General features: G+C 60.8%; 90 protein-coding genes and 4 tRNA genes (1 of these 94 running past the window's edge). 51 read left to right on the forward strand and 43 right to left on the reverse strand.

The window, feature by feature from the left end:
• Positions 1-324: 324 nt before the first annotated feature.
• The gene (locus GGU46_RS18725) at positions 325-801 is read right to left on the reverse strand and encodes a DUF4293 family protein (protein WP_183405100.1); all 477 of its coding nucleotides are present in this window, start codon (positions 799-801) and stop codon (positions 325-327) included.
• A 91-nt stretch (positions 802-892) separates the two neighbouring features.
• Here GGU46_RS18725 and GGU46_RS18730 point away from each other — a divergent pair, with 91 nt between their 5' ends.
• From GGU46_RS18730 to GGU46_RS18745, 4 genes are all read left to right on the forward strand, one after another.
• Entirely contained in the window at positions 893-2092 is a 1200-nt protein-coding gene (locus tag GGU46_RS18730) for a thiolase family protein (RefSeq protein WP_183405101.1), read from the forward strand.
• 534 nt (positions 2093-2626) lie between these two features.
• Positions 2627-3418: a tRNA pseudouridine(38-40) synthase TruA gene (truA, locus tag GGU46_RS18735; protein WP_183405102.1), complete on the forward strand. Its 792-nt coding sequence runs from the start codon at positions 2627-2629 to the stop codon at positions 3416-3418.
• 101 nt (positions 3419-3519) lie between these two features.
• Positions 3520-5292: an ABC transporter ATP-binding protein gene (locus tag GGU46_RS18740; RefSeq protein WP_183405103.1), complete on the forward strand. Its 1773-nt coding sequence runs from the start codon at positions 3520-3522 to the stop codon at positions 5290-5292.
• A gap of 73 nt (positions 5293-5365) precedes the next feature.
• Positions 5366-5890: a hypothetical protein gene (locus GGU46_RS18745; RefSeq protein ID WP_139925013.1), complete on the forward strand. Its 525-nt coding sequence runs from the start codon at positions 5366-5368 to the stop codon at positions 5888-5890.
• Positions 5891-5965: 75 nt separating this feature from the next.
• Here the strand turns inward: GGU46_RS18745 and GGU46_RS18750 are convergent, their stop codons facing one another.
• The 3 genes from GGU46_RS18750 to GGU46_RS18760 form a co-directional block, all read right to left on the reverse strand.
• The gene (locus tag GGU46_RS18750) at positions 5966-6643 is read right to left on the reverse strand and encodes an outer membrane beta-barrel protein (protein ID WP_183405104.1); all 678 of its coding nucleotides are present in this window, start codon (positions 6641-6643) and stop codon (positions 5966-5968) included.
• A 202-nt stretch (positions 6644-6845) separates the two neighbouring features.
• Positions 6846-6919, reverse strand: a tRNA-Pro gene (locus tag GGU46_RS18755).
• 110 nt (positions 6920-7029) lie between these two features.
• Positions 7030-7103, reverse strand: a tRNA-Pro gene (locus tag GGU46_RS18760).
• A gap of 277 nt (positions 7104-7380) precedes the next feature.
• On the opposite strand from GGU46_RS18760, the gene GGU46_RS18765 reads away from it, so the two are divergent.
• Entirely contained in the window at positions 7381-7773 is a 393-nt protein-coding gene (locus tag GGU46_RS18765) for a T9SS type A sorting domain-containing protein (protein ID WP_183405105.1), read from the forward strand.
• Positions 7774-7878: 105 nt separating this feature from the next.
• Here the strand turns inward: GGU46_RS18765 and GGU46_RS18770 are convergent, their stop codons facing one another.
• The gene (locus tag GGU46_RS18770; protein ID WP_183405106.1) at positions 7879-9663 is read right to left on the reverse strand and encodes an ABC transporter ATP-binding protein; all 1785 of its coding nucleotides are present in this window, start codon (positions 9661-9663) and stop codon (positions 7879-7881) included.
• 470 nt (positions 9664-10133) lie between these two features.
• Between GGU46_RS18770 and GGU46_RS18775 the strand changes: the two genes are divergently transcribed.
• The 8 genes from GGU46_RS18775 to coaE all read left to right on the forward strand — a co-directional run bounded on the left by GGU46_RS18775 (position 10134) and on the right by coaE (position 17073).
• Complete coding sequence (locus GGU46_RS18775) at positions 10134-11225, forward strand: Glu/Leu/Phe/Val dehydrogenase (RefSeq protein ID WP_183405107.1); 1092 nt, start codon at positions 10134-10136, stop codon at positions 11223-11225.
• Positions 11226-11321: 96 nt separating this feature from the next.
• Positions 11322-12506 carry a transcription antitermination factor NusB gene (gene nusB, locus GGU46_RS18780; protein ID WP_183405108.1) on the forward strand — a complete coding sequence of 395 codons (1185 nt, stop codon included), beginning with the start codon at positions 11322-11324 and terminating at the stop codon, positions 12504-12506.
• 127 nt (positions 12507-12633) lie between these two features.
• Positions 12634-12945, forward strand: a complete 312-nt coding sequence (locus GGU46_RS18785; RefSeq protein WP_139925007.1) for a YtxH domain-containing protein — start codon at positions 12634-12636, stop codon at positions 12943-12945.
• A gap of 238 nt (positions 12946-13183) precedes the next feature.
• Positions 13184-14188: an isocitrate/isopropylmalate dehydrogenase family protein gene (locus GGU46_RS18790; protein ID WP_183405109.1), complete on the forward strand. Its 1005-nt coding sequence runs from the start codon at positions 13184-13186 to the stop codon at positions 14186-14188.
• A 170-nt stretch (positions 14189-14358) separates the two neighbouring features.
• Positions 14359-14883, forward strand: a complete 525-nt coding sequence (locus tag GGU46_RS18795; RefSeq protein ID WP_183405110.1) for a DUF1573 domain-containing protein — start codon at positions 14359-14361, stop codon at positions 14881-14883.
• A gap of 111 nt (positions 14884-14994) precedes the next feature.
• Positions 14995-15330 (forward strand): preprotein translocase subunit YajC, encoded by a 336-nt coding sequence (gene yajC, locus GGU46_RS18800; RefSeq protein ID WP_183405111.1) that lies wholly within the window; start codon positions 14995-14997, stop codon positions 15328-15330.
• A gap of 159 nt (positions 15331-15489) precedes the next feature.
• On the forward strand, positions 15490-16449 hold the full coding sequence (locus GGU46_RS18805; protein WP_183405112.1) for a YbbR-like domain-containing protein: 960 nt from the start codon (positions 15490-15492) through the stop codon (positions 16447-16449).
• Between the two features lie 33 nt (positions 16450-16482).
• A complete protein-coding gene (gene coaE / locus GGU46_RS18810; RefSeq protein ID WP_183405113.1) occupies positions 16483-17073 on the forward strand; it encodes a dephospho-CoA kinase in 591 nt (196 codons plus the stop codon).
• Between the two features lie 176 nt (positions 17074-17249).
• On the opposite strand, the gene GGU46_RS18815 is transcribed toward coaE, so the two are convergent.
• Both GGU46_RS18815 and GGU46_RS18820 read right to left on the reverse strand, forming a co-directional pair.
• Positions 17250-18422 (reverse strand): GNAT family N-acetyltransferase, encoded by a 1173-nt coding sequence (locus tag GGU46_RS18815; RefSeq protein ID WP_183405114.1) that lies wholly within the window; start codon positions 18420-18422, stop codon positions 17250-17252.
• Between the two features lie 82 nt (positions 18423-18504).
• Complete coding sequence (locus GGU46_RS18820; protein ID WP_183405115.1) at positions 18505-20142, reverse strand: hypothetical protein; 1638 nt, start codon at positions 20140-20142, stop codon at positions 18505-18507.
• Positions 20143-20212: 70 nt separating this feature from the next.
• Here GGU46_RS18820 and GGU46_RS18825 point away from each other — a divergent pair, with 70 nt between their 5' ends.
• Positions 20213-21523, forward strand: coding sequence for a hypothetical protein (locus GGU46_RS18825; protein WP_183405116.1), 1311 nt, complete (start codon positions 20213-20215; stop codon positions 21521-21523).
• Between the two features lie 78 nt (positions 21524-21601).
• Here the strand turns inward: GGU46_RS18825 and GGU46_RS18830 are convergent.
• Together GGU46_RS18830 and GGU46_RS18835 are read right to left on the reverse strand one after the other, a co-directional pair.
• A tRNA-Val gene (locus GGU46_RS18830) sits at positions 21602-21679 on the reverse strand.
• A 23-nt stretch (positions 21680-21702) separates the two neighbouring features.
• Positions 21703-21777 (reverse strand) — tRNA-Val (locus GGU46_RS18835).
• Positions 21778-21928: 151 nt separating this feature from the next.
• On the opposite strand from GGU46_RS18835, the gene GGU46_RS18840 reads away from it, so the two are divergent.
• The 3 genes from GGU46_RS18840 to GGU46_RS18850 all read left to right on the forward strand — a co-directional run bounded on the left by GGU46_RS18840 (position 21929) and on the right by GGU46_RS18850 (position 27200).
• A complete protein-coding gene (locus GGU46_RS18840; RefSeq protein ID WP_183405117.1) occupies positions 21929-24448 on the forward strand; it encodes a YhdP family protein in 2520 nt (839 codons plus the stop codon).
• 184 nt (positions 24449-24632) lie between these two features.
• Positions 24633-25538 carry a TerB family tellurite resistance protein gene (locus tag GGU46_RS18845; RefSeq protein WP_183405118.1) on the forward strand — a complete coding sequence of 302 codons (906 nt, stop codon included), beginning with the start codon at positions 24633-24635 and terminating at the stop codon, positions 25536-25538.
• A gap of 120 nt (positions 25539-25658) precedes the next feature.
• Positions 25659-27200, forward strand: a complete 1542-nt coding sequence (locus GGU46_RS18850; RefSeq protein WP_183405119.1) for a mucoidy inhibitor MuiA family protein — start codon at positions 25659-25661, stop codon at positions 27198-27200.
• 95 nt (positions 27201-27295) lie between these two features.
• On the opposite strand, the gene GGU46_RS18855 is transcribed toward GGU46_RS18850, so the two are convergent.
• A complete protein-coding gene (locus GGU46_RS18855) occupies positions 27296-28441 on the reverse strand; it encodes a mechanosensitive ion channel family protein (protein ID WP_183405120.1) in 1146 nt (381 codons plus the stop codon).
• Between the two features lie 157 nt (positions 28442-28598).
• Positions 28599-29828, reverse strand: coding sequence for a Glu/Leu/Phe/Val dehydrogenase dimerization domain-containing protein (locus GGU46_RS18860; protein ID WP_183405121.1), 1230 nt, complete (start codon positions 29826-29828; stop codon positions 28599-28601).
• 334 nt (positions 29829-30162) lie between these two features.
• On the opposite strand from GGU46_RS18860, the gene GGU46_RS18865 reads away from it, so the two are divergent.
• Positions 30163-30471: an ArsR/SmtB family transcription factor gene (locus GGU46_RS18865; protein ID WP_044003755.1), complete on the forward strand. Its 309-nt coding sequence runs from the start codon at positions 30163-30165 to the stop codon at positions 30469-30471.
• Between the two features lie 90 nt (positions 30472-30561).
• Here GGU46_RS18865 and hemA read toward each other — a convergent pair whose 3' ends face one another.
• Positions 30562-31833, reverse strand: coding sequence for a glutamyl-tRNA reductase (hemA, locus tag GGU46_RS18870; protein WP_183405122.1), 1272 nt, complete (start codon positions 31831-31833; stop codon positions 30562-30564).
• Positions 31834-32084: 251 nt separating this feature from the next.
• Here hemA and GGU46_RS18875 point away from each other — a divergent pair, with 251 nt between their 5' ends.
• The gene (locus GGU46_RS18875) at positions 32085-33296 is read left to right on the forward strand and encodes an ATP-binding protein (RefSeq protein ID WP_246399030.1); all 1212 of its coding nucleotides are present in this window, start codon (positions 32085-32087) and stop codon (positions 33294-33296) included.
• Between the two features lie 112 nt (positions 33297-33408).
• Here GGU46_RS18875 and GGU46_RS18880 read toward each other — a convergent pair whose 3' ends face one another.
• Positions 33409-34518 (reverse strand): lipocalin-like domain-containing protein, encoded by a 1110-nt coding sequence (locus GGU46_RS18880; RefSeq protein WP_183405123.1) that lies wholly within the window; start codon positions 34516-34518, stop codon positions 33409-33411.
• A 49-nt stretch (positions 34519-34567) separates the two neighbouring features.
• Positions 34568-35263: a carboxypeptidase-like regulatory domain-containing protein gene (locus tag GGU46_RS18885; RefSeq protein WP_183405124.1), complete on the reverse strand. Its 696-nt coding sequence runs from the start codon at positions 35261-35263 to the stop codon at positions 34568-34570.
• Positions 35264-35456: 193 nt separating this feature from the next.
• Here GGU46_RS18885 and GGU46_RS18890 point away from each other — a divergent pair, with 193 nt between their 5' ends.
• The 3 genes from GGU46_RS18890 (at position 35457) to GGU46_RS18900 (ending at position 42971) form a co-directional block, all read left to right on the forward strand.
• Positions 35457-37235: an amino acid permease gene (locus tag GGU46_RS18890; RefSeq protein ID WP_246399031.1), complete on the forward strand. Its 1779-nt coding sequence runs from the start codon at positions 35457-35459 to the stop codon at positions 37233-37235.
• 160 nt (positions 37236-37395) lie between these two features.
• Positions 37396-42318 carry a DUF3320 domain-containing protein gene (locus GGU46_RS18895; protein ID WP_183405125.1) on the forward strand — a complete coding sequence of 1641 codons (4923 nt, stop codon included), beginning with the start codon at positions 37396-37398 and terminating at the stop codon, positions 42316-42318.
• A gap of 68 nt (positions 42319-42386) precedes the next feature.
• Positions 42387-42971, forward strand: coding sequence for a transposase (locus GGU46_RS18900; protein ID WP_183405126.1), 585 nt, complete (start codon positions 42387-42389; stop codon positions 42969-42971).
• A 130-nt stretch (positions 42972-43101) separates the two neighbouring features.
• Here GGU46_RS18900 and GGU46_RS18905 read toward each other — a convergent pair whose 3' ends face one another.
• Positions 43102-44061 carry a DMT family transporter gene (locus GGU46_RS18905; protein WP_183405127.1) on the reverse strand — a complete coding sequence of 320 codons (960 nt, stop codon included), beginning with the start codon at positions 44059-44061 and terminating at the stop codon, positions 43102-43104.
• 169 nt (positions 44062-44230) lie between these two features.
• Entirely contained in the window at positions 44231-45220 is a 990-nt protein-coding gene (gene dusB, locus GGU46_RS18910; RefSeq protein WP_183405128.1) for a tRNA dihydrouridine synthase DusB, read from the reverse strand.
• Positions 45221-45379: 159 nt separating this feature from the next.
• Between dusB and GGU46_RS18915 the strand changes: the two genes are divergently transcribed.
• From GGU46_RS18915 to GGU46_RS18930, 4 genes are all read left to right on the forward strand, one after another.
• Positions 45380-46408: a CPBP family intramembrane glutamic endopeptidase gene (locus tag GGU46_RS18915; protein ID WP_183405129.1), complete on the forward strand. Its 1029-nt coding sequence runs from the start codon at positions 45380-45382 to the stop codon at positions 46406-46408.
• Positions 46409-46474: 66 nt separating this feature from the next.
• Positions 46475-47401 (forward strand): phosphatidate cytidylyltransferase, encoded by a 927-nt coding sequence (locus GGU46_RS18920; protein ID WP_183405130.1) that lies wholly within the window; start codon positions 46475-46477, stop codon positions 47399-47401.
• Between the two features lie 347 nt (positions 47402-47748).
• Positions 47749-49038, forward strand: coding sequence for a Glu/Leu/Phe/Val family dehydrogenase (locus GGU46_RS18925; protein WP_183405131.1), 1290 nt, complete (start codon positions 47749-47751; stop codon positions 49036-49038).
• A gap of 246 nt (positions 49039-49284) precedes the next feature.
• Positions 49285-49965 (forward strand): phosphatidylserine decarboxylase family protein, encoded by a 681-nt coding sequence (locus GGU46_RS18930; protein WP_183405132.1) that lies wholly within the window; start codon positions 49285-49287, stop codon positions 49963-49965.
• Positions 49966-50042: 77 nt separating this feature from the next.
• Here GGU46_RS18930 and GGU46_RS18935 read toward each other — a convergent pair whose 3' ends face one another.
• The 3 genes from GGU46_RS18935 to ribD form a co-directional block, all read right to left on the reverse strand.
• Positions 50043-50624 carry a dihydrofolate reductase family protein gene (locus GGU46_RS18935; protein WP_183405133.1) on the reverse strand — a complete coding sequence of 194 codons (582 nt, stop codon included), beginning with the start codon at positions 50622-50624 and terminating at the stop codon, positions 50043-50045.
• Between the two features lie 109 nt (positions 50625-50733).
• Positions 50734-51216 carry a GAF domain-containing protein gene (locus tag GGU46_RS18940; protein ID WP_183405134.1) on the reverse strand — a complete coding sequence of 161 codons (483 nt, stop codon included), beginning with the start codon at positions 51214-51216 and terminating at the stop codon, positions 50734-50736.
• Positions 51217-51389: 173 nt separating this feature from the next.
• On the reverse strand, positions 51390-52436 hold the full coding sequence (ribD, locus tag GGU46_RS18945; RefSeq protein WP_183405135.1) for a bifunctional diaminohydroxyphosphoribosylaminopyrimidine deaminase/5-amino-6-(5-phosphoribosylamino)uracil reductase RibD: 1047 nt from the start codon (positions 52434-52436) through the stop codon (positions 51390-51392).
• A 102-nt stretch (positions 52437-52538) separates the two neighbouring features.
• Here ribD and prmC point away from each other — a divergent pair, with 102 nt between their 5' ends.
• The 7 genes from prmC (at position 52539) to rfbA (ending at position 59908) form a co-directional block, all read left to right on the forward strand.
• Positions 52539-53402 carry a peptide chain release factor N(5)-glutamine methyltransferase gene (prmC, locus tag GGU46_RS18950; RefSeq protein WP_183405136.1) on the forward strand — a complete coding sequence of 288 codons (864 nt, stop codon included), beginning with the start codon at positions 52539-52541 and terminating at the stop codon, positions 53400-53402.
• A gap of 135 nt (positions 53403-53537) precedes the next feature.
• On the forward strand, positions 53538-54134 hold the full coding sequence (locus GGU46_RS18955) for an acyltransferase (RefSeq protein WP_183405137.1): 597 nt from the start codon (positions 53538-53540) through the stop codon (positions 54132-54134).
• A gap of 67 nt (positions 54135-54201) precedes the next feature.
• Positions 54202-55500, forward strand: a complete 1299-nt coding sequence (locus GGU46_RS18960) for a nucleotide sugar dehydrogenase (protein WP_183405138.1) — start codon at positions 54202-54204, stop codon at positions 55498-55500.
• 93 nt (positions 55501-55593) lie between these two features.
• Entirely contained in the window at positions 55594-56619 is a 1026-nt protein-coding gene (gene galE / locus GGU46_RS18965; protein WP_183405139.1) for a UDP-glucose 4-epimerase GalE, read from the forward strand.
• 127 nt (positions 56620-56746) lie between these two features.
• Positions 56747-57799 (forward strand): dTDP-glucose 4,6-dehydratase, encoded by a 1053-nt coding sequence (gene rfbB, locus GGU46_RS18970; protein ID WP_183405140.1) that lies wholly within the window; start codon positions 56747-56749, stop codon positions 57797-57799.
• Positions 57800-57890: 91 nt separating this feature from the next.
• Positions 57891-58898: an SDR family oxidoreductase gene (locus tag GGU46_RS18975; protein WP_183405141.1), complete on the forward strand. Its 1008-nt coding sequence runs from the start codon at positions 57891-57893 to the stop codon at positions 58896-58898.
• Between the two features lie 131 nt (positions 58899-59029).
• Positions 59030-59908: a glucose-1-phosphate thymidylyltransferase RfbA gene (gene rfbA, locus GGU46_RS18980; RefSeq protein ID WP_183405142.1), complete on the forward strand. Its 879-nt coding sequence runs from the start codon at positions 59030-59032 to the stop codon at positions 59906-59908.
• Positions 59909-60061: 153 nt separating this feature from the next.
• Here rfbA and chrA read toward each other — a convergent pair whose 3' ends face one another.
• Together chrA and GGU46_RS18990 are read right to left on the reverse strand one after the other, a co-directional pair.
• On the reverse strand, positions 60062-61285 hold the full coding sequence (gene chrA / locus GGU46_RS18985; RefSeq protein ID WP_246399052.1) for a chromate efflux transporter: 1224 nt from the start codon (positions 61283-61285) through the stop codon (positions 60062-60064).
• Between the two features lie 203 nt (positions 61286-61488).
• Complete coding sequence (locus tag GGU46_RS18990) at positions 61489-62466, reverse strand: isopenicillin N synthase family dioxygenase (RefSeq protein ID WP_183405143.1); 978 nt, start codon at positions 62464-62466, stop codon at positions 61489-61491.
• 364 nt (positions 62467-62830) lie between these two features.
• On the opposite strand from GGU46_RS18990, the gene GGU46_RS18995 reads away from it, so the two are divergent.
• Positions 62831-64873, forward strand: coding sequence for an OmpA family protein (locus GGU46_RS18995; protein WP_183405144.1), 2043 nt, complete (start codon positions 62831-62833; stop codon positions 64871-64873).
• Between the two features lie 193 nt (positions 64874-65066).
• Here GGU46_RS18995 and floA read toward each other — a convergent pair whose 3' ends face one another.
• Both floA and GGU46_RS19005 read right to left on the reverse strand, forming a co-directional pair.
• Positions 65067-66068 carry a flotillin-like protein FloA gene (gene floA / locus GGU46_RS19000; protein ID WP_183405145.1) on the reverse strand — a complete coding sequence of 334 codons (1002 nt, stop codon included), beginning with the start codon at positions 66066-66068 and terminating at the stop codon, positions 65067-65069.
• A gap of 82 nt (positions 66069-66150) precedes the next feature.
• Positions 66151-66618 (reverse strand): NfeD family protein, encoded by a 468-nt coding sequence (locus GGU46_RS19005; RefSeq protein ID WP_183405146.1) that lies wholly within the window; start codon positions 66616-66618, stop codon positions 66151-66153.
• A gap of 110 nt (positions 66619-66728) precedes the next feature.
• Here GGU46_RS19005 and GGU46_RS19010 point away from each other — a divergent pair, with 110 nt between their 5' ends.
• Both GGU46_RS19010 and GGU46_RS19015 read left to right on the forward strand, forming a co-directional pair.
• The gene (locus tag GGU46_RS19010; protein ID WP_183405147.1) at positions 66729-67247 is read left to right on the forward strand and encodes a GreA/GreB family elongation factor; all 519 of its coding nucleotides are present in this window, start codon (positions 66729-66731) and stop codon (positions 67245-67247) included.
• Between the two features lie 53 nt (positions 67248-67300).
• On the forward strand, positions 67301-67546 hold the full coding sequence (locus GGU46_RS19015; RefSeq protein WP_246399032.1) for a hypothetical protein: 246 nt from the start codon (positions 67301-67303) through the stop codon (positions 67544-67546).
• Between the two features lie 139 nt (positions 67547-67685).
• Here GGU46_RS19015 and proS read toward each other — a convergent pair whose 3' ends face one another.
• Complete coding sequence (gene proS / locus GGU46_RS19020) at positions 67686-69161, reverse strand: proline--tRNA ligase (RefSeq protein ID WP_183405148.1); 1476 nt, start codon at positions 69159-69161, stop codon at positions 67686-67688.
• Positions 69162-69350: 189 nt separating this feature from the next.
• Here proS and GGU46_RS19025 point away from each other — a divergent pair, with 189 nt between their 5' ends.
• Together GGU46_RS19025 and GGU46_RS19030 are read left to right on the forward strand one after the other, a co-directional pair.
• Positions 69351-70670 (forward strand): hypothetical protein, encoded by a 1320-nt coding sequence (locus tag GGU46_RS19025; RefSeq protein ID WP_183405149.1) that lies wholly within the window; start codon positions 69351-69353, stop codon positions 70668-70670.
• Positions 70671-70754: 84 nt separating this feature from the next.
• Positions 70755-72254, forward strand: a complete 1500-nt coding sequence (locus GGU46_RS19030; protein WP_183405150.1) for an OmpP1/FadL family transporter — start codon at positions 70755-70757, stop codon at positions 72252-72254.
• 93 nt (positions 72255-72347) lie between these two features.
• Here GGU46_RS19030 and GGU46_RS19035 read toward each other — a convergent pair whose 3' ends face one another.
• Complete coding sequence (locus GGU46_RS19035) at positions 72348-73277, reverse strand: hypothetical protein (RefSeq protein WP_183405151.1); 930 nt, start codon at positions 73275-73277, stop codon at positions 72348-72350.
• Positions 73278-73436: 159 nt separating this feature from the next.
• On the opposite strand from GGU46_RS19035, the gene GGU46_RS19040 reads away from it, so the two are divergent.
• Positions 73437-75662: a S9 family peptidase gene (locus tag GGU46_RS19040; RefSeq protein ID WP_183405152.1), complete on the forward strand. Its 2226-nt coding sequence runs from the start codon at positions 73437-73439 to the stop codon at positions 75660-75662.
• Between the two features lie 62 nt (positions 75663-75724).
• On the opposite strand, the gene GGU46_RS19045 is transcribed toward GGU46_RS19040, so the two are convergent.
• Together GGU46_RS19045 and GGU46_RS19050 are read right to left on the reverse strand one after the other, a co-directional pair.
• Positions 75725-75985: a hypothetical protein gene (locus tag GGU46_RS19045; RefSeq protein ID WP_183405153.1), complete on the reverse strand. Its 261-nt coding sequence runs from the start codon at positions 75983-75985 to the stop codon at positions 75725-75727.
• Between the two features lie 126 nt (positions 75986-76111).
• Positions 76112-77032: a pirin family protein gene (locus GGU46_RS19050; protein WP_183405154.1), complete on the reverse strand. Its 921-nt coding sequence runs from the start codon at positions 77030-77032 to the stop codon at positions 76112-76114.
• 169 nt (positions 77033-77201) lie between these two features.
• Here GGU46_RS19050 and GGU46_RS19055 point away from each other — a divergent pair, with 169 nt between their 5' ends.
• Entirely contained in the window at positions 77202-78662 is a 1461-nt protein-coding gene (locus GGU46_RS19055) for an energy transducer TonB (RefSeq protein ID WP_215906396.1), read from the forward strand.
• Positions 78663-78988: 326 nt separating this feature from the next.
• On the opposite strand, the gene GGU46_RS19060 is transcribed toward GGU46_RS19055, so the two are convergent.
• From GGU46_RS19060 to GGU46_RS19080, 5 genes are all read right to left on the reverse strand, one after another.
• Positions 78989-80431, reverse strand: coding sequence for an aldehyde dehydrogenase (locus GGU46_RS19060; RefSeq protein WP_183405156.1), 1443 nt, complete (start codon positions 80429-80431; stop codon positions 78989-78991).
• A 146-nt stretch (positions 80432-80577) separates the two neighbouring features.
• On the reverse strand, positions 80578-81537 hold the full coding sequence (locus GGU46_RS19065) for a glycosyltransferase family 2 protein (RefSeq protein WP_183405157.1): 960 nt from the start codon (positions 81535-81537) through the stop codon (positions 80578-80580).
• Positions 81538-81561: 24 nt separating this feature from the next.
• Positions 81562-82317, reverse strand: a complete 756-nt coding sequence (locus GGU46_RS19070; RefSeq protein WP_183405158.1) for a class I SAM-dependent methyltransferase — start codon at positions 82315-82317, stop codon at positions 81562-81564.
• On the reverse strand, positions 82307-83299 hold the full coding sequence (locus GGU46_RS19075) for a glycosyltransferase family 2 protein (RefSeq protein WP_183405159.1): 993 nt from the start codon (positions 83297-83299) through the stop codon (positions 82307-82309). The genes GGU46_RS19070 and GGU46_RS19075 overlap by 11 nt, the downstream gene beginning before the upstream one ends.
• 183 nt (positions 83300-83482) lie before the next feature.
• Positions 83483-85036: a hypothetical protein gene (locus GGU46_RS19080; protein WP_183405160.1), complete on the reverse strand. Its 1554-nt coding sequence runs from the start codon at positions 85034-85036 to the stop codon at positions 83483-83485.
• Between the two features lie 328 nt (positions 85037-85364).
• Between GGU46_RS19080 and GGU46_RS19085 the strand changes: the two genes are divergently transcribed.
• The 4 genes from GGU46_RS19085 to GGU46_RS19100 all read left to right on the forward strand — a co-directional run bounded on the left by GGU46_RS19085 (position 85365) and on the right by GGU46_RS19100 (position 89542).
• Positions 85365-85904, forward strand: a complete 540-nt coding sequence (locus tag GGU46_RS19085) for a hypothetical protein (protein WP_183405161.1) — start codon at positions 85365-85367, stop codon at positions 85902-85904.
• 116 nt (positions 85905-86020) lie between these two features.
• Positions 86021-87463, forward strand: coding sequence for a hypothetical protein (locus tag GGU46_RS19090; protein ID WP_183405162.1), 1443 nt, complete (start codon positions 86021-86023; stop codon positions 87461-87463).
• 72 nt (positions 87464-87535) lie between these two features.
• Positions 87536-88882, forward strand: a complete 1347-nt coding sequence (locus GGU46_RS19095; RefSeq protein WP_183405163.1) for a hypothetical protein — start codon at positions 87536-87538, stop codon at positions 88880-88882.
• A gap of 105 nt (positions 88883-88987) precedes the next feature.
• On the forward strand, positions 88988-89542 hold the full coding sequence (locus GGU46_RS19100) for a carbohydrate binding domain-containing protein (protein ID WP_183405164.1): 555 nt from the start codon (positions 88988-88990) through the stop codon (positions 89540-89542).
• Positions 89543-89630: 88 nt separating this feature from the next.
• Here the strand turns inward: GGU46_RS19100 and GGU46_RS19105 are convergent, their stop codons facing one another.
• The 3 genes from GGU46_RS19105 to GGU46_RS19115 form a co-directional block, all read right to left on the reverse strand.
• Entirely contained in the window at positions 89631-91469 is a 1839-nt protein-coding gene (locus GGU46_RS19105) for a hypothetical protein (protein WP_183405165.1), read from the reverse strand.
• Positions 91470-91538: 69 nt separating this feature from the next.
• The gene (locus tag GGU46_RS19110; RefSeq protein ID WP_183405166.1) at positions 91539-92261 is read right to left on the reverse strand and encodes a glycosyltransferase family 2 protein; all 723 of its coding nucleotides are present in this window, start codon (positions 92259-92261) and stop codon (positions 91539-91541) included.
• Between the two features lie 110 nt (positions 92262-92371).
• Complete coding sequence (locus GGU46_RS19115) at positions 92372-93157, reverse strand: SDR family oxidoreductase (RefSeq protein ID WP_183405167.1); 786 nt, start codon at positions 93155-93157, stop codon at positions 92372-92374.
• Between the two features lie 286 nt (positions 93158-93443).
• Between GGU46_RS19115 and GGU46_RS19120 the strand changes: the two genes are divergently transcribed.
• The 5 genes from GGU46_RS19120 to GGU46_RS19140 all read left to right on the forward strand — a co-directional run bounded on the left by GGU46_RS19120 (position 93444) and on the right by GGU46_RS19140 (position 98092).
• Positions 93444-93974, forward strand: a complete 531-nt coding sequence (locus GGU46_RS19120) for a 3-hydroxyanthranilate 3,4-dioxygenase (RefSeq protein WP_183405168.1) — start codon at positions 93444-93446, stop codon at positions 93972-93974.
• Between the two features lie 15 nt (positions 93975-93989).
• Complete coding sequence (locus tag GGU46_RS19125; RefSeq protein WP_183405169.1) at positions 93990-94997, forward strand: amidohydrolase family protein; 1008 nt, start codon at positions 93990-93992, stop codon at positions 94995-94997.
• Between the two features lie 422 nt (positions 94998-95419).
• Positions 95420-96703, forward strand: a complete 1284-nt coding sequence (kynU, locus tag GGU46_RS19130; RefSeq protein ID WP_183405170.1) for a kynureninase — start codon at positions 95420-95422, stop codon at positions 96701-96703.
• A 102-nt stretch (positions 96704-96805) separates the two neighbouring features.
• The gene (locus tag GGU46_RS19135) at positions 96806-97486 is read left to right on the forward strand and encodes a hypothetical protein (RefSeq protein WP_183405171.1); all 681 of its coding nucleotides are present in this window, start codon (positions 96806-96808) and stop codon (positions 97484-97486) included.
• Between the two features lie 33 nt (positions 97487-97519).
• Entirely contained in the window at positions 97520-98092 is a 573-nt protein-coding gene (locus GGU46_RS19140) for an alpha-ketoglutarate-dependent dioxygenase AlkB family protein (RefSeq protein WP_246399033.1), read from the forward strand.
• A 281-nt stretch (positions 98093-98373) separates the two neighbouring features.
• Here GGU46_RS19140 and GGU46_RS19145 read toward each other — a convergent pair whose 3' ends face one another.
• Positions 98374-101142, reverse strand: coding sequence for a TonB-dependent receptor (locus GGU46_RS19145; RefSeq protein ID WP_183405173.1), 2769 nt, complete (start codon positions 101140-101142; stop codon positions 98374-98376).
• A gap of 349 nt (positions 101143-101491) precedes the next feature.
• Positions 101492-104194, reverse strand: a complete 2703-nt coding sequence (locus tag GGU46_RS19150; RefSeq protein WP_317171940.1) for a TonB-dependent receptor — start codon at positions 104192-104194, stop codon at positions 101492-101494.
• Between the two features lie 581 nt (positions 104195-104775).
• On the opposite strand from GGU46_RS19150, the gene GGU46_RS19155 reads away from it, so the two are divergent.
• The gene (locus GGU46_RS19155) at positions 104776-106152 is read left to right on the forward strand and encodes an FAD-dependent oxidoreductase (RefSeq protein WP_183405175.1); all 1377 of its coding nucleotides are present in this window, start codon (positions 104776-104778) and stop codon (positions 106150-106152) included.
• A 318-nt stretch (positions 106153-106470) separates the two neighbouring features.
• On the forward strand, positions 106471-107208 hold the full coding sequence (locus GGU46_RS19160; RefSeq protein ID WP_183405176.1) for a LytR/AlgR family response regulator transcription factor: 738 nt from the start codon (positions 106471-106473) through the stop codon (positions 107206-107208).
• A 97-nt stretch (positions 107209-107305) separates the two neighbouring features.
• On the opposite strand, the gene GGU46_RS19165 is transcribed toward GGU46_RS19160, so the two are convergent.
• The 6 genes from GGU46_RS19165 to rpoN form a co-directional block, all read right to left on the reverse strand.
• Positions 107306-110914: a PAS domain S-box protein gene (locus GGU46_RS19165; protein WP_183405177.1), complete on the reverse strand. Its 3609-nt coding sequence runs from the start codon at positions 110912-110914 to the stop codon at positions 107306-107308.
• Between the two features lie 116 nt (positions 110915-111030).
• Positions 111031-111660, reverse strand: a complete 630-nt coding sequence (locus tag GGU46_RS19170) for a hypothetical protein (RefSeq protein ID WP_183405178.1) — start codon at positions 111658-111660, stop codon at positions 111031-111033.
• Positions 111661-111842: 182 nt separating this feature from the next.
• Complete coding sequence (locus GGU46_RS19175; RefSeq protein WP_183405179.1) at positions 111843-112643, reverse strand: hypothetical protein; 801 nt, start codon at positions 112641-112643, stop codon at positions 111843-111845.
• 159 nt (positions 112644-112802) lie between these two features.
• Positions 112803-113480 (reverse strand): hypothetical protein, encoded by a 678-nt coding sequence (locus GGU46_RS19180; protein WP_183405180.1) that lies wholly within the window; start codon positions 113478-113480, stop codon positions 112803-112805.
• A 153-nt stretch (positions 113481-113633) separates the two neighbouring features.
• Positions 113634-113849, reverse strand: a complete 216-nt coding sequence (locus GGU46_RS19185) for a hypothetical protein (RefSeq protein ID WP_183405181.1) — start codon at positions 113847-113849, stop codon at positions 113634-113636.
• A 354-nt stretch (positions 113850-114203) separates the two neighbouring features.
• Positions 114204-115343 carry the 3' portion of an RNA polymerase factor sigma-54 gene (gene rpoN / locus GGU46_RS19190; protein WP_394353406.1) on the reverse strand. It continues 453 nt past the right edge of the window, so 1140 of the gene's 1593 nt are visible here — the last part of the coding sequence; the start codon falls outside the window, past its right edge; the stop codon is at positions 114204-114206.

The raw sequence follows: 115343 nt of genomic DNA on the forward strand, positions 1-115343 counted from the left end.
CCAACCCCCCACACCGCCCCTGCCCCCCGCCCGACCGGGCCAGGAGTGCCTAGCTTGGCCCTGAGTGTTGGGAGCAACTGCCGCTCAACCCCCCCCCGCGCTGGTACGCCTCCCAACCACTAGCTGGTTAAAGTTAGTATAGAGATAATAGATATGTGGCTGGTTACAGTAGTGTCCTACGCAAGTGTTGCAGTTATATTGTTTATAACAACCTGTTCAAGACATATAAAGGCGAACTGAATACGACGAGAATGCTAGCTTCCGATAAGGCAACAAAAAACCCTCTCTAATATTAGAGAGGGTTTTTTGTTGCCTTATCGGAAGCTAGCGCAGGCGGTCCATGCTCCGAACTAACTGCTCATCCCGGCGAATGAATCGGCTGGCCAGAAGGTTGAGTAGTAGAGCAAGGGTTGGCAAATAATATCCTGCTTCGAAATGGCCAAGCATTTTAACGTTGAGCATTCGTTCACCGATGCTAGAGTAGTAAAACCCGGCGCCTAGTGTGCTGATGATCAACAGCAGGTTAAGAGCACCTAGCTTGAGCTGAGTAAAGCGGTTGCGGTACTGGGAAATCTCTAGTAGGGCTATAGCCGCTGAAGCAGCCGCTAGTGCGGCAATCGGCCACGTGCTTGTTGGCCGGGGGCTATTCGGCGCAGGACTAGTATAGCTCAGTTTGGTGGCGGTCATGACCAGTGTTTGCTGGCTGACAGGGTCGGTTTTGCTCCAAATAGGCAGAAACAAAACGCTGAGCATCGCAAGGGCGAGCAGCAGAAGGAATACGCTTTGGATTCTTTGTATCATCTTTGTGTTTTGATGGTTCGGCTTACAAGCTAATGGTCTAGACGACTGGCAAAAGTAGCCAACTACAACCGGAATAATCGCATTACACGCAATGCCCACTGCATACATTGTGGACGCCGTCCGCACCCCGATTGGTAAATTTGGCGGAGCCCTGAGTAGCGTCCGTCCCGACGACATGGCGGCTCACGTTCTACGGGAGCTAATCCGTCGTAACCCTTCTCTTGATAAGAGCGCCATTGAAGATGTGCTGGTTGGCGCTGCCAATCAGGCTGGCGAAGATAATCGGAATGTGGCCCGCATGGCGGCTTTGCTAGCCGGGCTGCCCCTTACCGTTCCTGGAGTTACGCTGAACCGTTTGTGCGCTTCCGGGTTGCAGAGCATCATGGATGCAGCCCGGGCGATTAGAGCCGGAGAAGGGGAGGTGTATTTGGCTGGTGGCGCCGAAAGCATGACGCGGGCCCCTTTCGTAATGGCCAAGTCATCAACGGCATTTGCGCGCGACTTCACGGCGCATGACACGACGTTGGGCTGGCGGTTTGTAAATCCCAAATTGGCGAAGATGCACCACCCCTATGCCATGGGGGAAACAGCGGAAAATGTTGCTCGCCGTTATAGCATCAGCCGCGAGGAGCAGGACCAGTTTGCTTTTGACTCGCAGCGTAAATACCAGCGTGCTTTCGAGAAAGGGCGCTTCCGACGAGAAATTGCGCCCGTCTTTATTCCGCAGCCGAAAGGTGATACGGCACTATTTGACCAAGACGAACCCCCACGGCTTTCGAGCCTAGAAAAGCTAGCGACCCTGAAGCCCGCGTTCCAAGTTGATGGAACGGTTACGGCAGGTAATTCGGCTGGGATTAACGACGGGGCAGCGGCGGTACTGTTAGTAGGAGAAGAAGCCTTGCAGCGGTACAATTTGAAGCCTATGGCGCGGGTAGTAGCCTCGGCCGTGGCGGGTGTGGACCCGGCTTATATGGGCTTGGGACCAGTACCAGCAACGCAAAAAGTATTGCAGCGGGCCGGGCTCACCCTCAACGATATGGACCTGATTGAGCTGAATGAGGCATTCGCCGCGCAAAGCATTGCCTGTATTCGCGACTTGGATCTGGACCCCAGCAAAGTGAACGTGAACGGCGGCTCTATTGCCATTGGTCACCCCCTGGGCGCGAGCGGCTCGCGCATCACGGCTACGCTGCTGCATGAGATGCAACGGCGTGACAACGTGCGCTACGGGCTGGCTACCATGTGCGTGGGGGTAGGCCAAGGCGCGGCTGTTATTTACGAAAAAGTATAAGCGAAGCGGTGCCAGGGTGTATTTAGGCCATGAATTGCCCTGGCCTTACTGCGCATGCTACCTGCCTTGCTTACTACAACGATTGTGGCGACTCCGTCTGGTATGCAAACGACCGAGCTATGTGGGAGAGCCCGCAGCATGTATTCGTAACCTCCTCTGGAGGCCGACCGATGCGGCTTGTTTTCTAACTAGATTACGACGATGCCTGGTACCTCAACCTCGCTATTTCGCTGGAGAGAGCACCAGTAAACGGCATCAAGAATATTTCCGGAAGAATACAGGTCGTTTCGCCGCGGTGCGTGTGGCGCCCGGCTATAGTTCATTCCGGTTTCGGCCGACTGCAGGCCGTGGCGCCTGTCAATAGTGGGGTGTTCGGATGCACATTGGGGCATCGTTGAGGGCGAACCACCACCGGGTTCTTTGTTGTACGCGTGGTAACCCGAGGACGACATGTAAGAACAGAAGACGGACAGTTGTCGTGCCATTGGTGCCATAGACGCTATTTACTTTGCTTTCTTTACCATCCCGCAAAACGTGCGCTACTTTCTTCATCTGGCCTACGATGGCACCCAGTACCACGGGTGGCAAATTCAACCTCGTGCGCTTACGGTTCAGCAAGAGCTGGACCGGTGTCTTTCGCAGGTTCTGCGCCAGCCGGTGTATTCGCTGGGCAGTGGCCGCACCGACTCGGGGGTGCATGCCAGCCACCAAGTAGCTCATTTTGATGCGGACGTGCCAGAGGGTCTGGACCTGCCCACCCTGCTATACCGCCTGAACCGGGCGCTGCCCCGCGACATTCGGGCGCAGGTGCTGCACCCGGTGCCGGACAAGGCCCATGCCCGCTTCGATGCCACGGCCCGCACCTACGAGTATCATGTGCGCCTCACGCCCGATCCTTTTGCGCCGAATTTCAGCCTGTACCTAGACCGAGCGCCGGATGTGGCAGCCATGAACGAGGCGGCCGCTATGCTGCTGGGAACACACGACTTCACCAGCTTTTCCAAAGTGAAGGGGAGCGAGAAACACTACCTCTGCACGTGCTATGAGGCCGGCTGGCATGAAGTGCCCGGCGGGTTGGTGTTCCGGATTCGGGCCAACCGGTTTGTACGCGGGATGGTGCGCTTGATAGTAGGCACGCTGCTGACCGTGGGGCGGGGCAAGCTGAGCCCCCAGGAATTCGGCGAAATATTTCGTAGCCTAAACCGGGTGCATGCCAGCGGAGCGGCTTTGGCCAACGGGCTTTTTCTGTGCCGGGTAGAATATCCGGCCGAGCTGCTGCAAAACGTAGCGCTGCCAACCGGTTTACCGTACTTCTCACGCGTGTAGGAAGGGTAGAGGACTTGGAGCTGGGTCTGGGCTGCCTGCGCAGCCTCACAATCAGCCCCTTTGTCTGTTACTTCGTTCTATTATCAACGCTACCCCCATTCATGGAGCAAGCTACTACGGCCACAAAAAGCGGCAACATCTTCGACTGGCAGGTGCTGCGGCGGCTGGTGGCCTACGTGCGGCCCTATCAGCGCATTTTCTATTTTCTGATTTTTCTGACGGTGGCCACGGCCGTGCTGGGCACCCTGCGCCCCTTCTTGATTCAGCGCATGGTGGACGTGACCATTGAGCAGGGCGACTGGGCGGGGCTAAACCGCATGTTCGGGCTGCTGCTGGTGCTGCTGGTGGCCCACGCCATTGTGAGCTACCTCCAGACGTACTTTGGCGGCTGGCTGGGCCAGTACATCGTCCGCGACATTCGGGTGGACCTCTACAAGCACATTCTGGATCTGCGCCTGAAGTTCTTCGACAAGACCCCGATCGGCGTACTGGTAACCCGCAACATCTCCGACGTGGAAACCCTGTCGGATGTGTTCAGCGAGGGGCTGGCGGCCATGATTGGCGACATTCTGCAGCTGGTGTTCATCGTGTCGTTTATGTTCTACATTGACTGGCGCCTGACGCTGGTCAGCCTGTCCGTGATTCCGCCCTTGCTGTTCAGCACGTACGTGTTCAAGGAGAAGGTGAAAAAGTCGTTTCAGGAGGTGCGCACGGCCGTAGCCAATCTGAATTCCTTTGTGCAGGAGCACCTGACGGGCATGAACGTGGTGCAGATCTTCAACAACGAAGAGCGGGAGCTGCGCAAGTTCAAGGCCATCAACCAGGAGCACACCCGCGCCAATATCCGCTCGGTGCTGTACTACAGCATCTACTTTCCGGTGGCCGAGGTACTGGCTGCGGCGGGGGTAGGGCTGCTGGTGTGGTATGCGGCCCAGGGGCAGATTGAAGGCACTATTTCGAAGGGGGCCCTGATTGCCTTCATCATGTACAATGCCCTGTTCTTCCGGCCCATCCGGCAAATTGCCGACCGGTTTAACACCCTGCAGCTGGGACTGGTAAGCACGGAGCGCCTGCTGAAACTGCTGGACAGCAAAGAGCTGATTGCTGATAACGGTACCTATACCCCCGCCAACCTGCGCGGCGACGTGGACTTTGAGCACGTATGGTTTGCCTACAACGACGAGGAGTGGGTACTGCGCGACGTCAACTTCTCCATCAAAGCAGGGCAGACGTATGCGTTTGTGGGAGCCACCGGCGCCGGCAAAACCAGCATTATCAACTTGCTGAGCCGCTTTTACGAAATCAACAAGGGCACCATTCGCATTGACGGCCACGACCTGCGCGAGTACGACCTCAAGGACTTACGCCGCCACATTGGGGTAGTGCTGCAGGATGTGTTCCTGTTTGCCGGCACCATCCGTGACAACATCACGCTGGGCAAAACCGATATTACCGATGCCCAGATCTGGGAAGCAGCCGACCTGGTAGGGGCCCGGCGCTTTATTGAGCGGCTGCCCGGCGCCCTCGACTACCAAGTGATGGAGCGTGGGGCTACGCTGTCGGTAGGGCAGCGCCAGCTCATCAGCTTCGTGCGGGCCATGGTGTACCAGCCGCGCATTATTATCCTGGATGAGGCCACCTCTTCTGTTGACTCCGAAACCGAAGAGCTGATTCAGCAGGCCATTGAGAAGCTGATGCAGGGCCGAACTTCCCTGGTCATTGCCCACCGCCTGAGCACCATTCAGAAGGCCGATCAAATCATTGTGCTCGACAAAGGCGAAATCAAGGAGGCCGGCACGCACGAGGAGCTGCTGCGCCACCAGGGCTTCTACGCCAACCTATACCAAATGCAGTACAAAGACGTGTTGTCGTAGGGAAGAGGGGGTAGGCGTTTCCTGCTCGTTACCTTTGTGGCAACACGTACCCTCACTGCATTTCTTTAACTGCATGAATAAGATTTTTCTGGCGCTGGCTTTACTACTCGTTATCGGTTTTTCGGTGGCTTATTGGAAGATGGGCGGCCTGAAAGCACCTACGATTACGCAGGAAACTACAGAAACCCCTTATTTCCTGGCTGGCCGTTACTACGAAGGACCTGCCAACGATGAAGCCTTCGGCGACCTGACCCGCGAGGCTTACCAGCTTCGCAAAGACGGCAAGATCCGCGGCGACTTCGGCAACATCTTCTACAACAGTCCGGAAAGCTCCCGCGACGCGGCCAAGGTGTTCGTGGGCATCGTAGTGGCCGATACTGTTTCGCAGCAGCTCCCGGCCAACTACCGCTACCGCGCCTTCGCGGCCGGGCAGAAGGTAGTACACGCCCGCATTGATGCCAGCTACCTACTGGCCCCCGATAAGCTCTATACCGGCATCAAGGAGTACGCCGCGGCCAATAAGCTCACCCTGCAGAATGTGTACCTGGAGCGCTTCCCCGACAAAGGCGAGCCTGAGGTGCTGGCCGTGGTAAAGTAACAAGCCCGGCCCTTACGCAAACCGCCCCTGCAGAAACTGTTTCTGCAGGGGCGGTTTGCGTAAGGGCCGGGCTTGTTAGCGACCCAGGTAGAAGGAAGCCCCGAGGCGCAAGTCGCTCAGGCCAAATCCGAAATCAAAGTTGCTATTGGTGCTGCGGACTTCGTAGCGGCCATTCTCATCCTTATCGGTTAGGCGGGTGTAGCTGGCGCCGCGCAGCGTTAGTTCCAAGCCCAGCTTATCGATGGGAAAGAAAACGATGCCAGGCGTCAGGTTGGCGTAGAAGCCCTGCTGACGGTTGCTGTAGTTATAGTTCAGGCCATTCTGATAGCCCGAGTAGTATACGTTCTGATAGCCGCCACCCAGTTGCCCGTACAAGGCTACTTTGTCGCCCACAAACGTGTAGTAGCGGGCGAATACGCCCCCGGTAAGCACACGGGTTTTGCGGTCGATGCCCATCACGTAGTAATTGCCGTTAGGGGTACGGTAATCATCTGTCCGCTGTCGGGTAAGGGTGGCTCCGGCGCTTACTCCCAACGCCAGGTTATCAGCCAGGAAGTAGCCAACAGAGGGGCTGAAGTCAAACTGTTCGTTTTTCGAGCCCCGGTTTACGCTGTTAGGGAAGGTAGAGGACTCTTCCGTTTTCTGGCTGGAGTAGCCAATAGAGCCGGAGAACAAAGTAGTGCCCGCGGAAATCTGAGCTTGAGCAGTGGTTGAGGCTCCTAACAGAGCAATTCCACAGAGTATTTTCTTCATGATAAGGGGTGGTAAAGAAATGATGGCGCGAAAGTACAGTTGAGCTGGCATTTGCCCACCACGGTCTGCCAGTGCGCCGGGCTAAGTCCCTAACTTCTAGGTAAGTTCATTGGGTAGATAGCAGGTTACAGTGGCCCGCAAACGCAAAAAAGCCCGCTGAACCAGAGCTCAGCGGGCTTTTTTGTAAGAGAGAATACCAGAGTCGGGGTGGCAGGATTCGAACCTACGGCCTCTACGTCCCGAACGTAGCGCGCTACCGGGCTGCGCTACACCCCGAAAATATATGCTAGCCTGAGCATATACGAGGTATTCTGTATTTCAGCTTGCCGCCTAAAAAAGCCGCCGAACCTAAGTTCAGCGGCTTTCCCGGACAGTAAACTGTTCCGTCGGAGTGGCAGGATTCGAACCTACGACCTCCAGCACCCCATGCTGGCGCGATACCAGGCTACGCTACACCCCGATAGAATTATGGCACAAATGTAAGCACTTGGTATGCTACTACGCAAGTTTAGCGTCACCTTTTTCTTGCGAGGTGCCAACAAGCGGGCCTCAGTGCGTAGTTTCTGCCGGAGTAGTGTGTTATCTTTGTGTAAGTTAGGTGAGGTAGGCGAAAGGCGGAATAACAGAAAAAAATGCCTGGCGCGTTTCTTGCTCCGGTTCAGCTACCCCGTTTTGGGGTGGATAATCCTTACTTTTGCCACGACCGTATCGTTCACACTCTTTGCATAAGGCTGCGTATGAAAACGTTTACTTTCTTAGGTTTCTTCTTGACTTTGTTTGTGCTGGGCAGCCACTCAGCACGGGCCCAGGGCGGTGCTACGGCCTCAGCGGCCACGCCCCCGGCCCTGATTACCGATAAAATGGCTGACCCCACCCCTAACACCGATGCGCTGAAGGTGCGGGCCGAAGCCAACCCGCTGACCAAGCGCCTCACCGTCCGGACGAATGCTACGGGGCCTACCCGGGTAGAAGTAAACGGCACCGATGGCCGCCCGGTCATCACTCGGGACCTGATTTCGGGCGATGCCGCGGCCGTGCTGGATGTGAGCAATTTGCCGGCCGGCTCCTACATCGTGCAGTGCACCTCCGGGGAGCGGCGCGGTATGAAGCGGGTGGTGCTTGGGCAGTAAGGTAAAACCCCCGATATCAGGAGCCGCTTACCAGTTGCACAAATAAAAAAGAAGGCCTACCCCGCTTAAATGGAGTAGGCCTTCTTTTTTGGGCTGATGACAGCACTACGCTTCTTCGCTCTGCAGCTGCCGCTCATAGAGGGCGCGGTAAAGGCCCTGCTCGTCGCGCATCAGGTCTTCGTGGGTGCCGTGCTGCACGATCTGGCCATCGTCGAGTACCAGGATTTCATCGGCCAGCTTCACGCTGCTCACGCGGTGCGAGATGATGAGGCTGGTGCGGTTGTGCATGATGCGCTGCAGGGCGCCCAGGATGGCGTTTTCGGTGTTGGTGTCCACCGCTGATAATGCATCATCGAGAATCAGAATCTTGGGCTCTTTTACGAGGGCCCGGGCAATGCTCACGCGCTGCTTCTGGCCGCCCGACAGCGTGATGCCCCGCTCGCCTACCTTGGTGTCGAAGCCCTCCGGGAAGCGCAGGATGTTTTCATACACGTTAGCGTCCTTGGCGGCCTGCAGCATCTTGTCCTCGTTGGGCTCATCGAGGCCGAAGTTGATGTTGTTGCGGATGGAGTCGGAGAACAGAAATACATCTTGGGGCACGTAGCCGATTTGGCCGCGCAGGGCTCGTAGGGAAAGGTCGCGCACATCAACGCCATCAATCAGGATGCTACCGCTGGTGACATCGTAGAGGCGGGAGAGCAGGGCCGCCACGGTGCTTTTGCCGGCGCCGGTGTTGCCGATAACCGCCAGCGTCTGGCCGGGCCGGATGCGAAACGATACGTTGCGGAGGGCCTGGATGCCGGTGTCGGGGTAAGTGAAGGTAACGTGGTCAAACACAATGTCGCCCTTGATGTCCAGCTCCAGGTTCTGGCGCGACACAATATCCGTCTGCTGGTGCAGAAACTCGTTGATGCGAGCTTGGGAGGCCTCAGCCCGCTGCACCAGAGAACTGGTCCAGCCCAGGGCCGTTACGGGCCAGGTAAGCAGGTTCACGTAGATGAGAAACTCGGCAATGCTGCCCGTGGTGATGGTGCCCCGGATAACCTCCTGCCCGCCCAGCCATACGGTAACAATGGTGCTCAAACCAACCAGAAACAGAATCAGGGGGAAAAACAGGGAGTTGACGAAGTTCAGGCTCAAGGACTTCTCCTTGTAGTGTTCCGAAGCCTCCGCAAACTGCCGGTGCGAATCTTCTTCCCGCACAAACGACTTCAGTACCCGAATGCCCGAAAAAGCCTCCTGCACGAAGGTGGTCATGGAAGCCAGGGAGCGTTGAATCTCATCGGACTTCTTCTCAATCAGGTTGTTGACGTAGAAGATGCTCACGCTCAGGATGGGCAGGGGCAGCAGGGTGTAAATCGTCAGCTTCACGTTCACCATGAACATAAGCGGCACGATGAGCACGAACAGAATCACGAGCTGCATGAAGTACATCAGCGCCGGCCCGATGTACATACGTACCCGCCCGACGTCCTCCGATATCCGCGACATCAGGTCGCCGGTGCTGTGGCGGCGGTAGAAGCTCAGCGGCAGCGACTGGTAATGCTGGTAGATTTCGTTTTTCTGGTCGTTTTCCACGTGCCGGCTCATCACGATGAGCGTCTGGCGCATGAAGAATAGGAAGATACCGCGCAGCAGGGCCATCACCAGAATCAGAATGCCGTAGAGCAGCACGTTGCGCCCGAACAGCTCGTACACCCCGCTCTGAGCCTGAGTACCCGCGTAGAGGTGGTAGAGGTCGATGCCTTCACTGACCAGATCGAAGGCGTAGCGCACAATCTGGGCCGGGAAAATGGCCAGCAGGGTGCTCAGGGCCACAAACAGCACCCCCCCGAGGAAGTGCCACTTGTAGCGAATCAGGTACTTATTGGTAGCGGAGAGGGCGCGCACGAGGGGAAAGTTAGAGGTACAAAGACGGATAGAAACGTCTGACCGTTGCTGGTGGGGTAGGGGTTCTGCTACCCCTGCCAAAGTAAACGAACCAGGCAGCAAAGCCCGTGTCGCTCGTCAGATTTGCAATAGCGGGCACGAAAGAGTAGCAGTTTGGCAATTAGAAAGTTAAAACACTGCGAAAGGGTTTCGGGGTAGCACTGGCAGTAGAGCTAAGCCGTTCGGTTCCAAACCTCTAAACTCAGGGGAAAGATGGTTCTTGGCTGGTTGAAGTCGGAAAATCGGAGTACTTTTGCACCCGCATTGTGGGAGCCTTCAGCAAGGCAGTTAAGCTGCACGGATCATTGAACGACGGGAAATAGCCACTGGGCGTTGTCACGCGTTTAACGAAGCAGTGAGGCGCCTATTACCCGAAGACGCTGCCGCAAAGGTACACTAACCACCCCCACCCCTTCACCTCCCTTCTTGGTATGGTAGAAACGAACGTGTTGACCGAATCGTCGGTCTTTGGGCAGATTGCCGAGTATCAGCATGAGCAGGTAGTTTTCTGCCATGACCACGAAACGGGCCTGCGGGCCATTATCGGTATCCACAACACGGTGCTGGGCCCGGCGCTGGGTGGCACCCGGATGTGGCACTACACCACGGAGGCCGAAGCCCTGAACGATGTGCTGCGTCTTTCGCGCGGCATGACCTACAAAGCGGCTATTTCGGGCCTGAACCTGGGTGGAGGCAAAGCCGTCATCATCGGCGACGCCAAAACCATGAAGACGGAGGCCCTGCTGCGCAAGTTCGGCCGCTTCGTGCAGAACCTCAACGGCAAGTACATCACGGCCGAAGATGTAAACATGACCACCAAGGACATGGAGTACATTCGGATGGAAACCAAGCACGTTTCGGGCCTTCCCGAGAGCATGGGGGGTAGCGGCGACCCGTCGCCGGTAACGGCCTACGGCACCTACATGGGCATGAAAGCCGCCGCCAAGAAAGCTTTCGGCTCCGACTCTCTGGCCGGCAAGCGCATTGCCGTGCAGGGGGTAGGCCACGTGGGCACTTACCTACTGGAATACTTACAGAAAGAAGGTGCTCAACTGGTTCTGACCGACTATTACGAAGACCGTGCCTTGGAGGCAGCCGCTCGTTTCGGGGCAAAGGCCGTGGGCCTGAACGAAATCTACGACCAGGATGTAGATATCTACTCGCCGTGCGCGCTGGGTGCTACCCTGAACGATGACACCCTGCGTCGCCTGAAGTGCCAGGTAGTAGCCGGTTGCGCTAACAACCAGCTGGCCGATGAGAACGTGCATGGTCCGGCTCTGGTGGAGCGCGGCATCATCTACGCCCCCGACTTCCTCATCAACGCCGGTGGCCTCATCAACGTGTGCTCCGAGGTACAGGGCGGCAACCGCCAGTCGGTAATGACCCAGACCGAGCGCATCTACGACATTACCACCCAGGTGCTCAATAAAGCCGAGCAGGAAGGCAGCCACCCCCAGGCCGCTGCTACCCGCCAGGCTGAGGAGCGCATCGCCGCCATCGGCAAGGTTAAATCAACATATTAATTGAGTTGCCAGTTGCCGGTTATCAGTTGTCTGTTTGGTGAGTTTTCTCCTCAACGACACTGGTTACCGGCAACTGGCAACTGACAACTCAACCCCATGCTCAACCGTCGCACGCTTCGCATCAAGGTCATGCAGGCCCTGTACGCCTACCATCAGGCCGTAGGGTCCGATTTTTTATTGGCTATTGACCAGATTGCGGAGGCTTTCGCGCCCGATTTGAACTCGCCCGAGCCCCAGGACCGCAAGCAACTGCAAGGCCAGCGCAAAATGGCCGAGGTCATTTTTAAAGAGTGGCACAAAACCGCCGAGGAGCCGGAAAAAACCGACGACGCGGACGTGAATGATGCCGTGCGCGACGCCATCAAATACTACCAGCAGGCGGTGGCCAAAGATGCTTCCTTCTACGGCGGACAGATGGTACACGCCGCCGAGAGCATTCACGATCAGTACATTCACCTGCTCAACATCCCCGAGGCGCTGCTGCAGGTAATTGAGGAGGAAAAGGTGCGCGACTCGCGCCGCTTTACCGCGGCCAAGGAGCCTTTGCTGGACGCCACGCGCCTGCAGGAAAACCCGGTTATCGAGAAGCTCATCAACAACATTCAGCTGCAGGACCTCACCATTCGGCGCTCCCTGAAGTGGCACGGCGAGGACGAGCTGGATGCCCTGCGCAACGCTTGGCGCAACGAAATGAAGCAGGACCCGGAGCTACTCAGCTACCTGGCGGCCCCGGCCGGCAACTACCAGGAGGACCAGGAAATCCTGAAGCACATCTATAAAACCTACGTGTTCAAGGGCGAAAGCCTACCGGCCTACATTGAGGAAGACGACCTGAACTGGGAGGAAAACCGCGCCATCGTGAAAAATCTGGTGGTGAAGACCGTCAAGATGCTCGACGAGGCGGCCGATGAAAACCTGGTCCTAATGTCGCTTTCCGCCAACTGGCAGGAAGACAAGGAGTTTGCCGAAAGCCTGTACAAGCAGACCCTGGCCGACGACGAGAAGTACGAGAAGCTGATTGCTGAATCGGTGCAGAACTGGGACGTGGAGCGCGTAGCCCTCACCGACAAGATTCTGCTGAAAATGGCCCTCTGCGAAATGCACCTTTTCCGGGCTATTCCGGTGAAAGTGACCATCAACGAGTACATCGAAATCAGCAAGATGTACAGCACGCCCAAGAGCAAGCAGTTTGTGAACGGGATTCTGGATAAATTGGCGCAGGATCTGACGGCTAGCGGTGCCATCCGCAAGTCAGGCCGCGGGCTGCTGGATAACCAGTAGAGCTGGCTGGCGCAGGAAGTGGGAGAAGGCAGATACATTCTGAATTTTCTATATCCTGCGCCGCCATTCTACGTAGTTATCCTGACTCCCTACCTTCTTTCCACCCTCGTACTCATTTCTCTGCATCATGAGTAGCAAAACCACCACCGGCATCCTCTGCTTCGCCGGCGGCGCCCTCACCGGGGCCGTTATCGGACTTCTGTACGCACCTGAAAAAGGCCGCGAAACCCGCAGCTGGCTGAGCTATCAGCTGGAGAAATACCGTGAAACTCTGGCCGACCTGACCGAGAACCTGGTGACCAGCCGCGCCGACCAGGGCCCCAGCTCGGCCAAGAGCGAAGGCCAGCGCGTGATTCAGGACGCCAAGAGCAAGGCCGAACAGCTGCTCGGCGATGTTGATCAACTTATCAACCAGATCAACTCCCGGAAAACGATTTAAGCAACCATGCTGACGCGCTAATGTGCTGATGTGCTGATGGACAGGAAACTGCCGCCAGCGCGTCAGCACATTATCATTTTTACTACCCGCCAATCGTGGGTACCTTTGCGGCTGGTAAGCCACGGTTTTCCGCCTCTCATCAATTAGCCCGGAAACTACCGCTGCTTACAGAAGCAACAAGGCCGCCTTCGGGCCCGCGCCTACCCCCCATTTGCCCCATTAACCCCAACTCAATAGAATGCATCTCATCACTCTCATCCCCGGCGACGGCATTGGCCCCGAAATCACGAAAGCAGTAACCGATATTTTCGCGGCGGCGCAGGTGCCGGTGCAATGGGAGGAGCAGAACGCGGGCCAGACGACCTTCGACCAATCGGGTGAGCTGCTGCCCCAGGCCCTGCTCACGTCGCTGGAAAAAAACAAGGTAGCCCTGAAAGGCCCCATTACTACCCCGGTAGGCAAGGGCTTCCGCAGCATCAACGTAACGCTGCGCCAGAAGTACGACCTCTACCAGAACGTGCGCCCCTCCAAGACCACCGAGGGCATCCAAACGCGCTACGAAGGCATCGACCTGGTGCTGTTCCGCGAAAACACCGAAGGCCTGTACGCCGGCCTGGAAGTGTGGGATGAGCACAACGGCATCGGCGACTCTATTGCCCGCGTGACGGTGGCCGGGGCGCGCAAAATCTGCCGCGCGGCGTTTGCTTACGCTGCCAAGCACGGCCGCAAAAAAGTAACGCTGGCCCACAAAGCCAACATCCTGAAAGTGCCCGGCAAGATTATGCTGGATGCCGCTCAGGAAGCTGCCCGTGAGTATCCGCAGATTCAGTACGAAGACAAGATCATCGACAACATGTGCATGCAGCTGGTCGGCAAGCCCGAGCAGTTCGATGTGATTGTGACCACCAACCTGTTCGGCGACATCCTGTCGGACCTGTGCGCGGGTTTGGTAGGTGGCCTGGGGGTAGTAGCCGGTGCTAACATCGGCGACGAAATGGCGATTTTCGAGGCAGTGCACGGTTCGGCTCCCGATATTGCCGGCCAGGGCAAGGCTAACCCCACGGCTCTGCTGCGCTCGGCCCTGATGATGCTGCACCACATTGGGGAGCACGAGCACGCCAACAACATTGAGCGGGCCCTGGAGGCTACCCTCAAGGACAAGTCGAAGTGCACTGGTGACCTGGGCGGCTCGGCTTCTACCAGCGAGTTCGCGCAGGCTATCATCGAGAACCTGAACAAGTAATTATGGGTTTTCATCCTGGGTGGGGGTAGGAGCCTGAGCGCCTATCCTCAGCCGGGATGACAGCCTGAGCTACTCACCGGCAATGAATTATGCCGTACTTTCACGGGTAGTAAACTTCTTTTTTCAGTAAGCGCCTGACGCACACAATTCAGCGCCTTTTTTCGATTATCATGAAACGCAATCTGTTTTCAGCTTTCCTGCTCTCCGGCGCGCTGCTGCTGGGCGCTTGCAACAATAACAAGACCGAGGTTGGTGCCGAGGGCATGAACGCCGCCGCTGCCAACGCCAACGACGCCACGGCTGCCCCGGTAGTGGACAACCCCAACGTAGCCAACGAAACCGAAGCCCCGAACCCTAACGCGCCGGTAATGACTTTCGCCGTATCGGAGCACGACTTCGGCGACATTAAGCCCGGCGACGTGGTAAAACACACCTTCGAGTTCACCAACACCGGCAAGTCGCCGCTGCTGATTGAAAACGCTACGGCTTCCTGCGGCTGCACTACCCCCAACTGGACCAAGGAACCCATTGCTCCGGGCGGAAAAGGCACCATCGACGTGCAGTTTGACTCCCACGGCAAGTCGGGCATCCAGAACAAGGAGGTAGCCATTCAGGCCAACACCCAGCCCAGCATCACGAAGGTGGTTATCAAAACCAACATTCTCTCCGACGGCCAGAACGGCCCGACGCGCTAACTTACTTGAGCAAGTAAGAGGTTAGAAGGTTGAGGCTCAGGCTGGTATACGCTAGTGGGGCTTCAGCCTTCTACTTTTTTCTTTTCTACCTTTCTCAGCACACCAACTCCTATGTTTGCTACGCTTCTGCTCCAGGCTGCCCCGGCCACTACCACCGGCGGCCTGCTTTCCTACCTGCCCTTGGTGGCCATGGTAGTGGTTATGTATTTCTTCATGATCCGGCCCCAGCAGCGCCGTTCGGCGGAGGCCAAAAAATTCCGGGCCTCGCTGGCCAAGGGGGCTAATGTGGTAACCATCGGGGGCCTGCACGGCAAGGTGGTGGACGTGAGCGAGGAAACCGTAACCGTGGAAGTGGACAAGGGCGTGCGTCTGCGCTTCGACCGCTCAGCCATTGCCCGCGAAGTAGCCGGCAAAAACTCCGCGCCAGCACCGGCCCCGGCCGCTTAGGCCGCACCCCGGCCCGGAAATATCCCGAAGCCGCGCTTTTCGCGTACGTCTCAACGATGAGGGTAGTACCTTGTCGGGCCGGTAGGGCCGGCCGGGCGTTCGGAAGCGGGGCTTCGGGATGCTTGTTTTCTCACCTTACCCGTTTGCCTTGTGTCGTCTGTGCGTCCTGACCGTGTGCTGCGCTGGTTTGTGACCCCGTTTTTCGGGCAGGAGCGCAGCTATTGGCGCGCCGTTACGGCCTGCTTCCTGGTGGCCAGCACCTTCTGGCTGCTCAACGCCCTCAATAAAACCTATACCACCCGCATTACTTACCCCCTGGCGTGGCGCTACGATGAAAGCCGGTTTATTCCGCTGCAGCCCCTACCCCGGGAAGTGCCCGTAAACGTAACCGGCCGCGGCTGGAAGCTGCTGCGGCGCCAGCTGATGCTGGATGTGAAGCCCGCCGAGCTAACCCTAAGCACCCCGGCCGCAACCCGCTACCTGACGGCCCGCGCCATCCGGCCGGCCCTGCAGCAGGCCATGGAAGGGCTGCAGTTCAACTACCTGCTTTCCGATACGCTTTGGGTGGAGCTGGACCGGCGTATCAGCCGGCGGCTGCCCCTGGGGCTGAGCCCGGCCGCCGATGGCGCGGCCCTGCCCTATGATGCCCGTTTCGAGCCGGCCAGCGTAGAATTTCGGGGGCCGGCCAGCAAGGTGAATCAGCTGCCCAATCCCTACCCCGTGCACTTGCCGCAAGCCCCGGCCGGCTCGTCCACCGGCGACATTCGGGTGCCCATTGGCGGGCCTGATCTGGTGCAAACCAACGTGCAGGATGTGCGGGTGCGCCTGCTGCGCCGCCCGGTGGTAACGATGCCGGTTGAGGTAGTGCCCGAGCTGCTGGATGCCCCCGAAGGCCAGCAATACCAGTTTTCGCCGAGTACGGTGCGGGTGCAGCTGCAGTTTTTCCCCGAAGACACGGCCAGCTTCCGGCGGGAGCAGGTGCGGGTGCAGCTGCACTACGGCCAGTTCACCAACCAGGATTCCAGCCTGCAGCCCTTCCTGGCCGAAAAACCCGCCCGGGCCCGGGGCTACCTGGTGCTTACGCGTGGGGTGCAGGTACACGCGGTGGAAAAGCAATAGAGCGCCCGCAAGAACATCACTCCTGAACGTACGATGCTGAAAATTGGAATTACGGGCGGAATCGGCTCGGGGAAGAGCGTAGTGTGCCGGCTGTTTCAGGTGCTGGGCGTACCGGTGTACGACTCCGATGCCCGTGCCAAATGGGTTATGGCCCACGACGTGCTCCTGCGAGATGAACTGGTAGCCGCTTTCGGTCCCGAAACCTTTGACGCCCAGGGCCAGCTCAACCGCACTTACCTGGCGCGGGTGGCCTTCCCTGACCCCGCCCAGCTAGCCCGCCTCAACGCCCTGGTGCACCCCCATGTCGGCCGCGACTTTGCGCAGTGGGCTGCGGCCCAGCAGGCCGAGGGCTACCCCTATATTCTGAAGGAGGCCGCGCTGCTTTATGAGTCGGGGGCCTACCAGCAGCTGGACCGCGTGATAACCGTATTTGCGCCGCTGGAAATCCGGCAGGCGCGGGTGCTGCTCCGCGACCCGCACCGCACCGCCGACGACATCCAGAACATCATCGGCAAGCAAATGAGCGAGGAGGAAAAACTACGGCGTGCCGACTACGTCGTTCACAACGACGACCAGCATCTGCTTATCCCGCAGGTGCTACGGCTGGATGAGGAGTTCAGATAGTGCATGAGTGAAGTATCATGGCGAGCAGCACGACGCCATCTTTCCTTTCTGTGTGACCAGCCTGATAAACTGACAAGCCCTTACCTCCACGCCGGAAGTAAGGGCTTGTCACATGCTAAGGGGGTAAGGTGGTGGTCAGGAAGGATGGCTTCGCTGCTCTCGCCATGACAACTCGCTCACCGAATGATGGGGCTGCGCTCGAAGGGACGGGTGCGGTCGAAGAGGTAGCGGTACGTGACGTGGGTTTTCAGGATGCGGGCCCCGATGGAGCGCGTAACGGCCAGCATGCGGGGGTTGAAGTCGCCAATCCAGTTCATTTCGATGTCGGTGTAGCCGGCGCGCATAAACTGGGCGCGGGCGTGCACCATCAGGGCCGACTCAATGCCCTTGCCCTGCCACGCGGGCACTACCCCGAAAATGACGCCAAACATCTTTTTATCGGGGCGCTGGTCGTATTTCCGCTTTTCCCACAGGAAGCGCAGCTTGCCCCACAGGTTGAAGTTGCGGCCTACGTGCTTGAAAATCTGGTTGAGCTCGGGCAGGCTCACGAAGAAGGCAATGGGCTCGTCGTTGTGATACGCAAACCAGAGCAGCCGCTCGTCCACCACGGGCTTCATTTCGCGCACTAGGTCGCGGGCCTTGTCCAGGGGCATGGGGTTGACGCCGCTGTGGTTGGCCCAGGCCAGGTTGTACACATGGTGAAAGTCGCGGGCCAGCTTCTCGGCGTCGCGCTTGCTAGCGTGCTCAAAGCGGAATGCCGGGTACTGCTGGGCGTACTTGGTGGCCGCCTTGCCGAAGCTCTCGTGCAGAGGCGCGGCCACCTCGCGGTAACAGGTGTACTGCTTGAAATACACCTGAAAGCCGTAGTTTTCAAAGAGTTGCTGGTAGTACGGCAGGTGGTAGAACATGCCGTAGTTCGGCTCCGTGAAGCCCACCGTCAGCAGGCCCCAGTACCGGTCCCGCTCCCCGAAGTTGATGGGGCCGTCCATGGCCGCCAGCCCGCGCTGGGCCAGCCAGGCCCGGCAGGCCTCGAACAAGGTATTGGCGGCGGTTTGGTCGTTGATGCACTCAAAAAAGCCCATGCCGCCCACGGGCAGGGTCGGGTCGGTCTGGGGCGTCTCGTGGTTGATAAAAGCTGCCACCCGCCCAATTACTACCCCGGCCTCGTTGGTCAGCACCCAGCGGATGGCTTCGCCGTGGGCGAAGTTGTGGTTGCGCCTGGGGTCGAAAACAGCTTCTATCTCGTGGTCGAGGGGGGCAATCCAGTTGGGCTGATCCTGGTAGAGGCGCGAAGGCAGGTCGAGGAACTGACGGACGTGCTGCGCGGTAGTAACTTCAAGCAGAGGCATTTAAGAGGAAGTATGCAGTGTTCAGAAACGGCTTCCGGCACTCAGGCGCCGGGGCGGGCCACAGCCGGGGGCGGGGCGCGTATCAGCGGCCGGGCCGGCGATACACGGAAAGAATGGTTATTCCGTTTACGCGCCGGCAATATACCAGCCGCCCGATGGAGTCGGAGTAGGCTTCGGGGTGCCAGCGGTAGGTGGTCAGGAAGTAGCGGGCCTGGGCCACAGGTACCATGCGCAGGCGGGCCCGCTCGGCCGGCGGCAGCAGCAGCTGGGCATTGTGCAGCATAAGGCTGGTAACGGCCTCGGTGGCTACTGGCACGGTAGCGCCGGAGTCCTGCCGAAGAATCCACTCTACCCCCTCCCGACCCGAGAGGCCCCAGTAGTCGCGCTCAAAGAGCCTGCCGGCCATAGAGCCCGGCAGGAAGCTATAGTACATGTTCTGATAGGGGTGGTCGAGGATCATGCGTAGCGCCGTGTGACCTACGCCTACCAGCAGCAACCCTGCCCCGACATACCCGAGCCTGCGCACCCCGAGTCGGGAAGTATTGCGCACGTAGCGCCCGGCCACCAACAGCCCCCGGGCCGCCAGCAGCAGGAAAGCCGGATAAATAAAGTACAGGTGGCGCCAGCCGTCATAAATTACGGAGTGCAGCAGCACAATGGCAGCCAGCGGCCCGAAAAACCAGGCCAGCAGGAGCAGGTCGGTGCGGCCCGTGGCCGAAGCCAGCCAGGCCCGCGGCTGCCGCAGGGCCTGGCGAATCACTGCCCCCACACCGGTTGCAAAAAGGACTGAATAGGGTAGGGGGGTAGTAATCAGCAGCCAGACCAGCGCGTAGTGCCAAGGCAGCCGCTGCACCGAAATTTCCTGGCCGAAGTACACCGTAAGCATGTGGGCGCGGTAGCGGCTGAAGCTCAGAAAGGCGGAGAGAAAGTTGCCCACCGGGTTTTCCCAGAGGTAGGGCCAGCCCGCCACCACCACGGCCCAGGTCAGCCCGAAGAACAGAGCCAGCGTTAGGCCCAGCCGGCGCCGCACTTCGACCCGGAACCAGCCTTCCAGCCCTGCGAAGCCTACGGTGAGGCCAATTAGCAGCACGCCCATAGTGCGCACATCAATAGCGGCCCCTACGGCCAGGGCGTGCAGGGCGGCATTCGGCCAGGTGGGCCGACGGAGCCACCGGGTGAGGGTACCCACGCCAAACGTGAAAAACCCCAGAAAAACCAGGTCTTTGTAATTGTAGAACGACTCAGCAAACAAGCGCGGGGAAAGTACCAGGGCCGCCGCTACCACCAGGCCCCAGCGCCAGCTGCCCAGGTAGCGCGCCGCCAGCCGGTAGAGGGCGTAGGTGCCGGCCACACAGGTCAGCCAGATGGTGAGGTGGCGCAGGAAATACACGTCCCGCGAGTCTTCGGCGCCTATTACCTTCTCCAGCACCACCAGGGGCAGCTGAAAAAACACCCCGTGGTCCACGTCCTGGTTTTCGCTCATGTCGGGTATTTCGGCGAAGGTAGGCTGGCGGCGGGCCAGCTCGGGCGCTAGCTTCAGGGCTACGTACTTGGCGTTAATGATGCCGTTGAGCCGGTCCAGCTGCTCGTCCCAGCCCACGCCGTAGTCGCGGTGCAGAGCTACCCCCAACATCCCCAGCAACCCGAAGAACAGGCCCACCACCCAGCGGGCCCGGGGGCGGGCAGGGATAGTGGGGCGGGGCGGAGCGGGCAAGGGCATAAGAACAAAGGCCGTAAAAGCGGAAAACGCGGCTAAATTCGGCAATTCATTTCCAACTCACGCCCTGCCCGTGGTGCTACGCTCCATTCCGCGCTTTATCTGGCCCCTGGCGGCCCTGCTGCTGCTGGTGCGCCTGGCCCTCAACCTGGGCCTGAACCCAGGGCTGGAGTGGAACTACGATGAGCGCCGCAACGGCCGCATTGCCGACAACTACCTGGCCGGCCGCGGCTACGTCAGCATCGACCCCGAGCGCAAGCAGCTGCGCCCCGATTCCTTCCACGCCAGCTTTCCGGTGTTTGTGTACGTGGGCTGGAGCCGGGCCGGGCTGCCCCGCCACTACTTTACCCTGCTGGTATATGCTCTGGCGGCCGGTTGCTACCTGGTGGGCGGCCTGTATGTGCAGCGGACCCTGCGCTACTTCGGCCTACCCCCCCGGGCGGCCTGGGCAGGGGCCGGGCTCTGGGCTGTGTCGCCGGGAGTGGTGTACTACGTGGGCGCTTTCTGGTGGTACGAGAATATTGCCCTGCCCCTGCTGATTGTGGTGGTGTACAAGCTCCTGCGCCTGCACGGTGGCCGCCGCCTGCTCCCGCCTGATGCCGCCATTATCCTTGGGGCCGTGGTGCTCTCGTGCCTGCTGCGGGGGTACCTGCTGGCCGTGTACGGAGCAGTATTCGCGGTTTTTCTGGTGCTGATGATGCGGCGGCCGGCAGCGGGGCAGCGGCGAACAGCCTGGGGCTTAGCCCTGGGGGTAGCCCTGGCGCTGGGGGTAGCGCACGGGCCCATTCTGCTGAAAAATTACCGGCAGTTTGGGGCCTACACGCTCAGCAACCAGGCCGGCTTCGAGCTGCTGCAGGGCCACAACCCCGTGGCACAGGGCCGCTTTATGTTCGACTGGAACGACCGTACCGCTCCTTTTGACCAGTACGTGCGCGCCGCCATTCCCAACCTTGACTCCCTGAACCAGTACCAGGAAAGCCAAGCCCGCGCCCACCTGGCCCGGCAGTGGGTCGCAACTCATCTGCTGGAAGAAGTAAAGCTGTGGGGGCGGAAAACGCTGCTGTTTTTTTCGCCCGAGAACTTCGTGGCCGACGCCCCGCGCACGCCCTGGAGCCCCTTTACGGCCTTGGTGCACCTGGCTTTCTTCGCGGCCCTGCTCCTGACGGTTATTGGCTACCGCGGCCTGCGCTTCGCAGCATCTGATGCGTTGCTGCTGGCCCCGCTGCTAGCGGCCTGGCTGCTGAGTCTGGTGTTTTTTGTGGGGTTCCGGTGGCGGTTTTTCGCTGAGCCGGCCCTGCTGCTGTTTCCGCTGATTGTGGCGCAACGGCTGTGGGTTCAGCTTCAGCGCCAGCGGGCCGCACGCGGTATTGCTACCCCTCCGTAGCCAGCCAACCCTACGAATGGGTAGGCCAAGCAGGCCCCGGAAACAAAAAAGGACAGCCGGCAACGGCTGTCCTTTTACTGGTGGGAGATACTGGGTTCGAACCAGTGACCCTCTGCTTGTAAGGCAGATGCTCTGAACCAGCTGAGCTAATCTCCCGAGGGGTATGCGTACTAGAAAAGTGGGAGATACTGGGTTCGAACCAGTGACCCTCTGCTTGTAAGGCAGATGCTCTGAACCAGCTGAGCTAATCTCCCGTTGGGCGTATCCCGTTTGGGATGGCAAATATGGGAGGTCATTTTCGAATACGCAACTCTTTACCCCATCTTTGAGCAGAGAAATTTTGCTGGCAACCCTGCGTTAGACAGAAAACTACTTGCCAGTCAGAAGTTTCGGGGAGCAAATGCGGTGAATAAATTTCTGAAAATTTCTTTCCTGACGCTTGGAGTGCTGCTGGGCGGCGCGTTGGCCGGAGTGTGGCTGGGGCAGGAGCACATCATTACGTTGTTCGTGCAGGCCCTGAACCGGCATTTGCAGGTGCCGGTGCGGGCAAGCCGGCTGGAGGTGTCGGTGCTGGACCAGTTTCCGCGCTTGTCCGTGACGCTGCACGATGTGGTGGTAGCCGGCTCCGAGCCCACAGATACCGTAAAGCTGGCCCGGGCCCGGCGGCTGTACTGCGCTTTCGATGCCTGGGATTTGCTGGCCGGGCGCTACCACATCCGGGCCGTTACCCTGGCCGATGCCCACGTGCGGGTGCGCCGCAACCGGCAGGGGGTAGGCAACTACCACGTGCTCCGCCCCGATACGGCCACAGCACCCGCAACCGAGCCCTTCGGGATGGAGCTGGAAGGCATTCAGCTGGAACGGGTGCACGTACTCTACGAGGATGCCGGTCATCGGCAGCACTTCCGCCTCCGGACCCCCAGCCTGCGGGCAGCCCTGACCATCACCGATACCCGCTTGACTATTGCTGCTCAGGGCCGGGCTTACGTGGAAACTCTGCGCTTCGGCACCGACGACTATTTCCAGCAGAAAGAGCTGGGCATCAGTACAGAACTAACCATTGACCGACCGGGGCAGCGGCTCGCCCTGGCGCCCTCGCGGGTGCAGGTGGGGCCCGCGGCCTACACCCTGGGCGGCACTGTTGCGTACCGGGCGGCCCCGGTACTGGACTTGCACTGCCAGGCTGCGGGGGCCGACGTGCAGTCGGTGCTGGCGCTGCTGCCGCCCCGCCTGAACCGGGCGCTGGCCGGCTACCGCAGCCGCGGCGAGGTCTATTTCGGGGGCACGGTGCGGGGGGAGGTATCGGCGCGGCGCAACCCCACGGTGGCGGTGCGGTTTGGCTGCCGGAATGCTTCGTTTTTTCACCCCCGCTACCAACAGGCCGTGGAGCACGTAAGCCTGACGGGTTTTTTCACCAACGGCGCGGCGCAATCGGCAACCACGGCCGCGCTGCATCTTGACAGCATCCGGGGGCAGTTAGGTGGGCGGCCCTTCCGGGGGAGGCTGCAGCTGACAAACTTTGCGGCTCCCCGCCTGCAGCTGCAAGGCCGGGCCGAGGTGGACGTGGCCCGGGCCGTGCGCTTTTTTCCGGTAGCGGCCATCCGGCAGGCCCGCGGCACGGCCTCCTTAAGCCTGCGGCTCAGCGGCCCGGTGCGGGAGCTGCGCCACCGGCCTACCCCCGCCCAGGTTAGCGGGGAGCTGCGGCTGCAAAATCTGCACCTGCATCTGCGCGACTTCCGGCAGCCCTTCACGCGCCTGAGCGGCCAGCTGCAGCTGCGCGGGCCTGATGTATTGATTCCAACGCTAAGCGGCCACCTGGGCAACTCTGATTTTCGGGGAAGCGGCAAGCTGCGCAACCTGGCGGCCTGGCTATTGCAGCCCGGGCAACCGTTGCGGCTAGAGGCCGTGGTAGCCAGTCATCTGTTAGATTTCAACCAGCTGCTATACACCTACCAGCCGGCAGCTTCCGGCGTGGCCGCCAAGGGCAGCCACCACCAGGCGACCGGGCTGCGGGTACCGGCCCGCATTGCCGTGGCTGTGGAGGCTACCGCCGACCAGGTACGGTTCCGGCGGCTGCGGGGGCGCCAGCTGCGGGGTAACCTGCAGCTGCAGGGACAGGTGTTCAGCTCCACGGGCCTGGCGCTGCGGGCAGCCGGGGGCCGGGCCAGTGTGCGGGGCACCGTGGATGCCCGCCAACCCCGGCTGCTGAAGGCCAGTACCACCGTGAGCTGCCAGCAGGTACCGCTCGATAGTCTGTTTTACGTGTTTGAAAACTTTGGGCAGCAGTTCATTACCCAGCGTCACCTGCGCGGCAGCCTGACGGCCACGGCCGAGGTCGATTCGTACTACGATGCCCACCTGACTCCGCTGACCGACCGGCTGGAGGCCGAGGTGCACGCCACCGTGCGCAACGGCGAGCTGCTCAACTTTGAGCCCCTGCAAAAGCTAAGTTTTCTGGCCAGCCGCGCTACCCTGCGCCACCTGCGCTTTGCCCAGCTCCAGAACCGCCTCTACATACAAAGCCGCACGGTGTACGTGCCCGAAATGGATATTCGCTCCAACGTGAAAGCCGCTTCTCTGATTCAGGTGACGGGAACCCACACGTTTGATCAGCAACTGGAGTACCACGTCCGGATACCGTTGCTGCCCGGCCTGCTGCCCCAAGCCATAGCCGGCGCCAACGGGCCCATGCTGCGCCTGGCCATTCAGGGCAACGAGCGGGATTTTGCCGTGCGCTACGAGCGGGCGCCCCGCGCGGCTGCTTCGCCCCAGGTAACGGGCCCCAGTAGCGCGGCTCCGCCTACCCCCATGCCCGACCCCACCAGCCCGGTAGCTCCCAGGCCGGCGACCCGGCCCAGCTTCGAGTTGAAAAAGCCAGCCAAGAAACCCGCTCAGCCCCAAGCCGGCGAATATTTTGATTTTTAGTTGCCAGGCAGCTGGAAGCGGAGCTGGTTATGCCCGGGCGACTTGCCTTCAGGGTAGGCCGGTGGGTAGCGGGGCCCTACCGCCGAGGTGCCGGCTACCCGTCAGCGGCCGAAAAAAGAGGCTAACCAATCTGAAGAGCTTGCGTTAAGGTAGCTGGTTTATTTCCACCCTCTTTCCTTTTGTCATGAACGATACGCAACTCCTGCAGAATTACTCCGACCAGGAAAAAGCCGCTTACCTGAGCGTTATAGCCAGCCTGGCCTCCGCGGACCGCGAAGCCTCTGCTGCCGAAATAGAATTCCTGCAGCAACTCTCGCACCAGGCCGGCCTGAGCGGCGGCGCTACCCAGCAGGTGCTTTCCGCGGCCAAGGACGCCAGCAATGAAAGCATCAAGGCCAACCTCGATGCTCTGCGCAGCAGCGACCTGCGTTTTTCCTTGGTTACGGACCTGATCAGCTTTGCCCGCGCCGATGGCGCCTACTCCAACACGGAGGAAGAAATGGTCAACAAAATTGCCGCCTACCTCGGCATCAATCAGCAGCAGACCCAGGCCCTGGAGCAGGTTGTGGACCAGGCGGCCCACGTGCCCCACGACGCCAGTGACCCTGCCAAGCAAAGCTTTCTGGGCGGCATTGGGGACAAGCTCTCCAGCGTGGGCATTCCCAAAGGCGCCCTCATGGCGGGCTTGCTGGGCGTGGTAGCGCCCATGGTAATTTCCAAGGTGATGAACCGCGGAGGCGGAATGCCCGGCGGGGGCGGCGGTATGATGGGCGGCATGGGCAGCGGCTCCTTGGGCGGTTTGCTCGGTGGTGCGGCCCAAAGCGGCATGGGCGGATTGCTCGGCGGGTTGCTGGGCGGGGGCCTCTTGGGCGGTATGATGGGCGGCGGGGGCCAGCAAAGCTCCTACGGCAACTACCCGCAGCAAGGCTCCCACGTAGGCAGCGGCGGCCTCGGCTCCCTGATGTCGATTCTGGGCGGCCTGGGTGGCCAGCCCAACATGCAGCCTCGCAGCGCCGGTGGCGGCGGCCTCGGTGGCCTGATGGGCGGGGGCATGGGCAGCCTACTCGGCGGACTGCTCGGCGGGCGCTAAACGCACGCATCTTGCTGAACAATACGTGCCGTAAGCCGGCTGCCCATTTCTGGGCGGCCGGCTTATTGTTTGGGACGAAGTCAGCATCTTGCGCCCGTATTGCCAAGGTCTATTTCCTGAATGAAAATACACTTACTATTCCTATGCTGGGGTATTACCCAGTGGGCCGCCGCCCAAACTCCCGTTACAACCACCCTCCCCCTGCGCACCGTTACGGTAGCCTTTGACCAGGCCGAACTCCAGCACCAGGGCTCCGTAACGCTGCCCGCGGGCCGGCATACGGTGTGGGTAGAAAATGTAGCCAGCAGCATTGGGTACGCCAGCCTGCAGGCCGAAGTATCCGACAACGCCGAACTGATTTCGGTAGCCGAGCAGCAGGTGCGACCAGCTTCCAGCGTTGCTGATAGTGCCAGCCTGCTGGAAACCCAGCTGCGCCGCCTGGAGGCCGAGCTGAAGGGACTGGAAGAAGAAAAAGCGTTTCTGCAAGCCAACCGCAGCCTGCCCAGCGGCACCCAAACCGGCTGGAGCACGGAGCTGCAGAAGGGCGCGGCCTTTCTGCGGACCCGCCTACCCAATATTCAAACGGAAACCGAGGAGCTGACGGCCCGCCGGCTGCGCCTCACAAGGTTGGGGGAAAAGCTTCGCACTGGTGGCTCGGGGCCGCGGCGCAACCGCGTGGAAATAGTGCTGGAGCTACCCCAGCCGGCTACCGTGCAGCTGACGCTGCGTTACGTAGATAGGCAATCCAGCTGGGATTCGGCGCCCGAAATCCGGGTGCCCGAAGCGGCCCGTGAGCTGCAGGTACGCATTCAGGGCTCGGTGCACAACAACTCCGGCCTCGACTGGAACCGCGTGGCGCTGCAACTGAAAAACGAAGAAGTAGATAACGACATCACCCGGCCCAGCCTCGACCCCTGGACCATGAACTACCGCCGCAGCCGGGGCAGCGAGGGGCGCATTGATAAGTTTGTAGTGAAGGGTACAGCCACGGGCCAGAACGCTGCTCCCGCCGAGCCCACCAGTTTCTACGCCGTGCCCCAACCGGTAAGCATTGGGGCCGGCGAAGACTACGAGCTGCAGCTGCCGGCCCAGACGCTGGTAGCGCGTACCGAGTACCTGGCCGTACCCAAGCTCTCGGAGAAAGTGTTTCTGCAGGCCAAGGTGCTGGGGTGGGAAAAGCTGTACCTGCCCGCCACCGAAGAGGAGATTGAGGCCGACGTGTACTACCGCGGCTCCTTTGTGGGAACTACGGAGGTAGCGCCCCGCGCCTTCAACGACTCCCTGGAAATCAGCCTGGGCTACGACGACCAGATTGTGGTAGGCCGCACCAAAACCGAAGATTTCAGCGGGAAGTCGGGGCTGGGCGGTCAGCACAAAATCCGGCTGACCTACGAGATAAACGTGCGCAACCGCCACGCCCAGCCGGTGCGCGTGCGCGTGCTCGACCAGATTCCGGTGTCGCAGGAAGGCGACCTGCGCGTGAAGCTCGAAGAATCCACCGGGGCCCTGCTCGATGAGGCCAGCGGCAAGCTGACGTGGCTCCTGAGCCTGGCGCCCGGTGCCAGCCGCCGCCTGCGCTTTACCTTCACGGTAGAATACCCCAAGGACAAAAACGTGGACTTTCAACGGCCCCGGGTGGTTCGTTCCCCCAAGTTCCGCTGAGCAGGCAGGGGTAGGAAACAACGCCGCCCGGCTACTCTACCGTAGAGCGGCCGGGCGGCGTTGCGGCTATTACGTGGGGGTAGGGGTTGCCGCGGCTACACCACCGGCGTAGTCACGGGGTTCAGGCCATCGAGGTGGCCGGCGGGAGCCAGCTGCACTACGGTGGTGCCGGTGCTGGCAAACGAGCCACCTACGGCTTCCACTACTTCTACCAAGCGGTAATTCAGCTGCTCCTTTACCTGCAGATACTCATCGTAGTTGGTGGTTTCCACGAAGTACTGCACGGTTACTTCCTTGGCCGCTGGCGTCAGGGCCGCAAACTGCACCTGCACTTCCTTGGTCACCAGCGGGTTTTCCTCCAACGCCCGCTTTCCTTCTTCCACAATGCGGTGGAGCTGCTGGCTGGTAGTGGCGTGGCTCAGGGCCAGGGTGAAGTTCACGCGCCGGGCCGTGCGCAACGATAAGTTATCCAGAGGCTTATCAATCATGGCTTTGTTGGGCACCGTTACGTAGCTCTTCTCGGCCGTGCGCAGGCGGGTGCTCCGGAAGCCTACTTTCTCTACGGTGCCCGTCACGTTGCCTACCTCCACCAAATCACCCACGGCAAAAGGCCGGTCGAGGAAGATGGTGAACGAGGCAATCAGGTTTTCGAGGCTTTCCTTGGCGGCAAAGGCGACGGCCAGACCCCCGATGCCCAGGCCCCCGATCAGGGCCGTTACGTTCACCCCGAATACCTTGCTGAGCATCACCAGAAACGTCAGCGTAAGCACCAATACCTTAAGTAAGTCCTTGGCGAAGGGAATCAGCTGGTTGTTGAGGCGGGAAGGGGTAGCCTCGGCCCGCCGCTGGAATACCATCACCAGAAAGTCAATGATGCGCAGCCCAATCCAGCCGATGCCCCAGATAACGGCCAGCTGAAACAGCCGGAACAGAGCTACCTGCGGCCACGGCTCATTGCGCCGGATATCAGAACTGCGCACGGGGTAGTCGAGCACCTGAAAGGCAAAGTAGGCCGTAATCAGGAAGATAACCACCGATACGGGCTGAATCAGCAGGGCCTGAAATTGCTGCTCGCTTACCCCTTCGGTGCGCTTCCGGATAAAGCGGAATACCAGCTTGGAGAGCAGGCGGGACAGCAGGGTCTTGAACGCCAGCCCGAACAGCAGAATGCCCAGGCAGGTGAGGTAGGCGCCCACGTTGTTGCCCAGGAAACGGTACTGAAGGATTTCTTGGAGGGTCAAGGCTGTGATAGTTAGATAGTTGATAAGTGCTGGGATTTGGTGCTGGTAGGGGCGGGGCTTGTCCCCGTCCGGTCGGGCGTGCCGGGTTGCCGGGCATCGTTCAACGAGGGGCGGGGACAAGCCCCGCCCCTACCTCGGTCCTGCCTTCAACGCCCCTTTATACCAACTGCCGCAGCGCCATTTCAAACGACTTCTGGGCAATGCCAGTAGTGGCGTCGCTCTGGTGGCGGGTGCGCTCCAGGGCCGCCCTGATGACGCGGGACGTATCCTGGAAGATGGCCTGGTCGGTGATTTCGGCGTTGGATTCCATGAGGTAGGCGAACACGCGGGCCATGCCGCAGTTAGCAATGAAATCGGGGATGACGCTGGTGTGGGCATCGGCAAACTCGCCGGTGGGGCCGAAGAAGATTTCGGGGTCCTGGAAGGGCACGTTGGCCCCGCAGGAAATAACCTCGAGGCCGCCGGCCACCAGTTGCTCTACCTGCCCCCGCGACACCAACCGGGAAGCCGCCGCCGGAATAAAAATTTCGGCCCCGCTGCTCCAGATGCGCTGGTTTACTTCCTCAAACGAGAGCAGGTTATCGGCGGCCAGGGCGTTGCCGTCGCGCTCCAGAAACAGCGTCCGGATTTCCTCCAGCGAAAAGCCGCCCTCTTTGAGCAGCCCCCCGACCCGGTCAATGATGCCGGTGACGCGGGCGCCCTGGCTGGCCAGATAGTAAGCCGCCGCCGCGCCCACGTTGCCCCAGCCCTGAATAATGGCGCGCTTGCCGGCCACCGAGCGGCCGCCCCACAGCTCGTAATAGTGGCGCACGGCTTCGGCTACGCCGTAGCCCGTAATCAGGTCGGCTACGGTGTATTTGCGGCTCAGGTCGGGCGAGAAGCTGGCGTCTTCCAGCACTTTCACCACGCCCTGGCGCAGCTGGCCCAGCTTCTGAATTTTCTGCGGCTCGGTGGCCCGGTAGTGCCCGTTCACGATGCCCTCCTGGGGATGCCAGAGGCCGTAGTCTTCGGTAATCGGAATTACGTCGTGAATTTCGTCCACGTTCAGGTCGCCGCCGGTGCCGTAGTAGTTTTTCAGCAGCGGAATAACGGCCCGGTACCAGCGCTCCAGCACGCCGCGCTTGCGCGGGTCCTGGGGGTCGAAGTTGATGCCGGACTTGGCCCCGCCAATGGCCGGTCCCGACACGGTAAATTTCACTTCCATGGTCTTGGCCAGGCTTTCTACCTCGCGCTTATCCAGGCCTTTGCGCATGCGGGTACCGCCGCCGGCCGCCCCGCCGCGCAGGGAGTTGATGACAACCCAGCCCTCGGCTTCGGTTTCGGAGTCTTTCCATTCAAAAACGATTTCGGGACGCTTGTTTTCAAAAGTGGCCAGCAGGTCTTTCATCAGAAGATAAGCAGATAAGGAGTGGGTGGATGTTCGGGCGCAAAGGTACGCAGGCCGGCCGCTAGCCGCGCCCGGCGTGTGGGGCTGTGGCCCCGGAATAGGGCAAAAGGAATTCGAAACTGGCTAAGGGGCTTAATGTGTTGATACACAGATTGCATTATGCCGGGTGTGGCAGCGGCGGCACGAAATCCGGCAGCAACCGGGCACGTACAATATTCCCGGATTTGTAAATTTTTTCGGGCCACGTCGCGTTAAAAGGAACTATGCAGACTTGGAATATCGTATTACGCATATTCCTGCATGCTTTCTTCCGGTACCACCGTTGCAACGACATATGAAACCATTGCTTTCAAGAGTAGAGTCCAAAAAAGTAGATAAGGCCGCTGCCATGCTCAAGGTGCTGGCTCACCCCAAGCGCCTAGCCATTGTTGATTTGCTGGGGAAAGAGGAGAAGATGACCGTTACGGAAATCTACCGCTCCCTGGATCTGCCCCAGGCCATTGCCTCCCAACACCTCATCACCCTCAAAGACCGGGGTATTCTGTCCTCGTTCAAAGTAGGCACCAAAATTTACTACTCCCTCTCCATCCCCAAGCTGCTGGACGTCATCGATTCCCTGGAGGATTGCTGCGACACCATGTAAGCGCCGAGATGCCAACGGTATTGTAAAGCAGAAAGCCCCGCTGGATTTACCAGCGGGGCTTTCTGTTGTATTGGGGGTAGGGAACCCGGGCTAGGCTACATCGGGCTGGCGCTCCAGGTCAAACAGGTCGGTCAGCACGTCGATGAGCTGGTCGGCCTCGCCGCGCTTGCAGGCGGCTTTCAGCTGCAGTACGGGCTGCTTCAGAATCTTCTGCATCAGCGAGCGGGTGATGTCGTCCATGCGCTTGGCTTCCTCGGGGCTCATCTTCTTCTGGAAGCGGTCCATCTCCTCGAGGCGGATTTGCTCCAGGGCGTTCTTGAGCTTCTGGATAGTCGGCGACACCATCATCTCCTTGGTCCAGTCCTGCAGGCCAGCCATGCTTTCCTCGATGATGGCCCGCACCTGCGGCACGGCGGCCAGGCGGCGCTCCAGCGCGGCCGAAGCCTTGCTATGAATAGCGTCAATGTTGTACACCAGCACGCCGGGCACCTGCTCTACATCGGTGGCAATGCTGCGGGGCACCGAGAGGTCGATGAAGAACTTGTAGCTCAGCACATCGAGGTGCTCCACCATGTCGCGGGTGAAGAAGGGCTCGTCGCGGGAGATGCTGCTGATGATGACGTCGGCATCCTTGAGGCCGGGCACCAGCTCCTCGAAGTTGATAACCTTTAGGCCGCATTCTTCGGCCAGAACATCGGCCTTGGAGCGGGTGCGGTTGCAGATAGTTACGTCCTGAAACAGCTTGCTGTCGCCGAAGTGGCGGCACACATCGGCCCCAATCTCTCCCAAGCCTACCACCAGCACGCGCGGATTGGCTACGTCGGCCGTCAGCTCTTCTACCAGCTCCAGCGCGGCGTAGGAGGTAGAAGCGGCCCCGTCTCGGAAGGAGGTTTCCTGCTGCACGCGCTTGTTGGTGAAGAAGATGGTGTGCAGCAACCGGTGCAGGAAGGGGCCGGCCGCGTCGGCATCCGCCGACCACTGGTAGGCCTGCTTTACCTGGTTGCTGATCTGCATGTCGCCAACTACCTGGGCATCAAGGCCCATGGCTACCTCGAAGAGGTGACGCACGGCGTCGGCGTGCTGATCCAGCACATCAAAGTAGGGGAAGTACTCCGCTACCTCGGACAAGTCTTTGAGCTGACCCAAGGCCTCAATGATGGCCGGGCTCTGGTCGCGCTCAGCGGAATAGTACACTTCCGTGCGGTTGCAGGTACTCAGCACGAGCAGGTCAGATAGGCCCAGCTCGTGGTGCAAGGTGTGCAGGAATCGGCGGCAGGCAGCTTCGTCCAGCGCAATCAGCTCCCGAATTTCGAGGGGAGCTTTCTTGAATGACAGACTAACGGCCTTGAATGGATGGAGCATAGCTTGTGCTAGTGCGAAAATCAGAAGGCAAAAATACAGTACAAATTGCTAGGGTAAAAACAGTTGCTACGGCCCGCAGGTTCGAGCGGATACAGATTCGCGCCGAAAGACCCGTTTAGACAGCTTAAAGCGGGCTTCTTCTCGTTTAACCTGACAAAAATCATTTCCTTACCGGGTTGTGACTCCGGTGGTTGTGCTACCCCCGTAGGCAGGCTCGTATCTTCGCCGGGGTGCGGGCCGTATGCCGCACCTTGCCCACCGCTTGTTTTTCGATTGTGCTGCCCATCCCGATTTACGATCAGAAGTCCCGTATCAAGCTCCTTATTGTGGGCGTGGCCCTGCTGATTGGGGCCGCTACGGTTATTTACACCAACCTGCTGGTGCAGCGGCTCTCGGAGCGGGAGCAGAAGCAGATTGACCTCTACGCCAAAACCCAGCGCTACCTCATCAATACGGAGGAAGAATCGAACGTGTCGTTTCTCTACGACGAGATTATTGAGGCCAACACGACCATTCCGGTTATCTGGGCCGACGACAGCGGCTACCCCCTCGACGCCCAGAACCTGCCCGTGCCCAAGGGCCTGAGCGAGGAGGCCCGGGTAACCTTTCTGCAACAGGAAATGCTGAAGATGAAGGAACAGCACACGCCCATCGTTATTGAAATTGGGGGTGGGGTGCGCAACTTCATCTATTATAAAGAGTCGTCGTTGCTGACGCAGCTGCGCTACTACCCCCTGGTGCAGCTGGCCATTATCGGGTGCCTGGGCGTTATTGCCTACTTTGCCTTTAGCTACTCGCGGCGGGCCGAGCAGAACCGGGTGTGGGTAGGCCTGGCCAAGGAAACGGCTCACCAGCTGGGCACCCCGCTCAGCAGCCTGGTAGGCTGGCAGGCTTACCTGCGGGAATCGGAGCGGTTCCGGGGCGAGCCGATTGTGGAAGAGCTGGGGAAGGACATCCGGCGGCTGGAAATTATTACGGAGCGCTTCAGCAACATCGGCTCGGTGCCGGTGCTCAACGACGAGAACATCTACCGCGTCACGACCAATGCCATCAGCTACCTGCAAAGCCGGGTGTCGCGGAAAGTCAGCTTCGAGGTAAAAACCGACCTGCCCCTGGACACGCCGGCCCAGCTGAACATTCCGCTCTTCGATTGGGTGATTGAGAACATCTGCAAGAATGCCGTGGATGCCATGGACGGCCGCGGTAGCATCACCATTCACCTGCGCCGCCCCGTGCGCAACAAAGGCCAGATTGCCATCGACATTACTGACACCGGCAAAGGCATCCCGAAAACCAAGTTGGAAAGCGTGTTCCTACCCGGCTATACCACCAAGAAGCGGGGCTGGGGCCTGGGTCTGGCCCTGGCCAAGCGCATCATCGAGAACTACCACCGCGGCCGCCTCTTCGTGAAGTGGAGCGAGGTAGGGCGCGGCACTACCTTCCGGATTTTGCTGAACGGATGACCTCACCCCCGGCCCCTTTCTCCCAAGGGAAAAGGGGGCATCCTTACTTATAATTACTTCTTGGGCTCCACTTCATCTGACTCACCTCTTAGTGAGGAGTGGGGCAGAGAACCTACTCTTTGGCCGTTACCTCTTCCACCCCTGCCTTGATCTTTTTTACCTCCGAGCGGTTAGTGATTTCCACGTAGCTGTTGCCCTTCACAGGTTTGCCGTGGTGGGTGCCTTCTACCCGGCACATGCCTTCCCAGTAGTGCATCTTGATGCCGGCAAAGAGCTTCAGGGTCAGCTCCTGATCCGGCATAACGGGCGTGATGGTCAGGTCGTAGCCCTGGCTGGGAATGCGCAGGCGCCACTTATTGGGGTAGCGCAGCTTGGAGTGGGGGCTGGTCCAGTAGGCCAGGGTTTCCAGCTGAAAGTCCTTCTGGTCGAGGTGGGTGTTCTGGGCCTGGGCGCCGTAGTGGGAGCCGCCCCCGATGCCCTCGCCGGTTACTTTGTTGTAGAGCTGGTAGGCCATGATTTCCTCACGGGGCTCGTCGAGCTGAATGCTGAACCAGTCCCAGCCCAGGTCCTTGGCCATTACGCTGTTGCAGTTCCACTGGCGGTCGTACCACAACTCACCTTCTACCTGGCGCTCCTGGCCATTGATTTCGATGGTGCCGGTCGTGGTCATGCGGGGGTAGCTGTAGTAGCCGGCCTGGGCTGTAGCGCCGTACTGCTCGTAGCCGGTGCCGCCGTGGAGCAGCACGGGTTTGGCGGGGGTAGTCTTCAGGTCGATGGCGTGACCGGTGTGCGCGGCCATGCGGGCCTGCAGGTGGTAGCGGCCTTCCTGGCCGGTCAGGGTCCAGCGCTGGGCCCGCTTCCGCATGCTCAGGCTCAGGGGCAGGGTGGGGGCCAGCAGCTGGGGTAGGCGCTCTACTTTATAATCGTAGCGGAACTGCTTTTGCTGCGGGTCGGTGAGGGCAAAGTTGACCATTTGCCAGTCTTTCTTGCCCGTTACGTTGAAGTGGAAAAACACATACTCCACCCCGAACTGCTCACCGGTGGCTTTGTCGCGCAGGTGGCCGGTGAAGTACCACCACTCCAGGGAGTTCTGTTTGTGCGGGGCTTCCTCCTGGGGCAGCTGGGCCCGCTCCTGAAAAACGTCGTGCTTATTGGTGGGTTTCAGGACGCAGCCAGAGGTAGAGAGCAGAAGGGCAAAGGCAAATAGCAGCAAATTCTTCATACCCCGGAATAAGGCTTTTCGGGGCCGAAAGGTTTGCTGATCCAGTAGTTTAGAATTGTCGAAAAGGACGGGTTATGCGCCACCATAAGCTGCGCGGGGTGTACCAGCTTTCAAAATTCCCTTTGACATCTGCGTCCAAAGAAATAGTGAGAGGCACTTCAGGATGGACTACAATTTCCTTGGTGACAAAGCCAACACTGCTGACAAGTAATACCACGGGCCGGCCCGCGGGCACTCGTAACTCAAAGGAACCATCAGTATGGGAAGCGGCTCCAACCTGGGTGCCTTTCAGTAAGATAGTTACCCCTGGCAAGCCTGTACCTGTTTCATCAGCGACGAGGCCCCGGACGATAACTAACGGCAGAGTAGATTGTGCCGGCTGGGAGGGGGTAGCCACCATGCCCAGCGTAACCTGCTGCCGGACAGGTACGGGTTGTGGCGTTTGGGCATGGGCGGCCGGAGCCAACCCGAAGGCAGCTACCGCAGCAGCCAGCCACAAGCGCCAGGAGGTAACGGGCACCGAGGTAGCAACCAGTGGCCGGTTCAGTTGCTCCGCCCGAAACCGCCCGCAGCTTTTGCCTACCGAGTGGCCTAGATAGGCTAGAACCTCGGCATCCGTCATGCGGGTGAAATCCACGACCACTTTATCACAGGCGGCGCAGTGGCGACCCTGGGCGGCAGGCGTCATGGCGTGCCAGTTCTCGTGGCAGGGGGTAGGAACGGACAGGATAGGGCGAGAAGGCATAGCGGTAGGAGGAGGGTTTGCTATGCTGATGCCGCTTGGCGCCGTATTCCACACGGCCCGGCTGAAATTTTTGGTGTCAGAAGCGCAGGCGGCCCGGTTGGGTACCAGGCCCGGAAAGGGCGGGCTGTGCCTTAGCGTGCAGCCCCCGGCATTATTCTGTATCTTTTGCCCCTCTTAACCTCTCACTACCGCATTGTCAACGCCTCTTCCTCCCTCGCGCCTGAGCGGCCTGTTTCGCCGCAAAAGCCTGACCGATATTCTTCATAACCCACCCGCCGATGCCGAGGGCCACGGACCCGCCGATGCGGGCGGACTGGCCCGCCACCTCACCGTCCGCGACCTAACGGCTCTGGGCATTGCCGCCGTAATTGGGGCCGGCATCTTCAGCACCATCGGCAACGCCTCCCACGACGGCGGCCCGGCCGTGTCGCTGCTGTTCGTGTTTACGGCCATTGCCTGCGCCTTCTCGGCCCTGTGCTACGCCCAGTTTGCGGCTACCATTCCGGTTTCGGGCTCGGCGTACACCTACGCCTACGCCTCCTTCGGGGAGCTGGCCGCCTGGATTATCGGCTGGGCCCTGATTATGGAATACGCGGTGGGCAACATCGTGGTGGCCATCAGTTGGTCGGATTATTTTACCGGGCTGCTGCAGGGGGTAGGAGTGAACGTACCTATCTGGCTGACGATGGGTATGCAGAGTGCTCATAAGTATTACAATGAGGTGCTGGCGCTGATGCAGGCCGGCAAGCCGCTGACAGAGGCCTCGGCGGCCCAGTTGGAGGGCTACCGCGCCTGGAGCGCCGCCCCGGAGCTGCCGGGTGGTCTGCGCCTCGTGCTGGATTTGCCCGCCGGCCTCATCACCCTGGCCATTACGGCGCTGGTGTACGTGGGCATCAAGGAATCCAAGAACGCCTCCAACCTGCTGGTGGCCCTGAAGCTGGTGGTAGTGGCCGTAGTGATTCTGGTGGGCGCCTTCTACGTGCAGCCCGAAAACTGGAGCCCCTTCGCCCCGAACGGCATTGGCGGGGTGCTCAAAGGCGTGTCGGCGGTGTTCTTTGCCTACATCGGCTTTGATGCTATTTCCACGACGGCCGAGGAGTGCAAAAACCCCCAGCGCGACCTGCCCCGGGCCATGATTTACGCCCTCATCATCTGTACTATTCTGTATGTGATTATCACGCTGGTACTCACCGGCATGGTGAACTACAAAGAGCTGGCCGTGGGCGACCCCCTGGCCTACGTGTTCAATAAAGTGGGCGTGAAGTGGCTGGGCGGCGTGGTGGCCGTGTCGGCGGTGCTGGCCATGGCCTCGGTGCTGCTGGTGTTCCAGATCGGTCAGCCCCGCATCTGGATGACCATGAGCCGGGACGGACTGCTACCCCCGGTTTTCTCCAACGTCCACCCCAAGTTTCACACGCCCTCGTTCAGCACCATCGTCACGGGGTTTTGCGTGGGCGTGCCAGCCATGCTGTTGAACATGGACCTGGTAATCGACCTGACGAGCATCGGGACGCTGTTCGCGTTTGCGCTGGTGTGCGGCGGCATCCTCATCATTGACCCCCACGGCCAGTCTGATGCCCGCTTCAAGGTGCCTTACATCAACGGGCAGTTTCTGGTGCCGCTGGTGCTGCTGGCAGGCGCGGTGCTGCTGTTTATGTACAATCAGGCGGGTATTCAGGAATTTCAGCGGGCCCTGAGCAGCGGCTACCAGGAAGCGCGCCACTACATCCCGATGCTGGTGTTCTTTGGGTTCTGCCTGGGGCTGGCGTGGCTCTCGTTCCGCAAGCGCCTCTCGCTGCTGCCGGTGCTGGGTTTGCTCACCAACCTCTACCTCATGACCCAGCTGGGCGTCAATAACTGGCTCCTGTTCTTCGGCTGGCTGATTATCGGGCTGGCCTTGTACTTCAACTACGGTTTCAAGCACAGCAAGCTGGGGCTGAAAATTCTGCCGAACGGTCAGCGCCGGGCGTAGCCGGCCGGTCGTTTATTGTTTGTTTTCGCCAAACGCCCCGGTTGCTGAGCCAGTAGCCGGGGCGTTTGGCGTGAAGGCGGGGGTAGGCCCTGATTGGTCGGCAAAGCTTACGGCTGTAACTTGAGTACCCGCTCGCTATACTTACTGCTCGGCAATCTTTATGCATTCAGATTCTCCGGTTTCTACTGGTACCGTACCGCAAACCATACCCACCCTCGCCGCCCGCCTCGAAGCTTCTCGTCAGGAGCTGCTGGACCTGGGCTTGCGCAATCCACTGCTCAACTTCCGTCTCTCTAAAGCTCAGGGCGTGGCCGTGGTGCAGGAAGAAGCTGCGGCGGTGTATGAGGTGTTGGTAAGCCAAGGCAAGACCATGTACTTCCAGGCGGCGGCGCCCGAGCCTCCCAAGCGGAAACCCGCAGCAACCATACCGGAGCCGCTGGCCTCCCTACCCCCCGCCGAGGCCGAAACCTTGTCGGAACCCCTGGTCTCCCTGCCCCCTCAGCCGGAGCAAACCCTAGCGGAAGCGGCAACTGCCGAGGAGACGGCGCCGCAGCCGGAGCTGACCGCCGAGGAGCGGCAGGCCCTGCTCACGGACAACAAGCTGCAAACCGCCGAGCCGTTGGCGAAGCTGGAAAGTAGGCTGCTAAACACCTACTACACCGCCCGCACCAGCCTGGAAGAGCAGGGCGTGAACATTCTGTACCTGGCCCTGGGCATGCTGACCTGGTACGAAGCCGCCAGTAGCGAGGAGCCCCGCCACGCGCCCCTGGTGCTGGTGCCCGTGCTGCTGGAGCGCGGCACCGCCGCCGAGCGGTTCAAGCTGCGCTACACCGGGGCCGAGGTCGAAGCCAACTTGTCTTTGCAAGCCAAGCTGAAAGCCAGTTTTGGGCTAAGCTTGCCGGAATGGGACGAAGAAGCCGGGGTGGCCGCCTACCTCTCGGCCGTGGCCGAAGCCGTGCGCGGGCTGCCGCGCTGGCAGGTAGAAGACAACCGGATTGCTCTGGGCTTTTTCTCGTTCGGAAAATTCTTGCTCTACCGCGACCTGGACCCCGCGACCTGGCCTAGCGGTGCTACCCTCCTCGACCACCCCGCCCTCCAAGCCCTGCTGGGCGCCGATACCGGTTTCCAAGACGCGCCGCCCACGGTGAGCGACACCGCCTTTCTCGATACCGAAAGCACCGCCCACGAGCTGCACCAGGTCCTCGATGCCGACTCCTCCCAGCTGCTGGCGTTGCTGGCGGTGCAGGAAGGTCGTAACCTGGTGGTGCAGGGCCCGCCCGGCACCGGCAAGTCGCAGACCATTGCCAACCTGCTGGCCGAGGCCATTGGGGCCGGGAAAAAGGTGCTGTTCGTGGCGGAGAAGATGGCGGCCCTGGAAGTAGTAAAGCGCCGCCTTGATGTGCTGGGCCTGGGCGCGGCCTGCCTGGAGCTGCACAGCCACAAGGCCAACAAAAAAGCCCTCCACGACGAGCTGAAAGCCACCCTCAGCCTGGGCCGCCCCGCCGCCGTGGCCGATGTGGAGGACCAGATGGCCCAGCTGCCGCGCTACCGCCAGGCCCTCAACGACTACGCCCTGGCCGTGAACGAGCCCATCGGCCGCAGCCGCCGCACTGCCCAGCAGGTAGCCGGCGAGCTGCTGCGTCTGGCCGAAGAGCGGGGCGCCACCGAGCTGCCGCGCATTGCCTTTACCACCCTGGCCACCTGGACCGATGCCGACGCCGCCCACGCTGAGGCCCTGGCTACCCGTCTGCAGGCCACTTTACAAAAGATAGGAGCACCCAAAGACCTGCTGTTCTGGGGCAGTGAGCTGACGGTGTTGCTGCCCGCCGATCAATCGAGGCTAACAGCTCTGCTGACTGAGGCGCAGGTTGCCGTGGCAGGCTTGCAGGAAGCGGGTAGAGTTCTAGGCCAGTTGCTAGGCTTGCCCGTGCCCACGGAGCGCACGGCCGCCGAGCAGCTTCTGCCTGCCGCCCGCCACGCCCAGCTGGCACCACCGCTGCTTGGAGCCGCCGTAGCCGACGCAGCCTGGCACCAGCAGGCGGGCCGCATCCAGGAAATCCTGAAGGCCGGCCTGGCCTACACCACCCTGCGCCAGCAGCACGAGGATACCCTGCTCCCCGAGGCCTGGGAGCAGCAGCTGCTCACGGAGCGAGCAACCCTGCTCTCCGCCGGCGACAAATGGTGGAACTTCCTCAACGGCGACTACCGCCGGGCCCGCAAGCGTCTGCAGAGCCTCTGGCGCGGCCCGTTGCCCAAAGAATCCGCCGGGCTGATTGCCGTAATAGATGCCATTCACGAAGCCGCCCGCCACGCCAAAACCATAGCCGAAAGCAATAGCCTGGGCCAGCAGCTGTTTGGAACTAGCTGGCAGGCCGAGCGCTCCGACTGGCCCAGGCTGCTGAAAATTCAGGACTACCTCACCCTGACCCACCAGCGGATTACACGCGGAGAGTTGCCGGCCGCTCTGCTGGCCTACTTGGCCCATGCAGCTAATCCGCAAAATAACCACTCATCAGGCTCCCCCTCTCCCTTTTCGGAGAGGGGGCCAGGGGGTGAGGCGCAACGCTTGCCGGATTTAACCGCGAACCTGGAAACTGCCCTGGTCCAGCACCGCGCCGCCGTGCAAGCCGTAGCCGATGCCCTGCAGCTCAACGAAGCGCGCCGCTTCGGGCCGGCCGGGCGGCTGCAGTTTCAGCCCTTCGATGTGCAACAAGGCACCTTGGCCGTCTGGGCTGCTGACCTGCCGGCCCTGCGCCTGGCCACGGAATGGAACAACGTAGCCGCCACTGCCCAACAGGAACAGCTGCCCGAGCTGCTGCTCCTGGCCGAAAGCTGGCCCCACGCCGCGCGCCTGCTGGCGGCAGCCGTGCGCCAAACCTGGCTGGAGTTTTTGCAGCGCCAGGCCTATGAGCAGCACCCGGCCCTGCGGCAGTTCGAGCGGGCCAGCCACGAGGAAATAGCCGCCCGCTTCCGGCAGGCCGACCAGGACTCGCTTTACCACAACCGCATTCGGGCCCTGCGCCAGCACCACGAGGGGTTGCCGCACCCGCAGGCCGGCGGGCAGATGCTGCTCTTGCGCAATGAATTCGCCAAAAAGACCCGCCACCTTCCCCTGCGCAAGCTCATGCAGCAGGCCGGGCGGGCGGTGCAGGCCATCAAGCCCGTGTTTATGATGTCGCCGCTGTCGGTGGCCAGCTACCTGCCGCCGGGCGCCGTGGAGTTTGATCTGGTAGTGTTCGATGAGGCCTCGCAGGTGAAGCCCGTGGACGCGCTGGGCGCCATTGCGCGGGGTAGGCAGCTGGTGGTAGTCGGCGACTCCAAGCAGCTGCCGCCGACCTCCTTCTTCGATTCCCTGACTGGTAGCAGCGAAGAAGCCGATGAGGAAAACGTAACGGCCGATATCCAAAGCATTCTGGAGCTGTGCAAGGCCCGCCAGATGCCCGAGCGGATGCTGCGCTGGCACTACCGCAGCCTACACCAGTCGCTGATTGCGGCGTCTAACCACCTGTTTTATGAGGACAAGCTGGTCATCTTCCCCAGTCCCGGCGGCAAAGGACAGCTGGGGCTGGTGTACCATCATCTGCCCGCAACGCACTACGAGCGAGGCACTACCCGCACCAACCCCCTGGAAGCCCAGGCCGTGGCCGAAGCCGTGCTGCGCCACGCCCGCACCACGCCGCGCCTCACGCTGGGGGTAGTGGCCTTCAGCACGGCCCAGCGCCAGGCCATTCAGGATGCGCTGGAGAAGCTGCGCCGCCAACACCCCGAAACCGAGACGTTCTTCAACCGTCACCCCCACGAGCCCTTCTTCATCAAGAACCTCGAAAACGTGCAGGGCGATGAGCGCGACGTTATTCTAATCAGTGTGGGCTACGGCCGCACCAAGGACGGCTACCTGACCATGAGCTTCGGCCCCCTGAACGGCGAGGGCGGGGAGCGGCGTTTGAATGTGCTTATCACCCGGGCTAAGCAGCGCTGCGAGGTGTTCACCAACCTTACCGCCGACGATCTGGACCTCAGCCGTACTCGCGCTAAGGGGGTAGCGGCGCTCAAAACTTTCCTGAACTTCGCCCAGCACGGCCGCCTGAATCAGAACGAGGAAACGGGCCGCGACATGGATTCGCCGTTTGAGGAGGCCGTGTACCGCGCCCTCACGGCCCGCGGCTACCAGGTGCGCCCGCAAATCGGGAGCCAGGGCTTTTACATTGATCTGGCGGTAGTGGACCCCGATCAGCCCGGTCGCTACGTGCTGGGCATTGAGTGCGACGGGGCCATGTACCACTCGGCCCGCTCGGCCCGCGACCGGGACCGGCTGCGCCAGCAGGTGCTGGAAGCCGTGGGGTGGCGCCTGCACCGCATCTGGAGCACCGACTGGTTCCGGGACCCCCAGCGCGAAACCGAGCGCGTGGTGCAGGCCATCGAGGAAGCCCGCCGCCTCATCACCCAAGATGACCCTGACGAGCCGGAAGAGCTCGAGGTAGCCTCGGAAACCACGGGTGTGGAGCGCGAAGAGTTATCGGTCACCGAGCAGGCTTTGGCCGAGCCCTACCAGGTAGCACAGCTGCCCGCCGCCGTAGGCCACCGCGAGCTGCACCAGCACAGCCTGGGCCAGTTGGCCAACTGGCTCACGCAGATCGTGCGCATCGAAAGCCCCATTCACCTCGACGAAGCCACGCGCCGCCTGGCCCAGGCCAGCGGAGCTACCCAGGTGGGTGCCCGCATGCGTAAAACCGGCCGCGACGCGGCGCTGCTGGCCGCCAATCTGCGCCACCTGCGCCAGCAGGGCGACTTTCTCTGGGACATCAGCATGCAGCAGCCGCCCCTCCGCGACCGAAGCCAACTGCCCGCCATTTCCCGCAAACTTTCCTTCGTGGCTCCCGAAGAGCTGGCCCGCGCCCTCCGCACCGTCATCGAGCAAAGCTTCGCCCTGCCCCGCGAAGCCGTGTTTCTGCCCACCGTGCGCCTGCTCGGCTTCAACCGCTTATCCGAGGAAATGCGCCAGCAGCTCGAACCCATTTTAGCCGGTTTGCTGGAAAGAGGAGAGGTAGCCGAAGTAAATGGCATCCTGCGCCCAGCAGTGTAGAAGTCGGAACAACTCAGCGCCCTCTGCGAAAACCTCTGCGCCTTCTGCGGGAACCCTCACCAGCACTTATGCTCCCACCCGGCGAAACCATTCTGCTCACCCTGCGCCTGGCCGGCTCCATCCCCGCGCAAGCCGGCCGGGAACTGCACACCCGCCGCGTAGCCGCCCAGCAAGCCGCCGATTCTCCGGAAACTCACCGCCGCGCCGAGAAGCAGTTTTTCGCCGGTTTCGATGCCCTGCTGGACGCCCGCACCGTGGGGCCTTCATACTTAGAGAAGGAAAAGCTGGCCGAAATGGTAGCTGGGGAGCTGCTGATGCTGGAGGAGCAGGGGCTACAAGTGCCCTGCTTCGTGGTGCTTCCCAACCATGTGCACGCCGTGCTGCACTTGCCGCCAGGCCAGGGCTTGTCCTTATATAAAGCAGTGGAACTGCTGCACCAACGCACCGCCACCCAGGCCCGGCGCCTGCTGCGCGGCCAGCTCCCTGCCGAAGCTGATTTTTGGCAGACTGGCTTTCACGAGTTGCCCGTGCTGGATGTTGAGGAACTAGCGCGCATCAAGTCCTACCTGCTAAGCCACCCGCCGCGCCTGCAGCTACCCGAGCGCTTCCACGACTGGCCGTATGTGTATTTGAGTAATGAGGTGATGAGGTAAATGGGAACAGGTAAACTGTGGTCTGACCCAATATCACAGGCTGCTCACGTAGGGTTGTGATTGAACTCAGCATGTCCCTTTGCTACCTGTCACTATTCACCCTCTACTTGTCACCTCATCATCCACCAACTCACTTCGCCCGGTGAATGATGGCTACGCTAACTAAGATGATGAGCATGCCCAGCAGGTGCCAGAGGTTGAACTGCTCCCCATCGAGCAGGCCCCAGCCCAGGGCCATAATGGGCACCAGATAGGTGTTGGAAGCCGCGAACAGCGCCGTGGAGCTTTGGATGAGCTTGTTGAACAAGACCATGGCGACGGCCGTGCTCATGGTAGCTAGCAACGCAATGTAGCCGAAGGCTTTCCAGGCGCCGGGTACGGTAGCCAGCTTGTGCAGAAACTCGGTGCCCAGCAGCAGGTAGGCCAAAGCCGGACCACCGATGAACAGCAGCAGCAACCCCGTCACGGCCAGGGACGGAATGCCGTGCAGGTGGTGCTTAATCACGTTCACGCTCACGCCGTAGCCCAGCGTCGCCAGCACGATGTAGAGGCCGTACCAGGCATTGCTTTCCCCCGAGGGGGTAGCATCGCCGCCGCTGCCGCCGAGCAGCATCAGCACCACGGTACCCACCAGGCCCAAGCCTATGCCCAGCACCCGCAGGCCCGTCAGCTTCTGCCCGAACAGGGCCGCGCCCACTACCAAAGTAAACACGGCCGTGAGGGCATTGAGCACGCCGGCCAGGCCCGAGGCCATGCGGGTTTCAGCGTAAGCGAAGAGGAAGGCCGGAATCAGGGTGCCGACTACCCCGCTCAACACCAGCCACTTGAACCGGCTGCGTTCTACCTTACCAACGTGCCGAAGCGCGAACGGCAAAAGCAGCACCGCCGCCACGCTCACCCGCGTAGCCCCCAGCTCCAGCGCCGAAAACACCACCAGGCCCTTCTTCATCAGGATAAAGGAGGTGCCCCAGATAGTAGCCAGCGTAACCAGCAGCACCCAGGCCGAGGCCGGCGTGCGGTGGGGTGGGGGTGAGGCCACCGGCGTTGTTTCGGGAGCAGAGGTAACGGCCGGAGCCGGGGCGGTGGACATGGAGGGAGAAAAGTGGCCAGTATAGAAGTAATAGTAAAAAGCCCGTCATGCCTGATCTGGCGTCCGCTTGCCGAAGCATCTCTACCGAGACTAATCAAAAGAGTTAGCAGTGAGGCAGAGATGCTTCGGCAAGCGGACGCCAGATCAGGCATGACGTTCTGGAGAATTTCTACCCCACCAGCACGGGCTCGGCGGCAATGATTTCGTCCATGATGGCGTGGATTTCCGCCGGGTCGTTGCTGTCCACGAGGCGGGTGCGCCACTGGCGGGCGCCTTCCAGGCCGCGGAAATACTGGGCGTAGTGGCGGCGCATCTCGAAAATGCCGGCCCGCGGGCCCTTCCACTCTAAGCTTTTCTCGAAGTGCATGCGGCAGGCCTGCACCCGCTCTTCCACGGTGGGCGGGGGTAGCAGCTGGCCGGTAGCAGCGTAGTGCTTCACTTCCCGAAAAATCCAGGGGTAGCCAATGGCGGCCCGGCCAATCATCACTCCGTCCACGCCGTAGCGGTTTTTGTACTCTACCGCCTTCTGGGGCGAGTCGATATCACCGTTGCCGAAGATGGGGATTTTGATGCGCGGATTGTTTTTGATGCGGCCAATCAGCTCCCAGTCGGCCTCACCCTTGTACATCTGCACGCGGGTGCGGCCGTGCACCGTGAGGGCCTCAATGCCGATATCCTGCAGACGCTCAGCTACGTCCTCTACGTTTTTGGTCGAGTCGTCCCAGCCCAGGCGGGTTTTTACCGTTACGGGCAGGTGAGTATTCTTCACCACGGCGGCCGTCATTTCCACCATTTTGGGAATGTCGCGGAGCAGGGCCGCGCCGGCGCCCCGGCAGGCCACCTGCTTCACGGGACAGCCGTAGTTGATGTCGATCAGGTCGGGGCCGGCTTCGGTGCTGATGCGGGCGCACTCGCCCATGGTCTCTACATCGGAGCCGAAGAGCTGAATCCCGATGGGCCGCTCGTAGTCGAACACGTCGAGCTTCTGGCGGCTTTTAGCGGCCGCCCGGATCAGGCCTTCCGAGGAAATAAACTCGGTGTACATCAAATCAGCCCCACCCTGCTTGCACACGGCCCGGAACGGCGGGTCCGACACGTCCTCCATGGGCGCGAGCAGCAAAGGGAAATCGGGCAGGGCAATGTTGCGGATGTGTACCACGGCAGTCTATTCTAGTATTTTGCGCAAATTTACGAACTGTATCAGGGACTTGGGGACTTCGGGCCTTGGTTGACGTTCAACAAATACAACATCTGTAATAGCGCTTCAGCCAAAATTCCCCGCTCCTGTAATTCCCAAGCCCCAAGACCCCAATCCAATATGAAAGGTTTCGTCTCCAGCCGGTTGCACCCCCTCGCCAACCTCGGCCTGCTCGTCGTCCTGCTGGTGGCCACCTTCAGCCTTTCCATGCTGCTCATTGCTATTGCCAGCAACCTGTTTTTTGGGGTTGGGCTCATGGAGCTAGGCAATGTAACCCAGCGGCCCGCCGACTACCCCAACGGGTGGGGCGTATCGATGCTGAGCCAGGGCCTGCTGCTGCTGGGCGCCTTCGGGGGCGCGGCGGTGGCCTTCATCGTGCTGACGGGCAACCGGATGCTCGACTATGTGGCGCCCCGCCGGCCGGTTGCAGGGCAGTGGTTGCTACTGGCTGCTGGCCTCATTGTGCTGAGCCTGCCGGTGATGTCGGCCCTGATTGCCTGGAACGCTAGCTGGGATTTGCCGGAGTGGATGCTGTTGAAAGAGGAGCAGGCTAAAAACACGCTGAAAGTCCTGACCAACTTTTCCTCGCCTCTGCGCCTGGTTATTGGGCTGCTGGTGATGGCCGTGGTGCCGGCCGTCAGCGAGGAGCTGTTTTTCCGGGGCGTGCTGCAGCGCAACCTGGTGCAGTGGGCCGGGCGGCACGCCGGCATCTGGCTGGCGGCGGCCGTGTTCAGTGCCGCGCACTTTCAGTTTCAGGGCTTTGTGCCGCGCTTTGTGCTGGGCCTGGTACTGGGCTACCTCTATGAGTGGAGCGGCAACATTCTGGTGCCTATGGCAGCGCATTTCGCCCAGAACGCCTTTCAGCTGGGCCTGCTTTACAATGCCCAGCACCAGTGGACAGCTTCTGACTTCGATCCGGACTCCACCGAGAGTCTGCCTTGGTACCTGGTAATGGCCTCGCTGGTCATTTGCACCGCTATTCTCTGGCTGCTTTACCGTCAGATGCAGCAACCTGGCCGCCATGAGTTACCCACGAAGCTGCGAACCTTGGGTGGCGCCGGCGTGGCCGTGCGCGCCCCCGGGCCCGACGTGCCAGCCGCCGCCCGCACCCTCAGCCACGACGGTGTGGATACTACGCGCGCCGAGTAAAACCCCAGGCGCTGGCTCCTGCCTGAACATGTTACTCCCAATTTCGCTCCCCTAAATTTCCCACCGGTGTCTGTTTCTCCCGCCCCTACCTCCCCTGCCACTACTGAGCCTCCGGCCGGCAAGCAGCCCATGTCGAACCTGTCCCAGCGGATACTGTTTGGGGCTATTGGAGCTGTGCTCTTGTTGGGCAGCGTGCGGTACAGCGCCTGGACGTTCGCGCTGTTCTTCGGGGTAGTCCAGATGCGCATGCTCTGGGAGTTCTACCGCATGATGCGAGAGGTAGGCTACAAGCCGGCCGCGTTGTTGGGGGGGGGGATTAGTGTTTTGCTGTTTGCGGGGAGCTTCTTTATCAGCTACGTACACGATGTCAAGCCTATTGTAACCGAGGCCTATGCTCGCCCCGCTGGTTATGTATTGCTAGGCATTATTCTCCTACTGCCTGTAATCCTCATTCTTCGTGAAATGGCGGCGTGGCCGCGGGAAAACCAGCAGTTTTCTCCCTTCTCTAACGTAGGCGTGGCGTTGTTGGGGCTACTGTATGTGAGCTTGCCGATGAGCTTGCTGAATGTGCTAGCCTTCACGCCGCAGGGCTATGACTACCGCCGCATATTTGCTTTACTACTGCTGGTGTGGTCCTCGGATATCGGGGCCTACGCGGCGGGCAAAACCTTTGGCCGGCACAAGCTGGCGCCTAAAATCTCGCCCGGCAAAACCTGGGAGGGCGCCATCGGGGGCTTCCTGCTGACTTTGGGCATGGGTTGGGCCCTGGGCTATTTGCTGCCCGAGCTTTCCCTGACCTATCGCCTGGTGGTGGCGGGCGTAGTAGCCGTATTCGGCCCCCTCGGCGACCTGGCTGAATCCATGCTCAAGCGCAGCGTTGATGTCAAGGACTCAGGGCGCATTATGCCCGGCCATGGTGGCCTGCTCGACCGGTTCGATGCCTTTCTGTTTATTCTGCCGGTGCTGGCTTTGCTGCAGCTTCTGCTGGGGTAGGCACACCACCACTGCTGGCAGCTTGCGCGTAAGCTTCATTCAAAAAACAAGAGCCAGGTAGCCTTTTTGCGGGTTATCTGGCTTTTTGTCAATAAGAAAAAAGAGCGGCTGTTCTGGTAAAACTCACAGCCATTCAGGCCAGATGCTGTAAACCTTGCGGCTGGTAGCCCGCCCTTATTGAGAAGATAACGACCGGGTAAGCACTACCCATATTGCACCCCAAGCGGCCTTCCCCGCGTATGGCATAAACCTACTACCTTTGACCACCCAATTTTTTGTGCGCGGCTGCAGCTCCCACCGCTTTAGTCGCCAAGTATTTATTCCACCCACCCCAACCCCAACCCCGTATGGCTGCCACCACGGTGTACAAAGAGCCGGCACCCCGCGTTGATGCCGAAAATCCCCTGGAATCCATGATGTCGCGTTTCAACGTGGCCACGGAAATCCTCGGGCTTGATGACGAAACCTACAACGTTCTGAAAGCGCCCGACAAGCAGGTTATCGTGCACATCCCCGTGACGATGGACAACGGTAAGGTGCGCGTGTTTGAGGGCTACCGGGTTGTGCACAACACCATTCTGGGTCCCTCCAAGGGCGGCATCCGCTACGATAAGAATGTGCACCTGGACGAGGTGAAGGCCCTGGCCGCCTGGATGACCTGGAAGTGCGCCGTAGTTGACATTCCGTACGGCGGCGCCAAGGGCGGCATCATCTGCGACCCGACTACCATGAGCGCCGGCGAAATTGAGCGCCTCACCCGGGGCTACACGCTGGCCATGAAGGACGTATTCGGCCCTGACCGCGACATTCCGGCCCCCGACATGGGCACCGGCCCCCGCGAAATGGCTTGGCTCATGGACGAGTTCAGCAAGACGGTGGGCGCTACCTCGCCGGCCGTAGTAACGGGCAAGCCCCTGGTAATGGGTGGCTCGCTGGGCCGCACCGAGGCTACTGGCCGCGGCGTAATGGTATCGGCGCTGGCCGCCATGAAAAAACTGGGTATGGACCCCGCCCAGACGTCGGCCGTAGTGCAAGGGTTTGGCAACGTGGGCTCCTGGGCCGCCAAACTGCTCTGCGAGAAGGGTGTGAAAATCAAAGGCGTTTCCGACGTAAGCGGTGCGTACTGGAACGAAGCCGGCATTAACATCGACGAAGCCGTAGCCTACAAGAATGCCCATAAAGGCCGCCTGGATGGCTACACCGGCGCTACCCTGATGGAAAATGCCGACGACCTGCTGCTGGCCGACGTGGACCTGCTGGTGCCCGCCGCCGTGGAAGACGTCATCACGGAGCACAACGCCCACGCCATCAAGGCTAAGCTGATTGTGGAAGGCGCCAACGGCCCCACGTCGGCTTCCGCCGACCCCATCATCAACGAGAAGGGGATTATGGTGGTGCCGGATATTCTGGCCAACTCCGGCGGGGTTACGGTATCGTACTTCGAGTGGGTACAGAACCGTCAGGGCTTCAAATGGAGCGAAGACATGGTAACCGAGCGCGCCGACCGCATCATGACCGAGGCGTTCGAGAAGGTGTACGCTACCTCCCAGAAGTATAACATCCCGATGCGTATTGCCGCCTACGTGGTGGCCATCGACAAAGTAGCCCAGACCTATAAGTTCCGCGGTGGCTTCTAGGAAAGCAGAGTCCCTGTGTAAAAAATAGTGCGCAAGGCGCTAATCCAACAGTTGGTGCCCTTCGTATTCGGGTGATATGCCCGGCCCTACTATATTTGTTCGCAGATAGCCCGAGCCAGTGGTTCGGGCTATCTTTGTGTAGTTTGGGTGGCAACGGTTTTCGCGCCGGAGTTGTTAGGCCCGTAGTTATTTTGGAAAAGCGTCTGAATCAGCACCTAACGCCGAATCAGCGCAAATCAGCGATTCATGAAGATCCACAAAGAAGGACGACGTATTCTGTTCTTTACCCTGCTGGCCCTGCTGGCCGTGAACCTGCTGCTGTTTCGCTACAATGCCGAAAACGACGGATTCAACAAAGTTTTCGCCGGTGTTTCGGTGCTCGTATTCCTGACGCTGCTGCAGTTTTTTCGCAGCCCCGCCCGGCGCCTGTTCACTCACGAAGACTTGGTAATTGCCCCGGCCGATGGCAAAGTGGTGGTGATTGAGAACGTGCACGAGCCCGAGTACTTTGATGATGAGCGCAAGCAGATCAGCATCTTCATGTCGCCGATTAACGTGCACATCACCCGCAACCCCATTTCGGGCATCGTGCGCTACTTTAAGTACCACCCCGGCAACTATCTGGTGGCCTGGCACCCTAAAAGCAGCACCAAAAACGAGCGTACCACGGTAGTGGTGGAGTCAGAAGCCGGTCCGTTTGTACTATTCCGCCAGATTGCAGGCGCCATGGCTCGTCGCATTGTGTGGTACGTAAATGAGGGCGATGAAGTAAGCCAGGGCGAGGAGTTCGGCTTTATCAAGTTCGGCTCCCGCGTGGATATTTTCGTGCCCCTGGATACGGAAGTGAAAGTGCAGATTGGCGAGAAGGTAAAAGGCGGCCAGACCGTTATTGCCCAGCTCAAAACCAATGCCCCATCCATCTTCTAGAGCCGCTGATTAAAGTAAAAAGCCGGCGTCCTGCTAGTGTAGCGGGGCGCCGGCTTTTTCTTGAGAACGAGTTTTTCCTACCCCGCTACGGAAGCCGAAGGGAGGGCACCGGCAGCCTGCGGGGCAGTAGCCGCGGCAGAAAGTTGGTAGTGTAGCAGCGTAGTGCCATCGGGCCAGGTTTGGGTTTTTTGCAGAGCCAGGGGGCGGGGGCGGGGTTGCTCCCGCCACAGCGGAATGCCGGAACCCAGCAACTGCGGCACAATAAACAGCATCAGCTCATCAATCAGGCCGGCGGCCAGCAGTGGCGCAGCTAGCGTACTGCCCCCAATCAGCCAGATGGTGTCACCGGCCTCGCGCTTTAGCTGCGCCACAAACCGGACCGGGTCCTCGGTGATGAAGTGCACGGAGGGATGGGCCGGCCCGGTGGGTGGGCGGTGCGTGAACACGTAGTTGGTGAGGGTAGGGTAGGGCCACTCGCCAAACGTGAGCACCTGCTCGTAGGTGGCACGGCCGAGCAGGGTAGCGTCGGCCGTAGCCAAGAAGTTGGCGTAGCCGTAATCTTCGCCCGGGGGCGGGGTCGGCAGCCATTCGACGGAGCCGTCGGGCGAGGCGATATAGCCATCGAGGCTCGTAGCAATGTATAAAACTACTTTACGCATGGGTGGGGGTGGAGTGGGTTCGGGTTGTGCGAAGTAAGTTAAGGGCTCAGGACTTCTGATGCACCACACGCCAACACTTTATGCCCGGCTTCCTACCCCGGTCCCGCTGCTAAAACCACCCGGCTACCAGCGGCATCAACTGCTCCAGGGCCTGCTGGTCGTCGTGGTCGAAGTCGTTGAGCTGGTCGCTGTCCACGTCCAGCACGGCCACTACTTGCCCGTCTTTGAGCACCGGCACCACTATTTCCGACTTGGAGTCGGAGCTGCAGGCAATGTGGCCGGGAAACTGCTCCACGTCGGGCACCAGCACCGTAGCGGCCTGCTCCCAGCTGGTGCCGCACACGCCCTTGCCGCGCCGGATGCGGGTGCAGGCAATCGGCCCCTGGAACGGGCCCAGCACCAGCTCGTCGTCTTTCACCAGGTAGAAGCCCACCCAGAAAAAGCCAAACGCCTGCCGCAGGGCGGCCACCGTATTGGAGAGGTTGGCTATCAGATCCGGCTCGCCGGAGGTCAGGGCCTCAATCTGGGGTAGGAGCTGGCGGTATTGCTCGGCTTTGGTAAGGGTAGTATCGAGGTGAAGTTCTTCGGCCATGTGGAAGTGAGAGGGGTGATGAGGTGAAAAGTGAATGGTACTGGGTAACAGGTGAAAAGTGAAAGGGATGGGGGATGTGGGCAGCAAAAGTACAAGGCAGTGCTTTCGGTTCCTCAGTCACTTCTTTATCACCATTTCCTCCTGTCACGATTCACCTCCTCACCTGTCACGATTCACTTTAAGTACACAAACACTTCATCTTCGCCCAGCCGGAATTGCTCATGCAGCCCGGTGAGGCCGATGTGGGGGGCCGCCACGCCGCCACCCAGCCGGCGGGCGCTGCGAATGACGCGGGCTTCGTCCCAGAGCCCATCTTTCAGCAGGGAGTTGAGCACCGTCGGGCCGCCCTCTACCAGCACTGACTGTACCTGCTGCTGCTGCAGGCTCTGCAGAATCTGCGGAAATAAATCCTCCGCCTGTGAAAGGGTGGTGAACGTGAGGTTATCCTTGGAGGCTCGCTCCCGATAGGTATACACAATGGTGGGCTGGCTACCATCGAAGAGGTGATGGGTTGGCGGCAGGCTCAGGTTTTTGTCGATGACGAGGCGGATGGGGTCGGGGCCGGGCCACTCGCGCACGTTCAGGCGCGGGTTGTCGTGCAGGGCCGTGCGCGTGCCCACCAGAATGGCGTGCTCCTCAGCGCGCCACTGGTGCACGGCTAAGCGGGCCAGCTCGCCGCTGATGGCTACCGGCTGAAAGTATGGTCCCGCCAAGTAGCCATCGGCGGTTTCAGCCCACTTCAGCACCACGTAGGGCCGCTGCTGCTCCTGAAACGTGAAAAACCGCCGGTTCAGCCAGCGGCCTTCCGCCTCCAGCACGCCGGTTTCAACTTGAATTCCGGCCTCCCGTAGTCTGGCAATGCCGCGGCCCGCTACCAAGGGGTTGGGGTCAAGATTGCAGATAACTACTTCCGCTACCTGCTTTTCAATGAGCAAGTCGGCGCAGGGTGGCGTTTTGCCGAAGTGGGAGCAGGGCTCCAGCGTCACGTACACGCGGCTTTGGGACAGCAGGTGCGGCTCCGTTACCGCCGCCACGGCATTCACCTCGGCGTGCGGGCCGCCATACTGCCGGTGCCACCCTTCGCCCAGAATGCGGTCCTCGTGGGTGATAACACAGCCCACCAGCGGATTAGGCCGGGTGTGGCCCTCGCCCAGCCGGGCCAGGTCCAGGGCGCGGCGCATCATCAGGTGGTCGAAGCTGGAGGAAGAAGCGGTTGGCATAAGCGGGTGGGTAGAGGTAGGCGGGCAGGCAGTGAAGATACAGCTCCCCGCGAAACCGGCGCCCGGCTCGAACCCCAGTCTGCGCTGTCGTACTTTTGCCCCATGCTCACGCCCACGCTTCGTCAGCTTACTGCCCACCTCGCGGCGGACCTGGCTACCCTCTACCCGGCTCCTGAGGCCGAAGCCATTGCCGGCCAAGTGCTGGAGCATCTGTTGGTGCTTACTCCCTTGCAGCGGCGCGTGCGAGGTTCTGAGCCAGTGCCCGCCGATACGCTGGCCGCCCTGGAGCCGTTGCGGGCCCGCCTGCTCCGCCACGAGCCATTGCAATACGTGCTGGGCCGGGCCCATTTTGCCGGCCTGGAGTTGGAAGTAACGCCCGCCACGCTTATCCCGCGCCCCGAAACCGAAGAGTTGGTCGCGCTTATTGCCGAAGAGCAGCGAGGCCGCGCTGGTTTGCATGTGCTGGACGTGGGCACGGGCTCGGGCTGTATCCCGCTGGCGCTGGCCCAGCAACTGGTAGCGCCCCATCTTACGGCCGTAGATGTTTCGGCGGAGGCCTTGGCTGTAGCCCGGCGCAATGCGGCTACTTACGAGGTTATCGTTGATTTTCAGCAGGTGGATATTCTGCGGGAAGAGCCCCGGCTGGCGGCCCCCCTGGAGGTATTGGTTAGCAACCCCCCCTACGTGCTGGAGCAGGAGCGCCCCCTGATGCGGCCCAACGTGCTTGACTACGAGCCTGCTACCGCTCTGTTCGTGCCCAACCACGACCCGCTGCTTTTCTACCGCCGGATTGCGCAGCTAGGCACTTGCATGCTAAAGCCGGACGGGGCCGTGTACTTCGAAATTAATGAGCAGTTTGCCGCCGAAACCCTTGCGTTACTACAAGGCCTGGGCTACCAGGCCGCCGAGGCCCGGCCCGATTTATTTGGCCGGCCCCGGCTGGTGCGCGCCACCTGGCCGGGGTAGGTGGGTTTGGAAGCAGACTGCCCGGCCGGAAGCAACCGGCCGGTAGTCAGGCGGAAGTGTCGCAATAAATTCTCAACACACTGCCAAAACCCCTACCTTTGCCGGCTGAAATTCTGCTCACCATCTTCCTTCGGCATGCCCGACGCTTCTGATTATTATGCGCATCCCACAGCCGTCCTGGACGAGGGCTGCCGCATTGGGGCCGGGTGCCGCATCTGGCACTTCTGCCACGTAAGCGCCGGTGCCGAGTTGGGCCCTGATTGCTCGTTGGGCCAGAATGTGTTTGTAGCAGAGGGCGTCATGCTGGGGCGCAACGTGAAAGTCCAGAACAACGTGAGCCTGTACAGCGGCGTGACGTGCGCCGATGACGTGTTTATTGGTCCTTCGGCCGTGTTTACCAACGTGCTCAACCCCCGGGCTGCCGTACCGCGGCGTGGTGCCGGGCACTACCAACCAACCCGCCTGGGTCAGGGCGTCAGCATCGGGGCCAACAGCACCATTGTCTGCGGCGTCAGCCTAGGGGAGTATGCGTTTGTGGGAGCCGGTTCCGTGGTCACGCGCGACGTAGCGCCCTACGCCTTGGTGTACGGCAACCCGGCCCGCCACCGGGGCTGGCTGAGCACCCACGGCCGCGCCCTGCGCTTCGGCGACGATGGCCGCGCCACCTGCCCCGAAAGCCAGGAGCAGTATCAGCTAACCGACGGCCTGGTTTCGCGTATCAGCCCCGGTTAGGTAGCTACGCAGCCCCTGGCCTGCCTTCCACTCATCTCAAGTATTCAAGTTCCTAAGTCCCGCTACCGTGTACGAGCAACTTCTCCAGAAACAGGCCAAGCTGGCCGTCATTGGCCTCGGCTACGTAGGCCTGCCCATCGCCCTCGAATTCGCCCGCAAAATCCAGGTTATTGGCTTTGATATCAATGCCAAGCGCGTGGACATGATGCGTAACAACATTGATCCGAGCGGGGAGCTGGAGGACAAGGACTTTGAAGGCTGCGACATTGAATTTACCGACTCGCTGGAGGTGCTGCGCCAGGCTACCTTCTACATCGTGGCCGTGCCTACTCCCATCGACGAGCACGCCCAGCCCGATCTGAAACCGCTGCTGGGCGCTTCCTCATCGGTGGGCAAAGTGCTGAAGAAAGGCGACTACGTGGTGTTTGAAAGCACCGTGTATCCGGGCTGCACCGAGGAAGACTGCATCCCGGTGCTGGAAAAGCACTCGGGCCTGAGCTTCGCGGGCGGCGACTTCAAGGTGGGCTACTCGCCCGAGCGCATCAACCCCGGCGACAAGGAGCATACCCTCTCCAGCATCGTGAAGGTAGTAGCCGGCGGCGACGCCGAGTCGCTGGAGGAAATTGCCCGAACCTACGAGCTGGTAGTGCGGGCCGGCGTACACCGCGCCAGCAGTATTAAAGTAGCGGAAGCCGCTAAAATCATCGAAAACACCCAGCGCGACGTGAACATTGCGCTGATGAACGAGCTGTCGATGATTTTTGACCGCATGCACATCAACACCTACGAGGTGCTGGAAGCCGCCGGTACCAAGTGGAACTTCCTGAAATTCTCGCCCGGTCTGGTGGGCGGGCACTGCATTGGCGTGGACCCGTACTACCTCACGTACAAGGCCAAAGAGCTGGGCTACGACGCCAAGGTAATTCTGTCGGGCCGCACCACCAACGACAATATGGGCGCCTACATTGCCCGTAAAACGGTGCAGACCATGATTAAGCAGGGCAAGGATATTTCCAAAAGCCGGGTGCTGGTAATGGGCGCTACTTTCAAGGAAAACGTGGAAGATATTCGCAACTCCAAGGTGGCCGATGTCATCAATGAGCTGAAAAACTTCTCGGTGAACGTGGACATCGTGGACCCCCACGCCGATTCGGAGGAGCTGTACCACGAGTACGGTTTCCGCCTGACCCCGGAAGGTGAAGTCCGCACCGACTACGATGGGGTAGTGGTAGCCGTGAGCCACCAGCCCTACGCTGCCCTGGACGAAGCCTACTTCAAAAGCATTACCAACCAGCCCGCGGTGCTGGTTGACATCAAGGGCCTGTTCCGCGGCAAAATCAACGACCTGGCGTACTGGAGCCTGTAAATCAGTCGGCAGTGGTCAGTTACCCGGTAGCAGGGCCAGCTACAGGCTACATAACGGGTAATTGGCAACTGACAACTGGCAACTGACAACTAAATGGACAGAATCAAAATTCTCGTTACAGGTGGTGCCGGCTACATCGGCTCGCACGCAGTAGTGGAGTTGTATGAGGCCGGCTTTCAGCCCGTTATCATTGATAACTTTGTCAATTCCCAGGAATCGGCCCTGCGGGGAGTGGAGGAAATCCTGGGGGTGAAGGTCCCCTTCCACCGCATTGACTGCAACGACCTGGAAGCTATGCGGGCCGTATTTGCCGAGGAAGGCAGCCTGCGGGGCGTCATCCACTTTGCAGCCTACAAGGCGGTTGGCGAATCGGTGCAGAAGCCGCTGGAGTACTACCAGAATAACGTGGGTTCTCTGCTAACGCTGCTGCAGGTGATGCGCGAGTTTGGCGTGGAGGCCCTGGTGTTTTCCTCTTCCTGCACCGTGTACGGCGTACCCGACGCGTTGCCCGTAACCGAGCAGACGCCCACCAAAAAAGCCAACTCGCCCTACGGTGCTACCAAGCAAATGTGCGAAGACATTCTGCGCGACGTAGCCGCGGCGCCCGATGCTAGCCTGCGCACTATTCTGCTGCGCTATTTCAACCCGATTGGGGCGCATCCGTCAGCCAAAATCGGGGAGCTACCCCTGGGCGTCCCCCAGAACCTGATTCCGTACGTGACCCAAACGGCGGCTGGCATCCGCGAAAAGCTTACCATCTACGGCAACACCTACGACACGCCCGACGGGACCAACATCCGCGACTACGTGCACGTGGTGGACCTGGCGAAGGCCCACGTAGTGGCCGTTCAGCGTCTGCTCGATGCCCAGGCCGAGCGGGTAGAAACCTTTAACGTAGGCACGGGCCGCGGTAACTCGGTCCTGGAAGTGGTGCAGGCCTTCGAGCGGGCTACCGGCCAAAAGCTGAACTACGTTATTGGTCCGCCCCGCGCCGGCGACGTGCCGGCTATCTATGCCGATGTAACCAAGTCAACCCAGGAGTTACACTTCCAGACTACTTCTACCCTGGAGGAAGCCCTGAGCAGCGCCTGGAAGTGGCAACTATCATTGGGTGCGTAACTTAGTGGCTGGGCAACTGCCTGATTCGCTTTTGTTTACGTGAGCAGGCTGGATTATTCACCTAGTTGCTTGGCGGTACTCAGCTCTGCCTACTCAGTTACTCGATTACTCAGTTACTCCTGAAAGAATGAAAATCATTATTACCGGCGGAGCCGGCTTCATCGGGTCGCACGTGGTGCGGCTGTTCGTGACCAAGTATCCGCAGTATCAGATTCTGAACCTGGATGCCCTGACCTACGCCGGCAACCTGGAAAACCTGCGCGATATTGAATCGGCCCCCAACTACCGGCTGGTGAAAGGGGATATTACCGATCAAGCCTTCGTGGATCAGCTGTTTGCTACCGAAGAGCCCGACGCGGTAATTCACCTGGCCGCCGAGTCGCACGTGGACCGCAGCATTACCGATCCGCTGGCCTTCGTGAAAACGAACGTGCTGGGCACGGTGCACCTGCTGAATGCGGCCAAAAACCTGTGGAAGCCTCTGGGCTACGAGGGTAAAACCTTCTACCACGTGAGCACCGACGAGGTGTATGGCTCCCTGGAAATGGGCCCCGAGATGTTCACCGAAGACACGCCCTACGACCCTCGTTCGCCGTACTCGGCCTCCAAAGCCTCGTCGGACCACTTCGTGCGGGCCTGGCACCACACCTACCACATGCCCGTGAAGCTGAGCAACTGCTCGAACAACTACGGGCCCAACCACTTCCCCGAAAAGCTGATTCCGCTGGCCATCCACCGCATCCGGACGGGCCAACCGGTACCCGTGTACGGCAAGGGCGAGAACGTGCGCGACTGGCTGTTCGTGAAAGACCATGCCACGGCCATCGACGCAGTGTTCCACAAGGGCAGGGTAGGAGAAACCTACAACATTGGGGGCGTGAATGAGTGGAAAAACCTCGACCTCATTCACCTGCTCTGCGACACGCTGGATGAGAAAACGGGTAAAGAAAAAGGCACTTCGCGCCAGCTTATCACCTTCGTGACGGACCGCGCCGGCCACGACCTGCGCTACGCCATCGACTCCAGCAAAATCATGAACGAGTTGGGCTGGAAGCCTTCCGTAACGTTTGAGCAGGGTCTTTCGCAGACGGTAGATTGGTACCTGGAAAATCAGGAATGGCTCGACCACGTGACCAGTGGCGCCTACCAGACGTACTACCAGCAGCAGTACGGGAATTAATTAATAATTGAGGATTAGTAGTTAGTAATTGAGGTAGCTGCTTCGCCCGCTACTTCCTCATTGCTAATTACTAATTACTAATTCATACAACGTGTACGAAACTCCTTTTCACGACCAGCCGCTCGATAACCTGGCTTTCCTGGTAACGGGCGGCGCCGGCTTTATCGGCTCGAATCTGGTGGAATACCTGCTCAAGTATGGCGCCAAAGAGGTGCGCGTGCTGGATAATTACTCGAACGGCTTCCGCAAAAACGTAGCGCTGTTCGAGGGCAACCCGGCCCTGCGCGTGATTGAGGGCGACATCCGGGACCGGCAGACCTGCCTCGATGCCTGCCAGGGTATTGATGTGGTGCTGCACCAAGCCGCTCTCGGCTCAGTACCCCGCTCCATCAACGACCCCATCACGAGCAACGACGTGAACGTGGGCGGTTTCGTGAACATGCTGGTAGGCGCGAAAGAAGCCGGCGTGAAGCGCTTTGTGTACGCGGCTTCGTCCTCAACCTACGGCGACCACAAGGCGCTGCCCAAGGTAGAAGAACGCATCGGCAAGCCCCTCTCGCCCTACGCCGTAACCAAGTACGCCAACGAGCTCTACGCCGACGTGTTTGGTAAAACCTACGGCATGGAAATCATCGGGCTGCGCTACTTCAACATCTTCGGCCCCCGCCAAGACCCGAACGGGGCCTACGCGGCCGTAATTCCCTTGTTTATTGATGCCGTGCTGGAAGGCAAACGCCCGCGCATGAACGGCGACGGTGGCCAGACCCGCGACTTTACCTTCGTGGAGAACTGCGTGCAGGCCAACATCCGGGCGGCGCTGGTGCAGAACCCGGAGGCGGTAAACCAAGTGTACAACATTGCCGTGGCCGACCGCACTTCCCTCAACGACCTGTTCAATATTCTGAAGGAAGAAGCCGGTTCCGATATCACCCCCGAGTACGGCCCCGACCGCCCCGGCGACATCCGCGACTCCCTGGCCGACATCAGCAAAGCGCAGAATCTGCTAGGCTACAACCCCCAGATTCGCATCCGCGAAGGCCTGCAGAAAACGCTGGCTTGGTTTAAAGCCAACCAGGCATTTATCCAGGAGCGGAATTAATCTATTGTCATCCTGAGCAAAGCGAAGGACCTTCTCGCGTCAGATAGTACGTATCTAACGTAGGTCGTTCAGGCGTGAGAAGGTCCTTCGCTTTGCTCAGGATGACACGATAAACAACTCTTCCCCATAACATGAAAGGTATCATCCTCGCCGGCGGTTCCGGCACGCGGCTGCACCCGCTCACGCTGGCGGTTTCCAAGCAGCTCATGCCCGTCTACGACAAGCCGATGATTTATTATCCCTTGTCGATTCTGATGATGGCCGGCATCAAGGACATCCTCATCATCACGACGCCCCACGACCAGGCGCAGTTTCAAAAGCTGCTTGGCGACGGTAAGAACCTGGGCTGCAACTTCCAGTACACCATTCAGGAAGTGCCCAACGGCCTGGCCCAGGCCTTTGTGCTGGGTGCCGACTTCATCGGCGACGACAAGGTAGCCCTGGTGCTTGGCGACAACATCTTCCACGGCGAAGGCATGGAAGAGCTGCTCAAAGCCAACAACGACCCCGACGGCGGCGTGGTGTACGCCTACCACGTGCACGACCCCGAACGCTACGGCGTAGTGGAGTTTGACGCCAACAACAAGGCCCTCAGCATCGAGGAAAAGCCCAAGCAGCCCAAGAGCAACTACGCGGTACCCGGTCTCTACTTCTACGACAATGAGGTAGTGGAAATTGCCCGCAACCTGCAGCCCTCGGCTCGTGGTGAGTATGAGATTACCGACGTAAACCAGGAATATCTGCGCCGCGGTAAGCTGAAAGTGGGTATCCTGGGCCGGGGCACGGCTTGGCTGGATACCGGTACGTTCGAGAGCCTGATGCAGGCCGGTGAGTTTGTGCGGGTACTGGAGCAGCGCCAGGGCCTGAAGGTGGGCTCCATCGAGGAAATTGCCTACCGTCAGGGCTTTATTGATGCTGACCAGCTGCGCAAGATTGCTGAACCCCTGCGCAAGAGCGGCTACGGCGACTACCTCCTGCACCTGCCCGAACAGCTGGTGGTAAAGGGCTAACAGGCCGGTCACCAACTAAAACGAAATCAGCCCGTCCTTCCTCCCTGGAAGGGCGGGCTGATTTCGTTTCTCGGCGGCTCAAGTACCCGACGTGCCCCTGTTAAGGTTTGGGCAGCGGGGGGTAGGGCGGCTTAGGGCTAGTGGCTGGGGTAACTAAAACACGAAGCCAGCCAGCAGGGCCACCAGTACAATCACGTAGGAGGGAACCCGCTCCCAGAGCAGCAGCAGAAACGTAGCGGCAATAAGGGCCAGATTAACAGGAGTATCGGGCAGGGGATGATACAGCAGGAAAGTGGCGGCACACACTAGGCCGGCCGATACGGCGTTGATACCTTCCAACGAAGCCTTAACAACCCGGTAGCGCTTCAGCTGGTCCCAGAACCGGATTAGAAAGAAGATAAGCAGGGTGCCGGGCATGAAAATGCCCACGGCTCCTACCAGGGCCCCCAGCAGTTGCCCATCCAGGCCGCTGCCGTCGCGGCGCATGGCCAGGGCTCCGATGTAGGACGCAAACGAGAAGTTGGGCCCCGGCAAGGCCTGCACCATGCCCAGCCCCGAAAGAAATTCTTCGGGGGAGAGGTAGTGCTTGAACTCGACAAACTCGGTGTAGAACAGCGGGGCCAGCACCTGTCCGCCCCCGAACACGAGGCTGCCATTGCGGTAGAAGTTTTCAAACAGGCGCACCGGCAACAGCTGGGTGTACTGGCCCAGCACGGCGGCCCCAATGAATACGCCCAGCCAGAGCACAAAATTCGACCACTCGATCCGCAGCGGCACCTTAGGCTCTTGGGGGAGCTTGCGGTAGCGGAAGGTAGTAACCAGCCCCCCCAGCAGCAGCAGCAGGGGCATCAGCCAGGGCACCTGAAACTGATACACGAGCATGGCCGCAATAACCATCAGGGCCACCGATGTCTTGGTGTGAATCACCTTCTCGGCAATCTTGTACGCCGAGTAGGCCACAAAGCCAATGGCCACGGGCTGCACGTACTGCACCAGCCGGGCTACCTGGGCTTTATCGAGGTAGCTGATGGTCAGGCCGGCTCCGGTCATCAGGCATACGGCGGGTAGCATCCAGACCAGCAGCGTGAGGTAGGCCAGATTAGGACCACCCAAACGGAAGCCAATGGCCGTAATGGTTTGGGTGGAGGTTGGCCCCGGCAGAATCTGGCAGAGGGCCGTGAGCTCCAGCAGCTCGGCGGCCGTGAGGTAGCGGCGCTTATCTACCAGCAGACGCAGCATCATGGCCATGTGGGCCTGCGGACCGCCAAAGGCCGATAGGCCCAGGGCGGCTACATCCTTGAGAAAAATGATATTGCGCACCCGCTTGACCCGTTCCGAGCGGCGGGGCGGCGGGGCCAGCTGGATGTCTTCGTGCAGAGCCAAGGTAAAAGCGCAAAGTCAAAAGGGTGCCAGGCAAGATACGCGTTGCCGCCGGTTGTAGCGCGTTGCCGCCCGTAGCTTTCCTGGCCGCGCCCAGCACTAATTGAACGGGACCTTACGAGTTGCCTTCGCGCTACACCACAACGGCCCGCCTCCGGGGTGGGAGGCGGGCCGTACCATGGGTGCTCCGAGAAGAGCAGTTACTTCTTTTTCAGGCCCAACTCAATAAGGCGCTCATTCAGGAATTCGCCGGCGGTAATATCGGCTTCCTTCTTGGGGTTATCAGAGGTTACGCAGCTTTCCAGGGCGGCCAGGCTCATTTCGGAGCGCGGGTGCATGAAGAACGGAATGCTGTAGCGCGAGGAGTTCATTTTCTCGCGGGGCGGGTTCACTACGCGGTGAATCGTGCTCTTGAGCACCCCATTGGTCAGGCGCTGGAGCATGTCGCCCACGTTTACCACAATCTGGTCGGGCAGGGCCGTAATCGGAATCCACTTGCCGTCGCGGCGCAGCACCTGCAGGCCATCGGCCGAAGCGCCCATCAGCAGGGTAATCAGGTTGATGTCGCCGTGCTCGGCGGCGCGCACGGCGTCAGCGGGCACCTCATCGGGGTTTTCGATGGGGTAGTAGTGAATGGGGCGCAGGATGCTGTTGCCGTTGCGCACCTTGTCGTCGAAGTAATTCTCCGGCAGCTGCAGGTACAAGGCAATGGCGCGCAGCACGTCCTTACCGGCCGACTCCAGCGTTTTGTAAGTGGTCAGCGACGTATCGGCGAAGCTGCCTACCTCCTGGGGCCAGATGTTATCGGGATACTCCGATTTAATGGGGTCGTTGGCGTCGTCAACCTCTTGGCCTACGTGATAGAACTCCTTCAGGTCGCCGGTGTTGCGGCCCTTGGCGTGCTCCTTGCCCTTGCTTACGTAGCCGCGCTGGCCCGCCAGCTCCGGCTTCTCGTACTGCCGCTTCACGTCGTCGGGCAGCGAGAAGAAGGCCTTTACATCCGTGTAAAGCTTCTCGGTCTGCTCTTCCGTCAGGCCATGATTTTTGAGGGCGATGAAGCCAATGTTCTGGTAGGCTTCGCCGAGTTGTTGTACGAAGCGGGCTTTGCGCTCAGGGTCGCCGGAGCGAAAGTCAGCCAAATCGAGGGAGGGAATTTCCTCCAGCAGCTTTTCTTCCATTGTGAAGAGAAATTGTACTTGTGGGGGGACTGGGTACGCGGGGCGCAAGGTACTCAAAAAAAAGCCCGCTGCGCTCAGGCTCAAAACTTCATTCGGTAGCGCCGGGTTTTGGCCGGGCGCGTTTCTTGTCGGCAGGAACTGTACTTTAGCGCATCAGAAAGCCGGCGCTACCGGTCAGAGCTGGACCAATAGCGCCGGCTTTTTTACTTTCACCTGCGTGAAAGGGCTGCCGGATTGGCGGTACTTTTAGCGCGGCTTTCGCCGGGCATCGAAACTTCCGGGTGGTCCAGGACGTCTTCAGGGTTCTGGATTATCGTTTGTCCGTAGGTGTTCTCCCGAAAGCGTTTGTTTTGGCCTTGATTGTATGAACGTTACAAAAATACTGTTGTCGCTGGGGTTGGTGGTAGGGATGAACTCGCTGGCAAAAGCACAACACGCGGTGTGGGCGTCCAAAATCGTGGCGGTGTCGTCGCAGAAGACGGAAGGTAAAGAGCCCTTCTCCCCGGAGAAAGTGCTGGGCGAACCCAACGCTACCCCGCTGGGCCAGGCCAGCAACGAGGCCTGGATTCCGAAAAAAGAAGGCAGCAACGAGTTCATTGAGGTTCGGTTCGGCAAGTCGCTGATAGCCAAGCAAGTTACGGTGGTGGAGAATTTCAACCCCGGCTCGGTTACGAAAATTGAGCTGGTGGATACCCGCGGGGCCAAGCACCAGGTATACACCAACGACAGCCCCGGCCCCATTCCGGAACAGTTTCGCTCCCTGCAGGTGACGTTTTCGCCCGGCACCTACCGCACCATTGGGGTTATTGTCACCATGAACACCAAGGCCGTGAACGGCGTGAACCAGATTGACGCCATCGGTATTGCCGATGTAGCCGAATCCATGGTGAAAAAGGAGTTCCGCAACGAGCAGCCCAGCGTGAGCTTCGACTCGGCCATGGTAAACCTGGGGCCCAACGTCAACTCCAAATACGTGGACACCCACCCGGTTATTTCGCCGGACGGCCGCACCCTGTTTTTTGCCCGTCAGGAAAGCCCCCAGAACGTGGGTGGCGCCAAAGACGTGCAGGACGTATGGTACAGCAACCTGGCCAACCCCCAGAAGAAAACCTGGAACCAGGCCAAGAACATTGGCAGCCCCATCAATACGCCCGGCCCGAACGGCCTGGCCTCGGTGTCGTCGGACGGCAATACGGCCGTGCTGATTAACGTCTATAACCCCGATGGCTCCCTCGACCCTAAGGGCTTGAGCATGGCCCGGCGCACCAAAACGGGGTGGAGCCAGCCAGTGAAGATTGAAATCGAGGATTTCTACAACAATGACGAGGAAAACGTGGATTACTACCTCGCTACCTCGGGCAAAGTCCTACTCATGGCCGTGGACCGCCGCGACGGGCAGGGCGAGCAGGACATCTTCGTGAGCTTCCTGAAAGCCGACGGTAAAGCGTGGAGCAAGCCTAAGAACCTGGGGGCCAGCATTAACACCAAGAAGCCGGAGTTTGCGCCTTTCCTGGCCGCCGACGGCAAAACCCTGTATTTCGCCTCGGAAGGGCACGGGGGCTACGGCAAAAGCGACGTGTTCTACTCCAAGCGCCTTGATGACAGCTGGACCAACTGGAGCAAGCCCCGTAACCTGGGCGCCAGCGTCAACTCCCCCGATTTTGACGCTTACTATACCGTATCGGCGGCGGGTGAGGATGCGTACCTGGTGTCGGCGCGCAATGGCATTGGGGGCTCCAAGGACATTTTCCGCATCAGCCTGACGCCCACCTTCCGGCCGGAAGTAGTAACGCTGGTGCGCGGCAAGGTGCTGGATGCCGCTTCCAAGAAGCCGGTAGCTGCTACCATTCGCTACGAAAACCTGCTGACCGGCGAGGAAATTGGGGTGGCCGAAACGAGCCCCATCGATGGTTCTTACACGATTGTGCTGCCCTCGGGCGCCCACTACGGCTACCGGGCCGAGGCCAGAGACTACCTCGCCGAATCGGACAACCTGGACGTGACGGACCGCCAGAAGTACTCGGAGGTAAACCAGGACTTGTACCTGGTGCCCTTCGCCGTGGGCCAGACCATCAAGCTCAACAACATCTTCTTTGCCCAGAGCAAGTACTACCTGCGCGAAAACTCCTACCCCGAGCTGCTGCGCCTGGTACGCATCCTGAAAGACTACCCCCAGGTAGAAATTAAGCTAGAGGGCCACACTGATAACCAGGGCGACCCGCAACTGAACGTGAAGCTCAGCCAGGACCGGGTAAACGAGGTAAAGAAGTATCTGGTGAGCAAGGGCATCAGCGGCAACCGTATCACAACGGAAGGCTTTGGAGGAAGCAAGCCCATTGCCAGCAACGAGCAGGAGGAAACCCGCAAGCTCAACCGCCGCGTAGAGTTCCGGATTACGAAGAAGTAAACCCTTCGCAACTGGCTGGCTGTGGTAAAGTACAGCCCTCCTGTCATGCTGAGCGCAGCGAAGGACCTTATCCCGTCTGAACGATGGACGCTACAACGTCTTGTTCCCGCGTGATAAGGTCCTTCGCTGCGCTCAGCATGACAGGTGTTGTTATAGGCTACAGGCCGGGTAGAAATTCGTCGCCTGGTAGCAATTAGCTCAGGCGCGTCTCGTCGCGGCCGGGCTTGGTGCTGCTGCTCTGGCCGCCAGGGTTGGCAATAGAGTCGCGCATATCTGTGTCGGCCTGCACGTTGCGCATTTTGTAGTAATCCATCACGCCCAGGTTGCCGGAGCGGAAGGCTTCGGCAATGGCTTTCGGAATTTCCGCTTCGGCCTCTACCACGCGGGATTTAGCTTCCTGGGTTTTGGCGCGGTTTTCCTGCTCCATAGCCACGGCCATGGCCCGGCGCTCTTCGGCGCGAGCTTCGGCTACACGCAGGTCGGCGGAGGCCTGGTCGGTTTGGAGTTTGGCCCCAATGTTTTCTCCAATGTCTACGTCGGCAATATCAATGGAGAGAATTTCGAAGGCCGTACCCGCATCAAGGCCTTTGCTGAGCACCAGCTTAGAAATCTTGTCGGGGTTTTCGAGCACTTCCTTGTGGGAGCGGGACGAGCCGATGCTGGTCACGATACCTTCGCCCACGCGAGCCAGAATGGTTTCTTCGCCGGCGCCGCCCACCAGCTGGGCAATGTTGGCGCGCACGGTCACGCGGGCTTTGGCAATCAGCTGAATGCCATCCTGGGCCACGGCCGCCACGTTGGGCGTGTTAATCACCTTGGGGTTTACCGAAGTGGTTACGGCCTCGAATACGTCGCGCCCGGCTAGGTCAATAGCGGTAGCCTGCTTGAAGCTAAGGGGGATGTTGGCTTTGTCGGCCGAAATCAGGGCCTTAATGACGCTGGGTACGTTACCGCCGGCCAGGTAGTGCGTTTCCAGGTCGTTGGCCGTCAGTTCCAGGCCGGCTTTGGTAGAGGTAATCAGGGAGTTGACGATAAGAGACGGCGGTACCTTGCGCACCCGCATAAAAGCCAGCTGAAACAAACTCACCCGCACCCCTGAGAACAGCGCCGTAATCCAGAGGCTGATAGGGAAGAAGTACAGAAACACCAGCAGCACAATGCCACCGACGATAATCGGGAAGAAAGGAAAGTCCATGCGGGAGGTTTGAGAAGATGAAGAGGGGTAGGGAGGCTTGCAGTCGGCAACTAACAACAAAAAGAGAGAACTGCGCGGCGGCTTACGCCAGGCCTTCCACCACAATGCGGTTGTGCTCGATGCCCAGTACCCGCACCTGCGTGCCAGCCGGCACAAACTCGCCCCGCGTGGTTACCTCCCGCCGGTCGTCATCGAACAGGACAGTGCCTGCTGGGCGCAGGGCCGACAGGGCGCGGCCGGTAGTGCCGGGTTGCACATCGGGGTGGCGTGCATCGTGCACGCGGGCGTGGTTCACGCTGGTTAGCGCCACCCGGTTGATGGCTTTGGGCCGCAGCCCCAGGTACACCAGCACCCCAATAGCTACCGTGGAGCTGCCCAGCAGAACATGGCCGGTAGTGGCGCCCAGGTCGCGGTAGCTGAACCAAATGCCGGCGGCCAGCAGCCCGAAGCCCACCAGCCCCACCACCGTAGTACCCGGAATAAAAATGACCTCGGCCACCAGAAACAGCAGGCCAAATACCAGTAGCAGCGCAATCGTGAGCCAGTCCATAGGGTAGAAGGTTTAGTTGGGAAAAGATACGCAGAACCCGGCTCAGTAGCGCAGTAAGTTAGGGTAGCTGGCCCCGCAACCCCACTCCGGCTGGCGCGTTAGCAAGGGCTATGAGCCGCGCATTTACCAAAGAAGACGATTCGCTGGAGGCCCCCATCATCCCGCCCCGGCCCGCCCTACCTCCCGGAACGCCCAATTACGTGACCCCAGAGGGCCTGGAGCAGCTACGGCAGGAACTGGTGGCGCTGGAAGCGGAGCGCACCCTGGCCGAGGCCAACCGCGAAAACGAGGCCGACCGTACCCGCCGTCTGACGGTGCTTAACGGTCAGCTCAGCGCCCTGAACGCCCGCATTGCCAGCGCCAAGGTAGTAGACCCGCGCAGCCAGCCGCCTCAGGAGGTGCGGTTCGGGGCTACCGTGACGTTGCGGCCGGCAGCAGGGGTAGGGGCCGAGCGCAGTTTCACGATTGTGGGCGTTGATGAGGCCTCGGTGGCGGCGGGCAAGGTAGCGTTTGTGGCCCCCATTGCCCGGGCCGTGCAGGGCGCCAGGCTGGGCCAGCGCGTGCAGGTGCGGCTGGGAGCTAAGATAGAGGAGCTGGAAGTAGCCGCTATTCAGTACGGCGAAGGGTAGCACCCCAACGTAGGGGTAGGGAACCTGCGCCCACTCCCGGCGTACTACCCCCCATGATGACACAACGCGAAGTAACCGACTCCCACAACACCACCTGGACCTGCGTGCAAGCCTACGCCGGCGTAGAAACCGCTGCTACCGCCGAAGCCGTAGAGCGCAGCACTACCAATGAGAGCGGCGTAACGGTGGTGTGCACGCCCACCGGCGGCGCCCAAACCGTGCGGCTGGAGCTAGCCCCCGACTGGCAGGAACATCTTTCGGATGATGAGCTAAAGCAGGCTATTGCCGCTGCCCGGTAGCAAAAGCCGGTCATGCTGAGCGCAGCGAAGGACCTTATCACGGTAAAACGGGCCGTTATTACGATGGTCGTTCTGGCGTGATAAGGTCCTTCGCCCTGCTCAGCATGACCGGCTTTTTAACTCCGGCTTCAAGCTCCGCTTAGTAAGCGCGGGCAAAGTGGGCGCGGCGCTTGGAAGGGCGCCCCGTCACGATGCAGATGCCTTCTTCCTCCGCCTCAGCCAGGGCCAGGCAGCGGATGGTGGCTTTGGTTTCTTCCTTGATGCGCTCCTCGGTTTCCGAGGTGCCATCGTAGTGGGCCACCACGAAGCCGCCTTTGCCATCGAGCACCTGCTTGAACTCCTCGTAGCTTTCTACGCGGGTAGTGTGGTTTTCGCGGAAGTTGAGGGCCCGGCGGTAGATGTTCTGCTGAATATCCTGCAGCAGCTGGTCCACACTGTTTACAATGTCGGCCAGGGGTAGGGTCATCTTCTCCTTGGTGTCGCGGCGGGCCACTTCCAGGGTGCCGTTCTCCAGGTCGCGCATGCCCACGGCAATGCGCACGGGCACGCCTTTCAACTCCCACTCGGCAAACTTGAAGCCGGGGCGCTCGGTGTCCCGGTCATCTACCTTCACCGAGATGCCGCGCTCAATCAGACCCATCTGCATGGGGCGGATGCGCTCCATCAGCTCCTCGAGCTGGCCGGTTTTGTAGATGGGTACAATCACCACCTGGATGGGGGCCAGCTTGGGGGGTAGCACCAGGCCTTCATCATCAGAATGCGCCATAACCAGGGCGCCCATCAGGCGGGTGCTCACGCCCCAGCTCGTGCCCCATACGTGCTCCAGCTGGCCGGCTTTGTTGGTGAACTGCACATCAAACGCCTTGGCGAAGTTCTGGCCCAGGAAGTGCGAGGTACCGGCCTGCAGGGCCTTGCCGTCCTGCATCAGGCCCTCAATACAGTAGGTTTCAATGGCACCGGCAAACCGCTCGTTCTCGGTCTTTACACCCTTTACCACGGGTAGGGCCAGCCACTCCTCGGCAAACTGGGCGTACACCTCCAGCATCTGGCGGGTTTCGGCCAGGGCCTCTTCGGCGGTGGCGTGGGCCGTGTGGCCTTCCTGCCACAGAAACTCGGCGGTGCGCAGGAACAGGCGGGTGCGCATTTCCCAGCGCACTACGTTGGCCCACTGGTTGATGAGCAGGGGCAGGTCGCGGTAGCTTTGAATCCAGTTTTTGTAGGTGCTCCAGATGATGGCCTCCGAGGTGGGCCGCACGATTAGCTCCTCTTCCAGCTTGGCGTTGGGGTCCACGCGCAACTTGCCCGGCTTATCAGGGTCATTCTGCAGGCGGTAGTGGGTTACTACGGCGCATTCCTTGGCGAAACCCTCGGCGTTTTTCTCCTCGGCTTCGAACAGGCTTTTGGGCACGAACAGCGGGAAATAGGCGTTCTGGTGGCCGGTGCGCTTGAACATATCGTCGAGGGTGCGCTGCATCTTTTCCCAGATGGCGTAGCCGTAGGGCTTAATCACCATACAGCCCCGCACCGAGGAATTCTCCGCTAAACCAGCGCGCTTCACCAACTCGTTGTACCACAGCGAGTAATCTTCACTGCGCTTGGGCAAACTTTTGCTCATATTCAGAGTATCTTAGAGGTAGCGAAAAAGTTCCTTTTTTGGTACAAGATTTGTCGTACAAAATAGGGCACCGTTTCGGGTCCAAATTACGTTATTAAATTCGGAGGTGTGGACCCGTTTTCGGTCCTTGTGCCGCCGGGTTCCTGTTCGCTCTTCATCTTCCGGATCATTCCTTACGCGTAAGCAGCCATGAAAAGATTATTTCCATCCGTATTCCCCGCTATGGCCCTGCTTACGCTCGGTAGCTGCGCGGGCACCACGGCCCTCACTTCTACCGAGAATGACGGCGTGTATTATTCCTCGAAGGACCGCACCACAGCTCTTAACCAAGCGGTGGTAGCCAGCACCGAACCGGCTCCGGCAGCGGAAGAAGACGGCGACGTAGCCAACCCGGACTACGCGGGTACTACTACCTCGCAGGCTACCGGAAGCACTGAATACTACGACGATGACTTTTATGCCGCCCGCCTGCGGCGCTTCCACCAGCCTGCCTACCGCGGACTGGGCTTGGGCTACTATGATTTTGCGTACACCGACCCGTTCTGGTACGGTGGACCCGTGTACTCTGCCTGGGGCCCCGGCGCGTTCTACGACCCCTTCTATGGCCCGTATTGGGGTGGTTCGTTCGTGAACATTACCATTGGGCTTGGCCGTCCTTGGTACCGCCCATGGCGGGGGTATGGTTATGGCTACGGCGCCTACGACTATGGTTACGGTTACGGCTACAGCCCCTACGGCTACGGCAACCCTTGGGGGGGCTATTATGGAGGCGGTTTCTATGGGGGCGGGGGCTTTTACAACGGCTACTACGGCGGCCGGGGCATCCGCGCGCAGGCAGTACGCTCCGTCGTGACGGGCACCCGCAGCCGCCTCTCCGATGGGGAGTTGAACGCCGGCGGCAACCTGCCCGGCTCGGTGTCGGGTAGCCGCAGCCGCGGGGTAGTGGAGGGCGGCCTTCTGGCGCCAAGCACCACCACATCGAGCGCCACGGTTGCGCCGGCGCCAGCCTCCGGGCGGGGGCGCAGCCGCGACGTGGTAACGGGCGGTGTGCAGCCGGGTGCTACCACCGAAACCCGTGCGGTAGAAGCTACGCCCGCTGCCCAGCCTACGCGCCGGTGGCGCGTACTCAGCGAGAGCGGCAGCAGCACGGCAACCCAAGCTGGTACGGAAACCAGCCGCCCTCGGCGGAACTGGGATAATGTCGGTGGCAGCCGTCCGCAGACGACTGACGCGGGTGGGGTAGTAGCTGAGCCCCGCCGTCAGCGGGTGTACCAGCAGCCTACCCGCTCCTCCGATTCGGGCACGGGTTCTGAGCCGACGCGTTCGTACTCCCAACCTTCCCGCTCTTACTCTGAGCCTTCCCGTTCTTATTCCGAGCCTTCCCGCTCGTACTCCCAGCCTTCCCGCAGCTTTGATGGTGGTGGCAGCAGTGGCGGCGGTGGCCGGAGCGGTGGTGGCAACGGTGGCGGCGGCGGAAGCAGCAGCGGCGGCCGGGGCCGGGGCAATTAAGCAGTGTTGTTAGCGAATAGGTAGCGCCTGTTCGGTGTGTACCGCCGGCTCCTGCCAGGAGCCGGCGCTCATTCTCTCCCCCTCATGAAAAACCTGAAATATTACCTGGCTGCGGCTTTATTAAGCCCGGCTGGCTACGCCTTTGCCCAAAGTTCGGCCGATGCCCTGCGCTTTTCCCAGAACCAGCCCGGCGGCACGGCCCGCACCTTGGGTATTGGAGGAGCCAGCTCGGCGGTGGGAGCCGACTTTGGAAGCATCCTGACCAACCCGGCGGGCCTGGGCCTGTTTCAACGGTCCGAAATCAGCTTTTCGCCGGGCTTCGGCAGCAGCAATACCACCACGCAGGCCTTCGGAGCCCGCGGCACCGATTCGCGGAGCAATTTGCAGATTGGCAGCCTCGGCATTGTGTTTTCCGGCCGCCGGCCTGATTCCGACAATACCAGCCCCTGGCGGGGTGGTACGTTTGCCTTTGGCCTGAACCGTACCAACAACTTCAACCAGAACCTGCGCTATTCGGCCACTCCCCCGCTGGAGCAGGATATTCTGCAGCGGCTGAGCGAAGACCAGGGCGCCATCCTGGATAAGCTGGCCTACGAGGCCCTGCTGACGGAGCGCGACGCCGATGGCACCTACATTCCGGCCGACTACGATAACACCGGCACCCTGACCCAGCGCGAAACCATAGAGCGTAGCGGCGGCCAGACCCAGTTCGATTTTGGCTATGCCAACAGCTACCGCGACAAGCTGTACATCGGGGGAGCCATCGGGATTGTGCACACCCGCTACAACACGGTTTCGAGCCTGACAGCCACTGACCCCACCCCGCCCAGCAATGACCCCGGCGGAAAGTTCGGGAGCCTGAGCCTGCGGGAAAACATTGAAACCAGCGGCACGGGTGTAAATGCCCGCCTCGGGGTTATTTACCGGCCGAATGATATCGTGCGGGTGGGCGCCTCGGTGCAGACGCCGACCTACTCGGAGGTGGTGGAAACCTACAGCGCCACCCTGGATGCCACCTTCGACTCGCCCATTACCCTGGATGACGGCACCCGGCACACCACCGGCGACGGCAACTTCCCGGCCGAAGACCTGGCTTATACCGTCACCTCGCCCTTCCGCGCTACGGGGGGCGTGGCCGTGGTGCTGGGCAAAAACGGTTTCCTGAGCGCCGACGCTGAGTATGTAAACTACGGACAAGCACGCCTGGGCTACGACCGTAACACCACGGCCGTAACGCCCGGCGACCTGGGCCCCGCCAACGACGCCATTCGTGGCCAATACCAGTCGGCCGTGAACCTGCGGGTAGGCGGCGAGCTGCGCCTGGATGTATTTCGGCTGCGGGCGGGTTTTGCCCACTACGGCGACCCGTATAAGAATACCAGCACCGCCAACCGGGCCCAAACCTTCTACACGGGTGGAGTGGGGCTGCGCCAGAAGAACTTTTTCCTGGATGTAGCCGGGGTATATGGTTCCGGCAAGCAAGTGTATACGCCCTACGAGCTGGCCAACCCCGCCCGTACTCCGCGCATCGTGGTGGATGATAACCGCTTCACCACTACCCTCACGGCCGGATTTAACTTCTAGCCACTGAAAAAAATAAGGTAGAAACACGCAAAAGGAGCTTCCTGCCAGCAGGAAGCTCCTTTTGCGTTAGGGCCAGTGCCCGGCAGCCCGGGCTTATTTGGCTACCCGTACCTGCAGCACCACGTTACGGCTGCCCGTAGCCAGAATATCTTCCACCAGAATAATGCCGTAGCGACTATTCGGGGCCGGGGTCTGAAATGCAATTACCTGGCCTTCAGCAAGTGGGCCCGTGCTGGTAAGCGGCGTGAAATCGGTGCCTTGGTTGAACGCAGCGGCGAAATCAGTGGTACTCCCGAACGAGGTGCTGTTAAGGCTAGTGCGGCGAATGACGGTGGCCCGCCGGGTGCTCCACTTCAGGCCCAGGGCGGCATGGAGGGGGGTGGCCAGGGTAGGGGCTCCGGTAGTGGGGTTGGGCAGGTACACCAGGTCAACGAGGGCTTGGTTTTCGGCTAGGCGGTGCACCGAAAATTTCGGGAATACCAGCCCTTCGCGCAGGGCCAGAAAGCTGCGCCGGCCGAACGCCCCCGACGCCTGCACCGACACGGTGTAGTTGTGATAGTCCAGGAGGGTATCGGGGCGGGCATAGCGGAGCCGGAAGCTGCGGGAGCCGGTGCGGCTCTCATCATCGGTGGCGGAGTAGCGCCACACCTCCAGGCCCGAGGTGGTGCGGGAGCTGAGTACGTGGCCCAGGGCCACGGAATCGGTGCCCGGCGCCAGCACCGAGTCGAGGTATACCAGCGTGCGGCGGGGCGGGTCGTCCACGTCAAACTGGTCGTTGTAAACAATAGGCTCCGGCACGGCCACATACTCCGCCGAAATCGTGAGCCGGTGCAAGGGGCTACCCTGGCCCTGGGCATACATCTTAACAGCCAGGGTGTCGGCGGTGCGGGTTAGGCGGCGGTCAACGGTATTATAGCGGGTGCTGCTGACCAGATCCACGCGCGGACCGGGCGAGAGGCCGGAGTCGCAGGCCGCCGCTACCCCCAGCAGGGACAGGAGCAGAACAATAGAACGAAAATGCATAGCTTCGTAAAGGTCGGGTTTTGAACGCGAAGTAGGAAGTCCGCCACGGTCTGCCCGCCGGGGCGGCTCCGGGCCCCGGCCGCCCCGGCGGCGTGCAACCATGCTGCCCGCATTTCCTACCTTAACGGCTGATTCCCGCCGTCATTTTACTTTTTGCTGATGAATTTTCGTTTCCTGGGCCTGGCCCTGTTTCTGACCACGGCCGCACCAGCCGTGCTTCCCGGCAGCGCGCCGGCCGCTTTTGCCCAGCAAAAGCAAAACATTACCCTCGAGGACATTTGGCAGAAGGGCACGTTCTCGGCCCGCTCCGTGCCCGGCTTCAACTGGATGAAGGATGGCCGCTACTACTCTTCGCTCAGCCAGGGCAACCTGGTGCAGAATGATGTAACCACCGGCCAGCCCGTGCAAACCCTGGTGGCGGGTCAGGAGTTGAAGCTGCCCGGCCAAAGCCAGCCCCTGGCAGTGGATGGCTACAGCTTCAACGCCGACGAATCCAAAATCCTGTTCAGCACCGATACCGAGCCCATTTACCGCCGCTCCAGCAAATCGTACTTTTTCGTGTACGACCGGGGGAGCAAGCAGCTGGTGCCCCTGAGCAAAACGGCCGGCAAGCAGCTCTACGCCACTTTCTCGCCCGATGGCAAGCGCGTGGCCTTCGTGCGCGACAACAACCTGTTTGTGGTGGATCTGACTACTATGCAGGAAACGGCCGTAACCACCAATGGCGCCCAGAACCGCATCATCAACGGCGGCACCGACTGGGTGTACGAGGAAGAATTTGAGTTTGCCCAGGGCTTTCAATGGTCGCCCGACTCGCGGCAGCTGGCCTACTACACCTTCGATGAAACGGAGGTGCCCGAGTACAACATGCAGGAGTGGGGCCCGCTCTACCCCAAAGACTACCGCTATAAGTACCCCAAGGCCGGCGAGAAAAACTCCATCGTAAGCATCTCCACCTACGACGTGGCCGCCGGCAGGAACACGAAAATGGACGTGGGCCCGGAAACGGACCAGTACATTCCGCGCATCATCTGGACCCAGACGCCCAACCTGCTCAGCATTCGGCGCATGAACCGCCTGCAGAACAAGCTGGAAATCCTGCACGCCGACGCCCGCACCGGTAACACCCAGGTAGTCCTCACCGACACTGACCCCGCTTACGTGGAGGTAAACGACGATTTGCGCTACTTGGCAGGCGGCAAGGAGTTCTTGTTCAGCAGCGAGAAAGACGGCTACCGCCACCTCTACCTCTACAACATGAGCGGCAAGCTGGTGCGCCAGCTCACCAAGGGCAACTGGGAAATTACCAGCATTGATGGGTTTGACGAGAAGAAGGGGGTAGTGTATTTCACCAGCACCGAGGCCTCGCCCCTGCAGCGCCACCTTTACCGTATTGATCTGAAGGGCAAGGGCAAAGCCCGCCTCAGTGAAGCCGGCTCCGGCAACGACGTGGTGAACATGAGCGCCGATACCCGCTACTTCCTGAACTACCACTCCGAGGCCGGGCAGCCCCAGGTGGTAAGCCTGCGCAACGGCCAGGACGGCAAGCTGGTGAAAGTGCTGGAAGACAACGCCAAGCTGCGCCAGAAGCTGACCGAATACAACCTGGGCAAGCTGGAATTTATCAACTTCAAGACGGCCGACGGGGTAGAGCTGAACGCCTCCGTGCTGAAGCCTGCAGGCTTCGATGCCAGCAAAAAGTACCCCGTGCTGATGTACGTGTACGGCGGCCCCGGCTCCCAGACCGTGAAGGACGATGCCGGCGGGGGTATTGCCTTCACTAACTACCTCTGGCACCAGCTGCTGGCCCAGAACGGCTACATCATTGTGAGCGTTGATAACCGCGGCACCGGCGCCCGGGGCGCGGCCTTCAAGAAAAGCACCTACGCCAACCTGGGCAAGCTGGAAACCATTGACCAGGCCGCCAGCGCCCGGTATTTCGCTACCCTGCCCTACGTGGATAAGTCGCGCATCGGCATCTGGGGCTGGAGCTTCGGGGGCTACATGACGGCCCTGGCCCTCACCAAAAATGCGGATGTGTTCAAGATGGGCGTATCGGTGGCGCCCGTTACCAACTGGCGCTACTACGACTCCGTGTACACCGAGCGGTTTCTGAAAACGCCCCAGCAAAACCCCCAGGGCTACGACGATAACTCACCCGTGCAGTTTGCCGACCAGCTCAAGGGCAAGCTCCTGCTGGTGCACGGCACCGGCGACGACAACGTGCACTTCCAGAACTCGGTAGCCTTCACCGAGGCCATGATCAAGGCCAACAAAGACTACCAGACCCTGTACTACCCCAACCGCAACCACGGCATTTACGGGGGCAACACCCGCCTGCACCTCTACCGCCAAATGACGGATTTCGTGCTGAAGAATCTGTGAGCTGATGCCTAAAAAAAAAAGCCCCTCCACGGAGGGGCTTTTTTTTTAGGTTTATTCTTCGGTTAACACTCCTGCAACTCTTCTACGGCAGCCTCGTCGTGCATCCGGTGGGTGGCCGGGCGGCGGTACCGGATGGAGGTAATCTGCAGGCCCAGCAGCTGCGGACTGCGGAACTGCTCGTAGAGGTCCGTAAATAGCTCGGGCAGCTCGGCGGTAGGGCTGGCTACCAGCTGCTTTACCTGCCGGGTGCTCACTACCTGCCCGCAGCTAAGCTCGGCCAGGGTAAGCTGGCAGCAAACCATGTACTGAAGCTCGTTTTTCATAGTCGGAAGAGGAAAGGGCGGCCATAAGAACAATATTCAAAGCTAATAAAATTAGTTAATAATCCAACTAAATTAGCATATATAATGCGTTTGCGGCGTCTGCCTCGAAGCGGGGAGCCCCAGGCATCAGGACAGGGCCTGGGGTGGGGGCGAGCCGCCACCAGCCGGTCGGCTTTTGTCTTGAGGCAGAGGTACAAACTCGGCGTTATCGTTGGGGGGTAGGGCAATGCGGCCCGCCTGCCAGTCGGCCTTGGCCTGCTCAATTCGTTCCCGGCGCGACGACACGAAGTTCCACCAGATAAACCGCTCCCCCAGCGGCTCACCGCCCAGCAGCAGCAGCGTACTGGCTTCGCGGGCTACCAGCACGGGGTCAATGCCAGGGGTAAATACCAATAGCTGACCGGGGCCGTAAGCGCGGCCATTCACTTCCACGAGGCCCTTGGCTACGTAGGCGCCGCGCTCGGGGTAGCCGCGGGGCAGCCCAAACCGGGCACCGGGCTGCAGCACCACGTGCAGGTAAAACAAGGGCGAGTGGGTGCGCACCTCATTGCGCAGCCCGAAGGCGTCGCCGGCAATCAGGCGCATCCACACGCCCGGCTCCGTGAAAACGGGCAGCTCGTGGGGCTGGTAGTTGGTGAAAGCGGGGGCGCTTTCCTCGTCCTGCTCGGGTAGGGCCACCCAGGTCTGAATCATTTCCAGGGCCCCGCCGGCCAGCGCGGCCGGGTCCTCGAACCGCTCGGAGTGGGCAATGCCCGAGCCGGCCGTCATCCAGTTCACCTCCCCGGGCCGAATGATCTGCTCCACGCCCAGGCTGTCGCGGTGCGTTACCTGCCCCCCGAACAGGTAGCTGACCGTGGAGAGGCCAATGTGCGGGTGCGGCAGCACATCCAGCGCAGGCAGCTTTTCGGGGGCGAAGCTTACCGGCCCGGCGTGGTCCATGAAGATAAAGGGGCCCAGCATCCGGCGCAGGCGGTAGGGCAGAATCCGGCGCACGTTGAACCCCGGGCTCAGGGCCGCTTGGCGTGCTTCAATAACAAGGTCGAGCATGGTAAGGAACAAGAAAAAAGGAGAGGACTGCAAGGGCAAGCAGCACTGGCCCGGCGGGCCGGTAGCCGATGAAACAGAACTAAAGCCGTTCCGCCTCAACTATTTAGCAGAAAAATGTAACCTTACGTCAATAAATCCAGTGTTTCCCGCGTAGAGTGGTCCTATGTCAATGTGTACCCCGCTTCGTTTTCTGTGCCTGGGTGTAAGTGGAGCGCTGCTGGTGGCCTGCCAGCAGGAGCGCGCGGCCCAGCGCCCCGACCCAGCCGCTACGGCCCCCGCCCTGGCCGATACACTGGCCCTCGACTCCGTAGCTGACCCCATAGGGGCTACCCCCGTGCGTCGCGACTGGCACCGCCTGGAGCGGCCCACCAGCCGCCTGGCGCCGTTGGTGGTGTACCGCGGCAGTACCCGGCGGCCCGCCGGGATAGGCGCCGAAGCGCCGCCGGCCGAAGCCCGCCTCCAGGACCTGACCCTGAAAGCCAGTGAGTACTTCCAGATTGACCCCACCAAAGCCGCCGAAGTGCGGGGGCGCGAAGGCACCGTGGTGCGCATCCCGGCCGGGGCGCTGGTAGATGCCCGGCAGCGCCCGGCTACCGGCACCGTATGGGTAGAACTAAAGGAGTGCTACGCCGCCTCCGACATGCTGCTTTCCAACTTACTAACCGAAACCCTGGCCGGCGCCCCGTTGGAACTGACCGGTGCCGTGCTGGTGCGGGCCACCGCGGCCGGCCAGCAGTTGATGCTGGCCGCCGGCCGCAGCCTGCAGCTGGAGCTGGCCGGCCGCCGCGGGGACAGCCACTCGCTCTTCTACGGGAAGGCTACCGGCTCGGCCACGCCCGTGCGCTGGCTGGAGGGCGAAGCCTCTGCAGCACCTACGGAGCAGGTGTACACCACCGCCCAGCAAATGCCCCGCTTTGGCCAGGGGCCGGCCGATATCAACCAGCTGATCCGCTACCCCCGCCAGGCCCAGGAGCGCCAAACCCAGGGGCTGGTGTTTGCCTCGTTTGTGGTGGATGAGGCCGGCCGGGTGCAAAGCCCGCGGATTCTGCGCGGCATCGGCGACGGCTGCGACGAGGAGGTGCTGCGGGTGCTGCGCCAGACCTCGGGCCGCTGGACGCCCGGTCAGCAGGATGGGCGGTTTGTGAAGGTGAAGATGGTGCTGCCCATCCGTTTTAACTTTCAGGCGGGCCTGGCCTCTGCCCCCGATCCGAATGCCGTGCCTGAGCCCGTTGCGGCCTCGGTACCGGTGCCGGAGCCGCAGGAGCTGGCGCCCGCACCCAACGCCCTGCAGCCCACGCGGTTGGGCTGGCTGGCCGTGGGGCAGCCCTGGGCCGGAGCCGCTGCTGCCCTCTACGTGCCGGCTGCTACCCCCACCGACGGGGAGCACACGGCCGTGCGGCTGCTGGTACCGGGGCGCCGTGTGGTGCTGGCCGGCACGCCCCAGGCCGCGGGCTACCACTTTGCCAGTGCCCCCAGCGGGTCTGCCGTGGTGGTGCTGGGCCTGCGCTACGAAAACGGAACTCCCTTCCTGGCCCGCCGCGAGGCTACCACCAGCGCGCCGTCGGATACGTTGCGCTTCCAGGAAACCACCCTCACCGATCTGGAAGCCAACCTGGCCCGCCTGAATTAGGGGCTGAAAAGTATCTGCGGGTGCCCTCGCGGGCAGAAGTAAGCAGGTGATTATTAATAAATAATGCCATTGTTTTTTTCCGGCCCGGAAAGGAGCAGCTTGCCTTAGCGGCGTGTGTGCCAGAGTAGCCAATGGCTGGTAAATACCACAGTAGCCAGTAGTACAATTCCGCAGTGCCAGGCCGCAATTCCTGCTACCGTACTCAGCAAGCCGAGGGCAAAACCACCCCAGGCGTAACGGTTGGCAGGCCGTTGCCGAGGCTTTTCGGGTTTCACGCATGGTGCTGGGCGTGCTTTGCTTATTGTGAGTTGTCGCCAGGAAAACAGCTACAATTTCACGCACACGTTTTGAGCCTCCGTGAAGAAGCGCAAGGCTTCCAGGCCGCCTTCCCGCCCCACGCCGGAATTCTTCATCCCCCCGAACGGCGTGCGCAGGTCGCGGTGCAGCCAGGTGTTCACCCACACTACCCCGGCCTGCAGCTGCTGGGCTACCCGGTGGGCCCGCGTCAGGTCCCGGGTCCAGAGGGTAGCCGAGAGGCCGTAGTCGGTGCCGTTGGCCCAGGCTACTACCTCCTCCTCGGTATCAAAAGGTGTGAGCGTGACCACCGGCCCAAAGATTTCCTCCTGGTTGACGCGGCAGTCGGGGGCCAGCCCCTCAAATACGGTGGGCTCCAGAAAATACCCGTTGGTGCAGCGGCCCGGCACCTGCACCTGCCGCCCGCCCGCCAGCAGCTGTCCGCCTGCTTGGTGAGCCAACTCTATATAAGAAAGGATTTTGCGCAGATGCGCTTCGCTTACGATGGCGCCCTGACGGGTTGTGGCTTCCAGTGGGTCGCCTACGGTCAGCTCCCGGACCTGCGCCAGAAACGCGGCCTTGAAAGCTTCATAGATGGGGCGCTCCACGAAAATACGCGAGCCGCACAGGCAAATCTGGCCCTGGTTGGCAAAGCTGCTCCGAATGCTGGTTTGCACGGCTTCCGCCAGGTCGCAGTCGGCGAAGAGGAGGTTGGGATTCTTGCCGCCCAGCTCCAGAGAAAGTTTTTTGAACTGCGGAGCCGCCGTGCGAGCAATGCGGGCACCGGTAGCCGTGCCACGGGTAAAGCTGATGGCCCGGATGCCCGGGTGCTCCACCAGGGCCTGCCCGGCGCCCGGCCCGCTGCCGTGCACAATGTTGAGCACGCCTGGGGGCAGGCCCGCTTCCCGGCTCAGCTCACTGAGCAGGTAGGCCGTGTAGGGCGTCAGCTCCGAGGGTTTGGCCACCACACAGCAGCCGGCCGCCAGGGCGGGCGCTATTTTCCAGGTGAACAGGTACAGCGGCAGGTTCCAGGGCGAAATGCAGGCCACTACGCCCACCGGATGGCGCACGGTGTAGTTCAGGGCCAAGCCCTCCTGCACGTGCGCCTCGGTGGCAAAATGCTGGGCTGCCGTACCAAAGAAGGCGAAGTTGCTGGCTGCCCGCGGAATATCCAGGGTGCGGGCTAGGGCCAGGGGTTTGCCGTTGTCCTCGCTTTCGGCCCGGGCCAGGGTTTCCAGGTCCCGGTCAATCAGCTCGGCTAGCTTCACTAGGCGCCGGCCCCGCTCTTCGGGCGGCAGGGCGCGCCAGCCGGGAAGAGCCGCCGTGGCGGCCTGCACGGCACGGTCGATATCGGCTGGGCCAGAATCGGCCACTTGCCCGAACACCTGCCCGGTAGCCGGATTGACTACAGGTAAGTAGGAGCCGGAAGCCGGGGGCAGAAACTCTCCGCCAATGAAATTATGCAGCTGCAGCATGCCGGAAAAGCTAGAGGAATGTGCCTAAGCTACACTAATCCGCGCTTTCCGGCCGGAAAGCTTCCGGCTTTTTCGGGGGGGAGGAGATACCGCCCGCGGCTTGGCTCTCTGGGGTACCCGGGCCCGCCCTCAGGTAAAGCGCGGGCCTATTTGCTATACCGGGCTTCGGGAGCTGGTTCCGGAGCCAGGTCAGTGTCCTCGATGATGTAGAGGGGGCGCTGGCGGGCATTGGCGCCCAGCCGGGCCACGTACTCGCCAATCACGCCCACGGCCATCAGCTGCACCCCGCCCAAAAACAGCACGCTCACCATAATGGAAGGCCAGCCTACCCCGTAGTTATGCAGAAAGAAGCGGGCGTACACGGCATACAGCATCACCAGAAAAGCCACCCCCGATACGGTAAACCCGCCGATAGTGGCAATGCGCAGGGGCAGGTCAGAAAAGGAGGTAATACCGTCCAGGGCCAGCCGAATCAGCTTGCTGTAGGTGTAGCCTGGCTCCCCACTGGCCCGCTCCGAGCGGTCAAACTCCAGGAAGGTCTGGCGGTAGCCAATCCAGGCAATCTGGCCCCGAATAAATTTATTCTGCTCGGGCATCTGCTTCAAGGCCTTCACCACCTTCCGCGACACAATGCGGAAGTCGCCGGTGTCGAGCGGGATATTCACGGAGGTGATGCTGGCCAGCAGGCGGTAGAACATCTTGGCCGTGAACAGCTTGATTGCGCTTTCGCCCTGGCGGGTGCGGCGCTTGGCGTACACCACCTCGTAGCCTTCCTGCAGCTTGGCGTACAGCGCCGGAATCAGCTCGGGAGGGTCCTGCAAGTCGCCGTCCATCACCACCACGGCCGCCCCCGACGACAAATCCAGGCCGGCGGTAATGGCAATCTGGTGGCCGAAGTTGCGGCTGAAGGTGATGTAGTGGATGCGCGGGTCGCGGGCGGCCAGCTCCCGGATCAGCTCCAGGGACCGGTCGCGCGAGCCGTCATTGACCAGAATCACCTCGGCCTGCCAGGAGGGCTGGGCGTCCAGCATCTGGGCCACGCGGGCATACAGGGCAGGTAGGTTGGTTTCCTCGTTGTAAATCGGGATGACGATAGAAAGGTCCACGGCGGTACGGTAGCGCTGGAAAAGTTAGGCGGCCGGCTTGCGGGCCAAAGAAAATACACTGACGCCCACGGGGGCATTGAGGGCCTGCAGCACCCGGTTTTCGGCCACGATGAAGCCGCGCAGTAAGGTGTTGAGGAGCGGCGGCGTGGCAAAGAAGTCGTCCTTGAGCGCCTGGCCGGGGGTAGGGCGGGGCGGGTTCAGCCGGTTGAGCAGGCGTACGGCGGCCGTGGGGAAAAACAGGCCCACGTTCCAGTAGGAGTGGCGCTGCACCGCAAAGCCGGCCCGCCGCAGCGCCCCGGTTAGCTGCCCGGCCGAGTAGCGCCGGAAGTGCTGGTTCACCTCGTCGTGCTTGCCCCACAGAAAGGAAAAGGCCGGCACAAACACCAACAGCTGCCCGCCGGGCCGCAGCACGCGCCCCCACTCGCGCAGGGCCTGGGCCTCGTCCTGGATGTGCTCCAGCACATCGGAGGCAATAACTAGGTCAAAGGAAGCATCGGGGAAGTTGAGCCGGGCCCCGTCCATGCACGACACATTCGGAATGCCGCGCTGCTGGGCCACGGCAATGCCGGCTTCGCTGACGTCGATGCCGGTCAGGTTGGTGTAGCCCTGGCCGGCCAGGCGCTGCAGCAGCGGCCCGCCCGAGCACCCAATTTCCAGGATGGGGGCCGTGCGCGGCAGCTGCAGGCGCTGCACCAACCGAAACACCATGTCGCGCCGGGCCTGAAACCACCAGTAGTTTTCCTCGATCTGGTGGTATTTCAGTTCGTATTCAAGATTCATGAGGGCTCCGTATTAGGCTGGCTGGTGGGGTAGGGGCGGCGTGGGGCGGCGGGTGGACTCCCCCCACATTGGTATCGGAAATGATGTAGAGGGGGCGCTGGCGGACGTTGGCACTGAGCCGGGCAATGTACTCCCCGATGATACCGACGGCAATCAGCTGCACCCCGCCCAAAAATAAGATGCTGATCATCAGGGAGGCCCAGCCCGGCTGGTAGTCGCCGCTGATAAAGCGGGCATACAGCGTGTAGAGCATCACCAAGAAGGCTACCCCCGACACCAAAAAGCCGCTGAGCGTGGCCGCTTTCAGGGGCGCATCGGAGAAGCCCGTGATGCCATCCAGGGCCAGCCGAATCATTTTACTGTAGGTGTAGCCCGTGGCCCCGCCGGCCCGCTCGGCCCGGTCGTACTCCAGGTAAGTCTGGCGGTAGCCAATCCAGGAAATCTGCCCTCGGATAAACTTGTTCTGCTCGGGCATCTGCCGGAGGGCCGCCACCACCTTGCGCGACACAATGCGGAAGTCGCCGGTATCTACCGGAATGGAAATATGGGTGATGCTGGCCAGCAGGCGGTAGAACAGCTTGGCCGTGAGCAGCTTGGCTGCGCTTTCGCCCTGGCGGGTGCGGCGCTTGGCGTACACCACCTCGTAGCCTTCCTGCAGCTTGGCGTACAGCGCCGGAATCAGCTCGGGCGGGTCCTGCAGGTCGGCATCAATAATAACCACGGCCTCGCCCCCCGACACATCCAGGCCGGCGGTTACGGCAATCTGGTGACCGAAATTGCGGCTGAAATCGGCGTAGCGCACCTGCGGGTCGTGGGCGGCCAGCTCCCGGATCAGCTCCAGGGACCGGTCGCGCGAGCCGTCGTTGATGAAGATCAGCTCGTAGGCAACCTGCATGGGCGCCAGCACGCCCCGCAGCCGGTGATAGAGGGCATGGATGTTGGCCTCTTCATTGTAAATAGGAATGACAACGGATAGGTCCAAAGGGGCGGAGCGTGGGGTTTCGGCAGGTAAAAATGGCGAAAGTATATGGACCTTGACAGGGAAGGCCGGCGTAGTACCCGATGGGCGGGGTAGTTGGGCCACCCGGTGCGGGCGGTTCGCGGGGGCCGAAGGGGTAGGGGGCCAGGCAGCTTAGCAGCCAGTGGCTGCCACCGCCTGCCCGTGCTACCAGCGGTAAAACACCGATAAAATCCGGATGCCGTTTACTTTCACGGTGTGCACCTCACGGCCCACGCTGTCGGGGTAGGGCTCGGGGTGGGTGCGGTAGGCGGTCAGGAAGTACCGCTCCTGGCTGTTCGGGTCAATGGTGAAGCGGGCCCGGTCTTCGGGCCGGAGCACGGCCAGGTTGTTTTCCAGCACAATCCGGAAAGGCGCGTCAATGGCAATGCGGGAAGAAGTGCTGTTGGCCAGAATCCACTCCAGGCCCTGGCGATACGAAAGGCCCCAGTAGTCGCCCTCGAACAGCTGGCTGGCCTCCGGATCGGAAAGAAACGAGTAGTACACCTGCTGATTGGGGTGGGAGCTTACCATCCGGACGGCCGTGTACCCAGCCTCGGCCCCGGCCAGAACGGCGGCCCCCAGCGCCAGGCGTTTGAGGAAGGCGCGGCCCCGGCTAGCCTGCCAGGTGACATGGATGCCGCGCGCGGCCAGCAGAATGATAGCCGGATATATAAAGTACAGATGGCGCCACCCGTCGTAAATCACGGAGTGCAGAACAATCACCATGAGCAGGGGCACCAGCAGCCACAGCAGCAGCAGCACGTCCAGGCGGCCCTGCGGGGTTTTCAGGAAGGAGAAAGGGTGCCGGAGAAGCGCGTAGCCGCTGGCCCCGAGGCCAACCAGGCTGGCTACCACGTAGGCAACGGGGGTGGTGATGATAATCCAGACGGGGGCGTAGTGCCAGGGTAGGGCCAGGGAGTGCACTTTTTCGCCGAGGTAGAGAAGGTAGCCGTCCCAGCGGAAGCGCTTCATTTTCTCGAAGGCCAGCAGGAAGTTATCCAGGGGCGCTTCCCACAGGTAGGGCCACCCGGCCACGGTAAACGCGGCGCTGGCTACGCAGTACAGCAAAAAGGCCCGGAGCAGGGTTTTGCGCTGGGCGGCGGTAGCCGGAGCGGCCACCAGCTCCAGCACAAACATGCCCACGGTAAGCGCACCCAGCAGGCACCCCAGAATCCGGATATCGGTGGCAATGGCCGTGGCCAGACCGTGCAGCACGGCACGCCCCAGGGTAGGGCGCGCCAGCAGCCGAACCAGCGTGTAGATGCCGAACGTGAAAAAGCTCAGAAACACCAGGTCCTTGCCGTTGCTGAACGCATCGGCGAAAATGCGCGGCGAAATGAGAAGTAACGTGCTGGCTAACAAGCCAAACTGCCAACTGCTGAACCGGATGCGGGCAATATGGTACACCGACCATAAGGCCAGCACAAACGTCAGGAAGATGCAGAAGTGGCGGACCAGGTAGTAGGTGCGCGAGTCCAGGCCCGGCCACGCTACCTCCATAAAGGCCAGGGGCAGGTGAAAGATGACCCCGTGGTCGCGCTCCTCATAGCCGGCAAACTCCGGCACGCTCGAAAATATAGCCTGCCGCCCGGCCCACTCCGGGGCCAGCAGGCCAGTAATATACTTGGCGTTTACAATGCCATTGGTGCGGTCAATGGATTCGTCCCAGGACACCCCGTAATCCTGATACAAGAGCAGCCCCAGCAGGATGATACACAAAAAATAGGCTCGGATATAGATCGGGCGGGGTGCTGCCATTGGGGGAACGGAAGGGGGAAGCCCCAGGACCGGGGGCGTTGCAGGATCAAAGAAAGGAAAAGAAGCCGCAAGCTGTACGCCCCCGGAGCCGCCCCCACCGCCGGAGCCGGTGGTCCTGCTGGCCCGGGGGCGGGTAGGAGCTCCCATACCCCTCGCCGCCGGCTGGCGCGCAAAACAAGAGGCGTGGTTCTTTTTAAGGCGCAATAGCTGCTTGACTAGCAGAGTTTATACCTTTGCCGCACCTTCTCTGAAAGCCGCTACACGAAACATTTTCCATACGTCACCTTACATGAAAAAATTTACTGTCCTGCTGAGCCTGGCAGTGCTTGGGGCCTGCTCTTCCGACGAAAAGGCCAGCACCAGCGCTTCTGACGCGAAAACCATCACATTCAACGACTTTGAATCGGTAGCAGGGTGGAACGTTGATCCGGCGCTGCTGGACCGGGGCCGGGCGCACTCGGGTAAGTACGCCATTAAGGTGGACAAGGACCGGGAGTTCAGCCTGACCTTCGATATGGCTCTGGGCCAGGCCACGCCCACGAAAATCAAGACCGTACACCTGGAAGCCTACGCCTTCCTGCCCAGCGACAAAGCTACGGGCATGCTGGGCGTGCAGGTGATGGACGATACCAACACGCAGCAGCTGTTCGGCGACGGTATCCGGCTGGGCGAGGCCGTGAAATCGTACGGCAAGTGGGTGCCCGTGAGCAAGGACATTACCCTGCCCGAAAACATTACGGCCGCCCAGCACCTGCGCCTGTCGCTGTGGCGCGCCGATGCCAGCGACTACGTGCTGATTGACGACGTGAAGCTGAGCATTAAGGAATAAGTGCCGCTGGTTGCTATACTTCAGGGCGGGATGCCAGGCCGGTGCCTTTTGGTCGGCCCGGCATCCCGTTTTATGCTTATCCGGCAGCCCGGCTGCCCCCAACCCTCGTTGCTGCTATGCCCAAACGCTACTGGACCGGCCTGTTAATCGGGTTGATTGTGCTCGATACGGCGCTTACGTTCTGGCAGAACCTGCAGCTGCCCCTCGACGGCGACCTGGTTTCCATTGTGTTTCCGGCGCCCTGGTACCAGCAGGTGCTGCAGGACCCGTTCGGTTGGGCTGTTGTTACCAAAAACGCGGTGTACGCCGGTACCAACCGGTTTTTCGCGCACGCGGCCATGGGCCTGTACTGGAAGCAGGTTCCGCGGGTGCTGCAGTGGTTTACTACCCCCATCAACAGCCTGTACGTGGCCAGTGCCCTGTTCTCGACGGTGGTGCAGGTGCTGCTAGTGCTGGCGCTGGCTTTTTACGTGCGGCGCGGCGGCGGTGGCCCGCGCGGGTCGTGGGGTTTCTGGGTGGCCGCGGCCTTGCTGGTGCCGCTGTTTCAGACGGAGGGCTTTTATGAGCAGATGGGCGTAACCAACCGCGCCATTACCTACACCTTTTTCTACGCCTTCCCGCTGGCCCTGCTGCTGGCGTTGCTGTGGCCGTTTTTCCGGGCGGCGCATGCCCGGCAGCCCCTGCGCGTGCACCCACTCAACGGGCTGCTGCTGGTGTTGCTGATGGTGGTTATTGCCTTTAACGGGCCCATTGCCACGGCCGCTGTGGCGGTGCTGCTGTTTGGCATTGGGGTGTACTGGGCGTGGCACCGGGGGCGCGCCATAATTAGCCCCACCGCTCCGGCCGGCGGCCAGTGGCTTTCAGGCCAGGCCCTGCTGCTGCTGGGTGTTCTGGCGGGCCTGAGTGTGTATTCGCTTTACGTAGGCCGCAACAACGCCGAAAACTCGCATACCCACACCCTCGGGCAGCTTTACCGGCTGTTGCCCACGGGTTTTTCCCAGGAGCTGGAGAAAGAATGGGGCCTACCCCTGCTGCTACTCCTGATCCTGGTGAACGGGCAGCTCGTGCGGTGGCTGTTTCCGCCCTCGGCGGAGCGGCAGTGGGTGCTGGGCAGCCTGCGGGCGGTAGGCCTGTTTGCGGTGCTGTTTCTGGTGCTGCTTCCCTTCGGCGGCTACCGCGACTACCGGCCCTACCTAATTCGGGGCGACTCTATCCTGCCCGTGCTGCTGGCCTTGTTCTATGCCTACGGGGTGTCCACGTATTTTCTGCTGTTTCAGCTGCGGGGCCGGATACGCTCGGGTTATGCGGTGCTGGTAGGGCTGTTTCTACTTACGTTTATCTACATGGATGCCGTGCCGAAGCTGCCCCGCAACAACGATTGTGAGCGGTGGGCCCTGGACCAGATGGCCCGCGCTCCGGAGCCGGAGGTGCGCATTGCCCCGTACTGCAACGTGCTGAGCTGGGGCACCATCCCCGATCCGAACCAGTCGGATCTGCAGGCGCAGCTGCTGCACTACTGGGGCGTAACCGACCGCCCCAAGAAGTATTACCAGCGGTAGGCACCGGCCGCCTCCTGGCCGGAAGCCGGCCGCCTTCATTCAGTGTTCCAGTCCTTGTTCTTTATCGGGCGTATGCAAGCAGAAATACCGCACGTACCTACCCCCCCGGCGGCTGCCTGGCGCCGCTGGCTGCCTAGTACCCACGTGGGCTTTGTCTGGCTGGTTATTGCCCTCCTGCACGTGGTCCTGATGAAGGACACCTCGCGCTGGAGCCGCTCCGATGTGCTGGTGTGGGATGCCGGAGGGTACTACCTGTATCTGCCCGCGGCTTTTATCACCAAGGATGTGGGGGACGGCTCCTTCCTGACCTACGTGCGCAAGCAGTATCGCCCCGACCTGGACCCCGACTACAGCCTGGTGCACTTGCCTAACGGCCGGGCCGTGTTCAAGTATCCGATTGGGATGGCGGTGGCCTACTCCCCCTGGTTTGCCCTGGCCCACGGGTACGCCAAGGTAGCCGGCTTCCCGCCCGATGGCTACTCGAAGCCTTACCAGCGCTACATTGCTCTGGGCTGCATGGTGTACAGCCTGCTGGGGCTGTGGCTGCTGGGCCGGGAGCTGCGCCACTACGTGCCCGATCATCTGGCGGCCCTGGCGCTGCTGGCTATTGGCCTGGGTACCAACTTGTTTATTTATTCTACCGTCGATGCGCCCATGTCGCACGGAACGCTGTTTCTGCTGAACGTGCTTTTGTTGCGCTACACCCGGCAGTGGTACGAGGCGGCCGGCGGCTGGGCGGCGGGTAGCAAGCTGGCTTTGGTTTTCGGGCTCATGCTGCTGGTGCGGCCCTCGGAGCTCTGGATGATAGCCGTGCCGCTCCTATGGGGGCTTACCAGCCGCGCCGCCGTAGCTCAGCGGCTGCGCTTCTGGCTGAGCCGCTGGCGGCAGCTGCTGGCTATGGTGGCTATAGTGGCCCTGGTGGGTAGCGTGCAGCTGCTATTCTGGCGCGTAGCCGGCGGGCAGTGGCTGATGGAGTTTTACCCCGGTGAGCGGTTCTACCTGCTGAAGCCGCACCTGCTCGATGGCCTGTTCAGTGCGCGTAAAGGCTGGCTGTTCTGGAGCCCGGTGCTGGTGTTTGCCCTGCTTGGCAGCATCTGGCTTCGCCGGATTGCCCCGGCCCTGGTTCCTGTGGTAGTAGTGCTGGTGCCTTTTGTGGTGTACCTGACCTTTAGCTGGTGGGACTGGACCTACGGCGGCGGGTTTGGCTGTCGGCCCCTCATCAGCCTGTACCCCCTCCTGAGCTTGTGCCTGGCTGCTTTTCTGGCCCGGTGGTGGAATACCCGCGCCGTGCCGGTGGCTTTCGTGGTAGGAGCCCTGGTGCTGCTGAGCGTGCGCCAAAGCTGGCAATACTCCCGCGGGGTGGTGGACTGCTGCAACATGGATTGGGCCCGCTACAAAGAGCATTTTTTCGACCATTAGGCTACTTGCCCAGGCGCACCTGACCGCTTCCGGCAGGCCAAGCCGTTCATGTAACCGCCGCGCGGGTCTGCTACCTTTGCCTTTTCTTTCTTACGTTTCTGTGCTATGCTGAAGTATGTTTCTGCCGCTTTGCTCCTTGCGCTGTCAGCCGCTGGCTGCTCTAAAAAGCCGGCTGATGCGGCAGATACCAGCACCCTGGCCGCTACCAGCTTCGAAAACCTGGACGGCTGGCTGGCCGATTCGCCGGCCCTGGCTACCCTCACCCGCGACAAAGCCCACACCGGCCGCTACAGCACCATGGTAGGGCCCAGCCACGAGTTCAGCCTGGGCTATAGCAACGCCCTGAGCCGGCTGGCCCCCGAGTGGCCCGCCCGGCTCACGGTAGGCGCCTGGGTGTTGCTGCCCCCCGAGCACGGCGCGGCCAAGCTGGTAACGCAAATCAAGGGCGCTACCCCCGGAACCCCCGACCTGCTCTGGGAGGGCCTCGACCTAACCCAGGCCGTGAAGATAGCGGGCAAGTGGCAGTACGTAGAGCAGACCATTACCATGCCCGAGGCGGCCAAGCCCACCAGTAAAATTCTGGTGTACCTGTGGCGCGCCGACAGCAAGCAGCCCGTGTATCTCGACGACCTGAGCATCTCGCTGACGAAGGATCAGTAATCTTTCCCGCCAGAAAAAAGCCGGCCCGGCGCGGCCCGAACTCAGGTTTCGGGCCGCGCCGGGCCGTTGGCTTGTAGCCAGAAAAAGTCTATTTCACCACCTCCACCGGAATCCGCAGCCGCACCGGCCAGTCGCGGTAGTCTTTGCTGATGAGGCTGACCTCGAAAGTGTAGTGGCCGGGCTGCTGCGGAGCCCGCAGCGGAACCGTCTGGGTCCAGGGCTGCCACACATCTACCTCCAGCGGCACTTCCATCGGGTTCGTGTCGGTGGGCCAATCGTGGGCTTTGTAGAAGGCGGTGCGCAGCAGCGTGGGGTGCGGGACCCGGGTGCCGGAGTGCAGGGGGCGGGCCGCCGCGGGTACCTGCACCTGCACGGGCAGCGTGTGCTGTCGGCCGGCTTGCCAGGTCGTGGGCGCCGCGCCCGGCAGGCTGAGCCGCACCCCCTGGTGCGCGGTAATGTAGGGCCGCAGGGCCGCCGTATCCAGCGGGGGTAGGGTGTTCAGAACGCGGTAGGTCGTGTTGTTCGGGAAGCGGCAGTAGGCAGCCGGCAGGTCGGCCGTATTCATGGTTTCGAAGGGTCCCAGCAAAATGCCCGGCTGGGCACCGGTATTGGCCAGCTGGTCGATGTCCCAGCCCACGCGCACGGTCTGCACGGAGTCGGGGTGCTGCCGGGCGCTGACCATCATGGTTTCGCTGGCCGACGCCCACCATGGCCAGCCGGCCCGCAGGCGGTGCGGGTCCACGTTGTCGGGGTACATGATAAACTTGCGTTCCGGAAACTGGCCGGTGTACGTCAGCAGGTGGCCGAGCCACTGCTGGTAGGCCGTGTAGGGCACGTGGCGCTGCCACAGCAGGGCCAGTCGGGCCAGCAGCAGCAACCCCAGCAGGCCGGTAGCCAGGGCCGGGCCGCGGCCGTGCCAGCGGCGCTCCAGGGCCGGCAGCAGCTCCAGCGCAAACGGCACGGCCACAAACAACGTCAGGGGCAGATATAGGTTTTCGAGGTAGGTAGCCTCGGTGTAGTCAGGGTTCGACACGTTGATAATGAACGTGTAGCCCCCCACAAACCCCCACACCAGCCCCAGGCGCAGCCAGGCCAGCCAGGTGCGCTGCCGGGCGTAGAACACGGTAAGCGCCAGCAGCAGCAACGGCAGGGCCAGGAAGCTGCGGCTGCAGAGCTGCCAGAAATTATCGAAGCTGCCGATAGCCAGGTAGTTCGGGAAAAACTTAACCAGGTTAGGCGTGAAAGTCATGTGGGTGGCCTCGTAGGAGCCGGGCGGAATCAGCATGGCCCGCAGCTGGTACATGGCCAGGGCCAGCACCAGCATACCGTAGTAGGCCCAGTCCCGGAACCGGCGGTTCAGCAGCCAGTCGTAGGCCCAGATGAACAGGAAAGGCAGGATAATGAGCGGGTGACCAAAAATGAATACCGGCACCAGGGCGGCCAGCGCCAGGGTGCTAAACCGCCAGGGCAGCGGCGCCTGCCGGGCTACGCCCCCGTAAAACAGCAGCAGGGCGGCCAGCCCCTGCGGCAGCTCCGACTGCGCCCAGTAAAACGTGCGCGAGGCCAGCAGCACGTAGAGCAGCACCACCACCAGGGCCACCTGCTCGTTGCGAAACCAATAGGCACAGACCAAAAAAACGGCTAGGTAGTACAGGATAAACACCACGGAGTACAGCCGTAGCACCGCATCCAGCGGCCAGCCCGCTTTCAGGGCCAGCAGAGTAGGCAGCTGGGTGACGATGGCCACGAAGCGACGGTTCTGCACGAACAGGGACTTGTCTTTCAGATAGATAAACAAGTGGTAGGCCAGGTCGTAGTAAGCCGCCCGCTCCAGGTAGAAGTGCCACGCAAAGAGCAGCAGCACCAGCATGGTGGCCAGGGCCAGGCGCAGCGGGCCTCGGCTGGCATAGTGTTTAGGAAGAAGCATACCGCAGGAAAAAAGCCGCCGCAGGCGGCCTCACACAAATAAAAACAGGAGCCGTGGCCAGGCAGCAGGTTAGCCGAACAGCCCGTACTTCAGGATGCAGTAGATGGCCCGAAATCCGTCGCGCCAGCCAATTTTCTTACCCTCAGCGTACGTGCGGCCGTAGTAGCTGATGCCCACTTCGTAAATGCGCACATTGGGCACCCGCGATACCTTAGCCGTTACCTCGGGCTCGAAGCCGAAGCGCTTCTCCTCCAGTTTCAGGCCCTGAATAATGTCGCGGCGGAACAGCTTGTAGCAGGTTTCCATGTCCGTCAGGTTCAGATCGGTGCACATGTTGCTCAGGAACGTGAGCATCTGGTTGCCGATGCTGTGCCAGAAGAACAGAATGCGGTGCGGATTGCCGCCCATAAAGCGGGACCCGAATACTACATCGGCAAACCCGCGCAGAATGGGCTTAATCAGCAGGTTATACTCTTCAGGATCGTACTCCAGGTCGGCATCCTGAATGATGACGTAGTCGCCGGTGGCCTCGCGGATGCCCGTGTGCAGGGCTGCGCCCTTGCCCTGATTTACCGTATGCCGGAGCAGCCGCAGCCCCAGGTGCGCGTGCTGGGCCGCGTAGGCCTCAATCACCGCCACCGAGTCGTCCGACGAGCAGTCATCCACGAGAATAATTTCCTTTCTGATCTGATTGATTAACTCCAGCCCGCGCAGCAAATCCAGGATCTGGTGAATGGTGCGGGCCTCGTTGTAAACCGGGATAATGATGGAAAGCGTATGGAAGTGTACCAAGCGGAGCAGGTCTAGTCGCGGAAAACGCTCAAATATAGGCTGTCTGCCCACGGGAGCTACTATTAAAAGCACACGGGGGCCAAAAGCGGCCGGGAAGCCGGCGGCCGGCCCTACAGGCTGCTGGTCCGGCCGCCATCTACCGGCACGTTGATGCCCGTGATGTAGGCAGCCGCCTCGGAGGCCAGGAAGGCTACCGCCGCCGCTACCTCCCGGGCCTGCCCAAACCGCCCGGCCGGAATACCGCGCAGCATGGCTGCCTCTACCTCTTCGGTGGTCTGGTTGGTTTGCTCTACTTTCTTGGCAATCAGAGAAGTATGGCGCTGCGTGACGGTGGCGCCCGGCAGCACGTTGTTCACGGTAATACCGTCGGCGGCCAGCTCGTTGGCTAGGGTTTTGGCCCAGTTGCCCACCGCCCCCCGGATGGTATTCGAGACGCCCAGGCCCGGCAACGGCTGCTTCACGGAAGTGCTGATGACGTTGATGATGCGCCCCCGCCCGCGCCGGCGCATGCCCGGCACTACCGCCTGCGCCAGCAAGTGGTTGCACACCAGATGCTGCTCAAACGCGGCCCGAAAAGCTTCCACCGGCGCCTCCAGAATCGGGCCGCCCGCCGGGCCGCCGGTGTTGTTCACCAGAATATCGAAGCTGTGCTCCGCCTGCGCCAGATACTCCCGCACCTGCTGCTGCACAGTGGCCGGCTGGTTGAAATCGGCCACCAGGAAGTTGTGCTGCTGTCCGGCGGGAGCAGGCAGGGCGGCGGCTACCGCGCGCAGGGCCGCCTCGTTGCGGGCCAGCAAGGTAATGGTAGCGCCGCGCTCGGCCAGGGCTTCGGCCACGGCCCGCCCAATGCCCTGGGTGCTGCCGCCCACCAGGGCGCGTTGAGAAAGTAAATCCATGAAGGGTGAAGAAGTAAAAGGTAGAGGAAAGGAGGAGGAGAGAAAAGTCGGCTCTGGTCCGACGCTGGAGGTGCCCGACCGGTTGGCGCCCGCGCCAGCCGCACGATGCCCGCCTACCCCCTGAAGAGCGCCAAGCCCCTCCGGGCCGGCGGCCGCAACGTCAAGTGGTCGGATGGGCTTCGCCCTCTGGCCGGGCCGGCAAGATACGTAGCCACCATCCACGGGAATATCGTTATTTGCCGTAGCGCATTCGCCGCCTACCCCTCTCATTTTAGCATACCGTCTTATGATTCGGCCCTTCAACTTTCAGCAGTGGATTGACGAACACCGCCACCTCCTCAAGCCGCCCGTTGGCAACCAGCAGGTCTATAAGGATAATAAAGACTTCATTGTGATGGTAGTAGGCGGCCCCAACGCCCGCAAAGACTACCACGTGGACGAGGGCGAAGAGCTGTTTCTGCAGCTGGAGGGCGACATTGTAGTAAAGGTCATTGAAGACGGTAAGCCCGTGGACATTGAAATTAAAGCCGGCAGCATGTTCCTGCTGCCGGCCGGCGTACCTCACTCGCCGCGCCGGCCGGCCGGTTCGGTGGGCCTGGTGCTGGAACGCTACCGCACGCCCGGCGAGCTGGACGGCTTCCAGTGGTACTGCGAAAACTGCGGCCACAAGCTCCACGAAGAGTTTGCCGAAATTACCGACATCGTGGCCCAGCTGCCGCCCATCATGAACCGCTTCTGGGCCTCCGACGAGCTGCGGACCTGCACCGTGTGTGGCACGTATATGGAAGCACCCCCGAAAGCGGCTCCCGCCGAATAACCTGCTGCCTCTGCCGTGCTCAGCATTGATATTCATACCCACATTCTGCCCGAGCGGTGGCCTGATTTGCGCGAGCGGTACGGGTACGGCGGCTTTATCCGGCTGGAGCACCACCGCCCGTGCTGCGCCCGCATGATGCAGGACGACCGGTTTTTTCGCGAAATTCAGGATAACTGCTGGGACCCCGCCGTGCGCATCCGCGAGTACGACCAGCTTGGGACTCAGGTGCAGGTGCTCAGTACCGTGCCCGTGATGTTCAGCTACTGGGCCCGCCCCCTCGATACCCTGGACCTGAGCCAGCTGCTCAACGACCACATTGCCGACGTGGTGCGGCGCTACCCCACCCGGTTTGTGGGGCTGGGCACCCTGCCCCTGCAGGCCCCCGACCTGGCCATCCGGGAGCTGGAGCGTTGTATGCAGCTGGGCCTGGCGGGCGTGCAGATCGGCTCCCACGTCAACGACTGGAACCTGGACGCGCCGGAGCTGTTTCCGGTTTTTCAGGCGGCCGAGGAGCTGGGGGCCTGCGTGTTTGTACATCCCTGGGACATGATGGGCCAGCAGCAGATGCCCAAATACTGGCTGCCCTGGCTGGTGGGCATGCCCGCCGAAAGCACCCGCGCCCTCTGCTCCCTGATTTTCGGGGGCGTGCTGGAGCGCCTGCCGCGCCTGCGCGTGGCCGTAGCCCACGGCGGCGGCACCTTTGCTACCACCATCGGGCGCATCGGCCACGGCTTCGAGGTGCGGCCCGACCTCTGCGCCGTGGATAATGCCGTGCACCCGCGCGAGTACCTGGGCCGGTTCTGGGTTGATTCCCTGGTGCACGACCCGCGCCTGCTCGACTACCTCGTGCAAACTCTTGGCCCCGAGAAAATCACCTTGGGTACCGACTACCCCTTCCCCCTCGGCGAAGCTGTACCCGGCGAGCTAATCCGCTCCCTACCCTACCCCGATGACGTAAAGGCCCGCATGCTCGGCCAGAACGCGCTGGATTGGTTGGGCCTGGACGCCAGCCGGTTCAGATAGTGAATTGGGGAATGAGTAGATGAGTGAATGAGTAACGCCCTGGCGGCAGACTTCTGGCCGCAGGCCAGGCATCTGCCCGCCGGGAAATGGGGCAAGTCTCCCGACTTGCGGCCGCCGGAGGCGGCCAGCCCGCGCCTGGGCCGTCCGCGCCGTCACGGTCATTTTCCGGTTATGTACTCCAAAACAGGGTGGCTCGCAGTTTTCGAAGGCAAGATTGCCCCCACTTTCTACAACGCCACGCGGCCCCTAACGGAGCGGGCGCCAGATGGCCGCCGTTGGCGGCCGCAAGTCGGGAGACTTGCCCCATTTCCCGGCGGGCAGACGCCTGGCCTGCGGCCAGAAGTCTGCCGCCAGCCCGTTTACCTCATCACCCCATCACCCCATCACCCCATCACCAATTCCCCATTGGTATCTTTGCCCCGATGACCTTCGAACCCACCCTCGACTTTGCCCGCCAGCTGGATGCGCAGGACCCGCTGCGCGACTTCCGCCAGCAGTTTCTGATTCCGCCCGCGCCCAACGGCGACGACAGCCTCTACTTCTGCGGCAACTCCCTGGGTCTGCAGCCCCGCACAGCCCGCGCCGCCGCCGAGCAGCAGTTCCGGAACTGGGAGCAGCTGGCCGTGGAAGGGCATTTCAAGGGCGAAACCCCCTGGATGCACTTTCATAAGCGTCTGGAGGAGGCCTCGGCCCGCGTTGTGGGCGCCAAGCCCGTGGAGGTCGTCGTGATGAACAACCTCACCACCAACCTGCACCTGCTGCTGATTTCCTTCTACCAGCCCACCGCCACCCGCTACAAGGTGCTGATGGAAGGCGGCGCTTTCCCTTCCGACCAATATGCCCTGGAAACCCAGGTGCGCATGCGTGGCCTCGACCCCGACGACGCCATTGTGGAACTCGTGCCCCGCCCCGGCGAGCACACCCTGCGCACCGAGGATATTCTGGCCAAGATTGCGGAGCTCGGCGACTCGCTCTGCACCATTCTGATGGGCGGCATTAATTACTACACCGGGCAGGTGTACGACATGGCCGCCATTACCGAGGCGGGCCACGCGGTAGGGGCCATGGTGGGCTTCGACTTGGCCCACGCGGCCGGCAATATTCCCCTGCACCTCCACGACTGGGACGTGGATTTTGCCTGCTGGTGCTCCTACAAGTACTTAAACTCGGGCCCCGGCGGGGTATCGGGGGCATTTGTGCACGAGCGGTTTGCCGACCGCCCTGACCTGGTACGCCTGGCCGGCTGGTGGGGCTACGATGATAAGGAGCGCTTCCAGATGAAAAAGGGCTTCCGGCCCATGCGCGGGGCCGCCGGCTGGCAGCTTTCCAACGGCGCCATCCTCACGCTGGCCGTGCACGAGGCCGCCTTGGCCATTCATGAGGCGGCCGGCGGCATGGAAGCCCTGCGCCGCAAAAGCGAGCTGCTGACGGGCTACCTGGAGTTCCTTATCACCCGCCTCAGCCTGCCCAAATCCCGCCTCGAAATCATTACCCCCCAGGACCCCGCCCAGCGGGGCTGCCAGCTTTCCTTGCTGGTGCACCAGGGCGGCCGCGACCTGTTTGAGCACCTGATGGGGGTAGGCGTTATCGGCGACTGGCGCGAGCCCAACGTGATTCGGCTGGCCCCGGTGCCGCTCTACAACACCTTCGAGGATGTGTACCGGGTAGGCCAGGTGCTGGCCGGCTGGGCCCACCAAGCCGAATAGAATATTGGCCCCGGCGGAAAGTTTTTCGCTGCAAAAACCTGTTCTGCGTAAAACCAGAGGTACTGGCCCCGGGCTAGTTTTGATTCTGCTGACCTGACTACCATGGCTGAAGACTTCGCGGCGAAAATGAGCCGCAAAACCGTTGCGGAGCTGCGCGACTACGTGGATAACCGCTACCAGTACCGCGAGGAAGCCGTGTTGGCCGCCCTGGAGGAACTGGACCGCCGCGGTACCCCGGAGCCCGCCGCGGCTACCATTATGCAGGAGCTCCAAATCAGTCAGCAGGAAACCGCCCGCCGCGAATCGGTGGCCCGGGCCCAGGAAGAGGAGCGGGAGCAGGCCCGCCGGCGCATACGGGGGGAAGAGGTACCGGCCGAAGTTGCCGACGAAACCGGACCCGTGCTGTATTCCCCCAGCACTATCACGGTTTTTTCGGTGCTGTTCAGCATGGTAGCTGGCGGCGTGCTACTGGCCCTCAATTTGCGTACGCTACGCCGGTTCGGGCTTTCGTGGCTGGTTTTGCTCCTGGCGCTGGGGTACTGGGTAGGAGCGCAGTATTCCATGAAGTGGATTCTGGAGAATTACGGCACGCAGTATTTCTGGCTGGGCTCCGTGTTCAACATCCTCGCCATTGTGCTCTATAATCTTTTTGTCTGGCCCCGCTTTATTGGGCTGCAGCCCTACCGCAGCCGGCCCTGGGGTGGGGCCCTGCTCGTCTGCGCCCTGATTATGATGGTGTTTGCCATTCTGTACCTGCGCTTTGGGGTAAGCCCGGCGGTGTAAGCAACCTGGCTGATGGCTCTTACCCCCATCTTATTGCCTGCTGCCGAACTGCTGTTCGACCCCCATTTCCTACCCCTGCCAGCGGCCCAAACCCTGCTCGCGGAGCTTCGCGGCAGCATTGCCTGGAAGCACGAGCCCATCCGGCTGTTTGGCCGGGAGGTGATGCAGCCCCGCCTCACGGCCTGGCACGGCGACGCGGGCGCTTCCTACCGCTACTCGGGCCTCCAGCTCCAGCCCCAGCCCTGGACGCCCGCCCTGCTGCGGCTGCGCCAACAGGTAGAAGCTGCGGCCGGCGCCCGCTTCAATAGCGTACTGCTCAACCTTTACCGCTCCGGGCAGGACAGCATGGGCTGGCACGCCGACGATGAGCCGGAACTGGGCCCCGAGCCCGTTATTGCCTCCGTCACGCTGGGCGCTACCCGCAACTTTCGCCTCAAGCCCCGCGACCCGCAGCACACTGCCCACGGCCCTGTCACGCTGCCTCTTACCACCGGCAGCCTGCTCCTGATGCGCGGGCCTACCCAGCGCCACTGGCTGCATGCCCTGCCCAAAACCGCCCGCCCCGTTGGTCCCCGCCTGAACCTCACGTTTCGTCTGGTTAGGTGAGGAGGTGATGAGGTGGCAAGTGACAGGTGAATAGTGATTCGAGTGGTGGGCTAGCACTACATCTGGTTTCCCTCCTTGGAAAGGAGGGTTGGGGGGGGCTGACCTAAAGCGGAGCCAGAGCTAGTTTCTGCTCTTTCCCTACCCCTGCAAAACGCGACAAGCCCTTCACCTCGGGGCAGAGGGAAGAGCTTGTCTGGGAAGTGAGTTTTCCTACCAGAAGGAAAGGGCAGCGGAAATCCTTCTGGGCCTACTAACTCACCAAGGTCACGCTTTATTGGGGGCTACTTCACATCGAAGCGCAGGCCCAGGTACGCCAGACGTCCAATCTGGGGGCCACCAAACACCTGCACGTTGTTGGCATTGAAGGCGTTGGAAATACCAGCCTGGAAGGTACTGCCCAACTTCGGCACAGTGTAGCCCAGGTAAGCGTCGGTGGTGCTGTAGTCGCGGATGGTGCCCACGGCGAAGGGCATTTCCTGCAGGTGGCCCTGCACCCAGCGGTAGTTCACGGAGTAGGTGAGGTTGCCCACCTGGCCGTTGGCGCCCACATTGTACTTGTGCTTGGGCGTGTTGAAATAGGTTTGGAAGCCCTCGGGCAGATTGCTGCGGTCCAGCACGTTGAGGGAGTAGTTACCCGTCAGGTTGAATGCCTTGCGGAAATAGTACGTCAGGCCAGCCGTTACGCCCTGGGTGCGCACCTCCTGGGCACTATTATAATAGGCGTACAGCACGCGGGTGGGCTTGCTCTGGTCGGAGTAGGCGCTGGAGTAGCCGGCGGCCAGCTGCTGGGGGGTAGGCCGCGAGCCATCCGTATTGCCCACGAACGTCTGGGCCCCGATAAAGTCTTGGTAGCGGCTGCGGTAGTAGCTCACGTCGGCGTAGAGGTTGGCCACCAGCGCGCCTTTGTAGCCAATTTCCGCAGTATTTACTTTTTCCAGCTGCAGCGGCGCGATGTTGTACTCGTAGGGCTGCAGCACGGCCGGGTTGCTCTGGGCGGCCGTCAGCAGCTGGGGCGAGTTGAACAGGGCCAAGTTGTAGCCCTGGAAGCCGTTGCCCACGTTCCCGATCAGCAGGCCCGTACGAATGTCGCTGTAGAGGTACTGCTCGGTTTGGGAGGGCGAGCGGAAGGCCCGGCCGTAGCTGGCCCGGAAGTTATGCTGCTTGTTCTGGCCCAGCGAGTAAACAACGGAAGCCCGGGGCGAGAAAGCTGGCTTAAAGTTCTTAAACTCATCGACCCGGCCGGCCAGGGCCAGTTTCAGGCGTTCCTCAAGCAGGGTTTGCGTCAGCTGGCCGTAGCCGCCGTACTCGTAGTTGCGGAGGCGCTTGCCGTTCCGGTCAGCGAACAGCAGGCCGTTGGAACCCAGGCGGTACTGGCGGTAGGCGGCTCCCACTGTCAGGTCCGTGCCCACATCGGAAAGGCGGAAGGTGCGCTGCCCGCTGATGTCGTGCAGGAAGGAGCTGAAGTACTGCTGCGCCCCCCGGCCCGGCTGCTGGTCGGCAATCAGCTTTTCGCGCAGACTACCGAAGCGCGGGTCGGTGGGCGTAAGCTGGGTAGCGTTGGCTGCGGTCTGGGCCGTAGCCAGCGCGGCTTCCACCGATTGCCCGGCCTTGCGGGCCTGGGAGTACACTTGGTTATAGACCCCGTAGAACTGCTGGGCGTAACTGATAGTGCTGCCTTCCGCCAGGGGGGAGTTTTGAATCAGGGAGCCCAGCTGGTTCAGCTCGTAGGAGTTGCCGGTGAAGTCTTCGGTAGAGTACAGGCGCAGAAAGCCCTTGCCGCTCTTCAGCTCCGCCCGGTATTGCTTCGTGCCCAGGCCTTTCACCCGGAAACGGCTGATGTTCTGGTAGGTAGCCGTGCCTTCGGCGTACTTGGCTTCCACGGTCAGCTTCAAATCGTCGCGTAGCAGGTACGAAAGAGCGCCCTGCGCACGGTAAGACGAGGTGCGGTTGTCTTCCCGAATCAGCTGCTGCTCCGTGAAGCCGGGCATATACACGGTTTTGCCGTACAGCTCCTGGCTGGTACCGCCGGGCAGCTGTTGCAGCGGCGTGTAGGTGTAGCTCTGCTCGCCGTAGCGATTCACGGCGTTGTAGCCCAGCGGGGAGCCTTGCGGGTTGGCCGAACTGCGGGTAGCTTCCATATTGTCGGCAATCCAGTCGTTGGCCCGGAAAGCACTGGCGTTTACCTTGAAAGCCAGCTTGTCGGTTAGCTTCTTGGCAAAGCGCACCTGCCCATCCAGCAGGTTTCGCTCGCCGCCGCGCAGGCGCACACTCAGGCCCTCGTACACGAACGGGTCCTTGGAGTTGAACAGGATAACCCCGCTCAGGGCGTTGGAGCCGTACAGGGCCGAAGCCGGGCCATGGATGATTTCAATGCTTTCCATGTCGAGCTCCGGAATGCCCACCAGGTTGCCAGGGCTCAGGTTCAGGGAAGGCAGCTGGGTGTCCATGTAATCTACCAGCTGAATCACGCGCTCCGATTTGGCCGTGTTAAAGCCGCGGGTGCTGACGCTGGTAAACAGCATGGAGGCCGAGCTGACATCGAGCCCTTTCAGCTGGCCCAGGCCGCTGAGAATTTCGGGGGTAGTGATTTTCTCGATCTGGCGCGTCGAGAGCTTGTCGATGGTAACGGGCGCGCGCAGGATATTTTCTTCCACGCGGGAGGCCGAAACGACCGTTTCGTTCAGCAGGGTAGCACTGGGCGAAAGTCCCACGTTCAGGGCCAGCTCCGGCGCCTGCAGCGTAATCTCGCGGCTATCAAAGCCCACGTAGGAAAAGACCAGCGTAACGGGCCCGTTTTCAAAATTGGCATTGAGCACAAACTTCCCAAATTGGTCCGTGCTGGTGCCAATAAAGCTGCCCTTGATAAAAACCGTAGCCCCCGGCAACGGCTCGCCGCTATCCGTCAGCACTTGCCCGGACACGGAACGTTCGGCTGGATCAGGAGCGGCGCCAACAGAGGCGGGCAACTCGGGACGGGTGGCAAAGGCGTGGGTAGCCGCCAGGGGCGGCAGTAGCAAAGCCGCCAAAACAGACGGATAGAGAGGTTTCATGTGGTAATTCGCGGTGTGTCCTAAAAGGACCGCAAACCTACCGCTGCTTATAGTACTACGGTTGAGCTTTTCGCTGAATCAGGCACCTATAGGGGTCAACATCACATTTGGCGGGGCCAAAGCCAGAATTACTATTCCCTTGCTTGGAAAGCATCCCAATTCTGGAAAGATGACTTCATAGCCGGCTCAGGAATTGGCAGGCAGCGCGCCGTTGCTGCCAGCGCTGCTCACTACTGCCCACTGCTTCTCCTGCCTGAAGCTACTGCCTGGGACAGCTCCTGGCTGGAATGTAAAAAGCCGCCTTCCTTGAGGAAAGCGGCTTTCAGACAACCTGAACTGTCAGCGAGGTTTACTTTACCTCCAGTTGCAGCCCCAGGTACACCAGCCGGCCAATCTGAGGACCGCCGTACACCTGAATATTGTTGGCATTGAAGAGGTTGGATGCTCCTGTTTGCAGCGTGAGGCCCAGCTGCGAGAGGGTATAGCCCAGGTAAGCATCCGTCGAGCTGTAGTCCGTCAGCTGGCCTACGGCGAACGGCAGGCCGTACTCGTGGCCCTGGGCCCAACGATAGTTCAGGGCGTAGCTCACGCGGTTAAGCACCGTGCCGTTGGCGCCCACGTTATACTTGTGCTTAGGTGTGTTGAAGTACGTCTGGAACTCGGCGTTCTGCACGTCGCTGCGGTCCTGTACGTTCAGCGAGTAGTTGGCCGCCAGGTTCAGGAACGAAGCAGCCGCGTAGGTCAGGCCCACGGCCATGCCTTGGGTACGCACTTCCTGATCCGCATTGGTCCACACCTGCAGCACCCGACCGGCGGCTAGGGTTTCGGGTCGGGTGCCGTCGGCGCTACCTACGAAGCGCTGGGCCCCGATGAAGTCGTTATAGTAGTTGCGGTAGTAGTCGAGGTCCAGTACCAGCTTCGGCGTCAGGGCGCCTTTATAGCCAATTTCATAGCTGCTCAGGCGCTCCAGCTGCAGGGGCGCCACGTCCACGTTCCGGCCGGTGGTAATGCTGTAGCCCTGGAAGCCATTGTCCACGTTGCCCAGCAGCAGCACCCGGCCCAGGTCCAGCCGCACGTACTGGTCGAGCTGGGTAGGCGAGCGGAATGCCCGGCCATAGGTAGTGCGGAAGTTGTGCTGGCGCTGGCTGCCCGCCGAGTACACCAGGGAGGCGCGGGGCGAGAAGGCGGGGTCGAAGTTCTTGAAGCCATCAATCCGGCCGGCCAGGGCCAGCTTCAGGCGTTCCTGCAGAAATTTCTTGGTCAGCTGCGCGTAGCCGCCCAGCTCGTGGTTCTGAATCCGGCCATCAGTGTCAGAGAACAGGTTGCCCTGGGAACCCAGCCGGAACTTGCGGTAAGCCGCACCCACAATCAGATCGGCCGTTTCGCCGAGCTTCAAGTTGTACTGGGCGTTGCCCTCGTTGAGCAGGGAGCTGGGGTTAAGGCGGGCGCCCCGGCCCACGGTAGCATCGTTGATAATCTGCTTGCGCAGGGCACTGAACTCGGCGCTGGTGGGATCCAGCTGCAGCGGGTCGGCGGCGGCCTTGGCGGCGGCCTGCGCCTGAGCATCGGTCTGGCCGGCCGTGCGGGCCCCTACGTAGGTGTTCACGTAGGTACCGTAGTAGCGCTGAGCGTAGGTAGTAGTGGTGTTACCGCCGGCAATGGGCGAGGTCTGGATAAAGTTACCCAGGAAGGTCAGGTCGTAGGAGTTGCCGCCAAAGTCCTGAATGGACTGGCCCCGCACAAACCACCGCTCGCCCTTAATTTCGCCGTGGTACTGGTTCGTGCCGAAATCCTTGAAGCGGTAGCGGCTGGTGCTCTGGTAGCTGGCCGTGCCGCGGTTGTAGTTGGCGCCGGCCGTCAGCTTGATGCTGCTGGTAAGCAGGTAGGATACCGAAGGGTGAATCTTCAGCGACTTGGCCCGGCCGTCATTCCCTACCAGGGTCTTTTCCTCAAAGCCCGGCATGAATACGGTTTTGTTGCGGACCTCCGGGAAGGGGAAGTTGGCCGCGAAGGTGTAGCCGTCCACATCGCCATAGCGGTTCACGGCATCGTAGCCCAGCGAGGAGCCCTGGGCGTTGTTGTTGGACTGTACTTGCTTGCTGGTAGCCGAATAGTTGCTGGCCAGCCAGTCGTTGGCCGTCAGGTAGGCGCCGGTTACTTTGAAGGCGAACTTGTCGCCAATTTTCTGGGCGTAGCGTACCTGCCCGTCAAAGAAGCTCCGCTCCCCGCCGCGCAGGCGCACGCTCAGGCCTTCGCTCACGAAGGGGTCCTTGGAGTTTTGCAGCAGCACCCCGTTAAAGGCGTTAGCGCCGTACAGCGCCGAGGCCGGACCGTGAATAATCTCAATGCTTTCAATGTCCAGCTCGGGCAGGCCCGTTAGGTTACCCGTGTTGATGTTCAGCGAGGGCGACTGAGTATCAAAGTAATCCGTGAGCTGAATCAGGCGCTCCGACTTAGCCGAGTTAAACCCGCGCGTGCTCAGCGAGTTCATAATCATGCTCGTGCTGTTCACGTCAATGCCCTTGAACTGATTCAGGCCCACCTGCACGTCGGGCGGAGGCAGGCGCAGAATCTGCTGCGAGGTTACTTTCTCTACCGTTACCGGCGCCTGCAGAATGCCTTCCTCTACCCGCGAAGCCGAAGCAATTACCTCGTTGGTTTGGGTGGGGTTCAGCTTCAACTGCACCATCACGGTATTATCCGGCTGGCTGAGCGTCACGTCGCGGCTTTCGTAGCCTACAAACGATACGGACAATACCACAGGCCCCCCGCTGAAGTCAGCACGCAGGTTGAACTTGCCGTCCCGGTCGGTGCTGGTGCCAATAAAAGTACCCCGAATAAAGATGGTGGCCCCTGGCATGGGGCTCCCTGCCTCATTCTGTACGCTCCCTGCTATGGCGCCCAGCTCCTGCGCTAGGCTTGCTGTGGCACTGCACAAAAAAAGAAAGAGGAAGAAAAATAGAAAACGGTAAGGTTTTCCCATAATAAAAAACTGCAAAAATGAAAAACTACCTCTCCTAGGTAGAAAAGGCCACAAATGTATTGTGTGCATGCCTAATATCCTACCCGAGAAGGATTGAAAGCCGGATGATTATTGTCAGTAGGGAATTGAACAAATGAAAGTTCAGGTTGCTGAAGTAGAGTGCCTGCGTACTGGGCCGAAGCACACGTCAGTAGCGCAAATCGGGCGGCCCGTACAGGTATAGGCAATTTTCGTCGCCTATTAAGTAACCTCCAACGTGAAAAATATTTAGTTTTCGCGTCGCACTTTGCGCAGGTTCCACGTTTGGTAGCTGGTTAGTCCGGGCTAAGGTTGCTGCCATGGGTTTGGATTCTGTCAGGGTGCGTACTGCGCCGGCAGGTAGGCGTGCGGGCTGCTCCTGGTGAGGGCGGCATAAGGATAGAACGGCTGACATACGGCAAGCAGGATAGGCGATATAGGCGGGCCTCGCGCCCGGTAATCTTTCCAAAGTTCAAAGTAAAGGTCTGGTCTGTTACAACAGGGCCCTCTTACGGTCAACTACCCGGCTACCCCTCCTGAACCTGGTATTTTCCTCGGCCAACTGATGCCGACGGAATCGGTTACTTTCGTTGTTCCAATTGCTACTTCTTACTGCTTAGCTCCGCGTACCCATGGCCGATTTTGCTTCCCCCACCGCAGAAACTGAACTCCTGACCATTATGGGCGGCGGGCTGGTGGGCTCCCTGCTGGCGCTTTACCTGGCCCAGCACGGCCACGCAGTAGAAATGTTTGAGCGCCGCCCCGATATCCGGAAGGCCGGCCCGGTGGAGGCCCGCTCTATCAACCTGGCCTTGTCGGACCGGGGGTGGCGGGCGCTGGAGGGGGTAGGCATTGCTGACTCGGTGCGGGATGTGGCCATTGCCATGCACGGGCGCATGATGCACGACCCCCACGGCCAGCTCACCTACCAGCCCTACGGCCAGGAGGGCCAGGCCATCTACTCGGTGTCGCGCGCGGGCCTCAACCGCCGCATGCTGGATCTGGTGGAGCAGAATCCGCGCATCCGGGTAGCCTTCAACCAGCAGTGCCAGCGCGTAGATCTGCGCCAGCAGATAGTAGAAATGCTGGATACGGAGCGGGGCGAGAGCCGGACGGTGCCTTTCCGGCGGCTGTTTGGGGTGGATGGGGCGTACTCAGCGGTGCGTGGCGCCATGCAGCGCACCGAGCGGTTCAACTACTCCCAGCACTACCTGGACTACGGCTATAAGGAACTGACCATTGCCGCGGCCTCCGGCGGCGAGTGGGCCCTGGAAAAGCACGCGCTGCACATCTGGCCCCGGGGCCAGTACATGATGATTGCCCTGCCTAACCTCGACGGCTCCTTTAACTGCACCCTGTTTTTTCCGTTCGAAGGCCCTGTTTCCTTCGAGGCCCTGCAAACTCCGGCTCACGTGCGCGCCTTCTTCGAGGACGTGTTTCCGGATGCCGTGCCCCTGATGCCGGAGCTGGAAACCGAATTCTTTGAAAACCCCACCAGCTCGCTGGTTACCGTGCGCTGCTACCCCTGGACCTACCACGATGCCGTGCTGCTGCTCGGGGATGCCGCCCATGCTATTGTTCCGTTTTACGGGCAGGGCATGAACGCCGGCTTTGAGGATTGCACAGCCCTACACGAACTGCTTACCCGCCACGGCCGCGACTGGAACGTGATTTTCCGGGAGTTTCAGCAGCAGCGCAAGCCCAACGCCGATGCCATGGCTGACTTGGCAGTATACAACTTCGAGGAAATGCGCGACCGGGTAGCCGACCCCCGGTTTCTGCTTCAGAAGAAGATTGAAAGCAAGATTTCAACCCAGTACCCCGACAAGTGGCTACCCCTGTATTCGCAGGTGACGTTTTCGCACCTTCCTTACGCTGAGGCCTTGGCCAACGGGCAGGCCCAGGAGCAGATTATGCAATGCCTGATGCCCCACATCCAGACCGAGGAAGACTACCAGCGGCCCGAGGTGCAACAGCTGGTAGCCGCCGAAATGGCCGCGCGGGCCTGAGGCACAGCACGGGGCGGACCGGCGGCGGTAGCTACGGGAGGTATCCTGTTTTGGGAAGGGTAGGGGGTAGCGGCCGGCAACACCATGCGTTTGGAAGGCACGGGGAAGCCGGCCACTCCAGAAGCCGTTTGCTCTGCGTCCAAAAATGAGATAATACATTTTGTTCCATATAATTAACTTGGTTGCCTACCCGAAGTAGAGTAGTTTAGCTACTCAGTTAAAAACTGCAATGCTTGTTTAGCGGGCCCATTCAGCCAGTTAGCAGGCAGCTGCCCCACCCGTTCCGACTTACCCTTTCCGCCCTCCGTTCCGCTCCGTATGGCTACTGTTCCTGTCCTGACCTGTGCTATTATTGATGACGAAGAAATCAACCGGCTGACGCTGGAGCACTATATTTCCCTTACCGACTCGCTGCAGCTGGTTACCTCCCTTGATGATGCTTTGCAGGGCCTGAACTACTTCCGGGCGGGCAACAAAGTGGATGTGCTCTTTCTGGATGTGCAGATGCCCCAGCTCAACGGGCTCGACCTGTTGCGCGTCCTCTCCGATCCGCCCATTGTCATTCTGACCACGGCGCACGAGGATTTTGCCGTCGATGCCTTTGACCTGCGCGTAACCGACTACCTCGTCAAGCCCTTCGATTACGCCCGCTTCAGCCGGGCCGTGCAGCGGGCCCTGCAGCAGCATGCTACCCCGGCTACCGCCGCTGGCAGTCCGGCCGCAGCTCCAACGGCTCCCCCCGATAACGACTTGTTCGTGAAGGTGAATAACAAGATGGTGCGCATCAACTTCGATGAAGTGCTCTACATCGAGGCCCTGTCGGACTACGTGATTATCGTCACGGACAAGCAAAAGTACATCGTTTATACCACCATGAAGGCCCTGGACGCGCGCCTGCCCTTCGACCATTTCGTGCGGGTGCACCGCTCCTACATCCTGAATATGCGGCGCATTGAGGCCATCGAGGACGGGGCGGCCGTAGTGCCCGGCGGCAACCACGTACCCATCGGCAAATCCTACCAGGAGGCCTTCTTTCGCAAGCTTAACCGCATCTAAGCTCGCTAGACTTCTTTCCATAACAGCTTGCCCCGCAGCACTTCCCGAAACAGTTCAGAAAGTGCTGCGGGGCAAGCTGTTCGTGTCGGCGGCTTGGTTACTCAATATGGGCGTTAGCGAGTTGCTCTACGGCGGCTTCCAGCACAGTAGCCAGGTTGTGGGCCGCGGGCAGCAACTCAGCTACCGGCGGCAGGCCCGCAAGGTCGGGGGGGAGGCGGGATAGAGGCTCTAGCATCGCCACCGCCTCCTGGGGGCCCTGAATGCCGAGCAACTGCAGCGAGGGCCGGAGCTTGTGCACCACCAGCCCCACCGCCAGCCAGTCGCCGGCCGCGGCCGCCTCGCGGAGCTGAGCCACGGCTACCGGCGTGTGCGCCCGGAATGAGCCAATGATTTTCTGCATGAAGATAGTGCTGCCGTGGGCCGTGTCGCGCAGCAAAGTCAGGTCGAACAAAGAGGCCGCAGCCGGACCAGCAGGGGCAGCCTCCGGTGCGGGCGGAAGGCTGACTTGGGGCCCGGCGAGGAGGGTAGGCGCGGCGGCTTCCAGCTCGTCGGCCGGCACCGGGCGCAGGTTGGCTTCCAGCTTCCGAAACAGGTCATCTTCCTCGAACGGCTTGGAAAGGTAATCCAGCCCGGCTGCCCGGTAGGTTTCGTCGTCGGAGCGCATCACGTTGGCCGTGAGGGCAATAACGGGGGTAGCGGCGCGCAGCGGGTCGGGGTGCTGGCGCAGGCGGCGGGTCACGTCGAGGCCGCTGAGGCCGGGCATCTGAATGTCCATGAGCACCACGTCGTAGAGGCGGGCTTCCAGCTGGTCGAGGGCCTCGTTGCCGTCGGAGGCCACGTGGGTTTCCACCTCCCAGCCTTCCAGAATCAGCATGGCCAGCTGCTGGTTTACGGGGTGGTCCTCCACCAGCAGCACCCGTTTGCCCCGCAGGCGGCGGTAGTCGGGTGGGGGCAGCAGGGTAGGCTCGGGCAGCGGGTGCTGGGCCTTGGGCAGGGTCAGGGAAAAGAAGAAAGTGCTGCCGTGGTTCAGCTCACTTTCTACCCACATCTGCCCGCCCAGCTGCAGCACCAGGCTCCGGCTGATGGTCAGGCCCAGGCCCGTGCCCCCGAAGCGGCGTGAAATATCGGCGTAGGCCTGCGAGAAGCTCTCGAAAACCGATTCCAGCTTGTCGGCCGGAATCCCAATGCCCGTGTCACGCACCTGAAATTCCAGCGCCAGCTCGGCGTCCGTGTCCCGCAGCAGGCGCGAGGCCAGGACTACCTCGCCGTGGGTGGTGAACTTAACGGCGTTGCTGAGCAGATTAAGCAGAATCTGGTTGATGCGGCCCGGGTCGCCGATAACCACGGGGTGGGGGAGGGGCATTAGCTCCAGCCGGAAGCCGATGCCTTTCTCCTCGGCCCGGAACGCTAGGCTTTGCACCGCATCCTGAATGGACTGGTTTAAATCGAAGGCCATCTGCTCCAGCTCCAGCTTGCCGGCCTCAATTTTGGCCACGTCCAGCACGTCGTTGATAACCGTGAGCAGGTGGCGGCCGGAGTTACGCAGCACCCGCAGGTGCTCCTGCTGGGTAGGGGCCAGAGGCGTTTTGGCCAGCAGGCCGGCCATGCCCAGAATACCGTTGATGGGCGTGCGGATTTCGTGGCTCATGTTGGCCAGGAAGTTTTCCTTGGCCCGGGCCGTATTTTCGGCGGCTTCCTTGGCCCGCAGCAGCTCCTGCTCGGCCTGAATGCGCTCCGTAATTTCCTGACCGTAGGCAATAACGTAGGGCAGCTCGCCGGGCTCCTGTACGCGGTAGTTATTGTACATCAGGTGGTGCGGGCGGCCGTCGGGGCCCCGAAGGGTCATCAGGCCGGTCAACTCCTGTTGCTGACGCGCCTGGGCCAGGTACACCCCCAGCTGCGGGTGCAGATCGGGGGTGAGCACATCGTAGAGGGTGCGCCCCACCAGCAGCTCGGGTACTACCCCCACCAGCTGGGCCGCGGCCGGGTTTACCGATAGAACAACTCCTTCCAGATCATGGGTGCAGATCAGGGCCTGGGAGTAGTGCATCAGGTCGCGGTACTGCTTGGCCGTGCGCTCCAGGGTGTTGCCCGTCTGCTTGATTTCGGTGATGTCGGTGCTGACGCCCATGACGTTGATGCTGCCATCGGTGCGGGGCAGGGGGCGCACCACCGTCTGGAAGTAGCGCACGGTGCCGTCGAGCTGGGTAAAGGAGCTTTCGTAGGCTATTTCCTGCCCCGATTTCAGTACGTGCAGGATGCTTTGCTCGTGGGCCCATTTCTCGGCCGCTACGGGGTCGTGGGGGTCGCTGGAGTCGGTGTAGCGGTGGGCGCCGGTACTGATCAGGTCCTCGAAGGCTTGGTTGGAGAACTGAATCTGCCCCTCGGTATTGCACACCCACAGCACAATGGGGGTAGTGTTTACTACCTGCTGCACAAAGTTTTGCTGCTCCTGCAGGCGGGCTTCGCTGCGGCGTACCTTCTCTTCGGCCTCGTGGCGCTCGGTAATATCCAGGCCGTACCCGATAACCATCCGCAAGTCGCCTTCGGAGCTGAAAACCGGCTGCATATGGCGCAACGACAGGCGCGGACCCTCGGGGGTTTCCAGGGTTTCTTCCCAGGCCACCACGCTGCGCTGCTGCACAGCGCGCTGGAAAATGGCCCGCCGCCGGTGGGCCAGGTCCAGGGGGCGGCCCCAGTGAGCAAGGTACTCGAAATCGGTGCGGCCGATAATCCACTCGCGCAGGCCAGGTTCCCGCAGGGCCGCCGGGTTCACGAACTGGTAGCGGTGCTCGGTGTCGAACACGGCCACATCGGCGGGCAGCTGGTTGAGTACCGTTTCATAGAACTCCTGCTGCTCTACCAGGCGCTTTTCCGCGTCTTTTACCTGGGTAATATCAGTGAAATAGAGGTTTACGTACTGATCATTCACGAACGGCACAATGGCCAGCTGAAAGCACCGGTCGGCGTGGCCTACCTCGCTTTGGGTTGGCAGGCCTGCCGCCAGGGCCTCGGTAGCCGCCTGGTACAGATGCTGGGAAAACGCCGGATCATGCTCGGGCGCTACGTACTCTTGGCGCAGCTGCTCAGCGGCCGGGTTGGCATAGAGCACCCGGCCATTGGCGTGCAGGCGCAGCACGGGGTTGGGGTTCTGGCCCGGAATGCGGGACAGAGAGTTCAGATACTGCTCGGCCCGGCGCGCCTGCGTGACGTCGCGGAAGGAGAGCATGTAGCCAGCCGGCACCAGGTCATCCTGGCCGCTGAGCGGAATGAAGTCCATTTCCAGCACCGTACTGTCGGCCAGCTCCACATCGGCTCCCAGGGTGCGCTGATTAGCGAAACGCAGGTTTTCCAGCTCCTGACGGGTGTTTTCGGGCCGCGCCGACTGTTGGATCAGCGCCTCCAGCAGGGGCTCGGCGGGTTGCTCCTGCATACCGGGCTGGGCATCGTCCAGGCCCAGCAGGTCGCAGAATTCCTGGTTCAGTAGCACCACTTTGCCATTCTGGTGCACTACCAGTACCGCTACCCGCAGGTTTTGGGTGAGGCGCGTGATGCTGCCCGTCAGGCGGGTTACTACCCGCTGGGTGGCGGCCAAGTGGCGGCGCAGGGCCTGCACCTGTTGCTCGGCCGCCATCCGTTCCCGGCGCTCCTGCGCCAGCTGGTCGGCCAGGGTCGCCGTGGCAGTAGTTGAATCGGAAGTGGACATAGGGCGGCGAATTCAGAAAAGCTTCAGAAAAACCAACTAACCAACTGACAGACAAGACAAGCGCGCCACATCAACGGAGTGCCGGTTGGTATAGGAAAGATAGCAATGAATCCGGGCTAGGCCAAGGCCAGGCCCGCGCCGCAGCCCAGTACCAGGCTGGCGCCCAGTGCCAGGCCCGCCCATACCTGAGCAGGGGTGTGCGCATTCAGGGCCAGGCGGGCGCTACCTACCGCGCCGGCCGTTACCACCGCGCCGGCCAGCCACCACACCCCGGGCCCGCCGGAGGTTCCGCCGAGGTGGAGCAGCGCCAGAAAGCCCGCTGCCCCGCCCATGCCCACCCCGTGGGCCGAAATTTTCCAGCGTAGCGTAATCAGAAACGTTAGAAACACGGCCAGGGTCATGCCGGTCATCATCTGGTAAAGCAGTGCATCAAACAGGCCTGGTCGGTGCAGCAGCCACGCCGCTGCTCCAAAGCTGGTAGCGGCCAGCAGCAAGGGGAGGGCGCGCTGCTGCCGCAGGGGCATTTCCAGGGAATCTACCAGGCCCAGTTTCACCAGTAAGGCCGCCCCCAGGGAAGGTAGCGCAAACGTGAAGCCCCCCACCACGGCCAGCACCAGCCACCGGTCGGGCAGGGCGGGTAGCAGCAGCACCCCCGGCAACTGGTAGCAGACGGTGTAAAACAGGTAAAACGGCACCAGCAGCGGATGAAACACCGCCGAGAGGGCCGTGGCAAAACTACGCGTCACAAGTAGGCGGAACTAAGGCAGAAGCCAACGAAGATACAGCAGCCCGCGGCTTCGGAGTGCGGTAGCACTACCCCCCATAGAACCAGACGAGCCCCCGAAGCTACGCTAACGAGGGCTCGTCTGGTTCTATGGGGTAGTGCCACCTGAAGTAAGCATGACCGCTCTAAGTTTTCAAGCACACTCTACCCCCCGCCACGAACTACGGCGTTCTTAAACGTTTTAAGTCTAATTGGCACGCCTAACGTGGCACTAAAACCAGAGCCGCGTACGTGCAGCGTAGTACTGCCCCGTTGCGAATTATACCGATACTCAACCGGCACGAGTAGCATATCGGTCAAGCCTTGAGTATAATATATGCTTAAATTCAGCCGTTCTTTATTTAGTCGGTAAAATCTGGCGGTTATGCCTCCTATGATAAAAGTACCAAAGCTTTGTTTATTAATTATTCTCTGAGAGAAGTCAATGGTATCATAGGCTAAAGAGCCACTATTTAACTGCCCACATCCTGAGCAATTACGTGTATTCCAATTCAAGCCCGAACCCAATACTATATCCAGGCGGAAACTAGCTAGATAAGTATGGCGAACAGTATCAATCTCCTTGATATTGTACTCGCTGATTCGTTTACTGAATAAAAGAGGAAACTGGTGCATATACCTGCCCGTACTATGGCCGCGCCGCTCACCTTCAAATGGATTTACTGTATACTTATCGGGTACCTTTAAACTATAAGCCCAACCTAATGTGCTGCCACTATAGCCTGCACTAATGCCCCAGTTTTCTCTCACTTGCAAACGAAGCATGGCAACCCCCTGCTCATCAAAGCTCAGAGAGCTATACGCTTTGAAAGGTCTTGTTCCTTTACCAAAATATGCACCTTCTGCAAAGGTATAGTTAGCGCCAGCCTTCAAATCTAGATATAACTTACTTTGCCCATGAACAGCTGTTGTCAATACCATCCAAGCGAAATACGTAAGAAACAAACACCTCATTTGGTTTTATGTTTATGTATAAAGTACGGCAGCTGTTATTTCTGACAGCTGCCGTACTTTATATCTACCATTTATTCTGGATGCTGTAAGTGCGAGTAAGATATTGTCCTACTTTGAATTTTACGTCCCCCTTAAAACGCTTAACACCTTTCATGGAATTAAAGTACCAGTATTATGATCACCAGTTTCGTTGCCGAAATAAGGAGCATTAATATTGTTATAAGAATTTAGGTCAGACTCAATGTACGTCTCGCACATAGGTTGCCAGTATGCACCAGTGTTCGGTAAAATATAGATGGTGGTAGGCGAACCGAGCCAAGCTCCATACCATGTTTTCTTCTGGTGACTGGCTTTAGCTACCATAGAATGATATATTCCGAGAGGTTGGTACACTATCTTACAATGTAGGCGCCTGTCCTTGGCGTAATTCTGATGATCATCGTCCTTGTCTCTATCGGCACTCTCGCCACAACCTATTCCAGAGCCAATTCGGGTGGTGCCCCTAAAGTCCGCGCCGAAGCTAGAGCCTTGGTCGCCTGCTTCCAGTAGGCCAAATACATCTTCGTTCAGGTTGAAATAATGAATGCTGCTCTCTACAGTAGGCGGGGCTACGACAAACTGATCGTAAGAAGCTGCCTGAGTAGATGGAATGTAGGAGATGATGTTGTTCGCTAAATCAATGTGGAAGATTCTGCCCGCAATTTCTACAGTGCCTTCCGGTGAAAGCATAGCGGCGAAATAATCATCCTCAATGATTAGGCCTTCACCGGAAGGTTCGGCATAAGGCTCAAAGTAGGGCTCAACCGGCTCCTCTTCTTCCACCGGCATACGTAGAGCGGTTACCCCAGCAGCAGCCTTTTGCCGCTCCTCCTTCTGCTTTTGCTTTTTCGCGTATTGAGACCGTAAGGAGTGAAAACCGTACTTTTTTTCCCACTTTTCTAAGTGGTTCTCGGTAGTTTCTCCCGCTCCTAGCTTATCGAGTTATGCAGCCATCTCCAAAAAGTCTGCGCTAGTGGCAAAAGACAGATACCTGCCTTTATTCTTAGGCTCCTTGGAGCCTTTTGCATCCTGAGAAATTGCGGATGCCATTGGGGAAGGGGAAACGCCTGTTTCTTTTTGGCAGGCGGTGCTAGCCAGAAGCAGGCCGCAGGAGGTGAGCAGGGCGAAGCGCCGAGTAGAACGAAAATAGTTGGACATATAAAAAAGATAAAGGGTGAATGAGACACTAAGATTGTTTCCGCGCACTATGATCACACAGGTCAGCCAAAGACTCTAGTGGGATAGCAACACGGAACACACAAGCAGTAGGGTACAATAGAGATGCCGCTATGGGCAGAGCGAGGTAATGTTCTCAAAGCTAATGATATAGTTGGTATCTGCACAGACGTGGTGAAATAGTATAACAAAAATTTATAAGTAGCCGGTGAAGCAGTTAGGTTTTCTGGCGCATCCAACGTGCCTTCTTCACTACTACCCCACAAAAACCAGCCAAGCCCCCGAAGCGTACGCTGCCGGGGGCTTGGCTGGTTTTTGTGGGGTAGAACGAATTGCTTACAGCTCTTTGCGCAGGCGAGCCACCGGAATATTCAGCTGCTCGCGGTACTTGGCTACGGTGCGGCGGGCAATGTTGTAGCCGCGGGCGTTGAGCATTTTTTCCAGCTTATCGTCGGAGAGAGGCTTATTTTTCTGCTCGCCCTCAATGATTTCCTTCAGGATGTGCTTGACTTCCCGGCTGGAGGCGTCCTCGCCCGAGTCGGTGGCAATGCCTTCGGAGAAGAAGTATTTGAGCGGGTAGATGCCGAACTCCGTCTGCACCGATTTGGAGTTGGCCACCCGGCTCACGGTGCTGATGTCCATGCCAATTTCCTGGGCTATGTCCTTCAGAATCATGGGCCGCAGCTTGCTCTCGTCGCCTTCGGCAAAAAACTCGGTCTGGTAGCGTACAATGGCGTCCATGGTGCGCAGGAGCGTGTTCTGGCGTTGCCGGATGGCATCAATAAACCACTTGGCCGAGTCCAGCTTCTGCTTGACGAAGGTGACGGCCTCCTTCATTTTTTTGTCCTTCTTCGAGGCCTTGTCGTAGGCCCGGAACATCTCGGTGTAAGCCGGCGATACGCGCAAATCCGGGGCGTTGCGCGAGTTCAGGGTCAGGTTGAACTGTCCGTTGTCGTGGGTCAGGATGAAATCCGGCACAATGTATTGCACCTTGCCCAGGCCCACCGGACCGGTGCCGCCGGGCTTAGGATTGAGCTTGAGAATCAGGGCAATGGCTTCCTTTAGCTCGTCGTCCTCCAGGTCCAGCTTCTGCTGAATGCGGGGGTAGTGCTTCTTGGTAAACTCGTCGAAGGTTTCGTGGAGGATGCGCTCGGCGTGCTCGGTGGCTTCGTCCTGGGGGCGGCGCTCCAGCTGCAGCAGCAGGCACTCCTGCAGGTCGCGGGCGGCAATGCCGGCCGGATCAAACGACTGGATAACGTGCAGCACGCCCTCAATTTCCGGCACCGAGGCCTCAATATTCTGGGAAAACGCCAGGTCGTTGGCAATGGCCGACAAGTCGCGGCGGATATACCCGTCGCCGTCAATGGAGCCAATCAGCTGGCGGCCAATGGCTTCCTGCTTCTCGTCGAGGTTGGCGAAGCCCAGTTGGTCAAGCAGGGAGTCTATCAGCGAACCGCTGGTATCGGCCAGGGGCAT

Source organism: Hymenobacter latericoloratus, from assembly GCF_014199535.1.
GTDB classification, from domain to species: Bacteria; Bacteroidota; Bacteroidia; order Cytophagales; family Hymenobacteraceae; genus Hymenobacter; species Hymenobacter latericoloratus.

Coding starts and splice junctions, on each gene's coding strand:
- GGU46_RS19070 (WP_183405158.1), bottom strand. CDS start 82,317: ATGAATCTTGAATACGAACTGAAATACCACCAGATCGAGGAAAACTAC.
- GGU46_RS18765 (WP_183405105.1), top strand. CDS start 7,381: ATGAAAACGTTTACTTTCTTAGGTTTCTTCTTGACTTTGTTTGTGCTG.
- rfbB (WP_183405140.1), top strand. CDS start 56,747: ATGAAAATCATTATTACCGGCGGAGCCGGCTTCATCGGGTCGCACGTG.
- GGU46_RS18880 (WP_183405123.1), bottom strand. CDS start 34,518: ATGAAGAATTTGCTGCTATTTGCCTTTGCCCTTCTGCTCTCTACCTCT.
- GGU46_RS19115 (WP_183405167.1), bottom strand. CDS start 93,157: ATGGATTTACTTTCTCAACGCGCCCTGGTGGGCGGCAGCACCCAGGGC.
- GGU46_RS18940 (WP_183405134.1), bottom strand. CDS start 51,216: ATGGCCGAAGAACTTCACCTCGATACTACCCTTACCAAAGCCGAGCAA.
- proS (WP_183405148.1), bottom strand. CDS start 69,161: ATGAGCAAAAGTTTGCCCAAGCGCAGTGAAGATTACTCGCTGTGGTAC.
- GGU46_RS19030 (WP_183405150.1), top strand. CDS start 70,755: ATGAAAAACCTGAAATATTACCTGGCTGCGGCTTTATTAAGCCCGGCT.
- GGU46_RS18795 (WP_183405110.1), top strand. CDS start 14,359: ATGAAACGCAATCTGTTTTCAGCTTTCCTGCTCTCCGGCGCGCTGCTG.
- GGU46_RS19150 (WP_317171940.1), bottom strand. CDS start 104,194: ATGCACACAATACATTTGTGGCCTTTTCTACCTAGGAGAGGTAGTTTT.
- GGU46_RS19040 (WP_183405152.1), top strand. CDS start 73,437: ATGAATTTTCGTTTCCTGGGCCTGGCCCTGTTTCTGACCACGGCCGCA.
- GGU46_RS19160 (WP_183405176.1), top strand. CDS start 106,471: ATGGCTACTGTTCCTGTCCTGACCTGTGCTATTATTGATGACGAAGAA.
- GGU46_RS18930 (WP_183405132.1), top strand. CDS start 49,285: ATGAAGATCCACAAAGAAGGACGACGTATTCTGTTCTTTACCCTGCTG.
- GGU46_RS18955 (WP_183405137.1), top strand. CDS start 53,538: ATGCCCGACGCTTCTGATTATTATGCGCATCCCACAGCCGTCCTGGAC.
- GGU46_RS18915 (WP_183405129.1), top strand. CDS start 45,380: ATGAAAGGTTTCGTCTCCAGCCGGTTGCACCCCCTCGCCAACCTCGGC.
- nusB (WP_183405108.1), top strand. CDS start 11,322: ATGCTCAACCGTCGCACGCTTCGCATCAAGGTCATGCAGGCCCTGTAC.
- GGU46_RS19185 (WP_183405181.1), bottom strand. CDS start 113,849: ATGTCCAACTATTTTCGTTCTACTCGGCGCTTCGCCCTGCTCACCTCC.
- GGU46_RS18900 (WP_183405126.1), top strand. CDS start 42,387: ATGCTCCCACCCGGCGAAACCATTCTGCTCACCCTGCGCCTGGCCGGC.
- GGU46_RS18850 (WP_183405119.1), top strand. CDS start 25,659: ATGAAAATACACTTACTATTCCTATGCTGGGGTATTACCCAGTGGGCC.
- rfbA (WP_183405142.1), top strand. CDS start 59,030: ATGAAAGGTATCATCCTCGCCGGCGGTTCCGGCACGCGGCTGCACCCG.
- GGU46_RS18990 (WP_183405143.1), bottom strand. CDS start 62,466: ATGGAAGAAAAGCTGCTGGAGGAAATTCCCTCCCTCGATTTGGCTGAC.
- kynU (WP_183405170.1), top strand. CDS start 95,420: ATGACCTTCGAACCCACCCTCGACTTTGCCCGCCAGCTGGATGCGCAG.
- GGU46_RS19035 (WP_183405151.1), bottom strand. CDS start 73,277: ATGCATTTTCGTTCTATTGTTCTGCTCCTGTCCCTGCTGGGGGTAGCG.
- hemA (WP_183405122.1), bottom strand. CDS start 31,833: ATGCTCCATCCATTCAAGGCCGTTAGTCTGTCATTCAAGAAAGCTCCC.
- GGU46_RS18785 (WP_139925007.1), top strand. CDS start 12,634: ATGAGTAGCAAAACCACCACCGGCATCCTCTGCTTCGCCGGCGGCGCC.
- GGU46_RS19050 (WP_183405154.1), bottom strand. CDS start 77,032: ATGCTCGACCTTGTTATTGAAGCACGCCAAGCGGCCCTGAGCCCGGGG.
- GGU46_RS19165 (WP_183405177.1), bottom strand. CDS start 110,914: ATGTCCACTTCCGATTCAACTACTGCCACGGCGACCCTGGCCGACCAG.
- ribD (WP_183405135.1), bottom strand. CDS start 52,436: ATGCCAACCGCTTCTTCCTCCAGCTTCGACCACCTGATGATGCGCCGC.
- GGU46_RS18995 (WP_183405144.1), top strand. CDS start 62,831: ATGAACGTTACAAAAATACTGTTGTCGCTGGGGTTGGTGGTAGGGATG.
- GGU46_RS18740 (WP_183405103.1), top strand. CDS start 3,520: ATGGAGCAAGCTACTACGGCCACAAAAAGCGGCAACATCTTCGACTGG.
- GGU46_RS18895 (WP_183405125.1), top strand. CDS start 37,396: ATGCATTCAGATTCTCCGGTTTCTACTGGTACCGTACCGCAAACCATA.
- GGU46_RS18935 (WP_183405133.1), bottom strand. CDS start 50,624: ATGCGTAAAGTAGTTTTATACATTGCTACGAGCCTCGATGGCTATATC.
- GGU46_RS19060 (WP_183405156.1), bottom strand. CDS start 80,431: ATGCTGCAGCTGCATAATTTCATTGGCGGAGAGTTTCTGCCCCCGGCT.
- GGU46_RS19090 (WP_183405162.1), top strand. CDS start 86,021: ATGCCCAAACGCTACTGGACCGGCCTGTTAATCGGGTTGATTGTGCTC.
- prmC (WP_183405136.1), top strand. CDS start 52,539: ATGCTCACGCCCACGCTTCGTCAGCTTACTGCCCACCTCGCGGCGGAC.
- GGU46_RS18885 (WP_183405124.1), bottom strand. CDS start 35,263: ATGCCTTCTCGCCCTATCCTGTCCGTTCCTACCCCCTGCCACGAGAAC.
- GGU46_RS18725 (WP_183405100.1), bottom strand. CDS start 801: ATGATACAAAGAATCCAAAGCGTATTCCTTCTGCTGCTCGCCCTTGCG.
- GGU46_RS18865 (WP_044003755.1), top strand. CDS start 30,163: ATGAAACCATTGCTTTCAAGAGTAGAGTCCAAAAAAGTAGATAAGGCC.
- GGU46_RS19095 (WP_183405163.1), top strand. CDS start 87,536: ATGCAAGCAGAAATACCGCACGTACCTACCCCCCCGGCGGCTGCCTGG.
- GGU46_RS18905 (WP_183405127.1), bottom strand. CDS start 44,061: ATGTCCACCGCCCCGGCTCCGGCCGTTACCTCTGCTCCCGAAACAACG.
- GGU46_RS19105 (WP_183405165.1), bottom strand. CDS start 91,469: ATGCTTCTTCCTAAACACTATGCCAGCCGAGGCCCGCTGCGCCTGGCC.
- GGU46_RS19005 (WP_183405146.1), bottom strand. CDS start 66,618: ATGGACTGGCTCACGATTGCGCTGCTACTGGTATTTGGCCTGCTGTTT.
- floA (WP_183405145.1), bottom strand. CDS start 66,068: ATGGACTTTCCTTTCTTCCCGATTATCGTCGGTGGCATTGTGCTGCTG.
- GGU46_RS18860 (WP_183405121.1), bottom strand. CDS start 29,828: ATGAAAGACCTGCTGGCCACTTTTGAAAACAAGCGTCCCGAAATCGTT.
- GGU46_RS19010 (WP_183405147.1), top strand. CDS start 66,729: ATGAGCCGCGCATTTACCAAAGAAGACGATTCGCTGGAGGCCCCCATC.
- GGU46_RS19055 (WP_215906396.1), top strand. CDS start 77,202: ATGTGTACCCCGCTTCGTTTTCTGTGCCTGGGTGTAAGTGGAGCGCTG.
- GGU46_RS19085 (WP_183405161.1), top strand. CDS start 85,365: ATGAAAAAATTTACTGTCCTGCTGAGCCTGGCAGTGCTTGGGGCCTGC.
- GGU46_RS18775 (WP_183405107.1), top strand. CDS start 10,134: ATGGTAGAAACGAACGTGTTGACCGAATCGTCGGTCTTTGGGCAGATT.
- GGU46_RS18750 (WP_183405104.1), bottom strand. CDS start 6,643: ATGAAGAAAATACTCTGTGGAATTGCTCTGTTAGGAGCCTCAACCACT.
- GGU46_RS19015 (WP_246399032.1), top strand. CDS start 67,301: ATGATGACACAACGCGAAGTAACCGACTCCCACAACACCACCTGGACC.
- GGU46_RS19025 (WP_183405149.1), top strand. CDS start 69,351: ATGAAAAGATTATTTCCATCCGTATTCCCCGCTATGGCCCTGCTTACG.
- GGU46_RS19120 (WP_183405168.1), top strand. CDS start 93,444: ATGATTCGGCCCTTCAACTTTCAGCAGTGGATTGACGAACACCGCCAC.
- galE (WP_183405139.1), top strand. CDS start 55,594: ATGGACAGAATCAAAATTCTCGTTACAGGTGGTGCCGGCTACATCGGC.
- yajC (WP_183405111.1), top strand. CDS start 14,995: ATGTTTGCTACGCTTCTGCTCCAGGCTGCCCCGGCCACTACCACCGGC.
- GGU46_RS19145 (WP_183405173.1), bottom strand. CDS start 101,142: ATGAAACCTCTCTATCCGTCTGTTTTGGCGGCTTTGCTACTGCCGCCC.
- GGU46_RS18820 (WP_183405115.1), bottom strand. CDS start 20,142: ATGCCCTTGCCCGCTCCGCCCCGCCCCACTATCCCTGCCCGCCCCCGG.
- GGU46_RS18925 (WP_183405131.1), top strand. CDS start 47,749: ATGGCTGCCACCACGGTGTACAAAGAGCCGGCACCCCGCGTTGATGCC.
- GGU46_RS19100 (WP_183405164.1), top strand. CDS start 88,988: ATGCTGAAGTATGTTTCTGCCGCTTTGCTCCTTGCGCTGTCAGCCGCT.
- GGU46_RS18845 (WP_183405118.1), top strand. CDS start 24,633: ATGAACGATACGCAACTCCTGCAGAATTACTCCGACCAGGAAAAAGCC.
- GGU46_RS19135 (WP_183405171.1), top strand. CDS start 96,806: ATGGCTGAAGACTTCGCGGCGAAAATGAGCCGCAAAACCGTTGCGGAG.
- GGU46_RS18730 (WP_183405101.1), top strand. CDS start 893: ATGCCCACTGCATACATTGTGGACGCCGTCCGCACCCCGATTGGTAAA.
- GGU46_RS19180 (WP_183405180.1), bottom strand. CDS start 113,480: ATGCCGGTGGAAGAAGAGGAGCCGGTTGAGCCCTACTTTGAGCCTTAT.
- GGU46_RS19155 (WP_183405175.1), top strand. CDS start 104,776: ATGGCCGATTTTGCTTCCCCCACCGCAGAAACTGAACTCCTGACCATT.
- GGU46_RS18745 (WP_139925013.1), top strand. CDS start 5,366: ATGAATAAGATTTTTCTGGCGCTGGCTTTACTACTCGTTATCGGTTTT.
- GGU46_RS18790 (WP_183405109.1), top strand. CDS start 13,184: ATGCATCTCATCACTCTCATCCCCGGCGACGGCATTGGCCCCGAAATC.
- coaE (WP_183405113.1), top strand. CDS start 16,483: ATGCTGAAAATTGGAATTACGGGCGGAATCGGCTCGGGGAAGAGCGTA.
- GGU46_RS19045 (WP_183405153.1), bottom strand. CDS start 75,985: ATGAAAAACGAGCTTCAGTACATGGTTTGCTGCCAGCTTACCCTGGCC.
- GGU46_RS18815 (WP_183405114.1), bottom strand. CDS start 18,422: ATGCCTCTGCTTGAAGTTACTACCGCGCAGCACGTCCGTCAGTTCCTC.